Genomic DNA, 91,291 nt, shown 5'->3' with positions numbered 1-91,291 from the left:
CGTCCCGGGCGGTCGAGGGGTTTGTCCTGGGTCTTCACTGCACCCCTGGCAAGGGCGGCAGTCAGGTGCAGCACGGCGGGCTTCACAGGCCACCGCCTGGGGTGCGGTCGCAGGGCACTGTGGTGATGCTGGTGATGAGCCAGCCGTCGCGAGATCCGCTGTTCAGGGCGGCGAAGCAGTTGCCGTGGGTGTCCTGGAAGTACGTGAGGTTCTGGGCGGCCTTGGCGGTGTCGACTGCGCTGTTGTCCTGGCCGCTGCAGGCGACGAGGGACAGTGTGGCGATCAGCAGGAGGGTTTTCTTCATCGGGGTCCTTTGCGCCGGCGCTTGTGCCAGCGGGCTTCGGGGTGGTGGGCGGTGATGATCAGGCGGGTGATGGGGCACCAGATGACGCGGAGGATCTGGCCGCGCCAGGGGACATGCACGAACAGTCGGTTGCCCTGGGCGGGGTACGTGAGCAGGCGGTCCTCGTGGAGGTCCTGGTGGATGCGCTGGCAGAGGTACGTGTAGTCGCGGTGGGTCGCGAAGATGCCGTAGCGGGTGCGCAGGCGCATCAGGGTGTGCCGGGCGCGGTCGGCAGGGTGGGTGCTCAGAGTCGTTCCTCCCGTTGGGCGGTCAGCAGGTCGTCCAGGGTGTACGCGACGATCACGCGGAAGCCCGCGCGGCGCAGCCGGGCGTGGCAGGCGAGCTGATCGTCGGTGGGCTTGTTGCCGGGTTGTTTGAGTTCGGCGTACCAGATCCGGCGGCGGCCGTCCTCCATGTAGATGTCGAGGTCCGGCCAGCCTTTCCCGTAGTAGACGGGGCCGTTCCCGGCGCTGCCTTTCAGGTTCTCCTGCACGCTCCACCCGAGTCCGCACAGGGTCCGTACGGCGTCGGCCTGGAACGCCGCTTCGTTCTCGTACCCGTTGGTGCGGGGCGGGGCGGGCCCGGGGGTGGGGGTGGGTTCGTCGGGGAACAGGTGGGGGTGGCGGCGCCGGTACTCGGCGAGCCAGCGGTCGTCGCGGCTCACGGGGCGATGCGGGTCATCTGCTGGTGCCACAGCAGGCGCTGTTCACCCAGGCCGGTGAGTTCGAAGCGGCCGGGGTCGCCTTCGCGGATCCATCCTTCGCGGTGGTAGCGGTGCAGGGCGTGCCGGACGGTCACGTCGCTGTCCAGGGCGCGCAGGGGCTGCGGGGTGCGGCTGCGCGCGCGGGCGGTCGCGCCGGTGATGCCGCAGGGCGTCTGGAGGGCGCTGAGGAGGACGGCTTCGAGGAGGAGGGGGTCGTGCTCGTGACTCAAGTGGGTGCTCCGTTCGGCCAGAGGGGCAGGGTGAGGAAGTCCGCGCCGTCGTGATGCGTGAAGGCCTGCAGGCGGGGCGGGGGTGTGCCGTTGACCCGCCAGCGGGCGGCGTTCCCGTCGAGGAGGTGCGCGCAGGCGGGCACGCGCAGCTGCACGGTGAGGCGCGCGGTGGGCGTGGCGCGGCTGGGGACGGGCTGCGTCCAGGGGATGCGGCGCAGGGCGCGCCGGACGTCCGGCCAGGTCACGCGGGGTCCCGCTGGGCCTGGAGGACGAGCGTGGCGGCCTGCTGCGCCGCGTGGACGTTGCCGGGCTCCAGCGCCTGCGGGCCGTACTTCCCGACGGTGCTGCGCAGGAGGTCCACGGTGACCTGCTGGTGGAGGGTCAGCTTGCGGCTGAGCAGCTCGCGCCGCTGCGCGCGGACGGTGATCACGGCGACGATGAGGACGGCGTTGAGGTGGATGGACGCGATCAGGGCGACGATCAGCAGGGTGGGCAGTTCCATGTCAGCCTCCGAAGGCGGCGAGGAGGGCGGTGTCGGCGGGCGTGCGGGTCTTCAGGGCGCGCAGGTGCGCGAGGTGCGCGGCGAGGGCCTGGTGCTGCGCGGCGGTGCAGGGGAGGACGCTGACCTCCAGCGCCCCGCCTTCGAAGGTGACGGGCAGGTCGCGCGCGACGCGTTTGCGGAGGATGTCCTGCATGACGTCCCGTTCCTGCGCGGTGAGGTCCGCCATGGCGTGCGCGGGGACTCGGGCCGTGACGAGTTTCACGGCTGCTCCCGGGTGACGAGGGTCACGTCGTACGCGAGGGGTTGGCTGTACCGGTCGGCGGTGCGGGCGTAGCGGAGGTGTTCGAACAGGCGGATGGCGCTCTCGCCGGTGGTGCGGGCCTGCTCGTCCGGGTACCGGGAGGCGTGCGGGCGGGTGGGCAGCCCGGTCACGTGATGGTTGAGGTCCCGCAGGGCCTCCTGGAACGCGTGGCGGCCCTCGATGGTCATGTCGGCCCGCCGGGTGTGCCCGGCCACCTCGGGCAACTGGCCCATCTGCAGGCGGCCGTACAGGTCCAGGGCCCGCTCGACGATTAGCGCCTCGTCCGGCGTGAGGCGCACGGTGGTGGTCCGCTCAGGCATGGGGCACCCGCGCACTGACGTCAGTGCGCGCTTCACGCCAGGGTTTGATGATCTTCGCGACGGTCTCACGGGTACTGCCCACGAGCTGCCCGAGCGTGGACTGGTTGAGTCCTTCGGGCGGGCAGTTCAGTTCGGCGAGCAGGTCGAACGCGTCGGTGTTCGTCAGGGTCCGCAGGAGCGTCGCGGTGGCCAGCGCGCACCCGGCGGCGATCTGCTCGTCACTCGCGCCGGGGTGCCACGTGGTGCCGGGCGTGACGCTGCTGTCCGTGGCGCTGAGACGCGCGGCGATGACGGTCGGCAGGGCGTCCAGGCCCGGCCACGTGCCGCCCCTGGGAATGGTGACGCTCATGCGGGGGTCGATGCCGGTGACGATCACGTACCCGTGCGTGACGGTGAACGGGTCGCGCAGCTCGGGGCCGGGAACGGCGTGGTGGTACACGTGGGTGCGGGGGGCGGGTGCGGTCATGGGACCTCCAGGAGCAGCGGCATGCTCGGCGCGGGGGTGGGTTGGGTCTTGCGTTGCGTGGTCTTGCGGCGCAGTTCGGTCAGGGCCCGCTGGTTCTCGCGGGCCTGCCGGATCTCCTCGAGGCGGTCGCGGGCGCGGGTGGTGGCCTGCTTGTCCTGCCCGGGCCGCCGGTGCCGGGCGGCGCGCAGGCACGTCACGGCGAACTCCTGCGCGGCACGGTGCAGGTCGGTGATGTCCTCGTCGAGCGCGTCGAGCAGTGCCCGGGCGGTCCGCGCGAAGTCCGGCAGGGCGTCGAGGATGGGGTACACCGCAGGGCTGCTGCGGAGGACCTCGGTGGCGTGGGCGATCAGGACGCGGAGCGTGACGGGCGGGCGGTCGTCCGCGCAGATGTACAGCTCGTCGAGCATGGCGTCACACGTCGCACCCGAAGGCGCGGAGGATGTCGTCCATGTCGATGGGGCGCCGGGTTCGGCGCGTGGCGGCCTGCACGCGCTGCTGCGCGCCGGGCGCGTCCGGCCCGTACTGGTCCAGTTCCGCCTGCGCTTCCGCCAGGGCGGTCAGGGTGGGGGTGCGGTCACGGTCAGCGGACGTCCTGATGTCGGTCATGGTGGGTCCTCACGGCGCAGCGCAGCCCGCCCGGACCAGGCGGTCACGGGCGGGCAGGGGAGAGGCAGATCGGGCAACAGCCTGTTGCCTGAATGTCAGCAGTCAGCAGAGTGTCGGCGTGAGGACCTGCGGCGCTGCGCGGCGGTACGCGGTGGCCCGCACGCGGTGCCAGCGGTCCGGGATGGGCGCGAACACGGGCTGCACCTGATCGGCCAGCAGGACGCCCGCGCCGAGGCTCATGACGCGGCCGCGCACTTCCACGCTGAACGTCCCGGGATCCAGGGCGAGCACCTCCCGGGACGCCTGCAGCGTGACGGAGAACGGCATGGTGTTCGCCTTGGACGGCGCGACCTTCACGCGGATGATGCCCTCCGCCCGGTCGAGTTTCAGGAGCTGCCCGACGATCAGGACGTCCGTGCCGTTCGGGCAGCGGGCGGCGCGCACGTTGCCCTTCGGGGCGTACAGGCGGCGCAGGGTACCGCCCGGTGTGGTCTCCGGGAACGCCCGGACGGTGACCCGCCGGGGCGTCTGGCCGGGACGCCAGGAGGTGCGGACGTGCACGCCCTGGATGAGGATGCCGGTGTCGGTCACCGTGGGCCAGCCGGTCAGGGCGACCACAGCGGCGTGCGGGGTGGGGCTGGTCACGGGGTGTCCTCCTTCGGGACGGCCTGGGCGCGTTCGAACAGGCCGGTGAGTCGCTGGCAGTCTCGCGTGTTGAGCTCGACGAGGGCGACGGGCTGGGCATGCCCTGGCTTGAGGCCCAGGTCGCTGAGCAGGTCGAGCGTCGCGAGGTGGGCGGGGATCTCGTCGACGTACTTCGGGACGGGCTGGCGGCGGGGCATCAGCTGGCCGCCTGGGCGCTCACGGCGCGCTTGAAGGTCGTGACGAACTTCGCCATGGAGTGCCGCGCGCCGTCCGTCAGGACGACCTCTGAGCCCTCGACGGCGGCGATCACGACGACCTCCCCGCTCTTCTTGTGCTGCCACTGCCGGCCGGGCTGCATGGCCCCGTCGGCTTCCTCGACGGGCGGGGTGTCGTCCGCGATCCGCCCGGTGTTCGCGACCTGGTGGCTGCGGTGCGTGGGCGCCTCGGTGCTGGCGCGGGGCGCGGCGGGCTGGCCGCTGAGCATCTCCACGGTGAACTCCTTGCCGAGCAGGCGGTCGAGGGCGTGGTACCCGGCGCTGCCCATGCCGCCCTTGACGCGCGTCGCGTCATGACTGGCGGCCTTCGCGGCGGCGGCGACTTCCTCGTCAGTCAGGCGGGTCAGGTACTGGCGGCTGACCCCGCCGGGCAGCGTGAGGGCCAGCTGCTCCTGGAGGTGCCCCAGGCGCTTGGGGTTCGTGGCCTGCATCAGTGCCCGCAGTTGCCGCATCTGGGACGGGTCACGCGCCGGGCGGGCGGCCAGCGTGGCCAGCGGGATCGGCTGCAGGGCCAGGATCGCCCAGGTTTCATCCACAGCGTTATCCACAGGGGCGGGCGCGGCCGGCGGAACATCTGGCACTTCCGTGGGCTGCGTCAGTTTCGTGCCTTCCACGTGTGACCCGACTCCAGTGAAGAAGGGCAGGTCATCGTCGTCCGCCGATGGTTCGGAGGTGACGGGGCCCTGCTGTTCGCCGTCAGGCGTCAGAGGTCCATCATCATCCGCCGGGCTGGCCTCCAGTTCCGTACCAGTGATGATGGATGAATTGAAATCTCTGTTGGAAGAAATATCGGATGAAGTCTCGTTATTCGTCTCCCAAAATTTTGGAGTACCCTCTCCCAAAATTTTGGAGGAGGGGTGTCCCAAAATTTTGGAGGAGGGGTCTTCCCCCCCTGTCCCAAAATTTTGGAGGAGGGGGGTGTCGGTCTGCTCGTCCGCCTGACCCTCAGCCTGCTCCACCAGTTCGGGGCTGCCGTCCGTTTCGTCGTCGCCCTGACCGTCAATGCCGTCCAGGGGTTCGTACTGACCGGCGTCGGCCTTGCGGGCGTGCATGCCGCGCTTGGCGCCCTTGCCGTACGCCTTGACCTCCGCGTTCGGCTGCGTGAGGGTCGCCGCGATGGCCTCAGCGACCGGCTCGATGAACACCACGTTGTTCTGCGCGCGACCCTTGAAGGTCAGCGTGCGGTACTCGATGCGGATCAGGCCAGCGCGACTCAGCTTCTTGCAGGCTTCGGACATCTGACGCCAGGACATGCCGAAAATGGCGCCGCGGCGAGCGTAGTCGTACTGAAGCATGTCCCGCTCGAACTTCCGTTCGAAGGCGACGAACTCACCCGTGTCCTCATCACGCACTTCGCGGGGGCGGTACCAGTACATGATGTCCGCGAGGGCGGTGATCATGTCCCGGTCGGGGCGGTTGTTGCTCGTGCGGAACTCGGTGCGCTGGTACCAGACGTGTGGTGTGACGTTGCCGGTGATGTGAAGCCGGCTGATCGCCTCGACTGCTGGGGTCATCCCCTTCTTGCTGGACGTGTTCACACTTCTCCAATGAGGCGCTCCTGGGCATGTGAGCCCGCCCGGTCATGATTGACCGGAGTCCACAGGGCGCGTATCCTGTGAACAGGCGATAAGCCGCCCGCGTAAGCGGACTAAAATCGAGAAAGACGGTGCTCCCTTTCTGCGAACTACGAGCTGGCAGGCTCTCGCGGAGGGGGGTTTCCCTTTTGATCAATTGCTCGGTGATCTCCGGGGATGGTCGCAGTGTAGCGCATACCCCGATCACGTCATGCAACATCCCCCATCGCGCGTGCGGCCGCGTCTGGCCAGTTCCGCCGGATCCACGCCAGTTCATCCCGCAGGTCTTGGCGCTTCATGTCCTTGATGGCCCCCTGCCGGATCGACGTCATGCTCGGCGTGAACGTCGGGTTCTGCCACGGCCCGTCGCCGAGCAGCGCCGCGCGGATCCGGGCGTCGAGGGCCTTCTCGGCCTCCTCGTCCGGAGCGGCGTCCCTGCCGGTCGCAGGGGCGGGCGAGGGCGGTGGGTCCTCCCTCACGAGCGGCGGGTCGTCGATGTCCTCCTCGAGGCTGCCGCTGGGGCGGATGAGCAGGTACCGGGTGCCGTTCCAGGACTCCAGCTCCGTGTCGAACAGCACCCACCCGGCCGCCTGCGCGACGATCGCGGCCTCGTCCTGACTGGCCTGGCCGTCCTTGCGGCTCAGGTAGATCACGTCCCCGTCCGCGGTACCCACCCGGACCTCCAGGCCCTTGCTGAGCACGCGCGACCGCTGACGGCCGTCACTGCGGCTCGCGCGGAACAGTCCGGCGAGTGTCGCGGCCAGCTGCGCGGTCACCGGTCAGCTCCCGGCAGGGCACGGGCTCCGACTGGCGTGCCCTGAGGCGGGGGCGCGGGCAGGAGCCGCTGGGATCGCATCTGCCGCTCCAGCCACGCCAGGCCCTTCGGGGTGACGCGGGTCGTGCGGGAGATGTGCTTCCCGTCCGGCGCGGCGCTCGTCGTGACCCTGAAGTACTCGCGTTCCAGGTACTGCTGGTACGGGATGTTGTGGTTCTCCGGGCCGCTGCGGTTGCGGTCCATCAGGATCTGCCGGTCACGCAGCAACTGGAACAGGCGTTTCTCCCCGCTCCCGAGGATCTTCGCGGCGGCGTCCATGCTGTACGTGCCGTCCGCGGACATCAGCGCCTGGAACTGCTGGGCCTGCGGGGCCAGGATGGCGTTCTCCTCCAGCAGGGCCCGGCGGGCCTTCTCCGCCTCCACGTACCGCTCCGCGAACGTCAGCGGGTCGATCTCCTGGCTGGGCGTGACAGCGTACTGCCCGGTCTGCCGGATGCTGGGGAGGACGTCTTCGGTCACCCACACCTGGAACGGTTCGGCCTGCGGGGAGTCGCTGCGCATCACGACGCGGTACAGGCCGCTCTCGTTGATGATCAGCGCGTCCCCCTGACGACCTAAGCTCAGCTTAGACCGTTGGTGGGGCTGGAGCCGCTGCGCGACCATGCTGGGATTGCTGAGGTTCAGGGCGCGGCACACGTCCCCGAGGAGAAACCACGGCTGCCCGTCGCGCAGGTGAAGGCGCAGGTCGAACAGCCCGAACGTGAACGTCTGCAGGGGGTCGGTCATGTGGGGTCACCTCTTCTCGTGAAGCCAGCTCCACGAATTCACGCGGTGTGGACTTTGAAGGTGGGGGGCCGGTCGAGCACGTCCATGACGTGCCGCGTGGTCACCTGCACCCGCTCGGGCGTGATGGCCTCCAGCAGGTCAGGCGGGCCTTCGAACACGACACCCCTGTCGAGCAGGCGCTGCGTGGCGACCAGACTCAGCAGGATCAGTTCGAGGTCCTCGCGGGGCGCGTCGTACGGCGCGCCGGTCAGGTCGATGACTTCCAGGTCGTCCCGGATCCGGGCGAGCTTCGCGGCACTCCAGATCGGTCCCAGCTCCTGGTCGTCGAGGTGCGGGAGGCGGAGCGTGACGCACAGGCAGCCGAGCATCGTGCGGCACAGGGACGTGACCGTCTGTGGGTCGTCCTGCCGCTGGGCGGTCACGCGGACACCCCAGTCGGGTCCGGCGCTTCCAGTTCGGGGACGCTGTCCATGACGTGCAGCAGCGTGATCGCGGCGTGCCCGACGGCGAGCAGTAGTTCCAGGGTCGAGCGGCCGGCCACGGGCTTGCACTGCGTCTGCGCGTCTTCCAGGGCGCACACGAGGGCGTTGTACGCCAGGTCGATGTGCTCGTACTGCAGGGTCGGGGTGCCGTCCGCTTCGAGGATCGTCACGGCGTCGGCCAGGACGTTCGCGGTTTCCTGGATCGTGGCGCGGTCTTCGGGCGACTGGCGTGGGTCGGTCGCAGCGCGCTGAACGACGTCCCGCGCGATGGCCCAGGCGTGCCTGCCGGTGATGCCGGTGCGGATCTGGTCAGCGGCGCGTTCCAGGCCGAGCAGCCACCCGCCGTGGCGCTGCTCGGGGGTGGTGACGGGTTCGCCCAGGACGGCGAGGGCGTCGTGCAGGCGCGCGCTGAACGCGGGCCCGGTGGGGATGGGTTCAGTTGGATTCACGGTTCTCCCGGATGGCCTGGGTGAGGGCGGCGCTGGTGGCGGCGCGGGTCTGGCTGGTGAGGGTGGCGCTCTTGCCCTGGTAGCTGATGGTCACGCTCTCCAGGGTGTCGCTGCCGTTCAGGGTGTCCTGAAGGCCCTGCGCGGCCTCCAGCAGCGGCGAGGCGTTGATGGGGCGGATCTCCACGTCGAAATCCAGGAACGGCGGGGCACCTTCCGTGTCCCGCATGACGTACCCGCTGAGGTAGTGCTCCAGGTTGTGGCGCGGGTTGAAGTCGAGCTGCATCACGATGCCGTACACGAAGTCCTTCGTGCTGCTGCGGACGAACACGAGGTTGAACGTACGCCGGTTGCCGTCCTCGTCCTCGACGTGCAGGCGCGCGGTGACGTCCTCCTTCCCGCTCTTCTGCCCGCGAGCGGCGCGGCGCAGCAGGCGCAGGTCCACGCCGCTCGGGAGGGCCAGCGTCAGTTCGGTCAGGGGGAAGCCGCTCTTGTCGTGCTTGTGCACGACGCCGTCGAGGTCCACGCGGGCACTCAGGCGCAGGCTCACGCGGTTAGCCCCTGCAGGTCCGTGATGCGGTGCTCCGTGACGTCCACCGGGCGGTAGAACGTCGGGTGCAGACCGTGCTCGACCGCCCAGGCGTTCATCACCTCGTCGACCCGGGCCTGCAGGTCATCCAGGGCGGGCGCAGGAACCTCCGCGAGGTACGTGCGGGCCGGAAGGCCGAACTGCTCGCCGGCAGCCGCGCGGGCCTCGGCCAGCCACGCGTCCACGTCGCCCATGAGGCCTGCGAGATCCGGGTACTGCGCGCGGGCGAGGTACACGCGCGGGTGGTCCGCGACGACGGGCGGGGCGCCGAGTGCGGCGTTCACGGCCTGATCGCGGGTGGGGAACGGGCCGAGCCAGGGGCCGTCGGGCAGCCAGGCGCTGAGCCAGGGTGCGTCATTGTGGGTCATGGGAGGTTCCTTTCAGGAGGTGCGCGTGCCGCCGGTTCAGGGCGATCACGTCACGGGTCGTCTCACGCGCGAGGTCGAGGGTCAGCAGGCGCCGGCGGCGCAGGATGGCCGCCTCACCCGGCGGGTCAGGTGGGGGCGGCGGCGTCAGCGTTTCGGGCATCGGGCGTCCCATGCCCCGCCGCGCAGGACCTTGCCGCAGCAGCGGCACACCCACTGGTGCCCCTCGCCCTTCACGGGGACGAAGCGCCAGTCGTGCATCACGGGGCCCTCCGGACGCTGTAGCCCGGGCGGGCCAGCGCCTCGAGGATGTCCGGGTGCCCCAGCGGGCGGCGGTAACTGACGCGGCCGGACGGATCGACGATCTCCACCTGAACGTCCGGGATGGGCGTGACGGTGGGCGGGTCGTGCGCGCCGTGACGGGTGGGCGGCGCGCTGAGCACCGTCGCCGCGGACATGGGCGTCCCTTCGCGCTCGCAGTGCTCGCGGTACAGCTGGTACCGGGCCGCGTGGTACACGCTCCACGCGCACTCGTGCTGGTCGCGCAGCGCGGCGTTGGGCGCGGCGCTCAGGCTGCGGCTACCGGTCATGAGGTGCTGTGCACCTTCCAGGACGTCCCGGATCTCACAGAAAGGATCGGACTCCAGGTCCATCAGCAGCTGGTGCGCGACGCTGTCGAGCTGGCCGATGCTGACGCGGGCGGCCGTCTCGGCCGCCCGGTTAATCAGTGACAGCTGCTCGCCGGTCACCACGAGTTGATAGTTCACCTTCACTCCTTCGGTTGGTTGTCGGTCACCTGGGCGCTCCACTGGGATTGCGCAGGCGGTACGCGCCGGACGGCGACTGGATGATTCGGCGGCACAGCAGCAGGTGCGTGATGGCCTGCTGGAATGTCGGGTAGGGCGTTTCCGGTAGCAGGAACTCCGCGAGCTTCTCGGGGCGCGCGTACCCCCGGCAGTCGGGGCCAGCCATGAACTCCTCGATGCGCCGCGCGATCCGCCGGACGTGGAACCCGTGCGACAGGTACGTGTAGTGCACGCCGGACCGGGGGGCGAGGCGGGCGATGGGCCGGTGATCGGCGGGCGCCGCGGCGATGATGTCCTGCCGGATGACCCGCTCGATGCCGGGCAGCGTGGCCCGCAGGGCCGCGAGGTCCTTCTCGGCGGTGTCCGCGCGGCGGCGCAGGGCGGCGTTCTCGTCAGCGGCCCGCTTGAGCAGGTCGTTGATCTGCCGGTTATCCCGGCGTGCCTGGGCGGCCGCTTCGGCCTGCGCCCGGGACTGCTCACCGTTCCGGATCCGGGCCTCCCGGCGGGCCGCCTGGGCACCCATGGCCGCGCCCCGCAGGGCGCACTCGTGCCCGTGCACTTCCAGGAGGGTGTTCAGCAGGGCCTGCTGGTCCGGACCGATCGTCCGGCACACTGCCTGGTACGCCAGGACGCGGCGGGCCTTCCAGGCGGCGCTGGCCTGACTGTAGGCCTCGCCGGGCGCAGCTGGCGCGTCGCCCGTCACCAGGTCGTGCAGGGTCGGGGGCGCCTGACAGGCGGCCGCGTCCGTCTGATTCGGCTGCATCTCTACACCTTCGCGATCAGGGCCCGGATCCGCCGTTCACGTTCGTCCGGATCTGGGCGGGCCTCGGCGGCCTCTGCCTGCGCGAGGCGCGCGCGGGCAGCGACGAGCTTCACTTCCAGGTTGGCGACCTCGCTGCGCAGGGCATCAATGCGGCTGTAGGGCCGCGTGGCGTGATCCGTGAACCGGAAGCCCTGCTCAGCGAATTCACGGGCTCTCTTCTTCACGCCCATCAGGTGGACGGGGAGACGCGGATCTGCGCGTCGGTGGCGCGGGTCATGAAGGGCCTCCAGTTGGGGGGAACGGATTGGCGGTGTGCCGGACGATCACGTGCCCGTGCAGGACCTGCACGACAGGCATGGTGGCCGAGGCGGCGTGAATGCGCATGGTCATCCAGAGGACCAGTGGCACTGCGAGGAACAGGGCCCATTCGTGCAGCTGCCACACCAGGAGGGCGAGCGCGCCGGGGAACGCGCCGAACATCGCACCCAGCCAGAAGTGACGCTGGTCGCGCTGGTGGGTGGAGATCCGCACCACTGGTGGGGTGGCCATGACCTCGTCGAGCGTCAGGCCACCTTCATTCATGGCGGTCCCTGGCGAGGGTGGCAGCGGCGCGGGACCGGATGGCTGCCATGATCTGCTTGATGGTGTCCCAGGGCGTGTCGATGCGGATGTCGGTCTCTTCGCCTTCTTCATCCACGCCGCGCATTTCGAACTGGAATTCACCCATGTACGCACCTTTCGTGTCCCCGGATGGCGTGAGCGCCTCGGTCTGGGCGGCGAGCTGAGCCTGTGCTGCGGCCAGATCACGAGTCAGGGTGATGTATGCGCCCTGAACGGCCCGGCTTAACTCCCTGAGGCGCACGGGGTCTAGCGCGCACGTCTGGTCATCCAGAGCGTCGAAATCGTTCCGAGCATCATCAAATTCGGCGTCGTCGTGTTTCACGGTGCCTGCACGCCACGCCGCTTTCGCGGCATTGAGACGGCCTTCGGCAAAGCGCCAGTCAGCAACCAGATCCAGCAGGCTCACCGCCTCCGCAATCTCCTGAGCTGGAGAGTGATGGGGCACAGTGCTCTCCCCGGTCATGCCTGCCCCTGTGGGAGCGTGAGGTCCACACCGGCGAAGGCCGGGACGTGCTGCGGGACGATGTCGGTCAGGGCGCGCTGCAGCATCGGAGAGAGCGGCTGCTCCAGATCCCGGATGAGCTCCTCAGGGGTGGGCAGCCGGATCTCGACAGTCATGACGAGCAGCGCGGCCGCGCGGGCCGGAGTGCCGCACTGCTTGAGTAGCAGGTACGTCTGCATGCCACTCAGGCCGCACTCGTCGATGTGCGTCAGCGCGCGCGGGCCCAGCAGCGGGTGGAACGTAGCGATCGCGCAGGTGGCCATCACCCCGCCGGGGTTCCCGTCGGTCGTCAGGGCGACGATGGCGTCCGCGACCGTCATGGTCGGGTGCAGGCGAGTGGCATGGGGCTGCCCGGTCGCCATGGCCCGTAGGTTCCTTGTGATTGGATTCACGTTTACCTCCGGGTGAGCTCACAGGGCCACCCGTCTTAATGTGCTTTCGCATAACTCCTGTTCGCAGATGGGGAGTGATCACCCCCTGGGAAGGGGGGAGTCACCCCCCGCGCCCAGGCTCAGGCGTTCGGGAAGGTCAGGGGCCACAGCCGCGCCGCGCCGCCCAGGTACGGAGCGTCCGAGTAGTACTCGAGGAACAGGTCCTCCGCGCACACACTGTAGGAACGCCCCGGCATCCAGAACGCCGCGCGCCGTTCGACCCAGGTCAGGGTTTCGACCGGCATGCCCCCCAGGTACTCGGCCAGGGCCTCACGGCTGTCCGCCGCGTAGAGTTCCAGGGAACCGTCCGGCATGCCCCGCACGAAGTACTGCACGCTTCCGGCCAGCCGGTCGAGGCGTTCGAGTTCCGCGACGATCAGCGCACCCGCGCGCACCAGGTTGTGCCGGTGCGCGCCGGGCTTGAAGCTGGCGCGGTCCCAGGGCCACAGGACGCGGCCCAGGTCGGTGCCGTGCCCGTCCTGCGGGTTCACGGGGCTGTGATCGCCAGCGTAGGCGTACGCGGCGGCCGCGTCGCCCAGCTCGCCTTCCATGTGCTGATCGTCATGCTCGGGCGTCCAGCCTTCCACGTCCACCTGCCGCTGTCGCTCCTCGCTGATCAGGGCGAGGGCGCGCTCCGTTCCGGACGTCACGCGCCCACCTCGCCCGGCTGAGCCGACAGGGGCGTCATGAGGATCTCTCCGTCGTCCGTCACCGGGAACACGGGTCGGAACCCGAACAGGACCCCTTCGCCCTGCCCGGCCAGCTCCAGCGCCCCGAACACCTGATCGAGCAGGTGACGCCCCGCCGCGTCCGCGGTCTCGGCGTCCACGCCCGCCCGGATGAGCTGGTCGCGGTGCATCAGGAGCATCACGTCCTCGTTGAACAGGCCGATGCGTGCACCGTCGAGGTTGTTCAGGATCTGCTCGCGCAGGTGACCGTCCAGGTCCTCGACGTCTTTCATCATGTCCAGCGGGTTGACCACCGGGCCGGACCAGGAACCGTGCGCGTCCGCCTTGAGCCACCAGCGGGCGCCAGGGTGGGCCGCGTCGAGGCGCAGCAGCTGCTCAGTCGTGATCGTCAGGTACGTCGCGGGATTCGTGGGAGCGTCGTGCGTGGTCATGAGGGCACCTCTGTATGCTGCGGGTATGAGTGGCCTGGAGTTGATGGCGTACAACCTGGAATTGCAGGGCCGCGCGGACCGGGTGGGCAGCCAGGAGCCGGACACCCTCAGGAAGGACGCGCTGCGCGCCGCGCGGGACATGGACGTACCAGGCCTCTGGGCGATCACGGAAGCGTTCCTGGTGCTGCGCGGCGGCCGGGGTGCACGCGTCAGCCTGCGCACCCTGGACAGCTACGAGACCGGCCTGCGCTTCCTCGCGGACTGGGCAGCCGGGGCGGGCATGAGTTTCGTCCGGCCCAAACCGAACGACGGGTACCGGTACGTGCGGCACCTCGAAGCGAAAGGACTCGCGCCGAGCACCGTCCGCGTCCGGCTGGCCGCCGCGCGGGCCGTGTTCGCCGCGCTGCGCTGGGCAGGCGCGACCGACGCGGCCCCGTTCACGGACGTCCGCGCCGCGAGCGACCCGGTGCCCGCCTGGGAGAAACGCAAACCCTACCCGGACCGGGACGTGCAGGCGCTGCTCGATCACGCGGACGAGCAGGAACGGGTCATGGTGCTGCTCGGCGCCGACTGCGGCCTGCGCGTCACGGAAATGACGAGCCTGCTGCGCGCGGACGTCCGCACGGGCGGGGACCGGCCGTACCTGACGGTGACCGGCAAACGACAGAAGCGGCAGCAGGTGCCGCTCTCACGCCGCTCGGAAGCCGCGCTGCTCGCCTGGATCGGCATGACGCCGTCCTACGGCCCGCACGTCCTCACGCTCCGCAGTGGCCGCGCCGTCGAGCAGCGCGTCCTGCAGCTGTGCGAACGCGCAGGCATCCCGTACCAGGGACGCGAAGTGCACGGCCTGCGGCACACCGCCGGCACCCGCATGTACCGCGAAACGAAGGACGTCCTGGCAGTCCGGGACCACCTGCGGCACGCGAGCATCACGACCAGCGAAACGTACGTGAACTACGCCCGCGAAGGCGAGAAAGCCCTGAACCGCGACTGGTAGGAATCAGTTGCGGTTCAGCAGGATCCGCAGCATGCCGCGCAGCGCGTCCCACACCGTCCTGACGTCCGCGCGGTGCTCCACGCTAGGGCCAGGGCCGTTCGGATGCCAGCTCAGGACCAGCTTGCCATTCGGGCGGGACGTCCACGCGTCGAGGTACACCGTGACGTGATATCCGAGCGCGGCCGCATGCTCTGCCACCGTCTCGGTCATCTCGGACACCCAGACCCGCACTTCAGCCTGATGGTCGCGCTGCGCGGCGAGCCTGATGTCCTCCGCGTGATCGCGAAGGAATCTGACAGCGTACTGGTCCCGGCTGCGCTGCTGCGCACCTGGTGTGCTGAGCGCCTGAGCCGCAGCCGCGTCGAGCGGCGTGGATGGCGGCGGCTTACGTGGTGGTCTGGGGAGAAGTGGAATGTAGGGCATCGTGCCTCCTGTGAACTGGTCCCAGCGGCGGGAGTCGAACCCGCGCGTGGCCCTGCCTGGGCCGGGATGACGGCCACCCGGTCGGGATGGCCGATGACACCTCGCGGACATGAGGGACGGCTACTTCATGGGAACCTCCCGGAGTGGGCGGCATGGGGCGAAGGGACGCGCGTCGCAGCTGAGCAGTTACATCGCGGGACACCTCCAGCGGTGGTGTGGCCGGGCTTCACCCCCCGGCGGGGCTGTCGGTCGGCCCGCGCGGGGCCGTCACGTGTGGAGGTGACTGCACTGCTGGAACAGCATGGGAGGTCACCTCCACGGTGAGCGGTCAAGAGTACGGGGCCGCCCTCGTCGGTGGGTGGCCCCTGAGAAACCGTGCGGCCTGGGGGCCGCGACGCTGTACGAGGTGATTCCGCGCGTTCTCCGGCGGGTGGAGGCGAGGCGCTGTCCGCGCCTGCTCGGGTCCCGGCGTCTCTCCGCCTGACGGTCACGCTGCTCCCCGCGTCTGGGGTGACCTTCCCGGTGTGCAGGGCCGCGAGTTGCCCTCTGTGGGGCGGGCGGTTCGCTGCTGGTGGGGTGGCGGTCACGGGCGCGCACCACGTGGTGCGTGTAGGCCAGGCGCTGCGGCCTGACTTCTCACTGTGGAATGGGCGTTGACCCCCGTGAGGGCGGGTCGCGGCAGCACTGACCGGGACCGCCGGTCGCGGAACGCACCTTACCCATGGCGTTACCTCCAGGCTCAGCACTTGTCGGGCTCCCCCGTGCACGGGAGGCGCTGAGGACCACGGTGGGGAGGCGGGGCGCGCCAGTGCCCCTGATTTGGGTTTCCGGACCTTCATCCCCGGCGCAGGGGGTCCGCGTGGTCAGCCGCTGACCGGTGCAGGTGGTCACGGCGGCGTCTCACTGTCAACACGGCCCGTGCGGGACCGTGAGGTGATCACGCCAGTGTTCAGTTGGCGTTGACGACTCACCCCGGAGGGACTTACCAGGGTCGGGCAGGGTGAGGGAACGGGCCGGACTCGAACCGGCAGCCCACCAGCTGGGCCGTTCCGTGACGCGCCCGGGGGTGGGCGCGGGGGTTGAGTGTTCGGGGCGGCGTCTCGCGCCGCTTCGCGTGCCCAGTTCGGCCGGGCACCAGCCCACGCTTTGCTGCTCTCGGCCGCGTGGGTGGCCTCTAAAGTTCCGACGTGTTCTGGCGGGGTCTCGCCCGCCTCTCCCGCTGTGACGCGCCGTCAGGGAGATCTCGGCGCGGAGTGGTTCACCAGAATCCGTAGTTATCTGGCCGGGCTGCTCGCCCGACATGCGCTCTCCGCCGCATGTTCACGGTCAAACCCCGTCGGAGGATGGATCCACTCACCTGTCTGTGACGTCTTCAGCGTCGGTTGCGAGACTGCTGGAGGCGTTGAGCCGGTTTGAGGGACGGTCCTGTGAGACAGAGCCGGAAGTTCGGTGTGCTGGGCCGGTGGACAGTGTTGTCTGGGCCTCAGCGGCGTCTTGTTATGCGTCTCGCGTGCACGCACGCTGGGCTTGCGCCCTGGATCCTCGTCGTTGCGGCGGTCGAGGTATCGCCGTGTCAGGAACGTGAAAGACCCGCCGTGAGCGGCTGCTCAGGCGGCGGGGGTGGACTCGGCGACCTCGGTGAAGAAATCGTCGATGCTGCACTTGTAGGCGCGGGCGAGCCCGCTGAGGACGCGGTGGCTGGGTTCCTTGATGTCGCCCTGTTCCAGGCCGATCAAGGTTTTGCGGTTGATGCGCGCTGCACGCGCTGCGGGCGCGCGTTTGGCGTACTTCGCCCCCAGTCGCTTGGCGACCAGATTTTCAGGGGACAGAACCTTCATGGATAAAGTGTACATCTGATGGACACTTTTGCCTAGCAGGTGAAATTTCGTTCAGAACCGCATCGGCTTCATGAACCGGACGTTTCGACGCGCAGGAATAAAATTGTGATGTAAAGTGTCCTATAGTTGGACACATTAGGAGGGGCAACCAGCATGGTCGAACGGGAAACGAGCAAAACCAAGTACAGGCGACGGAAAGTCACCCCCATGCCTGCACAGGTACAGTCTCCTGCGGACCGAGGGCAGGCCTTCCAGCACTGGCTCGACAGCAACGACTACTTCCTCACCGACTTCGCCCGCGACAGCGCCATTGCCCGGTCAACCCTCTCCGCATACATCTCAGGCGAACTCGATCTGGCCGCCATGAGACAGAACACCGCACAGCGCCTCCTCAGCACCATGGGCCTATCCGACACGGAAGCCTGGGAGTACTTCAACATCCCGGAAGAACACCGGAGTACCTTCCGGACCTTTCGCGCTGATCTCGGGCACGGCACAGAGCTAAAAAACGTCCTGGAATGGGAACTGAAAGTCCCACTCCAGGGTGCCACGACCGCCGGCACCGGTCATTCGATTCGAGTCAACCCAAACAAGAAACTCTCAGGCCTCGTCGTCATGGAAACAGAGGACGGCGAACTGTTCGCTCTTCCCGCAGACCTGGCGAAAGGTCGGGGGCGAATCCTGGGTCAGTTGATGGCGACGCTGTACAAGCAGCCGGACTGAACGGTCAGCAGCCGAGGCAGGTGTCGTCGTTCAGCAGAGCGGGGCCACTGCTTTTCGGCGTGACCTTGATCAGCTGAACGGACTGATCAGATGAAGACGGCTGCCCCGCCGCGAACGCGGGAGCAGCCGAGAGAACGAGAGCCAGCAGACCGGTGATGAAGGTTTTCACGCCTTCACTGTCGCACCTCCTGCCACGTCTCCACAATGGACACTCTGGCTTACATTTCCGGCGTCCGGCAGCATGAACTGCAGGGTGGCATGCGCCTGAGCCCACTGACGCTCAAGGCCGCGCCGCTGCGCATCCGCAGCTGCAATCACCATGCGGTTGATACCGCTCTGCACCGCCGCGGCACTCGCCACACGCCCCCTGATCTCACCCAGCACGGACGGGTCACCGTCCAGTGAAAGGCCCGCTGTCGTCAGCACGACCGCCGGGTGAGCATTCGGCGCGACCGCCATCAGCAGCAGCGCCTCCGGCGCCGACGCGGACAGGTAGTCGAGCACACCAGCCGTTTCCTTCAGTCGGTCAAGCGCGCTGGAAATCTCGCTGGGCAGCACCAGAGGGCTGTCCACCTCGGCGCCGTAGACGAACGCCTGCAGGTGCGCGACCGCCCACAGCACCCGCTGATCGGCGCGGCGCGGCACCTGCTCACCGAGCACGGCGACCGCCTGGCGGGACGTCCGGGCGTGCCCGGCAAGGTGCAGGCCAGCAGCGATCCGGGTATACGTATTGACCATGCCAGTCCCTGACATGGGGACGCCCGGGGCGCGGCCGTCGCGGACAGCGCGGAACATCTCGGCGGCCCGGTGGAGGGGGTGCTCCCCCGAATCGGTAGAGGCGCCGTTACCCAGCAGGGCGCGGGCAAGTGCGTGAGCTGGCCGCCCACCGAAGTCCCGGTGGGCCACCACCGCGTAACTCCCCTCGGCCAGCCGATCGGTCAGGTACGTCTGCTCATGCCAGCGGTGAATCCCCGTGCCGGGCCGCATCTGCCGCAGCACCCTGGCGGACTGCTCGGCGCAACCGAACCCGGCGTTCCCCGCGATCCGCTGCCGCTCGCCCATGACGTACTCGATGTGTTCCTGGATGCCGATGCGGATGGCGTACACCCGTGCCATACCCAGTTCCTCGAGCGCCAGCAGCGGCTGATCCTGGGCGACGAGAGCGGCCGTGCGGCCCAGGTGCGCCCAGTAGGCGCCGTCCTGGTCATTGAGTTCGGCCGCGTCCACCTCCGTATCCGCGAAGGGCAGGCTCAACGCATCTTCATGCAGGCCCAGCTGCGCGCAGAGCAGGATGCTCAGGCCGCGCGACTGGATGTCCGTGTGGTCTTCCAGTTCATGGAGGGATTCCACCATGGCGGCGCGGCGCTGGAAGAACAGCGCGACGCGCGCACGAAGAATGTGTCCATTGGGTCGATCAATCGTGTCCAGCATGTCCAGCGCACGGCTTCGAAGGGCCTTGTCGATCTCCTGCGGGGTGTCGAGGGTCATCGTTCTCCTTTGAATCTTTACGCTAGCAGTTGAATGCCCTGCGCGGTGCGAAATTTGAGCCATCGCCATCATAGACGAATGTTGTCAAAAATGTCCACTTGATATACACTTTCAGAAGAGACGAAAAACCCCCACCGGATCGCCTGCAAGCAAAATCCAAACGGTGGGGGTACGAGGTTCAGAATGACGCAGCAGCCCACGCCCGTCAAGTTCCGCGTACAGATGGCCCAGGAGCACGACCGCGCCAAGATCCACGGCGTCCCCTACAACCTCGTCAAGCCCGACGCCGTGATCACCAACGCCGGGCACGACTACAGCGTCGACTGGTTCCAGGTCGAGTTCGACAACATGAGCCCCACCCGGATCTACAGCGTCACCATCATCTGCCGCGACACCGGCCACCGCGTCAGCTACCGCGTCATCGAGAAGAACCGCCGCGCACGCGGCCGCCACGCCGTGCACTTCAACTGCGCGTTCATCGGCATGAACGTCCGCAGCCGCGAAGAAGCCCAGGACGCCCTGGTCGCCGCGACCGCCGCCGCCCGCCACGACACCCTGCTCGTTGAAGGTGTCGCGTGATCGCGTACCCCGGCCACCCCGACACTGACCTGCCCGCCCTGACGTACGCCGAGGAACTCCGCGCCCGCTTCGAGGTCGCCTACGCCGCGATCTTCGACGAGCTGCCCTGCACGCCCCAGCGCGCTCACCGCGATCTGCGCGCCCTGCGCCTCGCCCGCATGCTCCTCGCCGTCACCACCACGCAGGAGGCCGCGTGACCCTGCGCCTCACCGCTCCCATGCGCCTGCCGACCTTTCTGCACCTGTTCCGCCGCGCCCGCGCCACAGCTACCCCTGCCGAACCCCAGCGCACCCTGCTCGACCACGCCACCGACGAGGTCAACGCCTTCGCGCACCAGGGCAGCGACCACACCGAGAAAGCCAAAGAGGCTCTCCTGTACGGCCTGCTCAGCGCCCGCGCAGAGCGCCTGGAACTGATCGAATCCGCCCCCGCCCCCCACATCGAGGAGCTGCCCGCCCTGCCGTGGACCCTCGACCGCCAGATGCTGGAGGACCTGCGATGACCACCCGCCGCACCCAGACGATCACCCTCACCGTCCCCGCCCGCCGCGTCGTGCTGCCCATCCCCAGCCGCAGCAACGTCATCATCACCCTCGGCGTGCTCGGTGCCGTCCTGCTGTACGCCGTGTGCGACACGCTCGACACCACCGCGCTCACGTGGGCGGCGCTGCGCCCCCTGGTCCCCTGCACCCTGACCGGCATGCTGCTGCTGGCCGTCGCGTACGCCCTGTACGTCACGGCCCCCGGGCGGCGCGCGTGAACCGCTGGGCTGTCAGTCCCACCCGCGCCCGCATCCTGGCGGTCCTCGGGACGTTCAGCGCCCTGAGCGCCCAGCAGGTCGCCGTGGCGCTGGGCGTGGACGTGAACCTCGCGAGCGTCACGCTGTACCAGGCACGCCTCGCCGGGCTGGTCCGGCACGTGCCGCCCACCGCGCTGCAGCGCCACGTGAGCACCGGACGCGGCACCACGCACGCCTACGCCCCCAGCGCCCGCGCGCAACTGTACCTGCGCGGCCAGTGGCTCACGCGCCCTGGACGCCACCTGATCGCCCTGAGCGAACTCGTCGACAGCACCTTCCGGGACCACGAGGCGTTCATGCTCAACCACCCCCAGCCCGCCCCGAGCATCGAGGCGGCCGCATGAGCAGCGCGAAAGGTCAGGTGACGGCAGTCCGGCCCGCCGGAGACAACCATCAGGTTGTCACCGTGGTTGGCGGCGCCACCCGGCCACACATGCAGCGCCCATGCCCCCGCTGCCCCTGGCGCGTCGACGCCACGGGAGAGTTCCCCGCCGAGGCGTTCCGTCACTCCGCCAGCACGAGCTACGACATGTCAGACCGCGTCTTCAGTTGCCACGAAGCGGGCATGGAAACTCCTCGCACCTGCGCCGGGTTCCTCCTGCGCGGCGCAGATCATAACCTCGCCGTGCGGCTCGGCACCCTCTCCGGACGGTATGACCTGACAAGCGTCAGCGACGGCGGCCACGAACTGCACGCTAGCTACCGGGCGATGGCCGTCGCCAATGGTGTCAGCCCCTCCGATCCGATCCTTGCCCCCTGCCGCTCCGGACAGGACGGCACACTGTGAGCCGCCTGAAGGCCGCGATGGACCGAGACCGGGGCGCGCAGCAGGCCGCGACTGGCCTCGTGGGCGACCCACTGCGCCTGCCGTTCGCGCAGGTCCTCCAGGAGGTGCAGCAGATCCGCGTGAGCGAGGCGTACCGCCGCATGGTGACCGCCGGTGCCTGCGCCCTGACCGCCGGGCGCGCCGAGGGCCTGTACCTCGACACCATCAAGGGCCTGAGCCCGCACGACCTGGACGTGATCGTCCGCGCATTCCGGCAACTGGTCGTGGACATGGAGCACCGTCCGTTCCTGGATCTGCTGGGCCCGCTATACATGGAGATCGGGCACAAGCTCGACAAGCAGGACCGGGGGGAGTTCTTCACGCCGTTCTGCCTGAACCGCGTCATGGTAGACCTTCTCACCGCCAGTGAACCCCGCGCGATGTTCACGCCCGGGCAGATCCTCACCGCGAACGAACCCGCGTGCGGCACGTGCGGGATGGTCCTGGCATTCGCCGAGCACCTCACGACCCACGGCGTCAGCCCCCTGCACACGCGCTGGACCGTGCAGGACCTCAGTCAGACGAGCTGCTACGCCAGCTACATCAACCTGACCCTGTGGGGCGTCCCGGCCACCGTCGTCTGCGGCGACACGCTGCGCATGACCGTGCACTGGGCGTGGCAGAACGTCCACTGGCACCAGGCGCGCCCCTGGCCGACCGCCGAGGAACGCCGCGCGCACGTCGCCGAGGTCATGCGTCAGGAGCGGTTCCTGCGCACGTTCCGCGAGCTGTTCGTGGGGGCCGCGTGACCTTCCGCTCCGGCCAGACCGTCACCGGCATGAGCCTGAGCGGCCCCGTGACCGGCACGGTCCTCCGCGTCCGCCCTAGCATCATCGACCGCAGTGTCCTGATCGTCGATCTCGACGTGGACGGCGTGGAACACAACGTGCCCGCCGAGGACTGCACCCTGGTTCGCCCCGACCGCCCCGTCACCCAGGAGGACCCCGTGACCACCGAACTTCCCGCCCAGATCAAGGTCAAGCAGACCCGCAAAGCCGCCAGGGAGAACCCCGTCGCCGACCAGGACGGCACCCCCGCCCCGGCGGTCCCGCCCGGCACCCCGGCACTCCTCTCCTCCGCCGACCTCACGCCTGGCACCCTGGGCCTCCATGCCGTGCCCCTGGGCCAGACCGCGCGCAGCGGCTGCAACGTCCGCAGTCACTACGATCCGGCCGCCATCGAGGAACTCGCCGCCAGCCTGAAGGCCGAGGGGCAGATCGAGAACGCCACGGGCCGCTGGAACGCCGACGGGCAGGTCGAGATCGTCGCCGGTGAATCCCGCCGCCGCGCGCAGCTGCTCCGCCAGGAGAACGGCGAGACGGCGCTGACGCTGCTCGTGAACATCCGCGACCTGACGGACGCCGAGGCGCTCAGCATCAGCGCCACGGAGAACATGCGCCGCCGCTCCATGACCGCCCTGGAGGAATGCGAGGCCATGCAGCGCCTGAACGCCGCCGGACGCAGCATCGAGGAGATCCAGGCCATGTTCGGCTTCAAGACCGCGCAACCCGTCGCGGACCGTATCCTCGTCGCGAAGAACCTCCTGACCGCCACCCGTGAAGCGCTGGACAACGGACAGGTCAGCCTCGCGTCCGCCATGGTCATCGCCCGCGCGACCGGCGCCCAGCTGCAGCAGGAACTCCTGAACTGGGCGCAGCGTGGGCACTCCGCGAAGAAACTCGGCGAGTTACTCACCGACGGGCAGTTCCTGGTCGAACACGCCCGCTTCAACGTGGAGAAGAGTGGCCTCGCGGTTCGCCGGGACCTGTTCGACGCGTTCCCCCCGTACTTCGAGGACAAGAACGGCGCCCTGCAGAAGCAGCTGGAATGGGCGAACGCCCAGGCGGAGAAGGCCCGCGCGAAAGGCAAGCACCAGTTCGTCGCGGTCGAGACTGGCACGAGCCTGTGGGGCTCCCTTGATAGCAACAAGAAGTACGAGTACTCGTACACCGCCCCGACTGGCCTGATCTACTTCGTGAACACCTCCTCCGGCAAGGTCGAGACCAGCGAGAAATACCGCCTGAAGGCCAGCGCGAAGGCCGCTGCCGTCGCCACCGGTCAGGCCGCGCCGGACGCCCCGGTCCGCGCCATGCCGGAATCGGCATTCCTGGAGGCGCACCACTACCGCGCCCGCGCCCTGCGCGAGAGCCTGCTGGGCCACCCGCACCTGGGTCTGATCCTCGCGGTGCACGGGCTGATCATGGGCGGCAGCGCCAACGGCAGCGAGGGCCGCACCGGGGTCCGCCTTTCGACCGAAGTGCCTGTCGCAGAACCCGCCCTGATCCCCACCCTGCTCGCCGAGCGGCTCGATCAACTCCAGGCACGCGTCCAGGGCATCCCGAACCGCGGCGTCGACGCAGCCTCCACGGTCCGCGTCGGCCACCTGCGCGGCGGCGTGGAAGCGGACAGCGTGAAGCTGTTCGAACGCCTCGCCACCTGGACGCAGACCGAACTGCTCGACGCTCTGAACACCCTCACGGCCGCCGTCACGTACGACTGGGTGCACTACAGCATGGCCGAACATCCCGCCGCGCCGCTGTACAGCATTCTCGCCGCGCAGACTGGCGCGAACACCGCGCTGGCGCGCGACTTCAAACTCACCGACGAGTGGCTCAAACGCTACCCCCGGCATGAACTGATCGCCCTGGCCGAGGAGGCCGGACTGGGCCGCGCGCTCGTCGAGGATTGCAGCACCCTGAAGGAAATGCGCGCCCGCATCCTGGAGCACGCGGACGCCCTGCACCGCGAAGGATTCGTGCCCCGCATCGTGCAGTTCCCCGCCGTCCAGCAGGACCGAGGGACGCAGTGACGACCGAGCCGTCCTCCCTGCTGTTCCAGGCGGCCACCACGCCCTCCCGGCCCACGCGTGTCGCGGTGGTCCTGAACCGCCAGGTCGTCGCGCACGCGGACTCCCTGACGCGCGCGGCGGGGTTCGCGCAGGGCTGGGCGGCCCGCATGGACCACATGCGCCGCGCCTGCCCTGGTGGTGTGCAGGGCGAGGTGCGGAGCGAGTGGTACCCGGGCTGGGATCACGCGAACGACTACTGCGCCCGCTGGGGCATCGGACGGGCCGGCTGATGGCGGCCGTCGTCACGCCGATCAGCGCGGAACTGCGCGACCTCGCGCTGCGCCTCGCTCCGAAAGACGCCACGCTGCCCGAGGCACTGGCGGCCGCGAAGGGACAGGAGCACCTGCTGACCGAGTCGGGCTTCACGGCACACCTCGCGCACCTGCTGGACGTCCGCTGCCCCAGCCCCGGTCAGGCGGACTACCTGCTGGACCTAGCGCTGGACATCGAGGGCGTCATCGCCCGGGTGGGCGCCCTGACCAGCCCGGCGGACCTGGCGCACCTCCAGAAGTACGCGCAGGCCTGCCGCCTGATCGTGGAGGTCGCCGCGTTCCAGCAAGGCCTCCTCCTGGCGTTCATGCAGCAGGAACTCGTGGACCGCCCGACCGCTGAGCGGCTGGGCATCCCCCTGGAACGCCTCGATATGACCCGCAAGCTCCTGAAGCTCGCCCGGAAGAACAGCGACGGCAGCCACTGGCAGCACGGCGAGGAGTGGCGCTGATGCGGGTCCTCATTGCCCGAAACGCCCGCGGCTTCCTGCATGCCGTGACCTGCGATCACCCTGCCGGGTTCGGGGACCGCTTCAAGGTGACCATGGCCGCGCAGGCCTGCACGGTCGAGGACCTGAGCATGGACGAGTACTCGCGCCTGCGGACGCTGGGGTACGTGCCCCGCGTGAAGGGCAGCGCCCCGGCCGCAGCAGAGGCCGCGCGCGCTAATCCTGTCGAACCTGACCAGGTTGCCGCCCCGGACCCCACCGACCTCCCCGAGCCTGGGCAGGAGGTCCGCACCGACGTGTTCCCCCGCGCGACCGTCACCGGCGTCCTGACGTGGCCCGACGGTACCCGCGCCGCGCACGTCCGCGCGCCCGGCGGTGAAGGCCTCGCGCGGCCCGGCGGGTGGTGCCCGCTGGACGCACCGCCACCCATCCCGGCCCTGACGCCCGACCCCCCGCCGCCGCAGGCGCGCGCCTCTCCCCCGCCCGACCTGACCGCGCCGCCCGCACTGACCCCCACCCGCATGCCGAGCCTGTTCGGCGACTGGAGCTGACATGACCACCCCTGACACCACCCCCCTGAGCGCCCAACTGATCGAACTGGAGCAGCAGGCCGCGCGCCTCGAGCATCACGAGGCGGTCATCGCGAACCTGAACCAGGAGATCGAGGAGCTGCAGCAGAAGAAAGCCGACGCCATGCGGGCCCTGACGGTCAGCCTCAGCGCCCGCGACCGCCTGGGGAGCATCGGCGCGATCATCGCTCCCTTCCTGCACATCCACACCGGCGCGGACGCAGCGCAGGTCGCCACGCGGACCGTCAACGCGGCGGACTACTTTGACGGGGTGGCACCTATGCACCACGTCAGCGACGTCGCCGCTCAGGCTGACACCCAGCAGGAGGCGCAGCCCACCCAGGACCTGCCGACCCTGCCAGTCGAGCCGGTCCCCGTTCCGACGTGGGTGGAGACGCCAACCCAGGTCACGACCGAACCCGCCGAGGTCCTGGCGGCACCGGCCGTTCCCACGCCGCGCACTGACGTCAGTGCGCCGGGCCTGGAGCACATCGAGGCGAGCGACCTGCCCAACCGCCTGCAGATCCTGCTGTTCGTCGCGCGGCACCCGGGCGCGACCGCCGTGGAGATCATCGAGCAGACCGCGTTGCCCAAGGGCACCGTCGGCAGCACCCTGAGCGTCTACGCCACGCAGCGCCTCATCGCCCGCGAGGGCACCCCCTACAGGCACCGGGCGACCAGCAGCGGCGTCAAGGTCCTCCTCGACTACGCCGACACCATGGCGCAGACCCCCGACAGCGACACTGAGGACAGCGAGGAACCCGGCCAGCCCAGCAGCGCCGACCCTGAAGCCGTCACGCCCGAGCCTGCACCGGCACCGGCCGCACCGGCCCGCCCCGACCCGGAATCCGTGGACGGCCGCGCACTGGCGTACCTGGACGCACGAGGTCCCTCCGTCATCCCCCCCATCGCCGCGCACCTGAACGTCACCAACGGCCTCGCGGGCATGAGCCTGCACCGCCTGCTCGTCAAAGGCCTCGTCGAGCGCATCAACGAGGACCAGCCATACGTGTACCGCGTGCCCGGCGACACCCGCCCCCAGGTCCAGTTCGAGCAGGTCCCCGCAAAAAAGCCTGAAGCGCCGCGCCAGCCCGGCAGCGGCGTGATCGCCCCCACCGAGATCCTCGAACAGCGCGTCAAGAACTGCGCGGTCGTGAAGACCGCCCTGACCGAGGCGGGCAAGGCCATGACCGAGAACGACCTGATCAAGGCCACCGGCCTGGCCCTCAGTCACCTGCGGACCGCCGTGCAGATGCTCACCGACGATAACGTGATCGTCCGCGAGGACGGCAGCGGCTTCGGCGTGCGCGCCACGTACCGCCTGGAGGACATCACCAGCGAGATCCCCATGCCGCAGGCGGACCACCTGACCGACCTGGGCCGCAAGGTCGAACAGGTCCTGCTGCTGGTCACGGACCGGGGCGGGAAGGAAAGCATCACGAACCTCGCCGTCGCCGCGTACGTCAGCCGCGAGGACGTCGTGGAAGCCCTGGGGGTCCTGCACTACCACCAGAGTCGCCTGCGCTGGACCCGCGTCGGCAGCCTGCTGCTGTTCCAGGTCGCCCCGGCCGCCGACGAGGTGGCCGCGTGAACGCCCTGGGCAGCCGGTACCTGATCGCCAGCGCCGTGCAGCGCGCCCTGCACGGCAAAGACCACCGCTTCAGGACGTACGAGGTCGGGGAGCACGAGCTGGTGCTGCACCTCGACCGGGTGGAACTCACGCCCAAGAGCCTGCACGTCGCCCGGCGCATCGAGGACACCATCCGCACGATGCCTGACGCTCAGCTGGGGCGTTACATCCGCGACGCGGAACACCTCCTGAGCCGTCTCCTGGCGCAGCACACCGACACGGCCTCCGCGCCCCTGGTGCGCCTGGCGCTGAGCTGCGTGCAGTCCGGCGTGGCGGGCCTGATGCGCGGCGGGTCGAAAGTCGCCGTGAGCGACATTAACGCGCAGATCACGCAGTTCGACGAGCAGCTGTTCATCACGATGAACGCCGAGGTTCAGTTCGCGCAGGCCAAAGCGCAGGCGTTCATGGATCAGAAGGAAGCGGACCTGCAGCGGATGATCGCGCAGGCCGACACGGAAATGAAGGCCGACTACCAGCGGTGCGTGGCCGACCTCAACGCGCGTGCCGCCGCCCTGGACGCCCGCGCCGCCGAGCTGGACGCCCGGGAGGCGGGGCTGCGCGCGGCCGTCGAGGAGGACGTGCAGATGGCGACCCGCGCGGCCGATCAGGCCCAGGCGGACGCCACGGACGCCCGGCGGATGCTCGACGCGGCGCAGGCCCAGATCACCCGCGAGCGGGCCCAGGCGGACGCGGAGGTCCAGCGCCTGAAGGACACCCTGGCCAGCGAGCGCAGCGCCACGGTCAACCGCGAGCGGGACACCCGCAACCGCATCCAGCAGCTCGAACGCGACGGGCAGGAAGCGCAGAAGGTCATCGCGCACCTGAACCGCGAGTGCGAACGCCTCGAGAGTGAACTCACCCAGGCCCAGCAGGTCCGCACTGACGTCAGTGCACCCCAGGAGACCCCCATGCCCCAGCCCGCGCCCATCACCAACCCGTACCTGGCCGCCATGAGCTGCGCCGCGTACCTCACGGACCACGGCGTCCCCACCCGCGCCAGCGGCACCCGCATGGAAGCCGACCAGGCCATCCCCCCGCACCTCGTCGAAGCCTGGGAGCACGAGTATCCGACCGACACCCACCGCAAGGCACACCTGCGCGACCGCCTGCGCCGCACCGGAGCGGTGGCCGCGTGAGCAACATCATCTTCGACGCAGGCACGCCCCTCCCCGACACGCTCACCCATCCCGACCTCACGCCGGAACTCCAGACGCGCATGCAGGGCCTCGTGGACGACCTGCGCGCCGCCGGGTTCTCCGTGGCCCTCCTGGCCGTCCCAGCAAGCGGGAATGCACTGACCGTCGTGAACGGCGACGCCCGCCACCTCCTGCCGGTCCTCTCGGGCGCGTTCGACGCCGTTCGCAAGACGTGCTGCCCCTGCCCCACCTGCGCCGCCGAGCGCGCCCGCACCCGGGGGCACGCATGAGCACGGCCCGCCCCATCGTGTTCACCGGCCCGCGCGTTCAGCAGATCCTGGACGGCACGAAGACCCAGACCCGCCGGATCCTCACGGCCCTCCCCGGCATGGGCACCATCACAGAGTTCGGCCCGAGCCGCACCCCCGGGTTCGACTGGACGTTCCGGGACCGCCGCATGAGCTGGCATGACGTCACGCACGCCGAGCTGCTCGACCTGTGCCCCATGGGGCGCGCCGGTGATCACCTCTGGGTGAAGGAGGCCTTCCTGCCCGACCCGAGCGCGGACAGTGACGCGTGGGACAGCCTGCCCGCCGGGTACCTGGGCTGGAGTGACCGGCGCCGGGCGTCCGAAGTGCCCGCCAGCCTGCGCACGACCGAGAGCGTTCTGTACGCCGCCAGTTGGACCGGGCACGCCCTGCGCTGGACGTCTCCCCGCTTCATGCCCCGCTGGGCGTCCCGCATCACCCTGGAAATCCTGACGGTCCGCGTGCAGCGCCTGCAGGACCTCAGCGACGCCGACGCCCTGGCCGAGGGCATCACCGTGGAGCGCGCCCAGGCCAGCCTGGGTGAGCCGGTCGCCGCGTTCAGCCAGCAGTGGGAGGAGTTACACGGCCCGGGCAGCTGGGACGCCAACCCCTACCTGTTCGCCGTGGAGTTCCGCCGGGTGACCGCGTGAGCCGCCTGCCCTTCACCTGCCCCGCCTGCGGGCACGAGGCGGCAGTCGCCCTCAGTCTCGCGATGCTGCACGGGCACAACGCCGGGCACGGCTCCTGCCCGAAGTGCGACGCGTTCCTCTCCCTGAGCGTCCGCCCGGGCGGGCAGGCGATGCAGGCCATCCGCTGGACGGACCTCCGCTGGAAGCGCAACAGCGGCCTCGACCACACCAGCCGGGAAGTCGCCCTCTGGCGCAGTGACGTGCTGCTCGCCCGCCTGAGCCACCACGACCACCTGCCCCTGTGGGCCATCCGCTACGCCCTGAAACAGGGACCGCACGTCCTCACGTTCCTGAACGCCCTGACATTCGTCCGGGGCAGCGCCCACGCCTTCCGCGAGGCCGCCGTGTACCAGCGGGACCTCGCCCGCCGGCGCCGCCTGGACGCCCCGTACTACGAGCGCCGCGCCGCCCTCCTCGACGAGTACGCCCTCAAGAGCCACCCCGGAGCATCCGCATGACCACCCCACCCGCGCCCCTTCTGGCCCTCAGCATCCGTGAACCCTGGGGCACCGCCATCCTCGACCACGGCAAGCCCGTCGAGAACCGCGACTGGCTCCGCAGCCCCGGCCTGCTCGCCCAGGCCCGCCGGCAGATCGGCAAGGTCGTTCTCCTGCACGCCAGCCGGACGTTCGACGACGCGGCCGTGCCGTTCATCCGGCAGCTGACCGGGCACCGGATCCTGAAGGGCGACTGCACCGTCGGCGCGGTCATCGGCGCCTTCACGCTCACGGCCGTGGACCAGAACGGCACCGGCCCCTGGGTGGACCCGAACCAGTTGCACCTGCACGTCGGCACCCCCGTGCGCCTCCTGGACCCCGTTCCCTGCCGGGGCTCCCTGGGCTTCTTCGCTCCGGACGAAACCGTGCAGGCCCGCGTCCGCCAGCAACTCAAGGCGCAGGGCGTGCCGCTGTGAACACCCAGGACTTCATCCTCCAGGCCTTCAACTACGGGCACCGGGGCGTCAGGCGGTGCTACACCCGCCCGCAGTTCTGGGTGTCCATCCACCCGAAGCGCAGCCCCACCCTCCGGCGCTTCCACGTGCTGTTCGAAGGGTACGCGGACGACGTACCGAGCCCGGAGGACATTGAGGCGTACGTGCAGGCCGCGAAGGACCAGGGGTTCACGTTGACGCACCTGGGTACCGAGCAGCAGGGGCAGGCGCAGCGGTACGAGGTCACGAAACCCTGGAGGGGCGAGTGACCGTCCGCCCCATCGACCCGGCCACCGCCACGCAGGGCACCCTGGAAGCCCGTGCGCTGCACGCGAACGCGGGCCGGTGGCTGGTGTGCGGTGAGGTGCGTGCCTCGATCGGTGAGCAGGCGGCCGACCCGACCCTGACCAGCAAACGCCTGCTGAGTCTCGTCAGGCAGGGCGCCGCTGAGAAACGACCCGGGACGCGCCGCAAGGGGTACGCCAAGCCTCCCTTCGAGTACCGCTTCGTGACGTGGCCGGAAATGAAGACCAGCGCCGCCCCGGAGGCCCGCGAGGCCCGGCGCGCCTCGACCGTCACTGCCCGGCAGGCGAGTGCCGCCGCGACCGCCGACCAGATCTGCGCGTACCTCGCCCGGCACCCGAAGAAGCAGTTCAGCCTCGATCAGCTCCGCAGCGCCCTCGGCCTGAAGAACCAGGTGAACGTCGCCGACGCCCTGGCGCTCCTCACGTGGGAAGACGCCCAGCTGCTCGTCATCCACGGCACCAGCCGCTCCGTCGCCATCACCCGCTACCAGCACCTCCAGTCGTTCCTGCCCCAGGTACCCGCCACGCCCCTGACCCGCACTGCCACGCGCGTCCTGAACCGCCTGCGGCACCACTCCGCCCGGCAGACCAGCAGCACGCCCGACACGCTCGCGCAGGAGATGAAGCTCACTCCGGACACCGTCCGCGCGGCCCTCGCGCTGCTGGACGCGCACGGCCTGCTGACGGTGCGCGCCGTCGGCGCCATGGTCCTGTTCCGCACCCCCCTCGACCCCACCCCCACCGTTGTCCAGCACCCCAAGGACGCCGCATGATGACCCGCACCATCACTGATCTCGCCAGCGACACCCGCAGCATCAACCACACGAACGGCTGGGGCACCGACTTCACCCCCGAGCAGATCCCCACCTTCCTCGCGCTGATCCACAGTGAGATCACCGAGGCGCACCAGGAACGCAGCCGCGCCAAGCGCGCGCGGGAGCTGGGCGACGTGATCGTCCGCGCGCTGGACCTGTGCGAACTGATCCGCCCGGGCCTGATCGGGAACTTCCTGACGACGCTCGAGCACCGCCGCCCGCCCCTCCCGACCCGCCTGCGCGTCCGCTGGAGTCGCAACGCGCACGAAACGCAGCTGCACGCTCTGACCAGCGCCGTCCTGGAGCGGTACCGCAAGGCTCCCAAGGACCAGCCCCCCGAGCAGACCGCCACGCAGCTCGTCATGGACCTCGCCGCGCTGATCGTCATGACGAACAGGGTCCTGCTGTGCGAGCAGCCGCGCGGCACCACGCCCACCGACCTGATCTCCGGGATCCTCGACGCGAACCGTAACCGCGGCTACCGCCACGGAGGCCGCCGGTGCTGAGTGGCGACGCGTGGCTGGACTACCAGCAGGTCAAGCAGCACGCCCAGAAGAACTTCAAGGGCAGCGTCCTGCTGTTCGGCGGGCCTGACACCGTTCACAGCCTGACGGTCGTGCCATTCAATCTGGGCAACCGGGCGCTGGGCGTCATCCTCCAGAATGCCGCGCCGGACCTCCGCCCAGGCGAGAGCGGCGCGGACGCCGTCCAGCGGTTCATGCAGGACGGGCAGCGGGACGACCAGGTCGTGCTGCTGTTCCCACATCCGTTCGACGCGGTCAGTGGCCTGATGAATCACCTGATGGACGCCATGACGATGTTCATTCAGCGGAACCTCCAGCCCGACGAAACCCCCGACGAGTGGCAACTGGCTGAAACGGCCCGCCTGAATGCTGATCGGCTGCAGTTGCGCCGGCTCTCACGTGGACTTCTGCACGGCCTCGCGCAGCAGGACCGCGATCAGGTGCGGCAGTGCATCCAGGCCCTGCGGCCTCTGTGCGGCTTCACCGAAGGGTCGTTCAGTCAGTTCGAAGCGCGCGACGCGGCCGCGTTCGGCACGATCGAGCAGGAACGCCGTGAATGGGACGCCGCCTACCGCGAAACGGCAGACCTGCGCGACAGCCTGATCGACGCGCTGGGCCTCAGCACGCGTGACGGTGCCCAGCCTGACGACGCGGAGATCATCGCGGCCGCCGCCCGCACGCAGGGCCTCGCCGAGGAGATCGCCGCCGCGCGGGAGGACGCTGACCGTTGGTGGGCCGCTGCTGAGGCGACGTCCGGCCCACAGCGCGCCGCACTGTTCACCGCTCACTCCACCGCGCTCACCCTCGTAGACGCCCTGACGCAACTCGACGAGACCCGCGCGCACCTCACCCGCGCCCGCCAGGAGCACCCACATGTCGACTGACCACCCCGGCGGAAGCCTCGCCAACCGCCGCCGGCTGATGATCTTGGCCGATACGGCCGTCCGTACCCGTGACGGCACCACCGCCGCCGAGGCCCTGATCGAACTGCCAAAGGTCGCCGCCGGGATCCTGGAGAGCATCGCCGGTCAGCCCGTCATGGCGTTCATGGCGATCGGCGAGGCGGACGTGCAGGCCTTGCGAGAGTTCGTGCTGTCCCGCCAGGGGCTCGCAGGCCTGCAGCGGCAGGTCGAGGCGAACCCATGACCCTGACGCCTGAGCAGGAGCGGAACCTCGCGCGGCGCTGTGACCAGTGCTGGAAGCCGCGTCGCGCGTGCCAGTGCGTCACGTTCGAAGGTGTGCACGGGCACGCCTACGCGGGAGGTGGCCCCGCTGAGACGCAGGCCACCTGGGGGGACCACAGTCCGGACCACCGCACGTGGTGGGGCCGGGCCCTCAGGACCGCCACCGAGGAGGCGGCGCGCCTCGCGGACGTCCTGCCAGGCAGTCCCGCCGCGCAGGCCTGGCTGCTGCACGCCGTCGCCCTCCGCGGGGACCTGCACGCCCTGGGGTACGACTACCCCTTCGCACCCCTGCCGCAGCGCGTGTCGGTCCCGGTGGAGCTGAACCAGGACCTGATCGACCAGCTGAACGCCATGGCTGCCGAGCAGGGCGTGACCGTCTCCCACCTCATTCGCACGGCCCTCGGGCTGAAGGACACCCCATGACCCAGATTGAACAGCCCACCTGCGCCCTGACCGAAGCCATCAAGCCCCTGCTGCCGCCCCTGCTCGTGCAGGTTGCCGACCACCGCGTCCTGGAAGGCTTCCGGAAGTACGGGCAGGTCCTCAGTGACAACCACAAGCCCCTCCGGAAGAAGGTCGTGCACCACATCCAGGAACTGCTGGACGCCCTGAACTACAACGAGTGGGAACTCCAGGATCTGGCCCGCCATGAGGACCACCTCACCCTGATGTTCGAGGCGATGACCCGGCGGCACACGTACATCCGTCACCTGTTTGAACTCCTGGCCCTGGTCCCCGACCTGACCTTCGACGAGCTGACCTACAAGGAAGGGCACAGCGAGGCCGACCAGCTGCGTGCCGATCTCGCCGCCGCGCAGGCCCGCGTGGCGGAACTGGAGGCCGAGAACGCGGCGCTGCGCACGGACGGTGACCGTGCCGCGCAGGCACTGATCTACGCTGTCCAGAAACATCCGGACGGTCAGGTCATGGAGGACTGGTCCTCGTGGCGCGTCGGCTACAGCCGGGGCGCCCACCGGGGGCATGGGCGGACGGCCCTCCAACAGTTGACCAGCGCCGTCAGCGCCGCCACGGGCCATGCAGACCCTTACGCTCCGGAGACCCTGTGACCGCCCCGACCCGGCCCCGACACCCGCTGGCGCTGCTGGCGGATAAGTGGGATGAGGGCCTGCCGGGCTCCCCCGAGGAGACCTGTGCCATGCGGACCTGCGCCGCCCAACTGCGTCATACCCTGCGCGCCCAGGCGGAAGCGGAGGCGGGGCTGCGGGAGGCGCTGGCGCACTACGCGGAGCTCCGCCACTACGACCATGCAGGCCGCTTGTGGTCGGGGGACCCTGACGAGCACGAGGACGCACAGGTTGATTTTGGTGAGATCGCCCGCGCCGCGCTCGCTCAGGCCGGGGGTGAGTCGCTGTGACGTGGCAGCCTGAACTCACACCCGCCGAGGCGATGAGCCGGATCGCGGAGTTGAACGCCTACCTTGACCCCCACAAGGCCGCCGCTGCTGAGCGTGGTGAATCGACGTGGATGGGCATCCCTGACCGCTGGTATGACGCGCTGCGGTGGCGCTGCGTGTCCGGGCACGTCACGCGCGGCATCATCAAGAGCGAGGAACGCGGCGGGGACGTGTGCCCGGCCTGTGGCCTGCCCGCCCGTCTGACCTTCCCAGAGGACACCTCTGCTCAGGCCGGGGTGGGCAGCGAGGGGCAGGGGGAGGGGGCGTGAGCAGTTTCCCTGACACCATCGTGATCCGCGACCCCTGGACCGGCGAATTGAGGACCGTCGTTGTTCCGCCTGTGCAGACCTTCGACGCTCCCCGCCCCTGCATCTGTGAGGGATCAGGCCGGGTACTGATCGACGATGACGCAGAAGTGCCCTGCCCGCACTGCAGCGAGGGGCAGGGGGAGGGGGCGTGAGCAGCTTGGACGCTCCAGAGGACCTGTACGGGTTCAAGAAAGGCCAGCGCGTGCGGCTTCGGTGCGACTTCAACAGCTTCCTTCGCCCTGAGGAGGGCACCGTGTTACGCCGGACATCCGCTGAGGGACGCCTGCTGATTCGGATCGTTGATCGCAAGGGACGCGCTCATGAAGTGGCCGTGCTCCCTCGGAACCTCATCCCCGTTGAGGCTTCCAGGTGACCTCCCTCTCCCCCGCCGAGTTCCTCTCCCTCTCCCGCCCCGCGCAGCGTCGGCACCTGCGGGCGCTGGCGCACACCACCGAGGTACACCATGATTGACCCGCTACTGAACGACCTCGCCACCGAGGCCCGCACCATCAACGCCGCCAACGGCTGGGGCCTCGATTTCAACCCGGACGCCAACCGCGACGAGCTGCCCGGCTACCTCGCCCTCATCCACAGTGAGGTGACCGAAGCGTGGACCGCCAAGACGCCCCGGGAGGCCGTGCGCGAACTGGGCGACGTGATCGTGCGTGCCCTCGACCTCGGGCAGCTCATCCAGCCGGGCTACTGGGCCGGGTGCGACGCCGAGTACTGCTGGATCGGGGACCGTGACCTGCGCGCTGAGGGCTGGACGGAAACACTGATGCACCTGCACACCCTGACCAGTCAGGCCCTGGAGCACTACCGGAAGAGCGAGGAGTGGCGCCCGGCCGTCCTGAACCGGCTGCATGTCCTCGTCTCCCACGCCTGGGACGCCATGCGCCGCTACTCCCCGAAGCGGGCGCCCGTGGAGGTCGTCCACGAGATCCTGGCGGCCAACCGTCAGCGGGCGTACCGGCACGGAGGGAGGCGCACGTGACCGCCCCCTCCCTCCCCGAGACCCTGCGCGCCCTGCACCGGCACCTGCCCGAGCGGATCAGGGAGGCCGACCTGACCGAGCAGTGGGGCCTGATCATGCTGGAAGCGTTCGTGCAGGGCGACGGTGACCAGCTGGGCTGGCACGGCGTCTACAGCATCGGCGAGCTGGGTGATCACTCGTTCCCGGAGAGCCTCGTGTACCTGGAGACGGCGCTGCGGCAGGAATGCCAGGCGCGCGGGTGGATGTGGCGCACCTGGGCGGGACTTCCGGGTCACGGGTTCGGTGCCGAGGTTGAGCGGCGCGTGTTTGCCCAGCCGTTTCAGGGCCTGTCCGACACCCCCGCGCACGCTCTGGCCCTGGCGCTGCTGGGCGCGCTGGGCGGGGAGGGGACGTGAAGGTCCATGGATTCAAATCATTCAGAGTAAGCCTGGTGCAAAGATTTGGGGTCGAGCATGTTTTGGTTGAAGCTCAAACTGAAAAGGATGCAATCAAGCGTGCGTGTCGGATGTATTATGGGAGTGACGAAATGCCCCCCGAGCATGTAACCGTGACGGCTCGGGAATGGCCCCATACTCAGGCGACGCCCACCCACAATGCCTCTCCGCATAAGCAACAACGTGACAGCAGAAGTCGCGGTCGCGCCACCGCGCGGTAGACTATCCATCCATCTGGGGTTACTCACTGATCCCCCGACCTTCGCGGTCGGGGCTGACGCTTTTTTGGTCAATGTACCCCGCCTTACTCCAATCTATGATGGAGTGTCCTACCATTTCGGTATATGACCGTCACTTTCGATCTGCACCGGCTGATGCAGGCCCACGACATCAGCGCGTACCGCCTGGAACGCGAACTGGAAGGGCAACTCAACCGCAACACCATCTACGCCATGACCCGCCAAAGCGGCGTCAAACGCATCGACCTCGAATCCCTCTCCAAGATCGTCAACGTGCTGAGCGCCCTGCTCGGACGTCCCGTTCAGGCAGCTAAACTGTTCACCGTGACCCCGGAGGCGCACACCCTGCGCCGCACCGCCGCTGGCACCCACTACACCGGCGACCGGGAAACCGACGAGGTCCTCGACGACCACCCCGACATCCTGGAACGCCTCGCCAGACGGAATGCCACCAGCCGCGCCACCGCTACGCACGAGTGATACACTGAACCTGTCGCGAGGGGCACCTCGCTAGATCCCCCCGGTTGCCTGCCGGGGGGTGATTTCTGGCTCGTTGCGCGTGGTCGGGGTATGCTCGCCTCGTGATCACAGCAACGGTGTTCAACCATGCCGGGGGAGCGGGGAAGACCAGCATCACCCGTGACGTCGGGTACGAGCTGTCCCGCGCGGGCCTGCGCGTCCTCCTGATCGACCTTGACCCGCAGGCGAACCTGACGTCCTGGCTGGGCGTCCGGGGCGTCACGCTGGCCGCCACGGTGTACGAGGTGGCGACCGAGGGTGAGGCGCTGCCCGAGCCGATCGAGGTGCACGGCATGCACCTGATCCCCAGTCAGGTGGACCTGGCGCTCGCGGAGACGGGCATGCTGGGCGCGCCCGGCTCGCAGTTGTTCCTGCGGCAGGCGCTGGAGCACGTGCGGGACCGGTATGACGTGGTGCTCGTCGACAGCCCGCCCAGCGTCGGGCAGCTGGCCATCCTGGGCGCCGCGGCCGCCGACCGGTTGATCGTGCCCATCCCCACCCGGCAGAAGGGCCTTGACGCGCTGCCCGGCCTGCAGAAGGCCACGCGGCTCTACCGGCGACTCCAGCCGGAGCTGCGCGTGGCGCTGTACGTCCCGACGATGTACAACGACCGGCGTAGTCATGACCGTGAGGTGCTGGCCATGCTCCGTGACGGCCTGACGCCCCTGGGGGAGCCGGTGCCGGAGCGCGCGGCCGTGTGGCTGGACTCCACGACGGACGGCAGCCCCGTGGGCGTGTACGCCCCGGGCAGCCCCGTGCATCAGGACGTGCTGCGCCTCACGTCGGACGTCGCGCGCGCCCTGAACCTCGACGTGGCGGTGACGGCATGACCCGCCGGCGCCCCACGCCACGCCCCGGCATCGAGGACCTGCTGAACGGCGCGTCCTCCCTGGCAGACATGCCAAGCATCACCCTGCCCGTCGCGGATCTGCGCCCGGCTGCCTTCCAGCCCCGGCGGCACTTCGACCCGCAGGCGCTGGCGGACCTGGCGGACAGCATCCGGAAGCAGGGCGTGCTCCAGCCGCTGCTCGTGCGCCCCGCGCCGGACGGGCACGAGATCATCGCCGGGGAACGCCGCTGGCGCGCCGCGCAGCAGGCCGGACTCACCGAAGTGCCCGTGTACGTGCGCGACCTCACCGACGAGCAGGCCACCCGCGCCGCGCTGCTGGAGAACCTGCACCGCGAGGACCTCAACCAGTACGAGGAAGCGGCCGCCACCCTGCGCCTCGTCGCGCTGACGCTCGGCGTGGACGAGGACACCGCCCGGGCCCGCATGTACGCCGCCGCGCGCGGCACGAACACCGAGGACCGCGACGTACTCGAGCAGCTGTTCGCCGCCGCGAGCCTGGGCAGCTGGCAGTCGTTCACCACGAACAAGCTCCGCGTGCTGCGGTACCCGGAGGCGATCGTGCAGGCCATGCAGGCGGGGCTGCACTACAGCATCGCGGCCGTGATCGCCGCCGCGCCTGACGCGCACCAGGCGGAGCTGCTGGCCCTGGCGCTGGGCGGCGCCGGGTACCGGGAGGTCAAGGCCCGCCGCGCCGCCCTGGAAGCCCGCCCGACGCCGCTGAAGGTGGACCCCACCCGCGTGACCGAGGTCGGCAAACGCATCGGCAGCGTGAAGTGGCTGGGCACACTCGACGACAAGGCTCAGAAGGACCTGCAGGGCTGGCTGAACCGCATGCCGGACAGCGTCCGCAAGGCCATGAACCTGCCGGACTGACGTCAGTGCGCAGAAACGACCGTGTCTCCAGTAGACACGGTCGTTTCTGCTGCGATGAGTCGACTGGAATTAAGACAGGTGGTCTATCTGCACATAACCAGGCACTCACCGTGATCTGAGTAGATCACTGCATCGCTAATGACACACCCAGCTGATCAGTCTTCACCAGACCATTCTGTAGTTGGCTGCTGGACGTGCGGTGCTGGCGCGGGTGGACGGACGGGCATGGGAGCTGGGGTTGGTCCCACGGGGCGCGACATCATGGTTGGCTGAGGACGGTCACGCAGGCTGCTCTCGATGCGCTCCAGTTGATTGGCGATCAGCTGCACGTTGGTTTCCAGTGCACTGAGTCGCTGGATGATCTCTGCCACGCTGCTGGGCGGCACTGGGTCGACGTGCTGGCCCAGGCGGCGGCGCACGGCCTCCGGCCAGTTACGCGCTGTCCCGTTACTCACCATTTCAGAGGCTGCACGCAGATCGGCAACGGTGTTGGCGTCGAGGTACCTCTCGTTTTCATCAATGTCCGCGAGGCGGCAGTATTCGCGGTGCCGTTTCGTCATGACGCTGGGATCTATGCCGATTTCTCGTGCCAGCTCGGATTTCAACATGGTTTACTCTAGCCTGACCGTCATACCTGAGATATGCGATTTTCCTCATTCAATTATGGACAACATGGGGGGCAAATAACGATTGGACACTCAAATTTGAGTGTCCATTGTTGTGATTCGATGAGTTTTTTGTGTCACTCCGATTCTGCAAAAAACTCATCATTCCTAGGGAAAGCGCACCACTTCCGCCTACCGTTATTTTACGTCTGCATCAGCCTGCGTGCCCTTTTTCACGGCACTTCGGCATGAACTCAGGTGATCATGCCCCATGCACCCAGCTGTCCGCAAAGCCAAGCTGCGCCGCCTGTTGACGGAGCACCCGGTCATGACCTCGGTCTCCCTGGCCCGCCTGGGGCTCGCGCAGGCGGCTGGCTGGATGGATTATCCACGCATCGACCTTGACGTCCGCACGCAGTCACATCAGGCCAGCAGCATGACGACGCTGACGTTCGTCAGCCGGCAGGAGCAGAGCCTGCGGTCAGCGCCACGCGACCTCCTGCATCAGGCGCTCCTGGCTGAGGGTGCCCTGCGACTGGCAGATGACATAAACGCCCAGGCCCTACAGTTCACGTATCTGACTCTGAGGGGGCGCCAGGGCATGTGGCCAGACGCGGAGCTGCGCTCGCCTCATGGTCGGGCTCAGGACGTCGCCGTGGAGGTCGATACCGGCTACAACCCGGAACGGGTCGACGCCAAACTCATCGGGTTTGCCGCCGCTGGGTACCAGCGTCTGATCTGGCTGACCAGCGTGCACGGCCGCGTCGAAAAACTAGACTCGCGGGTCTACGCACTCCACGCCCAGGGCAAGCTCACAGGCCTCAAGCAGGTGCGGACGATGTACGTCGACGTGCACCGGCCGGGCGACCCGTACGCCCCGCGGCCACGGCTCAACAAGATTTCAGAGCGGACGGCCACGTTCGACAGATGATGGGCGGTACACCTGGTTCGGCAGCGGCTGCTCAAAAATCTCGAACGGTGGGACGTAATGCAGTCGCTGGTTGTAATTCCATCCCCGGTCGTACGTCCGCCGGTGCTCGGCCAGGTAACGCCGCGCGTACGCGCGAAGTGCATCGTCCTCTGCAGGGACCACGAACAGCAGGGGCGCGTGGAGGACCTGCACGTGATCGGTGCTGTATTCCTTCGGCCTGTTCTGTTCTTCCGTCGCCTTGAGGATGCGCCGCAGATCTGAGGCCTGCATGCCGCCGCCTGAGCAGCGGGCGTACAGCCACGTCCGCCCCAGGGCTTTCGGCAGTGGCCCTGGCCGGTCGCTGGCCCAGTCGACGAGGCGCTCCATCTCCTCCCGCGAGACTTCAATGCGGGTGCGCGTGATGTGCGCGGTCGTGGTGCCGGGCACCTGGCCACCCTTGTAGTCGTGCGACACGAACCGGTACCCATGCTGCGCTACCAGGTCGATCGCATCGAGCATGTACGCCCGGTCCGCGAGGCTGCCGGGTCCACGTAGACGCCCCGTGGACTCAACCTTTTCGTGGACCGCCTCGGTGGGCGTCAGCACAGGCCCGTAGATGGTCCTGACCTCTCTGAGCTGGCGCTCCGTGATGAGGCGGTGCCAGTTGGGCCGGGGACCGTATGTCGCCTGCACCCGACGGGAGGTCAGCGCACCAACTTCCAGGATGGCCCCCATAACCGCGCGCTCAGTGTCTGTCCAGTCGGGCATGGGCCTCAGGGTAGGCCCTGAGAGACACAGCCGTCCGTTGAAAAACCGTGAGGGCCGCCCGCCCCAGGGGGCAGGGCGACCCAGGAGAGCGGAGGCGATCCGCGATGAAGAAGACCAAGAAGAACAAGAAACCCTCACTGCCGGAGATCAGCGCGACCGGCACGCATCAGTGGCTCCCGGTCGACGTGCAGTGGGACACCCTGACCAGACCCGAGCGTAAAGCCACCGTCCGCGAGGCGCTGCGCACCCGGGACGTGGATACCCTGTGGTCCGTCACCGAGTACAACCTGCGTCTGTACGGCCGGGGCGGCAGCCACACGAGCGAGCACACCCTACGCGCCTACCGCACGGGCGTCTGGCGCTTCCTGCAGTACGCCTTCCCACTGGGCTGGCAGCGCATGACAGAGCACGACACGGACCTCACCGTCGGGTACCTCCGCGCCCTGGAACGGACTGGCCTGACCCCCGGCACGATCAATGCCCGCCGGTCCGCCGCCCGCGCGCTGTACCGCGCCCTGCGCTGGGCGGGCGTGCTCCAGGCGGACCCGTTCGCGGACACCCCGCGCGTCGCGGACCCCACGGACCCCTGGGCGCGTCGCGAGGCGTACACCCGCGAGGACATCGCGGCCCTGATGGCCGTCGCGGATCCGGACGAGCAGCTGATGCTGCTGCTCGGGGCTCACGGCGCACTGCGCATGAGCGAGATGATCGGCCTGACCTGGGACCGCGTGGATCTCGACAAGAAGCGGATGACCGTGACCGGCAAGGGCCGGAAGACCGCGCGGGTGCACCTGTCCGGCCCGCTGCACGCCGCCCTCAGTGCTGTGCCCGAGAACGCCCGGACCGGGCACGTGCTCCCGTGGCGCAACCCGAAATCAGTCCGGATGCTGCTGCGCGCCCTATGCACCCTTGCTGGCGTGACGTACGAGCGGCGCCAGGTGCACGGCTTGCGCCACGCGGCGGCCACCATGCTCCTCGAACAAACGGGTGACATCTACGTGGTGAGTCGCCATCTGCGCCACAGCACCATCGGCACCACCGAGATCTACGCCAAGATGCGGCCCGAGAGACTCACGGAAGCGCTGGACACGTGGGTAGAGTGACCGGACAACTGCCCGCGCATCACTGCACATCGTTCTGCCGAGCTGCATTTCAGTTGACGAAACACACTGAAATCTGCTCATTCAACGGCCCCAACTCTCATGAAGTGCACGAAAGGCGGGTTGAAGTCACGCAATGCGCACGATTGAATCTGCGCCAGCAGGGTCAATCCCACTGACGCAGTCTTCTGTGTGCTCAGTCCCCAGTGGGGTGATCCTCGGGGCAGGGCTGCAGGAACTCCACGTCCAGCCAGTACTCCGCCTCGTCGACGCTGCGGCCATCCGCGATCAGCTCATCACGCCACGCCGCCCACGCCTCGGCCCGCAGGTCCTCGTCGCAGCCCAGGCGATCCGCGAGGTAGGTGCGGGTCTCCTGATCCGGCCCGCGCACCGCTTCCCCCTGGTCCTCGCGCCACGCGGCGTCCAGCAGGTCAGCGATCTCCACGGCGGTCAGGTCTCGGACGTCCATGCCGCCCACCGTACCCTGTAGGCATGCGCGCCATCCAGCAGCCCTGCGAGGTCACGCACCTCACCCCGGACGGCACCCCGAAGGTCATCCGCTGGGCGGGCCGGACGTACCACCTCACGCAGGTCCTCGACCAGTACCGCGCCGGCGGCCGCTGGTGGCTCGGGGAGCCCAGCCGCGACTGCTGGGTCATCCAGTGCGGCCCTGTGACGATGGAGGTGCACCGGTTAGACGAGAAGGAAGGGGCGCACCCGCATGGGTGGTTCCTGGCCCGCATGCAGGACTGAGGAGGGTCGCCCCACATGGCCGCCCAGCCAAGCGGGAATGACGGTTAGGCGTCGAGGTGCGAAGGTGCGAATTTCACGTCGAGTCAGTACTCCGTCTCATCAATAGTCAACGTATTCGACCGGACTTCAGCTGGCTTCGCTGGACGCCGTGTCCGGCGCGCGGCGAGTCACCCGTCCCATGATCAGCACCTCCACGTGTGACCCCCGTCGGCCTGTGCGAACCTCCTGCACGCGCAGTCGTCCCTCCTCCACGTCCACCGCCAGGTCTCGCAGCTGCTCCGCCACGTCCGCCCGCACCTCCGCCTCGCTGACCTGAAGTACTGCGGGTGGAGTGGCCCGCCGCACCCTGACTTCCCCCAGTTCTTGGCACCGGGTTTTCACACTTTCCAGGTAGTTCACCAGCGCCACGCACGCATTCCCGTGGAACCCCTCGATGCGCGGTCCCCACGCTTCCAGCACCGAGACTGCCTCATCCGCGTCGTACAGCAGCGGCCCGACCGGCAGGCTGAACTGACGCAACTTCCCCAGCAGCAGCCCCTGCACCTCATCCAGCAGCGCCAGCCCCTCCGGATGCTCCCGCTGCATGTCCCGCTCTTCGTCCATATCCCCCAGCAGCGCCGCTGCCAGCACCGCCGCGTCATCCGTCCGCCCCGTGTGCGCACCGATCAGCGACGCCACGTGATGCCCCATACGGATGAACCACCCTAGGTACCCATACGGGTACGCCTCACTGTTCTGCGTATCGTCCGTCAATCCCTCGTTCGACCCGTACGAGTGCCGCACGAACTCCGGCCACGCCCGGTCTCCAGCAGGCTCCGGAGGCTCCATGTTCAGGTTCATACGCTCAGACATGCCCGTCAGTGTAGGGATCACGCCCGTCCCGCTTGTCCTCACCTGAGCGGCGCCAGGGGCCAAGATCATCTTCCCGACAGGGCCCGGGCTGCCAGCCCAGAAGAACAAGTGACGCATGTGTGTTCCCGGCCCATTCCCCCCTCCGGTACGCTGCCGTATGACCCTTCGCGCCTGGCTCACCCTCGCCGCCCTCACCCTCCCGTCTCTGGCGGTCGCCACGCCCGCCACGGTCGCCGGGCAGCTCGCCCAGGCCCTCGGCGGGCTCCCGCAGACCTGCCCTGCCCCCTACCAGGGCAGCTGCGTGCGGGTCACGGGTGACACGGTCGCGGTCGCGGGGAAGATCTTCACCTCCTTCCCCGCCCTGCTCCCCAACCCCTGGCGGGACGGTCCGGAAGGGGGCCTGAGCACCGACATCGAGCAGGGTCAGACCACTCTCAGCGTCCTCCCAAGGGGCGACGCGCAGGCCCTGCTGCTGCTGCAACCCAGTGCTGCGGCGGCACCCGCCAGCGCCGCCACCCCCAATGCCACTACGCCCGCGCTGCTCCCGGCGTTCACGATCGACAACCCCACCGGGAGTTACTTCGTCATCCTCGACGGCAACCAGCCCGTCCGTGACCCGCAGAGCCTGAAGCCCGGTACGTACCCCATGATCGTCAGCGCCACCGGCAAGACCACACAACGGGTGACCATTACCGTGCCTGCCTCCGGCCTCACCCGGCTAACCATCCCAGCCCTCTATGCCGCGCCCGCCCGAGCGGACCGCGCGGGCCTGCAACTCCCCATCGCCCCCGGGTACGTGTTCCTGGTGTTCACGGGAGGTGGGCAGCCGGTGCTCGACCTCGCGGAACTGCTGCCGGGGTACTACGACATCCGCAGTTACCAGAGCGGGGTGGTCGGGCCGGTCGCCTACCTGCAGGAGCTGACCCTTGGGCGCACGCTGACGCCCACCTTCCAGGGCACTTTCCAGAGGACCGTGACCACCGCCCCGACGTTCACGGCTCCCACGCCAGTCGTCACGCCAGGTGCGGCGCCGGCCACCTCCTCAGGTGGGCAGTGCTGGGTGAACGGGTACCGCCGCAGCAACGGCACGTACGTCAGCGGGTACTACCGCCGCTGCTGATCAGGACACATGGTGAGTGGTTCACTTGGTCGCCATGCTTCCGGCTTCGCATCTTGTACGTTCATCCCTGGAGCCACTTCTGCAGGTCGTTCCAGCCGCCCGTGCCGTACGCGTCCGGCCCGTCGCCACGCAGCTGTCGCCACTGCCACGTGCCGCCCTCGCGGGTCATGCTGCCCATCACGCCGGACATCCGCGGTGCGTGGTACAGGGTGCGCTCCTGGGTGGTCTGTGGGTCGGCAGGGAGGGGGCGGCCGGGCTGGAACGTCATCCGGTCAGCTTAGCGGGGTGCGGCTGGACGTTCGCCCTGCGGTGCCGGTGCAGGCGTTGGCGCGGCGGGCAGGCCTGCACGGAGGATCTCGATCAGGGCGCGGTTCGCGTCGTCGTGAGGGGACACGCGCGCAGCATGACACGCACTGCTGGAACGTGCTGCCTCAGATCCAGCCTCTGGATGCGCGACGCCACATACGCCCGCTTGATCAGGCTGTCGCGGCCCGCTCTAGGTTCAGCGCCAGTAGTCGCGCGAGCACATCGTCCTCGCTCAGCGGCCAGTCCCAGCCGTACGCGGCGGCCACCGCCTTGTCTAGGTCCGCGTGGGCCTTCACGAGCGCCGTGACGGGATGCGTGGCGTCCGGCTCGGCGCGCAGGCGGACCACGTCGTTGTACAGGCCTGTCAGCGTCGCCTTCGTGTCCTGCGCCAGCAGGTGCTCCCGCATCGTCACCACGAACCGCGCCCACTTTTCGATGTCTGCACGCTGCTCAGGGGCTGGATCCGGGAATGGGAAGGTCTCGAAGCAGGTAGAGGGGGTATACCGCAGATCATTACCAACACCCATGTACGTGCCCTGTGCCCGGGCCCAGCAGCGATGTGTTGTGGAGGCCAAGACGCCGAATGTGAAGTCATCATCCCGCGCGATTGACACCACCTGTGAGTCCGGCAGTGTGCCCTCGGGCAGCCAGACCGGCAGAAGGTGCTTGGCCACCCTTGGAATGCCAATGAAGCGCGTCAAGCCAGCGAGCCCGGCACGCAAGTTCGAAGCTGGCTCATCAAACCGCCACCAGTGGCGTGCCCTATTCTCCCGACGATTCTGACTCTTAACCGGCTGGATGTGCTGAACGACGTACGCCATAGGCATTAGATACCGTGACGCCTCCATCTCGCTCATCAGGGCGAAGTCGATGATCCACCGGTTGCTGGGCCGGCGCGTCAGGTCCATGCCGTTCACCCAGGGCTTCAGCACATCCGCGTTTTCCACACCATCCGGGTTCGGGGCGTTGATCCACTGCTGCGCCAATTCAGCAGGAATATCGAAGGCACCGCCCTTCTGTGTACCGATGAAGCTCCGCCCTCCGTTCTCCGAGAGCTTCACTGCGGATTTCACGTCGATACGCGAGGTCAGGTCGGCGGTGATGTCACTGACAAACTGGTCATTCACCGTCTTCTGGGTTTCCATGCCCTTGTCGAACGCGAAGAGGCTGACGCGGACGGCCGCGCCGTTCTGCTCCCAGGGTTCATCAGGCCACGCCATGAAGATGTCACCGGTTGCCTTGATGCGATCAAGGACCACCCGATTCTTGCCGCCACGGATGCTGTTCGTTGCCACGAAACCCGCCCGGCGCGTAACGCCCGATTCCACCATGGCCCGCGCCTTCTCCGGCCAGTAGCACACGAGGTCACTCTGCGCAGGCAGCCGGTCAGCGTAGACGCCCCGCAGGGTGTTGGTGTACTCACCGCCCAGCTGGGCGCGCATCATCTTGTCACCCAGGAAGGGCGGGTTCCCGACGATGAACTCCGCGTCCGGCCACTGCGCCTCGGTGCCGTCCGGGTTGAGCAGCGCGTCCCGGTTCTGGATGTTGTTCAGGTGCTGCAGGATCGGCGTTTCCCAGTGCCCACCGTGCGCGCGTTTCCACTGGATGTACCCCATCCACAGCGTGATGCTGGCCAGCTCGTGCGCGAACGGCTCGATTTCCAGGCCCAGCATCTGCTTGGGGTGCACGAGTGGAGGCATCTCGAATTCGCCGACGCCGTTCATGGTGACGGCTGAACGGATCTGGTACTCCAGGTCGAGCAGCTTCTTCAGGGCCACGAACAGGAAGTTGCCGCTCCCGCAGGCCGGATCCAGCACCCGCACGCCCCGCACGCGGTCCTGGAACGCGAACAGCTGTTCGATTCGCTGCTGACGCTTCATCTTCTGCAACCCGTGCCTCAGCGCGTCCCATTCCGCCCAGAGGGGTTCCATCACGACGCGGTCGACGACGCGCTCAATGTCCGTCACGCTGGTGTAATGCGCGCCGCGGCGGCTGCGGGTGTCCTCATCGAGGCCGTTCTCGAACAGCGTGCCGAAGATGCTAGGTTCCACTTCTGACCAGTCCAGCTGCGCGGCCTCCACCAGCGCGGCCGCCTCGTCGGACGTGATGGCCAGAGCGTCTGCCTCGTCGAACAGGCCGCCGTTGAAGTGCTGGATGTCGTGCCCCCAGAACTCACCACCGCCCTTCATCGCGCGGAACAGTTCCTGGAAGTACGCCTGACTGTTCTCCGGGTGGGCCCGGCTGCGTTCGAGCACCCGGGTCACGAGACCGCGCTCGAGCAAGGTGACGTCCTCCGCGAAGAGGGCGAACACGAGGCGCATCATCATGTGCGCCGCCCGCGCCTTGCCCTCACGCTGGCCCATGCGGAGTGCGACCTGCCCGACCTGCCGCGTGGCGGTCGTCGTGAGCCGTTCGCGGAAGTGCCGCGGATCCAAGTTTTCCGGCGCGTGAAAAGCGGAGTTCAGGATCTCCAGCGCCGTGAGGTCGCCGCCCTTGATCACCTGGTTGTGCTCGATGTCGTCCAGGCCAATCAGGTAAGTTTTCGGGCTGGTCCCAGTGAACGCCGTGTTCACCTCAATCCGCGCGAAGTCAGAGGTGATCAGCAGGGGTGGGTTGCCGAGCTCCCATGCGTATAGCGCCGCCTGCTGGCGAGCGGCCCCCAGGTCCCGGCCGGGGCGCTTGTACTCCGCAATGAAATGCTTGGCTTTGTACACGTCGGCGAATCCCGTGTCCTTCGTACCGACCTTCTGCACTTTCCGCTCGAATTTGTAGTTCGGGTCCACCCCGGGAAAAGGGTGCCGCACGATCTCACACAGACCACGCCAGTGATTCTGATAGCTGTCGCGTTCAGCAGCTCTTGGGATCTCGTTTCTCCAGAATCGGGCGAATGCTGCGTGGTCCATGGGTCTCCTCTCATGACGAGGTCGCCCCATGAAAAAACCCCGCGTCTGGCGGGTTTCCTCGGTCGGGGCGACTCTGCAAGGCTCCTCTCTCGGGTGCCAGGATGCGTCTGTGCGCTGAGATTACGGGTTATCCACAGAGTTGTCCACAGGATTTTCGTCGTTTTGTGGACAATGACAAAAGGCCCCCACCCGCCCGGGCCGAAGCCGGGGAAGGTGGGGGCCATAGTCATTGAAGCCAAATCAGGACAGGTCGAGCGCCCAGTGAAGGCCGGTACCCGAACGCTGCGGCGTCCAGCAGCGTCCCGGCGGTGAACGTCACGCGCCGCGAAGTACCGACCGGCAGATCCGGCAGGGTGCACGCCCAGCTCGTCGACGTGGCCGCGCGGCACCACTGGGCCGCCTGGGCGTCCGGCACCAGCCCGACGCCCTGCACGGTCAGCGCGACGCCGTCCCCGGCGCGGCTGGGGTCGCCGGTCAGGGCGTCCGGGCCGGGGTTGGTCAGCGTGACGCTCAGGCCTGCGCGGGTCAGGGTGGCCCGCTCGTCCGGCTGCGCCACCTGCACGAGCGGCGCGCACGCCGTGAGCAGCACCAGCAGCGCCGCCAGGAGTCGCGTCACAGCCGCCCGCCCGTCTTCAGGTCCAGGATGACCTGCAGCACCCGGTTGCGGTTCTGCGCGCTGAGGTGCACGTCGCCGTCGAGCAGGTCCGGCGCGACCGGGGCCAGCGCCACGGCGACGCGCATCACCTGCTCCGGCGTGGCCAGCAACTTCGCTTCGCGCAGGACCTCGGCGATCAGGTCGCTCAGCAGCCCCGTCGCCACGGCAGGCAGTCCAGTCAGCGACTGAGGCACCGTGACCGTCACCGGCGCGGCCACACTGCCGGATCCGCCGAGCAGCTGCGTGAGCAGGTCACTGCGGCCCAGCCAGCCCAGCGTCGTCTTCAGCCCGTCACGGCCGATCACGGCGATGACACCTGCCGCGAACCCGTTGAGCAGCGTCACTCCGAGGTCCAGTGACACCCCCGCGCGGTTCAGGACGCGCACGACGATCATGCGCAGCAGCACGCTCGATGCGACGCCCACCGCGAACGCGATCCCCCGCCACAGCCAGGGGTTCCAGGTGATGGGCGGCTTGCGGCGCTCGGCGTCGCGCTTGACGGTGGCGACCACGCCGAACACGAACAGGCCCAGCAGCAGCGGGTTGGTGGTCATCGCAACCGCCCAGCCGATCGGGTCAGCCAGGATCGGCGAGAGGTCGAAGGCCTGCGCGGCCGCCACGCCCGTCAGGGCCAGCAGCAGCGCGAGGAAGGGAACGAACAGTCGAAGGACTCGAGTCATGGAACACCTCGTAAAGGCGCGGCCCCCACCGCGAAGGGCAGGGGCCGGGAAGACGAATCCACCCATGGGCATGGGTGGATTGGGGACATCGATGGGTGGAATGGGGCGCGCGAACAGTAAAGTCGTCACGCGGAACGTCGCTCACGTCGTCTGACACGTGGAATGCGGAGAAAGTATTCCGGAATATTCCAATGGGGACGAATGGGGGCGGCTGCGCTCAGACGCTGCGGAACTCGCCGTTCTGGAGCCAGCCATGCCAGCCGCACTGCCCCTCGCCGTTGTGCCAGAGCGATGGCGTGAGCGTCAGGTCACCGGTCTCCACGCTGCCGCCCGCGACGGCGTGCGCGGCGCTGTACACCTGAGCGCAGCCGCAAGGGCACACGTAGTGGTGCCAGCTCGCATCGGCCTGGATGGTGCCCGGCGCGGCCCCGTCCAGGAACGGCGCGCCGGGCGTCATGCGGACGGTCACAGCAGGCCCAGGATCCGCGTGAGCTGCTCGTGCCGGGCATCCAGGTCCGCCGCGGCGTCCGCTTCCACGTTCAGGGGCGCGTCCGTGCTGAGCAGCCCGTACCGGGGTACGTTCACCAGGGCCCGCTGGTACAGCCGCTCGCGGTCGTCCAGGCCGATCGTGCCGCCGTTGATGGCGCGGGTGACGGCGCGCACGTCGCCGCGCTCAGCGGGGCGGTTCAGGCCGTGCGCCTGCCAGAACGCCCCGGCGGCCAGGAAGCCCACGCCGTACTGCAGGAGCAGGTCCGGCTGCGCGACCAGGTCGTAGCCGATCAGGCGGCCGTACGTGACGTAGTTGCTCTTCCCGGTCAGCTGGATCGGACCTCTCCCCCGGTACAGGAAGCCCTCCGTGGGGCTGTTGCCCATGCGCCCGCCGTACACCCGGTCGCCGAGGGCCTGCGGGTTGAACTGGTACGGCAGCGCCGCCTGCAGCGTCGGGAAGCGGTTGGGCCACACCTGCATCAGCCGCGTCGCTCGGTAGTTCAGATTCTCCTCCCTCGGAATCAGGCCCGACTCGTGCCCGATCTGCCCGAGGGCCATGGCCACCGTGTTACGCGTCGTGATGCCGAACTGCTCGAACGCCCGCTGGATCTTCGGGGCGGCCACGTCCGGGCGGGGGTGACGCGGGTTGATGGCCCGCACCAGGTCAGGGGTGATGTCAATCATGGGATGCCTCCAGGTGCGCGATGCGCGCGTGGGCGTCCGCCAGTTGGCGGCGAAGGTCTCGGTTGGCGTCCGCGAGGCGCTGCTCGCGCTGCGCGGCCACCATGAGGCGGGTAGTGATGATCAGTAGGCCCGCGTGGCCACACATGAACGCCAGGGTCAGTGGGGTCTCACTGAAGTGCCCACGGGCGAGGTTCAGGCTCACGCCGATCGCGAGCAGGCCCCACCCGGCGCGGCTCCAGGGGGTGAGTTCCGCCCAGCGCAGCTGAAACGCCCGGGCGACGGCCATGACGATCAGGGCGCGCAGGCCCTCCTGCACGACCGGCGGCCCGAGGACGGTGTCGCCCAGGTCGGCGAGCCAGGCGCTGGTGGCGTACCCGGCGATCACCAGGGCGTAGAGGGCGGTGATGGCGGCCACGCGGGGCAGGGCGCGCAGGACGGCGTGCAGGCCGCGCAGGACGGCGAGTCGCACGTGGCGCAGCTGGTGTGTCAGGCGGGCGTTACGCATCGTCCCCACCTCCTTCCTTGCGGTTCGGACGCTGGACTTTGTCCGGGTCGTAGTTGATGGAGAGACCTTTGAGCTTCGCGGCGAATTGCCCCACGGCGAGCAGGGCACTGTACGCGGCCTTCAGGAAGTCACGCCCGGCGTACGCGCCGAGAATGCCCAGGCCGACGCTGGCCCCGCCAGTCAGGGGCTTCCCGGTCCAGTGCTGCATGACGTACTCGATCAGCAGGGGCGCACACACGCCCGCCATGACGCCCAGGCCGACGTTCCCCCAGAAGCGGGCGGGTTTGAACGGACCGCGCGCGGCCTTGCTGGCCTCCTTGCTGACAGCCGTGAAGAGCGCGGCGATCAGCACGAACAGCAGGCTCCAGAGTTCCCCTTCCGTGAAGGGCAGGGCGGCTCCGGTGAGTTCGTTGGCAGCCAGGGTGCTGGCTGTCATGACGATCAGCAGTTTTTCCACCTAGCGGACCACCTCCTTGATGCGCGTCCAGCGCAGGTACTTGTCCCGGTACTCGACCCACCAGTCGCGCGGCACGCGCCGCGTGAGGGTCTGGCCGCGCTTGAGGGTGAAGTACCCGGGGGGAGAGTCGGGTTGGGAGCCGGTGCGGCTGACGAACCGCACGTACGCCCGGCCCCCGTCGGGGCAGGTGGCGGCGGTGACGATCACGACCCGGCCGGGCCAGCTGGTCTGGGTCCGGGCCTGGGCGGCGCAGACGGTCGTGGTGGGGGCGGCCTGCCCGGCCGTGAGGAGCACGGCGAGCAGGGCGGCCAGGGTGATGTGCCTGCGCATGGGGACCTCGCGTCCGGCCGGAATGAAGAATCCGCCCCGGGGCCGAAGCCGGGGCGGATCGAGGGGTGAGGTGCGTTACTTGATGTCGTCGATGTCGGGCGCGGCGGCGCAGGTCGCTTCACGCGTGTCCCGCCAGCCCAGGGGTGCGAGGCTCAGGCCGCAGTCGGCCATGTACCTCTCGGCGTACGCCTGCGGCCACTGCTCCATCAGTTCGTGCAGGTGTGGGTTCTCGCTGTTCACGTCCGCGCCGATCTGCAGGTACCGCGCGGCGAGGCAGTGCCCGGCCTCGTGTGCGGCGACTTCGGTGAGGTAGTTGCGGATGGTGGTGGGGTCGAGGTCGATGACGCAGGACTGCCCGCCGGGGAGGACCATGGCCCGCCCGGCCCGCCCGGGCCCGAGGCCGCCGGGGTTCACCCAGCGCCAGGTGATGCTGACGCCGTGCAGTTCAGTCGTCCACTGGGCGTTGTCCCGCTCGGGGGCGGTGAATCCACCGCAGCTGGCGAGCAGGACGGGCAGGGCGAGGGTGGTCAGGATGCGCTTGAGCATGGGATTCCTCCATGGGAAGCCCCGCCCCGGCGTGCTCGGGCGGGCGAGGGACGTACACCCGCAGTGTGACCGGGCGTCTTGATGAAAGTTCTACCGGATTGGTAGAACTTTTTCAACCGGTTCGGAGGAAACGGTGAACGGAGGCTACCCTGATGAACATGACGGAGGAGATCCGCGCGGAAATCAAGCGCCTGATGCGCCAGAAAGGCCTGACGCAGCGCGATCTGGCCGCGAAGCTGGGAATCAGCGAGAAGAGCCTGAGCCGCACGCTGCGGGACCGGGGGCAGCCGCCCGGGCTGTGGCCCGCCATCTTCGACGAGTTCGACGTCGAACTGACCCTGAAGCGCAAAGAGCGCCGCGAGTCGTCCAGCGAGTAAGCTGCGCGGGCGGGGGCCCTGGTTTGGAGAACTCAACCCGCGCAGTGAAGCGCCGCGACCCTGGGGAGGGACGCGGCGTTTTCCTGCGTGTTCAGGGCCTGATACCGGGCCCGGTTCTGTGTGCTACTCGATGAGTGCAGGATCCATAGGGTCCACACGACCGTGCGCAACCATGGCCGCACTCCAGACCAATGGATGGAGAAATACACACAGGGGGGGGTGGAACGATGTCGTACGCAGTCATGATCGGTGCGCGGATCGGGGCCGGGTATGTTGCCGGTGCGATGTTAGTCGCGCTGCTGTTCTAAGCGTCCTGGGAGGCGGCTGGGTTGTCCCCAAGCCGCCTCATCTTCATCCGAACTGCCCGGCCCCCAGCGCGTAATCCCGTGCCACGGCCTCCGCAATCGAGGCGTAGCGCCGCCCCGCCCCCACCTGTGCCAGGGTCGCGCGGTAGATGGTCGCCCCGCTCTGCCCATCAGTTCCGGCAGTGCCGATCTGGAGCGGGTACTGCGGCACGCGCCACGCACCGACGTCCGCACCGATCTGGAGGCCGCCGTTGTACCCCCAGTGCATCGTTGCTGCGCCGCCGCTGAACGTCATCCCGAACGCCAGCTGCACCACCGGGCCGCCCACGGGCAGCGGGTGGTCCAGCCCGTACTGCACGAGTGCCCCCGCTGTCGTCCACGCCCGCGCCGTGATGCCGTACGGATCGAGGCCACCAGAGCCCTGGATATACAGGCCCCAGCTGTTTGTAGTCTCGGTGCTCCCCGAGTTTCCGGCGCTGCCGATCACGCCCTGCCAATCGACCGCTGCGCGCTGACGCACCCACACCGTCGCCACCCAGTCCACACCGCTCTGGAGGGGCAGCGCACCTAGGCCAGTCGCCCTGATCCAGTCGCTGATCTGCGCACCGTTGGGCCGGCTGAACCGCAGGCCCTGCCCGTCGCGCGTGACGCCCGCCGCCCCGATCAGGTCGCCAGCGTCGATACCCGCCGTCACGTTCCGACTCAGGTTCGTGATGAGTTGCCCCTCGGTCAGCACCCCAGGCGCGAGGCACCGGGCGCGTCGGTAATCGTGGATCAGCAGCACACCGGGACCGTCGTACGCGTCCAGCGGCAACAGTGGGAGATTCAGGCCAGGGTCGAACTGCACATTGTTCAGCGTGATGATCGTGGGCATCAGTCGTACCATCCTTCCCGCACGATGCGGGCGTACAGGGCGTCAGCGAGGCGCTGGTACCCGGCGTCATTGCAGTGCAGGGTGTCGCTCATCCAGGCGGGATTCGGCGTGCCGTCCAGGCGCAGCGTGCCGTCCGCATTCCGCCCCAGCACCTCGTTCGGATCGAAGAATGCAGGACCGGCAAGCTCGGCCAGCTGGCGGTTGATCTCCTCGACGACCTCGCGCCCGTTCCCCCAGGTTTCGGTCTGCGAGGCCAGCACCCCGATCACGAGGCGCGGCACGTCCGGCGCGAGGGCCGACAGCATCGCCCTGACGCTCTCCACGGTCTGCGCGTGATCCCCGACGTTGTTCCGGCCCGCCCAGATGATATGCGGCTGATCCGTGTGGGCCAGGTCGGGGTGCCAGGTGTAGATGCGGCGCGGCGCGGCAGGGGTCGCGCTGGTTTCGAGGGTCGGCTCACCCGGATCCGGCGTAAACGTGTAGTACGCGGTGCGGTTGCTCTGCCAGTCGGCGGCGCGGTTGTCGCGCGTGAGCGTGCCGAGCACTTCGCCCAGCCGTCCGCGCTGGGACAGCGTGCCGCCGTTCGGTGTGAGCAGCGGCGAACGGTTGTTGAGCCCGGTCAGCGGGTAGGTACCGCCGACTGGCGCGCCGACGCCGTACTGGGCGGCCACACCGCCGCCGCCGTACGTGCGGGCCGCGATGTCGTACGCCTGGGCGCTGCAGCTCCCCCGGTTCACGACCTGCACGGCGCCTCCCAGGTGCTGCTGTAGGACGTAGGGGTACCCGCCGCCGGGGTACGCGACCGCGTTGGCCGTGAACGCGAAGTGGCTGCTGCCGAGGCCCTGCGTCATGCTGTCGCCGTCGCATACGCACACGGTGTACCGACCGGAGCGCAGGGCGGCCGTGAGGCTCGCGGCGCCGAACTCACCGGCGTCCGTGACCCAGGCCGCCATCCGCTCGTCACGGTCGGTGAGCGCCCAGGCGATCCCGCTGCCCGGCTCACCCTGCTGCACGTCCATGTCCCCGACCGCGGCGCCATGCATCCACGTGCGGCCATCCTCGGTGATGTGCTGTGGGGATTGCCCCAGCTCATCCGCGTACCCGGCCACCACGCGGCGCCCGCGCCGGTCGGTGAGTCCGTCCAGCGCGTCAACGAGCCGGTACCCGCTCAGCCCCCCAATGGCCGCTGTGGCCTCCCCGGCGGCTACCCGGGCGTCGGCGGCGGCAGCCTCCACGGCGGCCACCGCGTCGCCGCTGAGCAGCTCCTGGGTGGGCAGCCAGCCGGGCGTCTCAGCCGGTGCCGTCACGAGGTAGAGCACGTTGCCGCTGGCGGTGAGTTTGCGGCCCCGCACACCGGGCCGGTACGGGTCCGGCAGGGGCGGGTCGTCGGCGCTGTCCGAGGCGTACACCGTGTTTTCCAGGAGATGTTGGGCAATATCGGCCAGGGAATCGTCCACCTGAATCAGCTTCTGATCGACCTGTGCGATCTTCGCCGTGCCTGTGTCGAGCAGCTGCTGCGCTGCCTGGATGGTCAGCGGGGCCTGCCCGAACGACGGCGGAAGGCTGGTCGGTTCGGGCGCGGCGTAGTCGAAGATCAGACCGTCGAGGTCCGTGGCGATGAGTCGCCGGGTGTACTCACTGCGGACGGTCTCACCGCCGTACACGAGGATCTCCTCGAAGCGGGCGAGGGGACCATCGGGGTCGCCGGGGCCCTGCACGGGGATGTACAGGTCCGCGGCGGGATTCTTCGCGTCGCCGAAGCCGGTCTTGCCGGGGTTGAGGCGGCCGCTGTAGCGGGAAACGGTGGCGTTGCCGTGCGCGTCGGCCCAGCGATCACCGATGATGTGGATGTTCAGGTACCCGTCGTCCGGGACGCCCTGCCAGGCACTCTTGCCGGTGACTTTGGCTTTCATCGGGGCTCCTTCAGGATCCGCATGGACGCGATGGCCCGTTCGGCGCGGGCTTCGGTTTCGTTCACGAGGTTCGTCATCTGCGCCTGCGCGCCGTTAAGGAACGCCTGGGCGTCCTGCAGCGCGGCGTTCAGCTCGGTCAGGTCAGGGGCAGGTCCGGCTGGCCCGGCGGGACCCGTGGCGCCCTGGGCTCCCCGGTGGCCGCGCGGCCCGGGGGGTGGGTCGGCCAGGAACGCGTCGAGCCGCGCGATGGCGGCTCGGACGTCGGTTTCCAGGGTATTCATGCGGTCGTTCAGGGCCAGGAGGATCTCCCGGTCTGTGGGGGGTGCAGTCATGAGTTTCCTTTCACCAGAGGGGGGCGTACGCGACGAACGCGCCATTGGCGTCCACGGAGTAGAAGTCGGGGCGGGGGCCGATCATGCGCAGGCTCACGCGGTACCCGTTGCCGCTGGGGGCGTGCGCGACGAGGCGGATGCGGGTGATGTCGTAGCGGAGTCCGTCGATCTCGGCGCGGACCGCGAACCGCAGCGCGGCCTTCAGGGTGCCGATCGCGGCGCCGCGGTCGCTGGGGCGCGGGCCGGTCGTGATCCACGTGTCGAACTTCAGCCAGCGGGGTTCCTGCTGCCCGTCGCCGCTGACCTGCTGCTGGTCGCTCTCCACGGCGCGGCCGACCTCGTCGGCGTACTCGATGTCGCTGGGTTGCGGTTCGACGACGTTGAACACGAGGGGTTGCCCGACGCTGAGGGTGATGGTCATGGGGTACGTGGTCACACGGGTCCCTCCAGGAACGCGCGCAGGTCGTCCTGCGCGTCGGCGGCGCGTTCCTTCGCGACGAGGCGGATGATGCGGGCGCTTTCGCTCGCGCCGGGCTGTTCGAGTTTCACGGTGGTGCTCCGCAGGGCCTTGCCGTCGTGCCGCCCTTCGAGTTCGACCACGTCGCCCGTCTGATCCCCGCCGGGCAGGCCGGTGAGGGTGACGGTCGGCGTGACGCTCAGCAGGTACGGGAGGGTGAACTCGGTGGGTTCCTGCACGGGCGGACTGAGGGCCTTGCGGGCGATGGTGTCGAGCTTCTCGAAGTCCAGGCCGAGCGGTTGAATGTCGTACAGGCGGAACGTGTCGGCCGGGATGGGTGTGTTCACGGATTCGGACTGGCGGACGGTCACGTAGATTTCCGTCTTCAGGAACGTCGGGTCGGTGGGCGTGAATGAGCCGGGGTGGACGATGCCAAGCAGGTCGGCGGGGAGGGGCATCACGCCGACCACCTCGATGGGTCCCTCGCTGGTGTCGGGAAGGTCCCAGTAGAAGCGCGTGCGGTACTCGCGGGTGATGCTGCCGCCGCCCGGTTGGGGTTCGACGACCTGGAAGTCGTACGTGATCCACATGGTGACGCGCAGCCCGGGGATGCCGGTGCCGCCCTGCAGGCGGTAGCGAGCGCGGAAGCCGGTGATCTGTGGTGCGGCCAGCCCTGCCGCCTGCTGCAGAACGAACTCACTGAAGTACGCGCCGTCCGCGTGAGCGGCGAACGTGGCCGTGTCACCGTCGAGGACGTTCCCGGGGTTGGTGAGGTTGGTGCCGTTCGCAGTGAGGCTGGCGTTCGGGACCGGACTGAAGATGTCCGCGCCGCCCGGGACGAGCGTCGCGGTTTCCAGGCCGTACAGCGCGGCGTCCGGGTCGTCCGCGCGGTAGATGTACGTGGCGGGCACGTACGTGTACTGCGGCTCCTCACGCACGTCAGTCACGGCGCCGCCACTGTCGCGCGTGGTGACCTTCCGGTACTGCTCGACGCGGCTGTACGGCGTTCCGGCGGGCCGCGTGAGGAACACCATGTAGTTGCTGGTGATCACCTCGTCCCCGCTGACCCGCAGGTATTTCAGGCCGCTCACGGCGCTGTACGGGATGGGCACGCTGGGCGTCTGGTCCGCCCCGAAGAAGAACTCCCCGCTGGGCAGCACCCCGAACGGCACGCCGTTCTCCCCGGCGACGGTCTTGGCGAGCAGTTCCAGCGCCTTCCCGAGCGGCCGCCAGGGCATCCGGAAGGACGTGAGGATCTTCCCGGTGTCCGGGATCAGCGCCGGGTTGTACGTGATGGCCGGGTGCCGGTACTTCTGAATGAGGTCCCGGACGATCACGGCGACGTCCACGTTCTGGTAGCTGTCCTGCCCGATCACGCGGCGGTACAGCAGGGCGCTGCACCCGATGGCGTTCACGGTGCCGCGCCGGGGGTCGCGCGGGTGGGGCGCCTCCACGACGGGCCCTTTGAAGACGGGCACGCCGTCGATGGCGAGGGCGAGAATGTCGCGGTTGCGGACGCCAAGGTCCGGCATGACCGCGTCGAAGTTCAGGGTGAGGCAGTCCCCGTACCGGCTCCATTTCCACACGAACCCGTCCCAGACGCCGCTGGGAGCGGCGTCGGAGCGGGCAGCGCGGGGGGAGCCGTCCGGATTCAGGATATCCAGGGTCCAGGTCATGGCACCTCCGTGATTCAGGAGCGGGTGGCGTATGCGCGCAGGTCGCTGGTGGGTGCGTTGACGGTGACGGTGCTTTCCGCCTCGACGTGCAGGCCGTCATCGGCAAGGCGTCCGAAGACTCGCGTGACGTCACGGAGGACGGGAGTCAGTTCCGTCAGCGCAGTCGTGTGCTCGACCATGTACGCGGGTGCGGCGGCCACGGCGGCGGGCGCGGCGGCCAGTCCGAGGTCGAGGGCGGCGCTGCCGGTCCCGCCGGCGCTCTGGCCGTCCGTGCCGAACTGCCCCATCTGCTCGGCGGCGGGCACGAGGACGGTCTCGTAGAACTGCGCGAGGGCGCTGTTCCCCTGCGCGATGGCACCCTGGAGGCCGTTCGCGGCTTCCGCGAGCGCCTGGGCGTTCCCGCTTTTCATGGCGGCGATGTACTTGTCGAGGAACGGCTGCAGGATGCCCTGCATGATCGCGCCCTTGAGGAACCCGTCGATCAGACCCTGGAGGATCTGCTGGCCGAGGCCTTCGCGGACGTCCAGGCCGAGTTCACCGAAGGACCGTTTCCCTTCCTTGATGCCCTTGAGCATCGCGCCGCTGATGGCGCTGTACAGCGCGTCGCCGAGACTCTTGGCGATGTCCACGGCTTCCTGGTCGATCGAGGCTTTCTTGAAGCCCAGGAACCCCCAGAACCCTCCGCGCGACTCGACCTTCGCGTACTTGCTGAGGTCGAAGAACTTCACGTCCTTCGTGGCGTCGCTGATCTGCTGCGCGGCTTTCTTGGCGCTGTTCGCGCCGCCGGTGAAGATGTCGATGATGGTGGTGACGACCGTGGTCACCCCGGCGATGAGCGCGCCGATCCAGTCGCCCTTCGCGAGGGCGCCCAGCGTGGCCTGCACACCACTGACGAACGTGTCGATGACCTTATCGATGTCCTCGTCTCCGGTCTTGAACACTCCGGCGAGTCCGCTGACCAGGGCCTGCGCCCCGGCGATCAGGCCGCCCTTGCCACCTCCGTTCTTCAGGTACGCGGCCAGTCCGTCCAGTCCGGCGCTGATGGTGCCCTGGAGTTTCCCGCCCTTCCCGATCAGTCCGGCGAGCATGCTGAGGCGGTCCCCGACGGGGTTGCCGGTCGCCGCGATCTTCCCTTCCAGGTCGGTGATGGTCTTCAGGACGTTCAGGTACTCGGGCGTACCTTCCTGCGCGGCCGCCTTCAGTCCAGCCAGACGGCCGCGCCAGTAGGCCAGGGCCACCGCGATGCCTGCTTTGTAGGCCGGTCCATCGTCCCGACCTTCCGCTTCCGCCAGGGCATGCTGGGCTTCGACGAGTGCCAGGGCGCTCTCGGCTGCCTGGTCCTTCTGAGCCTGAGTGAAGGCCTGAGCGGCATCCGCTCCGGCCTTGGCCGCCGCAGCTCTCACGTTGCTGAGCAGAGTGGTGTACGCCGCCTGGGTGGCAAGCAGCCCATCACGAACTAGGCGCTCATTCGGAGTGAGGTCCTGGTCCTTCTTCTCAGCAAACGCCGCCAGGGCGTCTTTCAGTACGGCAAGCTTGGCCGAGTAGGTCTCCGCCAACTGATCGAACTGAGATTCAGCCTTGGCCCGCGCGCTGTCAGCATCATCCGGCTTACCAACAGCGGCGACATCCTTCGCGCCAGACGACAGCAGTGCGGCAGGATCTTCAACGAGCGCTCCGGCATTCTGGCGAATTTTCACTGAGATGGCGTCGAGCTTCCTCAGCGCCGCGTCGATCTGTTTGACGGCCTCCTCGCCGCTCTTACCCATTGCAGCGTAGGTGACCCGCCACGCTTGGAGCACCGTCCGGGCTGCCGCGCGCTGCGCGGCACTCTGGTCGTCAAGATTGTCTTCCAGTGCCTGAATGCGGTCATCAGCCTCGTCCTTCAGCTGAGCGCTGGTCTCCTTGTCGGCGGCGACAATCTGCCTGCCGGTATCACGCTTAACCTCCAGCTCGTAGTCACGCAGCGACCGCTGAGCCTCGCGACCGATACGGTCCATTTCGGCGCGGTGATCTTTCTCCAGCAGTTGACGTACCGTGAGGTACGACCCATCAGCCTGAAGACGACGTTGATCGAGAATGCCCTGCTGCTCCGCCTCGGCAAGAGCCGCGCGGTACCGTTCCTGCTCACCAACTTCCTCGATCGCGCGCACCTGGTCCAATTCGGATTGCTTGGCGGCAAGCAGCTGTGGCTGGAACCGCTTGCGGATCTCCAGCTTCTGCGCCTCGGTGAGCCCCTCGGCGTCCAGCTCCTCCTGCTGCTGCGCCTCGACGTCGCGGGTGCGCTGTTCGAGGTCGGCGAGCAGGTTCGCTCTGATACGCCCCGCCACTTCGCGGTCCAGGCCTTCCAGTGTGGCGTTCAGGTTGCGGCGGGCGTCCTCTTCCGCCACGGCGCGGTCCGTCGCGTTCTTCGCCAGGGCGTTGGTCAGACGAGTCCCATTGGCCGTCAGCTCACGGTCACGCGCGCTTTCCAGTTCCTTCCGTCGCTGAGCCGTCAGCCCCTCAAGACCAAGCAGCTTGCCGTACCTCTCCCGGATCTGTCGCTCTTCATTCGCCGCTGCGGCCCGTGCGGCCTTATCACGAGCGGCCTGCACCTTCTGTCCGAGTTGGATTTCGATGGCGAGCAGTTCCGACAGGTTGCCCTTAGCTGCGGCCTTTCGATTCTCGTACTCGCCTTCCGCGCCTTCCTGGTTGGCAGTCGCCTGGGAGAGTTGGCTTTCGGTCAGGACTTGCGCGGCCTGAGCGTCACTGAGCTGTTTACGCTTGGCAATCTCGGCGTCCAGCAGCGCCAGCTTGTCTTTGTCGCCGCCGTTGGCCATGACCCGGGCGCGGGCGTTCTCCAGCGCAGCCAGGGTCCACTTATCAACTTCCGCTCGGAGCTTCTCAACTTCGCTGCGGTGGTTGACGAGCGTCTGGCCTTGAGCGGCCAGGGTTTGACCTTGCGTCACCAGGGCGGTCACGCTGGCCCGTAAAGCGGGCGGCAACTGGTCGACTTTGGCCTTCGCGTCAGCCAGCGCCTGACGATAGGCCAGCAGGCTCTCAGCGGTAACTTTGCCCTGCTGCACCTGGAGCTTGAAGCGGTCGTTGAGCTGCCCGACTTCCCGCCGCAGGTTGGCCGCGACGGTGGCGTGCTTCTGGGCCTCCTGTGAGGCCTTCCGATCAGCAGCCGCTTTCGCCTCAGTACGCCGCTTCTGCTCAGCCAGGATGGCGTTCAGTTGTGGCCCGAGGTTCTTAGCGCGCGCATCCGCTTCAAGCGCCTTGAGCTGCTCGGCGCTCTTCGCTCGCAACGCCTCCTTGTACTTCGTCAGAGCCGCGCCGCTCAACTGCACTTGACGCGTCGCCTCAGCCTCCTTCTGCTTGATCTCGGCGAGAACAGCAGCGAGCTTCTTGGTGTTACCCAGACGAGTCTGAAGGGCCTTCTCGTTGCGAAGTTCCGCGAGGGTCATCCCATCGAGACGCCGTTTGTACTCGTCCATGGCATTCAGGTCAGCAGCGGTGACTTTCGAGTTGCCCTTGGCGCCCTTCGCGCCACCTTTCTTGCCACCTTTATCGTCACCAAGTCCGATGTCATCCAGCGTCTTGGTGCCCGTCGGCATCACAGCGGGCGGTTTGATTGTGCCCACGGCCGCAGCGGTAGCTTTCGCCGTCTGCCCCAGGGTCTTCACGTCCTGCGTGAACCCCTGCACGGCGTCCTGCACGTTGCGCTTCACAAGATCAACGGCGGCACCAGTCAGCTGCGCGCCGGTTCGGATCTCTCCGAGTCCAGCGGCGGCCGTCCCACTTGCCCCAGTCAGATCATTCTTGAGGACGCCCGTAACACCGGCAATGTCCTTTTGAAGCTGCTGGCCGGAAGAACTGACCGCCTTGAATCCAGCCTGCACGTCACCCAGCGCGGCCGTCATGGCACTACCGGCACCATTGTCTTTCACGAAATCGCCGAGGGCGCCGCTAGCGCCCGTGAGGGCATTGGCGACACCAGTGGCGGTGCTGGAGGCTGTGCTGGTCGCGGCAGCTTGAGCGGCCGCTTGGGCACGCTCGTATGCCGCGCGCGCCGATCCAGCGAAGCGGTCCACAATGCCCACAGACGTATCCACAGCGGCTTTCGCGACCCCGGCGAGCGTGTCGCCGATACTCAGCCCCAGGGCTTTCAGGACGCTCCCAATCGGGGCGAGCACCTGACCGATGCGGGTGGCGGCCCCGGCGACGATGCCGCTTACGCGGTTGTACGCGGTCAGGAGGAAGTCCGCGCCCGCCTGGACGGGCTGCACGACGTACCGGAAGAAGTATGCCGCGCCCTGCTGGAGGACGTTAGCGACACCGTCTGTGAACTGCCCGTACAGGCGTACGCCCGCTGCAAGGACCACTCCGGCCTTCTCGACGAACGCGTTCCGGACGGCCAGGAGGAGCGCGCCGAAGATTCCAGTGAGGCCTTTCAGGATGAGTCCGATGCCCTGGACATTCCGCCCAACGGCAGAGGCGAAAGCACCCACGTACCCGCCAGCAGCGACGAACACGGCGCGGACGCCCTGCCCGAAGCCCTGCATGACACGGGTCACGCCGCCTAGGACTGTCCCGATGCCCGTCCCGGCGAGCTTGAACACTTCGGGAAGCGTGGCGGTGAAGCGGCCCAGCGCGACGAGCGCGGCGCGCATGATGGCGCTGCCCTGCACGACTGTCTCGGCCATGCCGGTGGCGCTGGACTGGATGCCCGCTCCGCTCGTACCGAACACGCCCAGCAGTGCCTGGATGGCCGTCCCGACTCCCTGGAACACAGCGCTAGCGAGGTTGAAGAACGCGGTCAGGCCGGTGACGATCCCCTGGAGGACCACGCCGACCACCGCACCCAGCGCCCGGAAGACCGGCGCGAGGAGCGAATTCCACAGGGCCGCAATGCCCGCGAACACGCTGCCGAAAGTGCTGCCGAGGGCCTGCGCGAGGTCACGCAGTCCGGCCAGCGGCCCCTGCCCCTTGGCAGCCTGGTCGTTCAGGCTGGTCAGGGCGTTCACGGCACCAGTGGCGCCCCGTACGATGCCAGTCAGCGCCGCGAGGAACGGCGTGCCGATCTGAATTTTCAGCTGTTCGAATGCCGCGCCGAACTGCTTCCCGGCGCCCTGGAGGGAGTCGAGTCGTTCCTTCGCGACGCGGGCCGCTTCGCCCTGTTTCCGCATCGCTTCGGTATTGGCGTTGATGGCGCGGGGCCCTTCACGCAGCAGGATTTGCGCGGCCCGAATCGCGTCGGTACCAAAAATTTGTTTAAGGACGCCCTTTTGAGCTTCAGGCGTGAGCTGCACAAGCTTGGCGCGCAGATCAGCAAGCACGGCATTGAGGGGTCGTGTCTGCCCCTTGCTGTCGAAGGCGCTGACATTGACCGCCCTCAGCGCTTTCGCCGCCTCACTGCTCGGTGCCGTGAGGCTCAGCAGCATGGTCTTGAGTGACGTGCCCGCGTCACTCATGTTCTTGAAGCCGCCCTGCGCGAGGGTGGCCATCAGCCCGGCGAACTGCTCGAGGCCGATCCCAGCGTCCCGCGCGACCGGACCCACGGCGGCAATCGCCTGGGACAGGTCCTGGGCTCCGAGGAATGTTTTGTTCGCGAAGTTGGCGAACACGTCGGCGACGCCCGGCAGTTGCTGCGCCTGCAGACCGAACGCGGTCATGGCGCTCACGGCGATGGTGGCGCCCTCAGCCGCGCTAATTCCCGCAGCCCCAGCAAGATCCAGCGCGCCCTTCAGCCCACCGCCCACGGCGTCCTTCGCGGACAGGCCTGCCTTGTTCAGTTCCAGGACGGCGGCGGCCGCGTCACGCGCGCCCACCCCGAGGGGCTTTCCGACGTCGAATGTGGCCTGACGTAGACGCTCCAGTTCGGCTGTCGTCGGCTGGGTCAGGGCCTTGATGTCGGTCAGCGTCTGCTGGAACTGCGCGGCTGGCCCGATACTGCTTGCCAGCACTGCGACGAGACCAGCGACAACCGCAACGAGTGCCGCAAGTATGGGGTTAACCTTAGCTGCGGCGCCTCCAGCAGCCATGAGGCCCCCACTCAGGGAGGTTGCCTGCGCTGCTGCTGCACCCAGGCTGCCCCCGGCGGCGGCAGCGAATTGCGGCAGCTGCTTAAGGGCTGCCATGATGCTACCCGCGAGACCTACACCACTGGGACTACTGTTCAGGCTGTTCAGGCTGCTGCGGATGTTCGTACTGATGCGGCCCAGTTCGCCAGTCTGCCGGGCGGTGATCGTGGCCCGTTCACCAACGCTTCGGATGCGCGTTTCGAGGCTGCGCATGCTCGCCTCGTACGCCTGGATGGCAGCGCGCTTGTCGCCAAACCTTCCCGCCGCCGCCGTAGCCCGCTCGAACTCCGCCCTGGCCGCAGCGAGGTCGGTCCGAATCTTGGTTATGGAAGCATCATTCAATCCGCGCGTGGCGCGGTTGAGGCCACCCATCACGCGTTCCAGGTCCGTCGCGGCGCGACTCCCGGCGGTCAGGCCGGACGCCATGCCGCTGCCGGCCGCCTGGATGCGCTGCATCTCCCGCAGGTACCCGCGCAGACTCAGCGCGCCCCGGTCGTAGCGGCTCTGGGCGTTCTGGAGTTCCGTGGCGAGGCGACGCACGCCGTCCACCTGGGTGCGCTCGGCACCCCTGGCAGCTTCACGGGTCGCGCGGGCCTGCTGGTCGGCGAGACCCTTGAGGGCCGTTCCGGCCTGGGCGCTACTGACGCGCAGGGCGTCCAGACGGGCCTGCTGGGCCTGCGTGAGCGGACCGGCGGCGCGCAGGGACGCGATTTCACTGTCGATGGTGGTCTTGAGGTTGCGGGTGGCCAGTTCGAACTGCGCGGTACTCAGGGCGCTGTTCTTCAGATCGGCCTGCAGGCCTCGCAGCTGCGCGGCGTACTGGTTGTTGACACCGGGACTGCCGCCACCGGCCCCCGTACCACCGCCCCCACTACCGCCATTCCCCAGGGCGCGGAGTTTCGTCTCCAGAGCCGTCAGGTCCGTGATCTGCTTACCGATCTTGCTGATCACGCTCTTCAGGGCACTCACGTCGACCTTCAGGACGTTCTTCAGGCTGTTCTGGAGGTTCGTGAACTCGGCCTTCACGGCGTCCACCTGGGTGCGCACCTGGGCCGCGTCGGCCTTCACCTCGATCTTGACGGGGCGGGACAGGCCGGTGAGCAGCGCGCGGGCATTGGCTGCAAACGCGGTCAGTTCGCGCCGGGCGGGGGCGGTGAGGACGGTCAGGTCGAGGTGCGCGGCACCGACGCGAGTGGACATGCGGGAACCTCCAGCGGGAAAGGGGTGGAATAGAAAACCGCCCCGGGCGGGGCGGCGTGGATCTCGGTTTGAGGGTCAGATCATGGCCATTTTCAACAGCGGATCGACTGGCGCTCCCAGGGTGGTCGCGACGTGACGAGCGATCTCGGTGTTGCGATCGCGCACCGCCTTACGCCCGTTGATGGCGTGCGCGACTGCCAGAACACTTGGAACAAGAGTCCAGCAGAGCAGCAGATGTAAGAGACCTGGGGTAGTGCGACCAAGGTAAAAGTGGTGGACACCCAGTCCTCCCAAAAGCAGTGCCAGAAGAACGTAGACGGTCACGTTCTTCTGCTGCGAAAGGTACATCTGCTGCGCCAGTGCCAGATTCTGATCTTGGGTCATGCCGCAGCCTATGCCAAGAATGATCGCCGTTCCTGCTCAGTTGCCTTGCGGCACCAGTAGCCTTTGTGCATGGCCTGCTGCCCCGCGCCAACACGACGAAGATTGCTCGCGCTGAGGCCATTCGCCTGCGCGAATAATCCAATGTTGGGGACGAGTTCAGTGCGTCCATCAGGATGCTTCACGAAGTAAGGGTGGGCTGACTCGTGCATCTGCTGACGGTGCCGTTCGATTTGGTCTGGTGTTTTCTTGATTCCCCTCGTGCTGCCCGCCAGTGGGCTGGTGTTGTACCCACCTCGCGGCGCATATGCACGCAGGAAGTTAATCCAGGCCTGCTCGATGGTCAGGAGATGCTGTTCAGCTGTCACTTGCTCAAGTAGGGCAAAGGCGAATTGAGTCTCACCGTCACGCGTCCACGCGCCTTGCAGACGCCTGGAATGATGATTGCCCCGGCGCAGTCTCCAGATGTGGGTCGCCCAGCGCCCCCTGACGCACAGAGCGCTGCCGACGTAGACCTGCCCTGTGAGACGGTTGGTGATGCTGTAGATCCCGGCGACCCCGAAAGGGACGTGACCGATCAGATCGAGAGTCTCACTTCGCTTCTTCTTGTCCACGCGCAGATCGGGAATTACACCCTCACGGCGTCGCTGCTGAAGAGCGAGTTTCCGGTTGGCCCACCGGGCCCGCTGCCGCTCTTGCTTCTGTTCGGGCGCCATTTTCGTTTTGCGAGCCTTATCCGCCTGTGCATGGCACGTTTTGCACCAGGAGCAATGTCCGTCTCGCATGCGCTTGCTGCGCGGGAAATCGTCCAAGGCCTTCTCAACTTTGCACTTGGTGCACGCCTTTGCCGTTGCAGGAACATTCAGGCGTGGCGGGTTCTTCTTGCGATACGTAACCATCTGTCTCGCCACTTCACAGGCCTTACACCGTGCCCGCAGACTGCCTGGTTTCTTGTCAGCGTAGAAATACTCCCGGGTTGCCGGGAGCTGTTCCGCGCAGACGGTGCAGGTCTTCATTTCAGTCGTCACGCCGCGCTCCTGGGTCCCAGCGGGCTGGCCGGAATTCCCACGGGAGCTTGTCGCCTTTGGCGAGGTTGCAGCCGGGGCAGGCGCAGACGATGTTGACGGCATAGTTCGTTCCTCCTCGGCTGAGCGGTATCCAGTGGTCCGCCTGGAATTTGTTGGGCCCGTGGGTGTCGAGTCTTTCCCCACAGTAGTGGCACCGTCCGCGCTGCTTAGCCAGGCGGATGCTGACGTCCCACTTGTCGAAGCTGCCGCGCGCGCCGACTGCCTTGGCGCGGCGGCGATGCTTGGACTTGTACGCATCGCCGCTCCGGTACATCAGCGCCTACGGGGCCTGCGGGCGGCGCGTTCGAGGAGAATCTGCGCGCCAATCTGCGCCAGGCCCTCGGAGAACAGCTCGTTCAGGCTGGCGTGGTCGCGGCGCATGGTGGGGTTGTCTTCCCACACGTCCAGCAGTTCGTTCAGGATTGGGGACAGTGCTTCGGTGATCTCCGCTTTGGCGGCGCTGTAGTTGATCTCGTCCTGATGGCAGGTCGAGCAGAGGTAACCGTTAGCACTCTGAACGGGGCGCCCTTCGCGCTGGCCGCAGCCACGGCAGGGTTCGATCAGGCTGGGGTTCCAGTGTTTGCCACGGGGCATCACTGCTCACCTGCCATCTCGCGCTGTTCCTGCACGCGTTCCAGGGCGCCGTTCAGGTTCTCAGCGATGAGGTCCGCCAGGGCAGCGGGCGCGGCGCTGAAGACGGGGTTCACTTCCCAGGCGTCCATGAAAGCGTGCAGGGCGGAATCGATCAGGCGTTCCAGGTGATCGTCCGCCGCGTCGGTGGTGCCCTGGACGGTGGTGCAGCGGGGGCAGAGGAGCACGTTCGTCTCGAATCGGACGCCGTCGGGCGCGCCGCACTTAGAGCAGATGCCCCGCAGGCTCTGCTTGATGCCATACACTGTCATACAGACCTCCCTAGGTCGCAGAAGGGGCTGAGGCCGTAGGAAGCTGGCCCCTTTTCTGCTGCCATCAGGTTATCACTGCTTGATAATCTTGTCAAATATTGATAAGATTATCTCGGTGATACGATGACAGGAATGAACGATCAGGTCCGCGAGGCCGTTGCCAAGGCCCTAAAAGAACGCGGGATCTCCCAGAAGGACTTCGCGCAGAGCATCGACCTTGAGCCTCCCAACCTCTCTCGCCTGCTCAATGGACATAGCGGCCGGATTCCTGAAAATTGGCAGCGCATCCTTGATGCGCTGGAATTAGATTTGGTCGCCATGCCTCGGAAAAAATGATTCTAGATTTTGATGCGGTTCATTTAAAGCCTTTCAGCAGCGGCGAGTGCGGCACGCGGGGCTGCGCGAGCGTCAGGCCCAGCAGATCGGCCGCCGCAAGACACGCATCCTGTACGTGCGGCGCGGTCGTCAGGTGCACCCTGCCCGCCACGCTCCAATCGGGGTACGCGAGGCCCTCGGTGAACAGGGCGCGCACGATGTCCCGGACGTCCTCCAGGGTCACACCGGTCACGTCCGCGAGGTGGGCGAGGGTCATCCCCTCCCCGGCCGTCAGTAGCGTCACGAGCAGCAGCGCCCGCCGGTGCGCCTGTCGCCCCTCGACACCCAAGTCCCGCAGGCGGCTGATCACGCACTCCGGCGCGTGATCCCCGTCCCAGTACTCGCAAACCGGACAAACACCTACTGAATCGCTCACTTTGACTTCCTGGGCCGCAATGGCCAGCGCCACGAAAGGGTACTTACCGTACCCGCTCTCCCCTACCGGACGTGGCACAAGTCCAGCAGGGGACGCTCGGGAGCTGTGGAGGCCGCTGGGTTTTTAACCGGCGCAAGCGCGACGGGACCAGCGGGCTTCAGGTGTTGGCGAGCGCTTCGAGCTTCTCGGCGCTGATGACGCGGTTCACGAGGGCGTTCAGGACCCATCCGGCGCCGCGCAGGTGCGGGAACGCCGCGACGATCGCCTGAGCTTCCTCGCGAGTGAACTGCACGCCCCGCAGTTCGGGCGGGATGAGCATGGCAGGCATGACGTCCTCCAGCGTGAACAGTTTGCTGCGGGGGGTTTTCTTGCCGCTGTCGCTCTTGCCGCCGTTGCTGTTGAGGTGCGCGACCATGTGGTCGTACACGGGCCGCAGTTCCAGGAAGCGGTGCAGGCGGTGCTGCTCGACGAGCACCTCTTTCAGGCAGTGGGGTTCGTCGAGGACCGCGTCGAGATGCGGGACGTGGTACGCGCGGGCGTATTCGGCCAGGACGCTCAGGAGGGCGTCGACGCGGCCGCCTCGCTGGGCGGGTCCTCCGTCTCCGCCCCGTCGGCGTTTGGGCCGTTCTGGATCAGCGTGAGGATCTGCTGGAGTTCGGCGGCGCCGAGGTGGTCGAGGAGCCAGTTGGCGGTGACAGCCTGCTGGTCCTGGTCGGGGTTGTCACTGGGGAGGGCGCGCACGTTGAGGAGTTCCGCGAGGTGCGCGGCGGTGAATTCAGTGATGGCGCGGCTGCTGCCGTCCTGCGGGAAGGCCGCGAGGCGCGCCTGCTCCCGGAACGTGAGGGGGCGCATGGTGAACGGGCGTCCCTCGATGGTGAGGGGTTCGTCCGTCCAGGGTTTGAGGTTGAGCGTTTCATGCGGGCGTTCGCCGGTGCGGAGGAAGGCCAGCATGGCGGTCATGTTCTGCACGCCGAGGTGGTCGAGCATCCATCCGGGATCGACTGCCTGGCCGTTCGCGCGGGTGGCGAGCAGGGTGGCGAGCACCTGGGCCTGCTCTTCGAGGTACGTGCTGATGGGGGCGTTCTCGTTTTCGAGGTCGTAGCGGTCGCCGAGGTCCGCGAGTTCGAGTTCCTCGCGGCTGGTGAGGGGGCGGCTGAAGAAGGTCACGCCGCCGATCTCGAAGGGGAGGGTCTTGCGGGTGCCGGTGCCGAATGCGAATTTGATGTTCTTCATTTGTGGGTGACCTCCACGGTCAGGGTCTGGCGGGGGTTGATGCTGAACGGATCCAGGCCCTGCGGCAGCGTGGCGCGCAGGGTCTGGCCATGCTCGTTGGTGAGGGGGACGGGGGTGCGGGGGAGCGTGTCGAGGCGCAGGGCGAGGATGACGGCGTCGAGTTCGCCGTTCTCCTCGCCCTGCACGGTGATGGCGACGACGCTGGGCGTGCCGTCCCAGCGGTCGCGCCAGATCACACCTGGGTGGCCTTCTCGGGCTTGCCGGGGCTGGTGAGGGTGGGGTTCTCGACGGTGACGAGGCCAGCGGCGGCCGCTTTGACCTTCCAGCTGTTGACGTTCATGACGCCGCGGTACACGACCTTGCCGGCGCCGGCGCCTTCGGGCATGAATTCGTACGCGATGGCTTCCTTGTCGCGCGCGGCGGTTTCCATGATGACGAGGGCCTCGTCGTCGGCGATCCACTGCATTTCGCTGAGGTCGACGGTGCCGGTCTCGCCGAAGGGGATGTCGATGTTGGTGCCGCCGCTGCAGAAGTTCGCGAAGGAGATCGTCTGGTTTTCGAAGCCGACGGTGACTTCGCTGGCGAGGCACAGTTCCTTGTAGGCGGCGGCGGCGGGCATGGCGCCGTTCACGCCGAGCGGGGCGACGCGGAAGAGGCTTTCACGGCCGAGCGTGACTTTGGACAGCAGTTCTGCGGGGGTGTATCCCATGGTGGTTCTCTCCTCAGGGGGTGATGGTCACGACGACCTGTTCGGGGTAGTCGCTGGTGGCGGGCAGGGCGTTCACGTCGGTGATGGTTTTGAAGGCGTGGTACACGGCGTTCAGCGCGGTTTTGATGGGCTGCCCGTCGTGACTGACGAGCCGGACGGGGTAGCGGTCGATGGTGATGACGCCCGCCATGACCTGGATGACGTCCTGTTCCGGCGTGGCCGGAATGAGGACTTCCAGGCCGGTGACGGTGGTGCCTTCGGGCACGTCGCCGACCCACAGGGCGGGGGCCTGGGCGCCGCCGGGGAGGGTGTACGTGCCGAGTGGCACGCCCCAGCGGGTGAGGGTCCCTTCGAGCGTGTCGCGGAGTTCCTGGAGGGTGAGCTGTCTCACTCGGCCTCCTGCCACGCCCGGGCGAAGTCCTGGAGGGTGCCTCGCTTCACGGCCGCGAGGGGCGCGTTGCGGGCGGGCATGACGTACCGGCGCTTCCGGAACATCGCGCCGAGGAATACGGCGGCGGCGTGTGAGGCGCCCCAGGTGAGGCGGGCGCTGTACCCGCTGCGCGCGTCGTTCAGCACGGGGTCGCGGCGGCTGTTCCGGAGGGTGCTGGTGTCGACGATGTTGCGTTTCGTGCCGGCGACGCTGCCGTTGGCGCGGAGGGTGGTGCCGGGCCACGTCCAGCTGCGGGCGTTGATGAGGATGTCCGCGCGGCGGCCGACGCGCTCTGCGGTGCCCTTGGTGGCCACGCGGGCGCGCCGGTTGAGGTCCCGCAGGTCGATGATCACGCGGGCGCCCACGCTCAGGCCTCCGGAGGCTGGTAGGGGTGCAGCTGGTGCAGGAGGGCCTGCAGGTGGTACTCGGCGTCGTCCGCGGCGAGGTCGTGGACCTTCTGTTCGTCGGGCCACTCGCCGTACTTCCGCTTGATGTCGCGGTTGTACGCGGCGTACCCGCTGAGGATCAGGCGGGCCACGCCGCGCAGCTGGTACCCGTGCCGCGCCTGGTCGTCCACGAGGTCGGGGTTCACGCGGACGAGCGCGGTGCGGGTGACGCGGTCCACGGTGATTGTCGCGGCGTCCTCCTGGTCGGGGGTGTCCTCGACGGTCACGCGGGCCAGGAGGTCCGCAGTGTGGTCGGCGGTGGGCGCACTGGCGTCAGTGCGGGCCGCGGTGGGTTTCTTCTTGGGGGTCATGGTGGCCTCCTTCAGGGGGTGCGCCACACGGCGAGGAATCGCGCGCCGAACTGCGCTTCGCGGTGCAGGTCCTCGTCCGGCCACGCGAGCTTGAGGGTGAGCGTGCCGGGCTGGCCGCTCAGGGTCAGGGGTGCGCTCAGGCCCCAGCGCAGGCCGTCCGGGGTGCCGGTGGGTGCGGTGAGGGGTCCCCAGCGGCCCACGAGGACCACCTCGGCGGCGTCCGCGCCGACGCTGTCCCGGATCTTCGGGTCGGTCGTCGCGGCGAGGCGCGCCTGGACGGGTAGGGCCGTGGCGGGTGCCGGGATGGGGTTCAGTGCCCCGTACGGGCGGGTGACGCCCACCCCGGGCACCTGGAACACCAGGTCGTGCACGCGGGTGCGTTCGACGAGCGGCGCGACCCGGGCGACGAGGAACAGGTTCCGCCCGGCCGGGTTCAGGATGGGCGCGACGGGCACGTGCACGCGGCCGGTGGCGTCCGTGAGGATCCAGCCGGGCGTGAGTGCGGGTTCGTGGTACGGCAGCAGGGCGGTGAAGCTGCGGTTGCTGATGCCGGGCTCGTCGACCTTGGGGGCGTCGGTGCTGCGGTCCTCCTCCTGGGCGATCAGGGCGCGCAGGGGGCCGGGTGGCTGCCCGAACCGCTCGAACGTCACCGGCTGCGCGAGGTTGCTGGCCAGCACGTCCGAGATGATCGGCGCGACCTCGTCGATCTTCTCGGCGGCCGCGTTCAGGAGGTCCAGGATCACCGGGCCGCTCCGGGGAACACGCGGCGGGGCAGGCTGGGCAGCGCCAGCGCGAGCAGCTGCCCGGCCAGCGCGGCCCAGGTTCCGGCGGCGACCTCGTGGGCCTGCGCGCCGTCCACGGTGACGGTCTTCCCGAGCTTCAGTTCGAGACCGGGGAGCTTGATGCTCTCCAGCGCGCCGCCGCTGCTGCTCGTGGCGACCTGCAGGCGCGTGACGCCGCCCGTGAGGGCGCTGCGCAGTTCGAGGGCTTTCGCGGCCAGGGCGGTGCGCGCGGCAATCTGCGCCTGGTCGCTGAGGGCGTCCTCGCTGACGCGGCGGTCACTGAGCTGCTGCGCGAGCCAGAGCGTGGCGAGGCCCAGGTGTGCGTCCGCCACGTCGGCGGGCGCGCCAGGGATGAGCTGCGGCACCTGCTGTGGCGTGACGGTGAGCACGTTACGCCTCGACGAGCGTGCCGGTCAGCAGGCCCTGCCGGACCGTGTGGGTGCGCTGCACCTCGCGGGCGTCACCAGTGATGACGCGCTGCCCCTCGGGCTGCTCGGGGTCCGTGAACGTCCCGCCGTACTCGGCGATGATGTCGTTCACGCGGACGGTGACGGTCTCCCCTGCCGGTTCGGTCGGTGCGGGGTCAGGGTCGCCCTGGCTGCCCGCTCCGGCTGCACTGGCGGGCGGGCCGTCCAGCGCCTGCTGGAGTGCGGCGCGCGCGGCGTCCTGATCTTCACTGGCCTGCGCGAGGATCCCGGCGAGGGTGTCCACGGTCAGGGTCGCGTCGGTCAGTTCGACGTCGAGGGCCGCTTCGACCTGAGCGGTGAGGATCTCGCGTTTGACGCCCTCGGGGTCCGTGTCGGCGCGGTCCGCCCAGCCCTGCAGGACGTCCGCTTTCGGGTTGCTGGCGTCGGCGTTGATGGTGACGCCGAGTTTCTCGCCGAGCAGCGCGGCATTGTCTTTCTTGGTGGCCATGGGGCCCTCCTGGTCCGGGCCGCACTGAGCTCAGTGCGGGGCCCGGTGGGTGGCGCTCAGGCCAGGGTCATGGTGATGCCGGCGCCCATGTCGGGCTTGCTGAAGCCGAGCATCTCGGTGATCTGCACGGCCTGCATGTCGCGGCGGATGATGTCCTCGTACCGGACGAGATCGAAGCGGGGGTCGTAGTGCATGGTCAGGCCCGCGCTGGGGTCGATGGCCATGAGCTGCTCGACGCCCGCCAGGACGCTGCGCTGGGGCGGCAGCTTGGGGCGCATGCCGAAGATGGTCGGGAAGGTGCCGGTGTCGCGGAAGTCGCCGCTCGCGGCGGTGCTGTTCGTGCCGGTCACGATGTCCAGGCTCAGGGCCTTCCCGAGGGGGCTGGCGGCGCCGGTCAGGACGAGCGGTTCCGCGCCGTACTCCTCGGCTTTCATGAGCAGCGCGACGAAGTCGGCCACTTCGAGGGTCGCGCCGACGTTGATGTTCGGCGCGGCGTTGTTGTTCCCGTCGCCGTTCTTCAGGACGGCGAGCGCCTGGCGGATCTTGTTCCGGTCGGCCTGACGGCGGATCTTCAGGAGCCAGCGGTCCAGGGTGCTCAGGCTGCTGCCGAGGATGGCTTCCAGGCTCGCTTCGAGGCGACCGCCGTACTTGTAGAGGCGGACGACGGCGTCACCCTGCGTGATGGTCAGCACGGGGTACTGGGCGCCTTCGGCGATGCGGGACAGGTCGGCGCTCTCGTCGTCCTTGAAGTCCAGGACCTGCGTGGCGACGACGTTCGCGTTGATGGGGCTGGTGTCGGCGACGACGTCGCTGAGGGTGAGGCTGTTGCGGCCCTCGCGGCCCAGTTCGCGGTAGCGTTCCTCGATGTACAGGGGGAACAGGATGCGGTTGTCGTCCTGGCGGAAGAACGCGTCGGTGACGGTCACGGCGGCGTGGCGGCCCTGCGCTTCGAGGCCCGCGCCGCGCACGAGGACCTGCTTCCAGGCGGGGACGCTGGCGCCGGCGCTGTTGCGCTGCTTGGGGTCGTACAGGTCGCTGCTGATCTGCCCGTGGTCGGCGAGGTGCTGCAGGTGCTGCGCGAACGTGCGCTGCTCGTTGGCGGCTTCCTGCTTGAGGTTGAGGGTCAGGTCGGTGATCTTGCGGATCTTGGGGGTGGTCATGGGTGGGCCCTCCTGGGCGGCGTGAGGCGCGCCGCTCCGGCCGGGTGGCTCGGGGCGGCGCTGGGGTGCGGGCGGGGTGTTCTGGCCCGGGGTCAGAACTTGATGTTGGCGATGCCGTTCTGGGCGATGTTCACGAGGACGCGGGTGCCGTTCGCGCCGACCTTGGCTTTCCCGGCGCCGTCCACGACGAGCAGCTGGTAGCCGGTGGCAAGGGTGCCGACGGTGGGGATGTCGATGAAGCCCGCGCCTTCGGTGGCGACGGTGCCTTCACCATCGGCTTCCTTGGTGAGGACCTTGCCGAGGAAGGGGTTGCCGTCCGCGCCGCGTCCGGCGGTGGCGGCGGCGGTGTGGGTGACGCAGTCGCCGATGATGGCGGCCGCTTCGACGTGCATGGTGGGGAAGGCGTTCTGACCCTGGAAGACGAGGTTGCCGTGTTTCATGGTGTGCTCCTGGTGCGTGGTGAGTGGGGGCGGGGGGTGGGGGCGTTCAGAAGTCGAACGCGGTGGTGGGGAGGGCGGTCACGGTGGGTTCGGTGGGGGTGGTGTCCGCCTGGGCGCCTGCACCGGCGTCGGGGGCGCTCTGGCGTCCGGCGGGGAACTTCGCGTCCCGCTGGGCCGTGAGGTCGTCGATCAGGCCGGGCAGGTCGGCCGTGTCGGCTTTGCTGGCGAGGCGCTTGGCGCGGTCGATGGCGGTGGCGTTCTCGGCGCCGTAGACGGTGGTGGCGAGGCGTTCGACCTGGCCGAGAAGCGCGTCGCGGTACTGGGTGCCGTCGCTGGCCTGCGCGCGGATCTGCGTGAGGCGGTCGGCGGTGAGGTCGTTGACGTTCACGCCGAGGGCCGCGGCGACGAGTTCCCGCTGGGCCTGGACGCCCGCTTCGTACGCGCCGCTTTCGAGGGTGCTGGCGAGCGTCTGGGCGTCGGTGGGGGCGGCGTCGGTGCTGGTGTCGAGGGTGTGGGTCTGGCCGGTGCGGTCTTTGATGGTGAGTTTCACGGGGGCCTCCTGGTGGGGCTGGTCGTCCGCGCTGGCACTGCGGCCCTGGCGGAGTGCGGGGGCGGCGGGGGGTGGCGTAGCGGCCTGCTGGTGTTCAGCCACGATGTCGGTCAGCAGGGCGACGCGGTCGGCGAGTCCGGCGGTGACGGCCGCGTCACCGAACCACACGTCGCCGGTGGCCCAGCTGCTGGCCTTGGCGAGGGTGACGCCGCGTCCGGTGGCGATGGCCTGCACGAACAGGTCGTGGATGGCGGCCATTTCCTTCTGCCACTGTTCGAGCACCGGCCCGTCCATCGCCTCGGCAGGCTGCCCGAGGGCCTTGCGGTCGGTGCTGCGGACGTACGTGACCTTCAGGCCTTCCCCTTCCAGGGCGGCCGTCTGGTCGGTGTGCGTGCCGATCACGCCGATGCTGCCCACTTCACCGGCGGGCGTGACGATCACTTCGGTGGCCTGACTGGCGATCCAGTACGCGGCGCTGCACGCCATGGTGTTCGCCACGGCCGTGACCGTCTTGACCTTCGCGGCGTTCGCGACCGCCTGGGCAGCGACGTCCGTTCCGGAGACGGCGCCGCCCCCACTGTCGATGTCGAGGATGATGCTGCGCACGCTGGGGTCAGCGGCGGCGGCGTTCACCCGCGCAGCGAAGGTGTGGGCGTCCACGGCGCCGCAGTAGTCGACCATGAGGCTGCCGCGCGGGAAGATCGTGCCGTAGAGGCTGATCAGGGCGACGCTGGGCGCCTGGTCCTGAGCGTCCTGCGTCACGGCAGCGCGGGTGTCGCGGGCGTCCCGGATCTCGCGGAGGGCGTCGGCGTCCGCGATGCGGCCCTGCAGGTACGCGCTGAAGCCGCGGACGATGTCGCGGAGCTGGTCACCCTTGATGGCCCAGATGCCGTTGGCGATCAGGGCGGTGACGCCGGAGAGGCGGGTGGGACTGCGGGATTTCTCGGTCATGAGGCCTCCAGTGGGCGTGCGGGGCGGGGTGCGGCAGCAGGTCCATGGGAATTCCCAGGGACGTGAGCGGATCAGGGGGGAGTGGAAGCGGGCAGCTCGCGCTGCCCGCTCGCCTCGCCGGGCATGTCGATGGTGGGGATGTCGATGGTGGGGATGAACGCGAAGCCCGTACTGAACCGGGGTTCGGTGAGGGCGGGCCCGACGCGCTGGACGTGTGGGTCCTGACCGCGCGGGGCTTTCCGCTCGTAGGGCTGGGTGCCGGTCACGGGCAGCAGCCGGTCGAGGGCGAAGCGCATGTCAGACGAACGCGGTGCCGTCGGCGTTCAGGCGCGGCTGCACGTGCTTGATGGGGCCGCGCTTCTGCATGGCGCGGATGGCGCCGGCCGCGCTGGTGCCGCCGGTGCGGTGCGTGGCGAGCGCCCACCCTTCCTCGCTGATGAGGAACGCGTAGTACGTGTGGCTGGCGACCACCGGGGACTGCTCGTCTGTGTCCGGGGTGGCGCGGCGCACTTTCAGGTGGCGGCGGTGGTCGCCGTCCAGGTAGTCCTCGATGCTGATGGGGAGCGGCCCGGTGTACGGGGTGTGCTGGGGTGCGGTGGGTTCAGGCATGCGGGTCTCCTGTGGGGGCGTGCACGTACCGCCGGGCGCGGGGGTCGTAGGCGGACCGCGCGGTGACCTGCGCGGCGGTGGGCGGTGGGGCTGGCGGGGCGGTGGGGGTCTCCCCTCCCCCGGTCCAGCCCTCTGCCCAGGCGGGGGCGTGCTCGTCCTCGTCGTCGGCGAGGTCGAGTTCGTCCGCGAAGCGGCGCGCGTACGCTTTCCCGGCAATGCTCTTACCGATCTGGTGGGCTTCCATCCGGGTCTTGTAGCTTTCCGCTTCGGCCTGCGCGAAGGCGCTGTCGGCCTGGGCGAACTTCACGTACGCCACGGCGCGAATGCCGCGCAGGCGCAGGTGGAGGTTCAGGCCGAACTCCAGCTGACGGGCCAGGACGGCCTGGATGTTCGTAGCGCGCGCCTCGATCATCGGGTACACGACCTTCGCCAGCGCCTCGGTGGTGCTGTCCATGTGCCCCCGCAGGAACCCCAGGGTGCTCAGCCCGCTCCACACCCGGCGGTTGTTCTCGCCCACGATGTCCTGCAGCCCGGCCAGGCTGTGGCTGATGTTGTTGATCGTGAACTTCGTGCCTTCAGGCCCGACGAACAGGCCCTTGTCGGCCAGGCCGAGGATCATGTCGGCCGCCTGCTCGGCGTACTCGGCTTTCAGGTCCTGGTACCGGGGGTCTTTCGCGTCGTCGAGGCCCAGGTCCTGCGGGCTGGGAATGGGGAGTTCCACGCCGACGAGCGCGATCTGCCGCATGAGGTCGATGACGCGGTCGACGTTCTCCGTGAGGCGGTTCTTCCGGTCGAGGGCCTTGAGGCTCGCGAGGAACATCGGCACGCCGTGCGGGTCGCCGCCCATGGTGATCAGTGGCGCGTACAGGTACGTGGCCGGGTCGAGCGGGATGGGTTTGGGTCCGACGCCCACCTGCGTGAACGTCCGCTGCCCGTCCGGGCTGAAGCCCACGCGGACGCGCTCGGCGGGGACGATCACCGCGCCGATCACGCCACTTCGGCGCTCATCGGTGGGCCACTCGACGCTGCTGGCCGGACTGGCGAGCAGTTCGAGGATCTGGTTGTTGATCAGCCCGTCGAGCCCGCCACCTTCCGGGAAGATCGTCGCGGCCCAGGTGTCCAGTTCAGCCCGGGCGGCCTTGACGGCGCCTTTCGTGCCGGTGAACTCGATGGTGTGGCCGGGGTTGACGATCGCGAGGTAGTCACTAGCGGTGCCGCTGACGTCCTCGTCGCTCTGCAGCAGCATGCGGAGCACGCCGCTGATGCGGGCGCGGGTGTCGCTCGGGTACCCGAGGTACGTCGTGGCGAGCCGGTCGAGGGTGTCGGCACTCTCCGCGGACTGCTGCGTGCCGAGGCGGCGCGTGGCGCGCAGTCCGGCCGTGAGGGTGCCCATGCCCCAGCTGGGCGTGACGGCCGCGCGGGCCGCCGGGTGGACGGGACTGGCGCGAGACCGGCGCGGCAGGAGGTGCTGAACGGGAGTGTTCAGGAACTGCCACGCGCGGCGGGCGGAATCGAGAAGTCCGATAGGTCATCACCTTCCTTTCAGGCGGCGGTTGAAGGCGTTGCGGATGTTACTCAGGTCGCTGAGCGTGACCTGCGGGGTGTCCTGCGGGGGCGGCGTGAAGATCACTTCGTCCGCGAGGCTGAGGGCCGCGCCGTCCCCGTCGTCGGGGCTGCGGGCGGGCCGGACGCGGGCCTTGAAATCGTCCTTGCTTTCAAGTTTCCGGACGATGCGGCGGTGCTCACCGGCGTTCTTCGCCATGAACCGCGTGCGGCGCTCGGTCAGGTCAGCCTGCAGGTGCTCGGGCGGGTTGGGGATACTGGCGACGAGCAGCTGGTCGTTGCTGGTGCCGTACAGTTCCGTCGCGCGGTCGTAGTACCGTTCAGGGTCGTGCGGGACGTGATTGAACTGCACCTCGTGGAAGACGAGGGTGCACCCGGCGGCCTGCGCGGCCTCGTGAAGTTCCGCGTCCGCCTTGGCAATGTCGATCTTCCCGCCGCCGTACCCGCCAGTGCCGTCCACACGGAAACTGACGGTCTTCGCACCGGCGCGGATGGCTTTCAACGCGGCGCGTTTCATCTCGGCGGCGTACATGAAGTCGTCCACCTGCCGCAGTTCCGCTTCGCGCGTCAGCACCCGCCCGTGGTACAGCCAGACGTTCCCGGCGTCCGACCCGAACCGCGCGGCGTCCACGCCAATCTGCGCCATGTGCCGGTCCGCTTCCGGATCCGGCACTCGCGCGACGGCCTGCTCGAACCGGGCCGTGCTGATCATGGCGTCCCCGGCGTTCGCGGCAGGTGGGACGCCCAGCGCACGGAACTGAAACTCCGCGTTCGGCGCGAAGATCATCCCGGCCGGGAAGACCGTGTCCTCTCCTTCCACCAGCACGTCCCAGTCCAATTGGAACGTCAGGCGGTCCGGGTCGTGCGCGAGTACCGGATCGCAGTGCTTGGCGACCATCTTGTTCAACCACGCGCGGCTCGTGCCGCCCGGCACGACATCCACGCCCTCGACGACGTTCGGGAAGTCCAGCAGGCTGAACTGGTAGTTCTGCACGCCCGGTTGCTTCCCGAGCTTGTGGAACGCGCTCGTGCGGGTCTGCGGGTTGGCGATCAGCAGCCAGATCATCACGACGCCGCCGGTCATCATGGCGTTGATCGCGTCGAACTGGTACGCCGGAACGCCTTCCGCTTCGTCCACCACGAAGAACATGAATTTCGCGTGTTGCCCCTGCGCGCGCGCCGTACCCTGACCGCCCGCGTCGCTGGTCGTGCGGCCGATCGCCCAGTGATTCTCGGCCTTCACCATGCGGGGCGTTTCCGGCAGGACGCGCCCCGGCAGGCCGCGGCCTTTGCGCTGGCTCTTGATGTCCTTCCAGAGCAGCAGTTCCACTTGGTCCTTCGTGGGCGCCGTGGTGATCGTGATGCCCGGCGTGAACGCATCGAAGAACCAGTTCACGAGACCCGCGCCGATGTACGTCTTCCCGACGCCGTGCGCGCTGTCCACCCGGAAGATCTTCGGGGCATACTCGTCCCCTTCCAGCTGGCGGCGCACACTCTCACCGATGTCCTGGACCAGCTCGTACTGCCCGCGCTTCCCGTTCCGGCCCTTCCACGGGTGAATGTTCAGGATGTCCTGCAGGTACCCCAGGGGGTTCGTCTGGTACTGCGTGAACCGCTCAGCCTGCTTCCGCGCCTGCCTCAGCGCGGCGGCTGGCGAGTTCTGCGAGGCTGATCGTTCCCCACCGGCTTTCCACGGCGGTGAGGAGAGCGCTCCGAATGTCATCGTTCTCAATCACCTCCATCGCTGCGTCCGTCACGTGACCACCCATCAACACCCACAGGCGATTGATGACGTCCATGCTGAACGTGCTCTCCTGCTGACCCTTCCGGATCCGGTCCACCATCGCCCCGACTTCCTTGATCAGGCGCGACACATCCGTGATGTCCGCCATGCGCAGCGGCTTACTCGGCAGGTAATTCATCGGATCCGGCATGCGCTCCACCAACTCCGCACTCAGGTCATCCTCGCGCTCCAGGGCGTCCGCACGCATCGTGCGCCACCAATCCGCCCAGTCCGACTGAAACGACTTCTCGAAGCTCATGTTCCAGCGGGTCAACATGCGGTCCTGCTCATCGAACCGGTTGATGAAGTCCAGCAGCAGCGCCCGCAACAGCTGCACCTCAGCCAGCAGGTTCAACGGATCCGGATCAGACTCGAACCGCTCCAGCAACTCCCGCACGCGCGGCCGCTCAACCGACGAGTACCGCCCCGTCGGCGCCGGCGTCAACCCACCATGCAGGTAACACCGCCCCGAACCCTTGTGATCCGTCCGGAAGCCCGCCGGATGACGGCACGGCCCAGCACCCCGCTTCCCCTCCGCCCCACAGATCCGCTCCGGCTCCCTCGGCTTCCGCTGCCGCTCCCCAGATTCTGCAAGGGGTTCCTGCACCTGAGCATTCTGCAAGGGGTTCCCGCCGTTCGTGACCTGCGGCTTGCTGCGGGTCTTGGCGAGGTACTCGGCGGTGCGGGTCTTGGGGGTCTTGGGTGCGGGCTGGGCTGTGCCCGGCTTCTGCGGTTCTGGTGTGGTGGGGGCCTTGGCGGCCCGGGCTTTGGCCTTGGGTTTTTTGGGTGTGGGCACGCGGGTCACCTCCTGGGGTGATGTGGTGGGGGCGCACTGACGTCAGTGCGGGTGGGTTTGCTGGGGGGTCCATGGGAATTCCCAGGGACGTGCTGGCGATATGGGGATTCCCATATCGGACCGATATCGGGATTCCGATATCGCGTCTGGGACGGCGTGGAATGTGAAACCCCCGCGCTATGGCGGGGGCGCTGGGGGATGCCGGATGTGTGGTCGCGGCATGGTCGCGGGTGTTTGCGGCACCGCTGCGCCCCTGTACCGGTGCTGTCAGTGTACGGCGTCTGGTGTCTCTCGTGGGGGTCGAACCCACACTGGGCCGCGTTTGAGGCGGCTGCCTCTGCCGGTTGGGCTAGAGAGACAGGCTGGGCACGGTGGGGGCCGTGCCCGGATCGACTGCCTGCGCGTGGCAGGAGTCTCGGGTGAGACGGGCGGGACTCGAACCCGCACGCCCTTGCGGGCAAGCGATGAGATTGCAGGACTGATCAGGTCCTCTCACAGCCAACTCTGCCAGTTCGTTCACCGTCTCACTGGCCAGGCTTTCTTCCCCCCGCGCCATGGGCGCACCCGGTTGGGGGTCTGCTGCGGGGCACTTGCCCCTCCCTGATGCGCTACGCGGGTTCAGGTGGACCGTTGACAGCTGCCCAGGCGCGACGCTGGGCAGTCAGAACCCAGGGGACGCGTGGGTCCTCTGGAAATTGAGCCGAGGCGGACGCCCTCGATGTGGCGTGGCCCTCTCCTCGGCGCGCAGCGGCACCGGCCGGTTGCCGTTGCGGGTCGTCTCTCGCCGTGCGCCTTGCGGACACGGGTGCTGGCGCGAACCATTCCAGCGGGAGGGGATCAGCGGCGTTGCTGCTGACGCTCGGGTCCTTGTGGGTCGCCACCAATCATCTGACGGTGCCAGACCGTGTAGGAGCGCGGGAACTGCGCGGTGGGGATCTGCATGGCGACGCTGCCCTGCGCGGGGGTGATATGTCCACCGTGGTAGGCCCACATGACGGCGTTCCAGATTTCCAGGTCCCGGTCGCCGGTAAGGTCGGGGGCGGGACTGCTGGGTCGGGGTGGGTCGAACGGGATGTTGCTCACGGGCACCTCGGTCAGTCGGTGTCTTTGATCCACCAGCGGTCGCGGCGGAACTGGTACTGCTCTGTCAGGGCGGCGGCGTACTCGGGTGGGAGTTTGCTGGCGTGCGCCTGGGCCTGCTGGAGGCGGCTGCGCGTCCAGGTCTTCAGGTGCGTGGTCCAGGCCTGCAGGCTGTACAGGGTGGACACGGTGCTCCACGGGTCACGGTGGGCGTTGCGCTGCCGGTACTCGTGTTCAGCGCGCAGGTACGCCTGGTGGTCTTCGGGGAGGTGCTCGGCGTCGGTTTGCCGGTCGGTGAGCAGCTGGTCGGGCCACGTACGCAGCTGGAGGTAGAACGCGTCCGGGGTGAGGGTGCGGGCGCTGTCGTGCCAGGGGCGGGGGCGGGCGGCTTTCTTGGGGATGATGCAGCCTCCTGACACGAGAAAACCCCCGGCGGTGCGGGGGCTTCTGGGTGGGTTGGTTTCAAGACACGAAGTCGATAGTAAAGAGATTGTGCGGTATTCTGACGGAATTGTCAACGCTCAGGCCGGGCACTCTCATTCAGTCTCGAAATTGGGTGTAGCAGACGTCCCGGAATGTGGCACTGGGGCCGCTTTTCTGGAGGGCTCTGGCGAAGTCTTCCAGGTCGGACACGGAGAGTTGATTCAGCCACGGCTGGACAGCAGCGACGTAGGCCTGCCGCTGCTGCTCCTGCTTGTCAAGGTGGTTGAGTCGCTCGGCAAGATGCTCAGCGAGTTGTTGAGCTGTGGGAATGCCGGGGTACTCCGGGCTGGGCGGGTAGATCGCGACGGCATGCTCGGCGATGCGGTCCTGCACGTGAAGCTCCCCAGACGGTTGTGGGGTGATGACGTATCGGGGTTCAGCGGTCATGTCAGGACTTCCGCCCGTTCAGGTTCCGCAGGCCGCTGAACAGGTTGGCGTATGGGCTGTTCTGGTCTTTGGCGACGTCCTGAAGGCGGTTGAGGATCGGGCCGATCTTCATGGCCCATTGCTCCAGGCTCTCGACTTTGCGGCGGAGTAGGGCGTTCTCCTCTTCGAGTTTGGCGATGCGCTCCTGGTCGGTCATGCGTCGTCCTCAGTCGCACTGACGTCAGTGCGACTGATGGGGGCGAGGGGGAGGCGGGTCCGGCCGCGCCAGTAGTACGGGATAGGGTCTTCGCGGTTGGGCACGAACACGCAGTCGGTGTCGATGCTGTGCTCGTTGCCTTCCGGGTCGTAGATGACGGTGCGGAGCGGTTCGTCAGGGTCTTCCTCGTCCTGCGGATCTGCGGTGGCGTCCGTGTCGTCCTCGTCGCCGTAGCTCCAGCCGAGGCGTTTGAGGGTGTCGTCGTCCACCTGCCACGGCTCGCGCCACTCACCGGTCTGCACGCGGTAGTTCACGTCCTGCATGTTTTCCGGGAGGCCACTGCACGCGTGGTCGTAGAGGTGCAGGAGCCGAACGAAGTCCTGCTGCCACCAGTCGGGCATGCTCTGCAGGATTGTGCGGGGCATGACGAGGTGCGTGGCGTACGAGAGGCCGAAGTGCGTGTGGATGGCGTCGGTTTCGGACACAACTGGGGCGGCGTGATCAGTAGTCATGTGGGGGTCCTCTTCGCTGGGCGATGCGGGTGAGGCCGGGGGCGATGATCTGACGTTCCTGGCCAGTCCTGGGGAGGCGGACGATCAGATCGGTGAAGCCCTGCGCCACGAGGCCTTGCAGGGTGCGCAGGATCAAGAGGGAGTCCGTGACGGTCTCAGCCAGGGGTTCAGGTGCGCCGGGGCGGCTCATGGCGTGCAGGGCGTGCAGGCTGGGCTCGTCGAAGTTGAAGGTGACGGCCGTCATCGCGGGGCTACCGGCGCCGCTTCGTACTCCGGTGCGTACCAGGTGATGTCGATCTCGCCGGGGTGGTCGGGAGACAGGCGGGAGTACTCGCCGATCACCCAGTTCTTCAGGTCGGCGACCTCGGCGGGGTTGTCCTGGTAGCGCAGCAGGCAGCGTTTCCAGCGCTTGCCGATGATCTTCCCGGTGGGCAGGGAGTAGCTGTACTCCAGCAGGCCCTTGAAGTCGTGGGGGCGGACGATCAGCACGGGCAGGTGCGTGCCGCCCCGGTCGGCAGTGCGCAGGGCAGGCAGGCCCAGCTGGTCGCGGTACTCGGCTTCGTGGGCGGCCTGGGCGACGGCGCGGCCCTCGGGGGTGAGGGTGCAGTGCTCGGCGTCTTTGACGTCCCGGCTGAGCTGGGCGTTGCTGATCCACTGGTGTTCCCGCATGGCGCGGTACGTGCGGATGAACACGCTGGAGCGGGTCTCGCCCTGGAGAAGCCACACAGCATTTCCGGTGCGCACGAGGGCGGCGCCGCGCAGCATGAGCAGGAGCGTGGCGTGGGCTTCACGGATGATCTGGTCTTTCACGCGGGTCCCTCCAGGTCGGGGCGGCGGGTCCAGCCGAAGTGCTCCAGGTGTTCGAGCAGTTTGTCGCTGGCTTTCAGGCTCTCGCGGAAGGTGCTGGTGCGGGCGTCGAGATCGTAGCTTTCCGGCGTCCACGTCCAGGTGCTGAGGCTGATTCCGCCGGCGTGCTGCACCTGGCGCTCCATGTGGAGGATGCAGGGCTCGGGCTGGGTGGGGTCTGCGGGGACCGTGTTGGTGTACACGCGCTGCTCACGGTGCGGCTGGCCAGGGCGGGGACCGCGAGAGCGGACTTCGAGGTGGAGGGTGGCGTGCACGTGGATCCTGGCGGGCTGGGTCATGGGACTCCTGTGAGCGCACTGGCGTCAGTGCGCCTGGGGTGGGTCAGGCGGGGCGGAGGGTGACGCGGAGCGCTTCGAGCGCGGCGATCAGGCCTGGGTACTCGCGGTCGAGGCCGGTGCGCAGGCGCAGGTGTCCGTCGTTCTCGCGCCAGATGAGCTGGTCGAGGGGGGCGCGGCGGCCGCTGCCTCCGCCACTCTCCTGCTGCCGGGCGTGCTCGTCGTGAATCCAGCGGGCGAGGCTGGCCCAGCCCTGCCCGACGCGGATGCCGGTGGTGCGTTCGAGGTGCGCGGCGCTGCCGGGTTCCACCTGCAGGGCGAGGCCGCCGGTGGCCCAGCGGAGGTCGAGGTGGAATGCGAATGGGGCGGGGCGGGCCTGGTCGGGGTCGTCGTGGTCGGGGAGGCGGGCGGTCCAGCGGTCGCCGTCCTGGAACATGAGCCCTTCGCGGTTGTGGAGGCGGGCGCGGTTGATGGCGCGGCTGATGGTCTGGTAGGTGTCCTCGGCGTCGCTGGCGAGTTGCGCGTGGTGCCGGGCGAGGCTTTCGGGGCCGGTGAGGATGTACCGGGCGGCGAGGAGGGCGTGCCGGTGGCGGTCCTGTTCCGCTTCGAGCAGGGTGGTGGTGTCCGGGTCGGCGGTCGTGCCGAGGTGACTGTCGCGCTCGCGGGGGCGGAGGAACGCGGCGGCGACGGCGTTCTGCTCCTGCCGCTGGAGTTGCACGATGTGGGCTTCTTCGACGGTGAGGGTGGGCGCGGTGGGTCGGGCGCTGACGGCGTCGCCGGGGGCGGGGCGGCGCTGGGCGGCGCGGAGGGGCCGGAGGGTGATTTCGTGCTCGGCGGTCTGGAGGAGGCGCCGGACGAGCGGGTCGACGTGCGGGCGGGGGACGTTCAGGGCGCGGATCATGCGGCGGGCGTGCGCGGCCGCCTGGAGGTTCAGGTCGGTGAGGGTGGCGCTGGCCTGCTCGGCGGCCTGCTGGGCGCGCGCGCGGCCCGGGTCGTTCTCGGGGGTGGCCTCGTCGAACCACGCGAGGGACTCGTCTGCGTCGCGACTGGCGGCGCGGGCGTCCCAGCCCTGGTGCGCGAGTTGCAGGAGGGTGCGGTAGCTGGGGCGGCCGCGTTGCTCTTCGATGATGAGCTGGGCGGCGCTGTCGTCCAGCGGCGGCGCGGGGGCGGTGGGCGGGTCGCTGGGCATCACGGTGAGTCTACACCGGGGCGTTCCAGCGGGGCGTCGTTGGGTGGGAAGCCGCAGCGGATGAGGAGGGCGCGGATGTCGGCCGCGGCGTTCGCGTGGAAGGTCTCGGGGTCCCAGTGGGCGTACTCGAGGCGCTGCATGATCGCGCTGGGTGTACGGCCGGGCTCCTCGACTTTTTCGGGGCGGTCGGTGGCGTGGCTGAACAGGATGAACCGGCGGGCCTGTCCGGCGCGGCGCAGGTCGTTCAGGGCGATGGCGGCCTCGTCCCGGGTGATCTTCAGGGCGGTGGCGACGGCGGTCGGGTGGACGGTGCGGTGGCCGCGCAGGTACTGCTCGACGCGCGCGCGGATGGCGGGGCAGCTGGTACGGGACATGGCGCTGGGTCCTTTCAGGGGGTGGGGGTGGCGGGCCGGGCGGGGACGCTCAGGGCCGCCCAGGTGGCGGTGTCGATCGCGGTGAGGGTCCGGCCGAACACGCAGCCGGTGTCGATGAACACGGCGACGGTCCCGTCGTTGGGTTGCAGGCAGGTGGGGCCGTACATCATGGGTGTGTGCCCGTGCACGCTGTGCGTCACGCCTTCGGGCAGTGGGTAGAAGGGTGTGTCGGCGGTGTTGGGGCGGCCCCAGAGGTGCGCGTGGACGTCCTGGCCGGTCGGGTCGGGGCGCATGGCGTGGCTGAACAGGACCGGGCCGATGGTGACGTGCGGGTGCAGGTGCTCCTGCATCCACAGGGCGTCCTGGGCCGCCTCGGCTTCACTGGTGTAGTTGTCGAGGGTGGCCTGGCCGCCGTTGCGCAGCCAGATCTCGCGGGCGCCCTCGTCGGCGTTCAGGAGGCTGTTGATCATCATCTCGTCGTGATTGCCGAGCAGGGCCGTGGCGCGGCCCGCTTCGACGAGCGCGCGGACGCGGGCCAGGACGCCGCGACTGTCCGGCCCCCGGTCCACGTAGTCCCCGAGGAACACGAGGTGGCGGTCTGGGGGGAGTTGCTCGAGCAGCTCGTCGAGTTCCACGAGGCAGCCGTGCACGTCGCCGATGGCGATCGGGGCGGTCAGGGGGGCGGGCGCACTGACGTCAGTGCGGGCAGGTTCAGGGTGGGTCATGGAGTACTCCGGAGGGCGCGGCCGCCCGTCTCGCGGCTGACGTTGAAGAGGATGCCGAAGTCGACGGCGCTCTCGACCGTCACGCCGGTCAGTGCGGCCAGGACGCGGTGGGCGTCGCGCGTGGGGACGGCCTGCAGGAAGTGCACGATAAGCGGAGTGAGCGCGCGGCGCAGGTCCTCGCTGGTGGGGGCGGTGAGGGACGTGCCCGCCAGGAACAGCAGGCCGCCACTCAGGGCGCGGCTGGCGATGGCCTCCGGAATCTGCTGGGTGCCGGGCCAGGTCATGCCGGGCAGCAGCGTGAACGTGATCGTGCCGGTGACGACCACGAGGCCCGCCTGGACCGTGAACGGCGTGTCGAGGTCCGCCGGCGGCTGCTCACCCACGCGTGGGGGCGTGAGCAGCCACGGCAGGCGCTGTGCCGACGGGGGTCTGGCGACCGTCACGCGCGCTCCAGCAGGGCGGCGAGGGGCGTGAACTGCGCGACGGGCAGCGGGTGCTGACCGGGCTTGATGCACAGGTGCTCGCCCTGCCAGCCGACGGGCGTGCCGGGCGCGAGGTCCGGCAGGAGGGCGTACGCCGCGTGCCGGTCACCGGTGCCCGTGAGGACGTACCGGGTGCAGGTGGCGACCAGCGCGCCCGGGCGGGACCGCTGGGGCCGAACGAGTCCCTGGATTTCCAGGGCGCGCAGCTCGTCGTCCACCTCGGTGAGGGTCAGGCGGTACAGCGCGGCGATGCTGGGCGGGTACGTGCAGCCGGTCGCCAGGGCGTGCAGGACGCGGTGGTATGGGCTGATGCGGGCCAGGGCGCGGCGGGCCTGCCAGCGGGCGAACAGCGGGCGCGGGTCGAGGTTCAGCATGGGGGTCCTCAGCGGGGGATGGGAAAGCGGCGGCGGGACGGGCGGATGGCGCTGGGCTCGGTAGGCTCTGTCGGCGTGCCCACGAGCGTCCAATCGTGATCAGGGGCGTTGGGAACGGCCTGCCGGAACGCACCTTCGTAGCAGGCGAGGGCAGGGGCGGCGCCCCGGCTGCGGGCCGCGCGGTACGCCTTCATCTGCCGGTGCGTGACGATCATCACGCCGTCCGCAGGGGCGGCGGGATCGGTCTCCACCTCAATCCTGTCGAGGTTGATCGAGCGGGCGGCGGCCAGCTGAGTCAGGTGGGCATGCGTGGCGGGCGTCATGACGAGAAGCGCCGGGTCGTCCGGACCCCGACCGAGTCGCCGGTGACCTTCGTCGACGGCCTGCCAGAATTCATTCGCTTGCGGGTCGTTCATGGGGGTCCTCGATGGGTTCGTACAGGGCGTTGACCGAACCGCTCAACGCCCTGTACCGGGGATGGGTGCGCAGGCCGGGGGCGGTGAGGCACGGGTGGCACAGGCGGGCGCGCAGGTCACGCCCGGAGGGCCGCGCGGGAATGGACGTCCCGCAGATGAGGCAGGCGGCAGTGGGGGCGGTCAACGGGCACACCAGCCCAGCGTGTCGAGTGCGGCTGTCGGGTCGCCGGGGTGGGCGTCATGGATGGCCTGCGCGAACCGCTCAGGGTGGAGGCGCCCAGCTTCGACGCGGGTCAGCACGGTCCACCAGCGGGAGATGGGGCTATCGCCGACGTCCGGCATGTCGCTGACGTGCCCCCCGGCGGCGGTCCAGATGGCGCGCATGTCGCTGAGGGTGGGATGCGCAGCGGCGAGGTAGGCGACGAGGTCGCGGCGGGCGTTCAGTTCCTGGTCGGTCGTCATCAGCGCCTCCGGGATGCGGGTGTGCGGGTGGGGCGGCGGTTGAGGCGGGCCAGCAGGGCGCGGAGGAGGGCGCGGGTCACCTGGGGCCTCGCAGGATCCGCAGGATGTCCGCCTGGGTCAGGTCCTCCCCGGCGAGGCGTTGACTGCTGGCGACCTGCCGGGCGACGGCCGCCTCGATCTGCGCGGGCGTCATGGCGGCGCGGGTGCCGCAGCGGAGGATGGTGACGAGGTCGGCCTGGGCGCCGACCTGTGACGTCACTGGGCCCTCATCAGGTCGATGAACTGCACGATCTCGCCCAGCAGGCCCGCGCTCAGCAGCACGATCGTCACGGTGTACACCTGACTCTGCCTGCCTGGGGTGGGGGTGACGTGCAGTGCGTACACCCACTGCGCGTACAGCGCCAGCAGGAGCCAGGCGGGGGCGCTGGACAGTCCAGCCACGCGCAGGCCCGCCTCTGCGAGCAGCACGACTGGCGTCATGAAGGCCGTGGCGTTCAGCGCGCGCAGCAGGGCGCGGCCCTCCACGCCGATGCCCGCGCCGGTCAGGCTCTTCGCGATGCGCTCTCCGGAACGGGGCAGCTCGGGGTGGCGCAGCACGCGGATGAAACCCCATATGTAGACGCTCAGGGCGAACAGGGTCAGCTCAGTCATGGGCGGCCTCGACCAGGCTGATCTGGGCGGGCTGATTGGCCATGGGCGGGTGCAGGACGTACAGGAAGCTGGCGGTGTGCCCTTCGGGCAGGCCGGGCAGCGCGACGTTCAGGCCAGCGATGACCTCGTTGGCGTTATCGAGGCCGTCGCGGATGACGGGCAGAATGTCGGCGAGGAGGGCCTGCGCGCGTCGTTCCCAGTCGGTGTCCGGCGCCTGCTCGGTCAGCTGGGCGCCGTGCCGACCGAAGATCTCCGTGACGCGGCGGATGATGGCCTCGCCCTGGAACAGGACGTGCCCGGCGACCTGCGTGACGGTCACGCGGGGTAGTTCACCGCCGGGCGCGTCGAGGTGGACGTGTGTCGCGCCCCGGGCAGGCTGCCCGTCGATGAGAAGTTCACCGCGTTTGCCGTCGGTCTTCAGGCTGATGTGGGCAAGCAGGTCAGTGGGTGCTGGGGTCATCTTCTTCTCCAGTGGGCGCGCTCGCGGCCTTCGAACCAGGCGGCGGCGGAGAGTGTCCGGACGCGCTTCTGCCCGGTGACGTACGCCTTGGTGGCCACGCCGTCCAGGACGTGCACGTGGCGGGTGCCGAGGGTGTAGCGGGTGGTGCGCCCGGCGGGGCTGGTGCGGCCCTTGCGGATCACGTGGTCGATGGCGCGCAGGGCGGCCGCGTCGGTGGGTTCCAGCCAGCGGATCCGGACGTCCTGAATGACCCGGTCAGTGATGATCACGGACCCAGTCCAGGTGCCGCCGGAGGGACGCGAGGCGCTGCTCGGCGTTCGGGCGGGCGCTGCCGTGCAGGCGGCGGAACAGTGCGAGTTCCTTCTCACGCGCGGCGTCCAGGTCGGGACGGCGGCCGAACTCGAGAATGACCGGACCGAGGCGGACGTACCGGATGACGGCGTACCACTGGTCGGCGCTCCAGCGGGCGATCCAGGCGGCGCCGTTGCCGGGGCGGCCGATCCGGTCGAGGCGCAGGCGGGTGGGCCAGCCGCCCCACAGGAGCCGAACGGGCCAGCGCGGTTGCCGCGGCTTCAGGAGGGACGTCTGGTGGCTGGCGAGGCGATGCATGGCTTCGAGTTCGTTGATGCGCTGGTACGCGTTGAGCAGTTCGCCTTCCAGGCGGGTGCGGACGGGGTCAGTCATGGGGTTCCTGGGGCGCGCAGGTGGCGCTGGGCGATCTCGCGCAACTGCGCGATGTCGGCCGCGCCGAGCTTGCGGCGCAGCGCGGCGGTGCGGCGGTCGATGGTGTACGGCTTGGCGTTCAGGGTCCGGCTGATCTCCAGCGTGTTCAGGCCCTGACCGATCAGGGCGAGTAGGGCGCGCTCGGCCTCGGTCAGGGCAGCGGTCACCGGGCGGGCCACTCGTTTGCCGTGCTCGGCGGCATGGCCTTCAGGTCCACCTGGGTGAACGTGACGATCCGGTGGGTTTTGCTGACGACAGTGGGCTCCGGGAGGGGCCAGGGCCGATTCAGGGGAATTTCCCAGGTGAAGTCCTTGCGCCCCCTGCTGCGAATGAAGGCGGTCAGATCAGTGAACCACTGTTCGACCATCTCGTAGATCTCGTGGGGGAGG

Annotated in this window: 138 protein-coding genes and 2 tRNA genes; 39 read left to right on the top strand and 101 right to left on the bottom strand. The window is 68.7% G+C overall.

Going from position 1 to position 91,291, the window contains the following annotated elements; translation table 11 throughout:
* Positions 1 to 82: 82 nt before the first annotated feature.
* The 29 genes from DEIGR_RS19470 to DEIGR_RS19335 all read right to left on the bottom strand — a co-directional run bounded on the left by DEIGR_RS19470 (position 83) and on the right by DEIGR_RS19335 (position 13,651).
* Positions 83 to 304, bottom strand: coding sequence for a hypothetical protein (locus tag DEIGR_RS19470; RefSeq protein WP_058980245.1), 222 nt, complete (start codon positions 302 to 304; stop codon positions 83 to 85).
* Positions 301 to 552 (bottom strand): hypothetical protein, encoded by a 252-nt coding sequence (locus DEIGR_RS19465; protein WP_058980244.1) that lies wholly within the window; start codon positions 550 to 552, stop codon positions 301 to 303. Before DEIGR_RS19465 ends, DEIGR_RS19470 begins: the two co-directional genes overlap by 4 nt.
* A gap of 35 nt (positions 553 to 587) precedes the next feature.
* Positions 588 to 1,007 carry a VRR-NUC domain-containing protein gene (locus DEIGR_RS19460; protein ID WP_058980242.1) on the bottom strand — a complete coding sequence of 140 codons (420 nt, stop codon included), beginning with the start codon at positions 1,005 to 1,007 and terminating at the stop codon, positions 588 to 590.
* Positions 1,004 to 1,276 carry a hypothetical protein gene (locus DEIGR_RS19455; protein ID WP_058980240.1) on the bottom strand — a complete coding sequence of 91 codons (273 nt, stop codon included), beginning with the start codon at positions 1,274 to 1,276 and terminating at the stop codon, positions 1,004 to 1,006. The genes DEIGR_RS19460 and DEIGR_RS19455 overlap by 4 nt, the downstream gene beginning before the upstream one ends.
* Positions 1,273 to 1,521 carry a hypothetical protein gene (locus tag DEIGR_RS19450; protein ID WP_058980238.1) on the bottom strand — a complete coding sequence of 83 codons (249 nt, stop codon included), beginning with the start codon at positions 1,519 to 1,521 and terminating at the stop codon, positions 1,273 to 1,275. Before DEIGR_RS19450 ends, DEIGR_RS19455 begins: the two co-directional genes overlap by 4 nt.
* The gene (locus DEIGR_RS19445; protein ID WP_058980235.1) at positions 1,518 to 1,778 is read right to left on the bottom strand and encodes a hypothetical protein; all 261 of its coding nucleotides are present in this window, start codon (positions 1,776 to 1,778) and stop codon (positions 1,518 to 1,520) included. Before DEIGR_RS19445 ends, DEIGR_RS19450 begins: the two co-directional genes overlap by 4 nt.
* A 1-nt stretch (position 1,779) precedes the next feature.
* On the bottom strand, positions 1,780 to 2,040 hold the full coding sequence (locus DEIGR_RS19440) for a hypothetical protein (protein WP_058980233.1): 261 nt from the start codon (positions 2,038 to 2,040) through the stop codon (positions 1,780 to 1,782).
* On the bottom strand, positions 2,037 to 2,399 hold the full coding sequence (locus DEIGR_RS19435; RefSeq protein ID WP_153013994.1) for a hypothetical protein: 363 nt from the start codon (positions 2,397 to 2,399) through the stop codon (positions 2,037 to 2,039). Before DEIGR_RS19435 ends, DEIGR_RS19440 begins: the two co-directional genes overlap by 4 nt.
* Positions 2,392 to 2,865 (bottom strand): hypothetical protein, encoded by a 474-nt coding sequence (locus DEIGR_RS19430; protein WP_058980230.1) that lies wholly within the window; start codon positions 2,863 to 2,865, stop codon positions 2,392 to 2,394. The genes DEIGR_RS19435 and DEIGR_RS19430 overlap by 8 nt, the downstream gene beginning before the upstream one ends.
* Complete coding sequence (locus DEIGR_RS19425; protein ID WP_058980228.1) at positions 2,862 to 3,272, bottom strand: hypothetical protein; 411 nt, start codon at positions 3,270 to 3,272, stop codon at positions 2,862 to 2,864. Before DEIGR_RS19425 ends, DEIGR_RS19430 begins: the two co-directional genes overlap by 4 nt.
* Before the next feature lie 4 nt (positions 3,273 to 3,276).
* Positions 3,277 to 3,471 (bottom strand): hypothetical protein, encoded by a 195-nt coding sequence (locus DEIGR_RS19420; protein ID WP_058980227.1) that lies wholly within the window; start codon positions 3,469 to 3,471, stop codon positions 3,277 to 3,279.
* A 102-nt stretch (positions 3,472 to 3,573) separates the two neighbouring features.
* Complete coding sequence (locus tag DEIGR_RS19415) at positions 3,574 to 4,116, bottom strand: hypothetical protein (RefSeq protein WP_058980226.1); 543 nt, start codon at positions 4,114 to 4,116, stop codon at positions 3,574 to 3,576.
* A complete protein-coding gene (locus DEIGR_RS19410) occupies positions 4,113 to 4,313 on the bottom strand; it encodes a hypothetical protein (RefSeq protein WP_058980225.1) in 201 nt (66 codons plus the stop codon). Before DEIGR_RS19410 ends, DEIGR_RS19415 begins: the two co-directional genes overlap by 4 nt.
* On the bottom strand, positions 4,313 to 5,905 hold the full coding sequence (locus DEIGR_RS19405) for a hypothetical protein (RefSeq protein ID WP_153013993.1): 1,593 nt from the start codon (positions 5,903 to 5,905) through the stop codon (positions 4,313 to 4,315). The genes DEIGR_RS19410 and DEIGR_RS19405 overlap by 1 nt, the downstream gene beginning before the upstream one ends.
* 269 nt (positions 5,906 to 6,174) lie before the next feature.
* On the bottom strand, positions 6,175 to 6,741 hold the full coding sequence (locus tag DEIGR_RS19400) for a hypothetical protein (protein WP_058980221.1): 567 nt from the start codon (positions 6,739 to 6,741) through the stop codon (positions 6,175 to 6,177).
* Positions 6,738 to 7,526, bottom strand: coding sequence for a phage antirepressor KilAC domain-containing protein (locus DEIGR_RS19395; RefSeq protein WP_058980219.1), 789 nt, complete (start codon positions 7,524 to 7,526; stop codon positions 6,738 to 6,740). Before DEIGR_RS19395 ends, DEIGR_RS19400 begins: the two co-directional genes overlap by 4 nt.
* Before the next feature lie 38 nt (positions 7,527 to 7,564).
* Positions 7,565 to 7,948, bottom strand: a complete 384-nt coding sequence (locus tag DEIGR_RS19390) for a hypothetical protein (RefSeq protein ID WP_058980217.1) — start codon at positions 7,946 to 7,948, stop codon at positions 7,565 to 7,567.
* On the bottom strand, positions 7,945 to 8,457 hold the full coding sequence (locus tag DEIGR_RS19385; RefSeq protein WP_058980215.1) for a hypothetical protein: 513 nt from the start codon (positions 8,455 to 8,457) through the stop codon (positions 7,945 to 7,947). The genes DEIGR_RS19390 and DEIGR_RS19385 overlap by 4 nt, the downstream gene beginning before the upstream one ends.
* On the bottom strand, positions 8,444 to 9,004 hold the full coding sequence (locus DEIGR_RS19380) for a hypothetical protein (RefSeq protein WP_058980213.1): 561 nt from the start codon (positions 9,002 to 9,004) through the stop codon (positions 8,444 to 8,446). The genes DEIGR_RS19385 and DEIGR_RS19380 overlap by 14 nt, the downstream gene beginning before the upstream one ends.
* Positions 9,001 to 9,411: a hypothetical protein gene (locus DEIGR_RS19375; RefSeq protein ID WP_058980211.1), complete on the bottom strand. Its 411-nt coding sequence runs from the start codon at positions 9,409 to 9,411 to the stop codon at positions 9,001 to 9,003. Before DEIGR_RS19375 ends, DEIGR_RS19380 begins: the two co-directional genes overlap by 4 nt.
* On the bottom strand, positions 9,398 to 9,583 hold the full coding sequence (locus tag DEIGR_RS21010; RefSeq protein WP_160329981.1) for a hypothetical protein: 186 nt from the start codon (positions 9,581 to 9,583) through the stop codon (positions 9,398 to 9,400). The genes DEIGR_RS19375 and DEIGR_RS21010 overlap by 14 nt, the downstream gene beginning before the upstream one ends.
* An 85-nt stretch (positions 9,584 to 9,668) precedes the next feature.
* Entirely contained in the window at positions 9,669 to 10,175 is a 507-nt protein-coding gene (locus DEIGR_RS19370; RefSeq protein WP_153013992.1) for a hypothetical protein, read from the bottom strand.
* Positions 10,176 to 10,200: 25 nt separating this feature from the next.
* The gene (locus tag DEIGR_RS19365) at positions 10,201 to 10,977 is read right to left on the bottom strand and encodes a hypothetical protein (protein ID WP_058980207.1); all 777 of its coding nucleotides are present in this window, start codon (positions 10,975 to 10,977) and stop codon (positions 10,201 to 10,203) included.
* Positions 10,978 to 10,979: 2 nt separating this feature from the next.
* Positions 10,980 to 11,201 (bottom strand): hypothetical protein, encoded by a 222-nt coding sequence (locus DEIGR_RS19360; protein ID WP_153013991.1) that lies wholly within the window; start codon positions 11,199 to 11,201, stop codon positions 10,980 to 10,982.
* A gap of 49 nt (positions 11,202 to 11,250) precedes the next feature.
* The gene (locus tag DEIGR_RS19355; RefSeq protein WP_058980204.1) at positions 11,251 to 11,559 is read right to left on the bottom strand and encodes a hypothetical protein; all 309 of its coding nucleotides are present in this window, start codon (positions 11,557 to 11,559) and stop codon (positions 11,251 to 11,253) included.
* On the bottom strand, positions 11,552 to 12,004 hold the full coding sequence (locus tag DEIGR_RS19350) for a hypothetical protein (protein WP_153013990.1): 453 nt from the start codon (positions 12,002 to 12,004) through the stop codon (positions 11,552 to 11,554). Before DEIGR_RS19350 ends, DEIGR_RS19355 begins: the two co-directional genes overlap by 8 nt.
* A 53-nt stretch (positions 12,005 to 12,057) precedes the next feature.
* A complete protein-coding gene (locus tag DEIGR_RS19345; protein ID WP_160329980.1) occupies positions 12,058 to 12,492 on the bottom strand; it encodes a hypothetical protein in 435 nt (144 codons plus the stop codon).
* Between the two features lie 119 nt (positions 12,493 to 12,611).
* A complete protein-coding gene (locus DEIGR_RS19340; RefSeq protein ID WP_058980197.1) occupies positions 12,612 to 13,181 on the bottom strand; it encodes a hypothetical protein in 570 nt (189 codons plus the stop codon).
* Positions 13,178 to 13,651 carry a hypothetical protein gene (locus tag DEIGR_RS19335; RefSeq protein WP_058980195.1) on the bottom strand — a complete coding sequence of 158 codons (474 nt, stop codon included), beginning with the start codon at positions 13,649 to 13,651 and terminating at the stop codon, positions 13,178 to 13,180. The genes DEIGR_RS19340 and DEIGR_RS19335 overlap by 4 nt, the downstream gene beginning before the upstream one ends.
* A gap of 25 nt (positions 13,652 to 13,676) precedes the next feature.
* Here DEIGR_RS19335 and DEIGR_RS19330 point away from each other — a divergent pair, with 25 nt between their 5' ends.
* Positions 13,677 to 14,648 (top strand): site-specific integrase, encoded by a 972-nt coding sequence (locus DEIGR_RS19330; RefSeq protein ID WP_058980193.1) that lies wholly within the window; start codon positions 13,677 to 13,679, stop codon positions 14,646 to 14,648.
* Between the two features lie 3 nt (positions 14,649 to 14,651).
* Here DEIGR_RS19330 and DEIGR_RS20745 read toward each other — a convergent pair whose 3' ends face one another.
* Both DEIGR_RS20745 and DEIGR_RS19320 read right to left on the bottom strand, forming a co-directional pair.
* On the bottom strand, positions 14,652 to 15,071 hold the full coding sequence (locus tag DEIGR_RS20745; RefSeq protein ID WP_153013989.1) for a hypothetical protein: 420 nt from the start codon (positions 15,069 to 15,071) through the stop codon (positions 14,652 to 14,654).
* 1,607 nt (positions 15,072 to 16,678) lie between these two features.
* Entirely contained in the window at positions 16,679 to 16,909 is a 231-nt protein-coding gene (locus DEIGR_RS19320; protein ID WP_058980189.1) for a helix-turn-helix domain-containing protein, read from the bottom strand.
* A gap of 153 nt (positions 16,910 to 17,062) precedes the next feature.
* Between DEIGR_RS19320 and DEIGR_RS19315 the strand changes: the two genes are divergently transcribed.
* The gene (locus DEIGR_RS19315; RefSeq protein ID WP_058980187.1) at positions 17,063 to 17,632 is read left to right on the top strand and encodes a hypothetical protein; all 570 of its coding nucleotides are present in this window, start codon (positions 17,063 to 17,065) and stop codon (positions 17,630 to 17,632) included.
* Between the two features lie 4 nt (positions 17,633 to 17,636).
* On the opposite strand, the gene DEIGR_RS21005 is transcribed toward DEIGR_RS19315, so the two are convergent.
* On the bottom strand, positions 17,637 to 17,801 hold the full coding sequence (locus DEIGR_RS21005; protein ID WP_160329979.1) for a hypothetical protein: 165 nt from the start codon (positions 17,799 to 17,801) through the stop codon (positions 17,637 to 17,639).
* Positions 17,798 to 19,120, bottom strand: a complete 1,323-nt coding sequence (locus DEIGR_RS19310) for a hypothetical protein (RefSeq protein ID WP_058980185.1) — start codon at positions 19,118 to 19,120, stop codon at positions 17,798 to 17,800. Before DEIGR_RS19310 ends, DEIGR_RS21005 begins: the two co-directional genes overlap by 4 nt.
* Before the next feature lie 183 nt (positions 19,121 to 19,303).
* On the opposite strand from DEIGR_RS19310, the gene DEIGR_RS19305 reads away from it, so the two are divergent.
* The 31 genes from DEIGR_RS19305 (at position 19,304) to DEIGR_RS21200 (ending at position 38,611) form a co-directional block, all read left to right on the top strand.
* Entirely contained in the window at positions 19,304 to 19,699 is a 396-nt protein-coding gene (locus tag DEIGR_RS19305; protein ID WP_058980182.1) for a hypothetical protein, read from the top strand.
* The gene (locus DEIGR_RS19300) at positions 19,696 to 19,896 is read left to right on the top strand and encodes a hypothetical protein (protein WP_058980180.1); all 201 of its coding nucleotides are present in this window, start codon (positions 19,696 to 19,698) and stop codon (positions 19,894 to 19,896) included. The genes DEIGR_RS19305 and DEIGR_RS19300 overlap by 4 nt, the downstream gene beginning before the upstream one ends.
* Positions 19,893 to 20,201 (top strand): hypothetical protein, encoded by a 309-nt coding sequence (locus tag DEIGR_RS19295; protein WP_058980177.1) that lies wholly within the window; start codon positions 19,893 to 19,895, stop codon positions 20,199 to 20,201. Before DEIGR_RS19300 ends, DEIGR_RS19295 begins: the two co-directional genes overlap by 4 nt.
* Entirely contained in the window at positions 20,198 to 20,458 is a 261-nt protein-coding gene (locus DEIGR_RS19290; RefSeq protein WP_058980176.1) for a hypothetical protein, read from the top strand. The genes DEIGR_RS19295 and DEIGR_RS19290 overlap by 4 nt, the downstream gene beginning before the upstream one ends.
* Positions 20,455 to 20,841, top strand: coding sequence for a hypothetical protein (locus tag DEIGR_RS19285; protein ID WP_058980174.1), 387 nt, complete (start codon positions 20,455 to 20,457; stop codon positions 20,839 to 20,841). The genes DEIGR_RS19290 and DEIGR_RS19285 overlap by 4 nt, the downstream gene beginning before the upstream one ends.
* Positions 20,838 to 21,284, top strand: a complete 447-nt coding sequence (locus DEIGR_RS19280) for a DUF6283 family protein (protein ID WP_058980172.1) — start codon at positions 20,838 to 20,840, stop codon at positions 21,282 to 21,284. Before DEIGR_RS19285 ends, DEIGR_RS19280 begins: the two co-directional genes overlap by 4 nt.
* Positions 21,285 to 21,301: 17 nt before the next feature.
* Positions 21,302 to 22,072 carry an N-6 DNA methylase gene (locus DEIGR_RS19275; RefSeq protein ID WP_153013987.1) on the top strand — a complete coding sequence of 257 codons (771 nt, stop codon included), beginning with the start codon at positions 21,302 to 21,304 and terminating at the stop codon, positions 22,070 to 22,072.
* A complete protein-coding gene (locus tag DEIGR_RS19270; protein WP_058980168.1) occupies positions 22,069 to 24,132 on the top strand; it encodes a ParB/RepB/Spo0J family partition protein in 2,064 nt (687 codons plus the stop codon). The genes DEIGR_RS19275 and DEIGR_RS19270 overlap by 4 nt, the downstream gene beginning before the upstream one ends.
* Positions 24,129 to 24,401 (top strand): hypothetical protein, encoded by a 273-nt coding sequence (locus DEIGR_RS19265; protein ID WP_058980166.1) that lies wholly within the window; start codon positions 24,129 to 24,131, stop codon positions 24,399 to 24,401. Before DEIGR_RS19270 ends, DEIGR_RS19265 begins: the two co-directional genes overlap by 4 nt.
* Positions 24,401 to 24,892: a hypothetical protein gene (locus DEIGR_RS19260; protein WP_058980164.1), complete on the top strand. Its 492-nt coding sequence runs from the start codon at positions 24,401 to 24,403 to the stop codon at positions 24,890 to 24,892. Before DEIGR_RS19265 ends, DEIGR_RS19260 begins: the two co-directional genes overlap by 1 nt.
* Entirely contained in the window at positions 24,892 to 25,440 is a 549-nt protein-coding gene (locus DEIGR_RS19255; RefSeq protein ID WP_153013986.1) for a hypothetical protein, read from the top strand. Before DEIGR_RS19260 ends, DEIGR_RS19255 begins: the two co-directional genes overlap by 1 nt.
* Before the next feature lies 1 nt (position 25,441).
* A complete protein-coding gene (locus DEIGR_RS19250; protein WP_058980160.1) occupies positions 25,442 to 27,049 on the top strand; it encodes a MarR family transcriptional regulator in 1,608 nt (535 codons plus the stop codon).
* Positions 27,046 to 28,224: a hypothetical protein gene (locus DEIGR_RS19245; protein ID WP_058980158.1), complete on the top strand. Its 1,179-nt coding sequence runs from the start codon at positions 27,046 to 27,048 to the stop codon at positions 28,222 to 28,224. The genes DEIGR_RS19250 and DEIGR_RS19245 overlap by 4 nt, the downstream gene beginning before the upstream one ends.
* A complete protein-coding gene (locus DEIGR_RS19240) occupies positions 28,221 to 28,514 on the top strand; it encodes an HAD family hydrolase (protein ID WP_058980156.1) in 294 nt (97 codons plus the stop codon). Before DEIGR_RS19245 ends, DEIGR_RS19240 begins: the two co-directional genes overlap by 4 nt.
* On the top strand, positions 28,511 to 29,182 hold the full coding sequence (locus tag DEIGR_RS19235) for an ASCH domain-containing protein (RefSeq protein ID WP_058980154.1): 672 nt from the start codon (positions 28,511 to 28,513) through the stop codon (positions 29,180 to 29,182). The genes DEIGR_RS19240 and DEIGR_RS19235 overlap by 4 nt, the downstream gene beginning before the upstream one ends.
* Positions 29,179 to 29,679 carry a hypothetical protein gene (locus tag DEIGR_RS19230; RefSeq protein WP_153013985.1) on the top strand — a complete coding sequence of 167 codons (501 nt, stop codon included), beginning with the start codon at positions 29,179 to 29,181 and terminating at the stop codon, positions 29,677 to 29,679. The genes DEIGR_RS19235 and DEIGR_RS19230 overlap by 4 nt, the downstream gene beginning before the upstream one ends.
* On the top strand, positions 29,676 to 30,134 hold the full coding sequence (locus DEIGR_RS19225) for an ASCH domain-containing protein (RefSeq protein WP_058980150.1): 459 nt from the start codon (positions 29,676 to 29,678) through the stop codon (positions 30,132 to 30,134). The genes DEIGR_RS19230 and DEIGR_RS19225 overlap by 4 nt, the downstream gene beginning before the upstream one ends.
* Entirely contained in the window at positions 30,131 to 30,421 is a 291-nt protein-coding gene (locus DEIGR_RS19220) for a hypothetical protein (RefSeq protein WP_058980148.1), read from the top strand. The genes DEIGR_RS19225 and DEIGR_RS19220 overlap by 4 nt, the downstream gene beginning before the upstream one ends.
* The gene (locus tag DEIGR_RS19215; RefSeq protein WP_058980146.1) at positions 30,418 to 31,230 is read left to right on the top strand and encodes a hypothetical protein; all 813 of its coding nucleotides are present in this window, start codon (positions 30,418 to 30,420) and stop codon (positions 31,228 to 31,230) included. Before DEIGR_RS19220 ends, DEIGR_RS19215 begins: the two co-directional genes overlap by 4 nt.
* Positions 31,227 to 31,778 (top strand): nucleoside triphosphate pyrophosphohydrolase family protein, encoded by a 552-nt coding sequence (locus DEIGR_RS19210; RefSeq protein WP_153013984.1) that lies wholly within the window; start codon positions 31,227 to 31,229, stop codon positions 31,776 to 31,778. Before DEIGR_RS19215 ends, DEIGR_RS19210 begins: the two co-directional genes overlap by 4 nt.
* Positions 31,772 to 32,680 carry a hypothetical protein gene (locus DEIGR_RS19205; RefSeq protein WP_058980142.1) on the top strand — a complete coding sequence of 303 codons (909 nt, stop codon included), beginning with the start codon at positions 31,772 to 31,774 and terminating at the stop codon, positions 32,678 to 32,680. The genes DEIGR_RS19210 and DEIGR_RS19205 overlap by 7 nt, the downstream gene beginning before the upstream one ends.
* On the top strand, positions 32,670 to 32,942 hold the full coding sequence (locus DEIGR_RS19200) for a hypothetical protein (protein ID WP_153013983.1): 273 nt from the start codon (positions 32,670 to 32,672) through the stop codon (positions 32,940 to 32,942). Before DEIGR_RS19205 ends, DEIGR_RS19200 begins: the two co-directional genes overlap by 11 nt.
* Positions 32,939 to 33,403 (top strand): ribbon-helix-helix domain-containing protein, encoded by a 465-nt coding sequence (locus tag DEIGR_RS20740; RefSeq protein ID WP_153013982.1) that lies wholly within the window; start codon positions 32,939 to 32,941, stop codon positions 33,401 to 33,403. The genes DEIGR_RS19200 and DEIGR_RS20740 overlap by 4 nt, the downstream gene beginning before the upstream one ends.
* A complete protein-coding gene (locus DEIGR_RS20735; protein ID WP_058980135.1) occupies positions 33,400 to 34,047 on the top strand; it encodes a hypothetical protein in 648 nt (215 codons plus the stop codon). The genes DEIGR_RS20740 and DEIGR_RS20735 overlap by 4 nt, the downstream gene beginning before the upstream one ends.
* Complete coding sequence (locus tag DEIGR_RS19185; protein WP_058980134.1) at positions 34,044 to 34,355, top strand: hypothetical protein; 312 nt, start codon at positions 34,044 to 34,046, stop codon at positions 34,353 to 34,355. The genes DEIGR_RS20735 and DEIGR_RS19185 overlap by 4 nt, the downstream gene beginning before the upstream one ends.
* A complete protein-coding gene (locus DEIGR_RS19180; RefSeq protein WP_153013981.1) occupies positions 34,352 to 34,663 on the top strand; it encodes a hypothetical protein in 312 nt (103 codons plus the stop codon). The genes DEIGR_RS19185 and DEIGR_RS19180 overlap by 4 nt, the downstream gene beginning before the upstream one ends.
* Before the next feature lie 502 nt (positions 34,664 to 35,165).
* Positions 35,166 to 35,696: a nucleoside triphosphate pyrophosphohydrolase family protein gene (locus DEIGR_RS19175; protein WP_058980130.1), complete on the top strand. Its 531-nt coding sequence runs from the start codon at positions 35,166 to 35,168 to the stop codon at positions 35,694 to 35,696.
* Positions 35,693 to 36,091 carry a hypothetical protein gene (locus DEIGR_RS19170; protein ID WP_058980128.1) on the top strand — a complete coding sequence of 133 codons (399 nt, stop codon included), beginning with the start codon at positions 35,693 to 35,695 and terminating at the stop codon, positions 36,089 to 36,091. The genes DEIGR_RS19175 and DEIGR_RS19170 overlap by 4 nt, the downstream gene beginning before the upstream one ends.
* A 383-nt stretch (positions 36,092 to 36,474) precedes the next feature.
* Complete coding sequence (locus DEIGR_RS19165) at positions 36,475 to 36,849, top strand: helix-turn-helix domain-containing protein (protein WP_058980126.1); 375 nt, start codon at positions 36,475 to 36,477, stop codon at positions 36,847 to 36,849.
* Between the two features lie 101 nt (positions 36,850 to 36,950).
* Positions 36,951 to 37,718 carry a ParA family protein gene (locus DEIGR_RS19160; RefSeq protein ID WP_058980124.1) on the top strand — a complete coding sequence of 256 codons (768 nt, stop codon included), beginning with the start codon at positions 36,951 to 36,953 and terminating at the stop codon, positions 37,716 to 37,718.
* Positions 37,715 to 38,611 carry a ParB/RepB/Spo0J family partition protein gene (locus DEIGR_RS21200; protein WP_058980122.1) on the top strand — a complete coding sequence of 299 codons (897 nt, stop codon included), beginning with the start codon at positions 37,715 to 37,717 and terminating at the stop codon, positions 38,609 to 38,611. The genes DEIGR_RS19160 and DEIGR_RS21200 overlap by 4 nt, the downstream gene beginning before the upstream one ends.
* Before the next feature lie 155 nt (positions 38,612 to 38,766).
* On the opposite strand, the gene DEIGR_RS20730 is transcribed toward DEIGR_RS21200, so the two are convergent.
* Positions 38,767 to 39,219, bottom strand: coding sequence for a hypothetical protein (locus DEIGR_RS20730; protein ID WP_153013980.1), 453 nt, complete (start codon positions 39,217 to 39,219; stop codon positions 38,767 to 38,769).
* 268 nt (positions 39,220 to 39,487) lie between these two features.
* Between DEIGR_RS20730 and DEIGR_RS19150 the strand changes: the two genes are divergently transcribed.
* Positions 39,488 to 40,147, top strand: a complete 660-nt coding sequence (locus DEIGR_RS19150; protein ID WP_058980121.1) for a hypothetical protein — start codon at positions 39,488 to 39,490, stop codon at positions 40,145 to 40,147.
* Here DEIGR_RS19150 and DEIGR_RS19145 read toward each other — a convergent pair.
* Entirely contained in the window at positions 40,118 to 40,894 is a 777-nt protein-coding gene (locus DEIGR_RS19145) for a hypothetical protein (RefSeq protein WP_058980120.1), read from the bottom strand. The genes DEIGR_RS19150 and DEIGR_RS19145 overlap by 30 nt on opposite strands.
* Before the next feature lie 104 nt (positions 40,895 to 40,998).
* Here DEIGR_RS19145 and DEIGR_RS19140 point away from each other — a divergent pair, with 104 nt between their 5' ends.
* A complete protein-coding gene (locus DEIGR_RS19140) occupies positions 40,999 to 41,997 on the top strand; it encodes a tyrosine-type recombinase/integrase (protein ID WP_058980119.1) in 999 nt (332 codons plus the stop codon).
* Positions 41,998 to 42,190: 193 nt separating this feature from the next.
* On the opposite strand, the gene DEIGR_RS19135 is transcribed toward DEIGR_RS19140, so the two are convergent.
* Positions 42,191 to 42,463, bottom strand: a complete 273-nt coding sequence (locus tag DEIGR_RS19135) for a hypothetical protein (protein WP_058980117.1) — start codon at positions 42,461 to 42,463, stop codon at positions 42,191 to 42,193.
* Positions 42,464 to 42,486: 23 nt separating this feature from the next.
* On the opposite strand from DEIGR_RS19135, the gene DEIGR_RS19130 reads away from it, so the two are divergent.
* Complete coding sequence (locus tag DEIGR_RS19130) at positions 42,487 to 42,747, top strand: hypothetical protein (protein WP_058980115.1); 261 nt, start codon at positions 42,487 to 42,489, stop codon at positions 42,745 to 42,747.
* 126 nt (positions 42,748 to 42,873) lie between these two features.
* Here the strand turns inward: DEIGR_RS19130 and DEIGR_RS21145 are convergent, their stop codons facing one another.
* Positions 42,874 to 43,599, bottom strand: a complete 726-nt coding sequence (locus DEIGR_RS21145) for a hypothetical protein (RefSeq protein ID WP_058980113.1) — start codon at positions 43,597 to 43,599, stop codon at positions 42,874 to 42,876.
* A 157-nt stretch (positions 43,600 to 43,756) separates the two neighbouring features.
* Here DEIGR_RS21145 and DEIGR_RS19120 point away from each other — a divergent pair, with 157 nt between their 5' ends.
* Entirely contained in the window at positions 43,757 to 44,719 is a 963-nt protein-coding gene (locus DEIGR_RS19120; RefSeq protein WP_058980108.1) for a hypothetical protein, read from the top strand.
* A gap of 61 nt (positions 44,720 to 44,780) precedes the next feature.
* Here DEIGR_RS19120 and DEIGR_RS19115 read toward each other — a convergent pair whose 3' ends face one another.
* The 10 genes from DEIGR_RS19115 to DEIGR_RS19070 form a co-directional block, all read right to left on the bottom strand.
* Positions 44,781 to 44,987 (bottom strand): hypothetical protein, encoded by a 207-nt coding sequence (locus tag DEIGR_RS19115; protein WP_058980107.1) that lies wholly within the window; start codon positions 44,985 to 44,987, stop codon positions 44,781 to 44,783.
* 208 nt (positions 44,988 to 45,195) lie between these two features.
* Positions 45,196 to 47,928, bottom strand: a complete 2,733-nt coding sequence (locus DEIGR_RS19110) for a class I SAM-dependent DNA methyltransferase (protein ID WP_058980105.1) — start codon at positions 47,926 to 47,928, stop codon at positions 45,196 to 45,198.
* A gap of 226 nt (positions 47,929 to 48,154) precedes the next feature.
* Complete coding sequence (locus tag DEIGR_RS19105) at positions 48,155 to 48,544, bottom strand: hypothetical protein (protein WP_058980104.1); 390 nt, start codon at positions 48,542 to 48,544, stop codon at positions 48,155 to 48,157.
* Positions 48,541 to 49,263, bottom strand: coding sequence for a hypothetical protein (locus tag DEIGR_RS19100; protein ID WP_058980102.1), 723 nt, complete (start codon positions 49,261 to 49,263; stop codon positions 48,541 to 48,543). The genes DEIGR_RS19105 and DEIGR_RS19100 overlap by 4 nt, the downstream gene beginning before the upstream one ends.
* Positions 49,264 to 49,480: 217 nt before the next feature.
* Entirely contained in the window at positions 49,481 to 49,732 is a 252-nt protein-coding gene (locus tag DEIGR_RS19095) for a DUF6527 family protein (protein ID WP_058980100.1), read from the bottom strand.
* On the bottom strand, positions 49,729 to 50,436 hold the full coding sequence (locus DEIGR_RS19090) for a glycoside hydrolase family 19 protein (RefSeq protein ID WP_058980098.1): 708 nt from the start codon (positions 50,434 to 50,436) through the stop codon (positions 49,729 to 49,731). The genes DEIGR_RS19095 and DEIGR_RS19090 overlap by 4 nt, the downstream gene beginning before the upstream one ends.
* Positions 50,429 to 50,941 carry a hypothetical protein gene (locus tag DEIGR_RS19085; protein ID WP_058980095.1) on the bottom strand — a complete coding sequence of 171 codons (513 nt, stop codon included), beginning with the start codon at positions 50,939 to 50,941 and terminating at the stop codon, positions 50,429 to 50,431. Before DEIGR_RS19085 ends, DEIGR_RS19090 begins: the two co-directional genes overlap by 8 nt.
* A complete protein-coding gene (locus DEIGR_RS19080; RefSeq protein WP_058980094.1) occupies positions 50,934 to 51,398 on the bottom strand; it encodes a hypothetical protein in 465 nt (154 codons plus the stop codon). The genes DEIGR_RS19085 and DEIGR_RS19080 overlap by 8 nt, the downstream gene beginning before the upstream one ends.
* Positions 51,399 to 51,728 (bottom strand): hypothetical protein, encoded by a 330-nt coding sequence (locus DEIGR_RS19075; protein WP_058980092.1) that lies wholly within the window; start codon positions 51,726 to 51,728, stop codon positions 51,399 to 51,401.
* A gap of 75 nt (positions 51,729 to 51,803) precedes the next feature.
* Complete coding sequence (locus DEIGR_RS19070; RefSeq protein WP_058980090.1) at positions 51,804 to 52,274, bottom strand: hypothetical protein; 471 nt, start codon at positions 52,272 to 52,274, stop codon at positions 51,804 to 51,806.
* Positions 52,275 to 52,432: 158 nt separating this feature from the next.
* On the opposite strand from DEIGR_RS19070, the gene DEIGR_RS19065 reads away from it, so the two are divergent.
* Entirely contained in the window at positions 52,433 to 52,651 is a 219-nt protein-coding gene (locus DEIGR_RS19065; protein WP_058980088.1) for a helix-turn-helix transcriptional regulator, read from the top strand.
* 351 nt (positions 52,652 to 53,002) lie between these two features.
* Here DEIGR_RS19065 and DEIGR_RS19060 read toward each other — a convergent pair whose 3' ends face one another.
* The 11 genes from DEIGR_RS19060 to DEIGR_RS19020 all read right to left on the bottom strand — a co-directional run bounded on the left by DEIGR_RS19060 (position 53,003) and on the right by DEIGR_RS19020 (position 67,817).
* Positions 53,003 to 53,830 carry a hypothetical protein gene (locus DEIGR_RS19060; protein ID WP_058980085.1) on the bottom strand — a complete coding sequence of 276 codons (828 nt, stop codon included), beginning with the start codon at positions 53,828 to 53,830 and terminating at the stop codon, positions 53,003 to 53,005.
* Entirely contained in the window at positions 53,830 to 55,743 is a 1,914-nt protein-coding gene (locus tag DEIGR_RS19055) for an SGNH/GDSL hydrolase family protein (protein ID WP_058980083.1), read from the bottom strand. Before DEIGR_RS19055 ends, DEIGR_RS19060 begins: the two co-directional genes overlap by 1 nt.
* A complete protein-coding gene (locus DEIGR_RS19050; RefSeq protein ID WP_058980081.1) occupies positions 55,740 to 56,075 on the bottom strand; it encodes a hypothetical protein in 336 nt (111 codons plus the stop codon). The genes DEIGR_RS19055 and DEIGR_RS19050 overlap by 4 nt, the downstream gene beginning before the upstream one ends.
* A 10-nt stretch (positions 56,076 to 56,085) precedes the next feature.
* Positions 56,086 to 56,511 (bottom strand): hypothetical protein, encoded by a 426-nt coding sequence (locus DEIGR_RS19045; RefSeq protein ID WP_058980079.1) that lies wholly within the window; start codon positions 56,509 to 56,511, stop codon positions 56,086 to 56,088.
* Positions 56,508 to 58,208 (bottom strand): hypothetical protein, encoded by a 1,701-nt coding sequence (locus DEIGR_RS19040; protein ID WP_058980077.1) that lies wholly within the window; start codon positions 58,206 to 58,208, stop codon positions 56,508 to 56,510. The genes DEIGR_RS19045 and DEIGR_RS19040 overlap by 4 nt, the downstream gene beginning before the upstream one ends.
* A gap of 14 nt (positions 58,209 to 58,222) precedes the next feature.
* A complete protein-coding gene (locus DEIGR_RS19035) occupies positions 58,223 to 65,467 on the bottom strand; it encodes a phage tail tape measure protein (protein WP_058980075.1) in 7,245 nt (2,414 codons plus the stop codon).
* Positions 65,468 to 65,542: 75 nt separating this feature from the next.
* Positions 65,543 to 65,851 carry an NINE protein gene (locus tag DEIGR_RS19030; RefSeq protein ID WP_058980074.1) on the bottom strand — a complete coding sequence of 103 codons (309 nt, stop codon included), beginning with the start codon at positions 65,849 to 65,851 and terminating at the stop codon, positions 65,543 to 65,545.
* A gap of 8 nt (positions 65,852 to 65,859) precedes the next feature.
* Positions 65,860 to 66,876: a GIY-YIG nuclease family protein gene (locus DEIGR_RS20130; RefSeq protein ID WP_160329978.1), complete on the bottom strand. Its 1,017-nt coding sequence runs from the start codon at positions 66,874 to 66,876 to the stop codon at positions 65,860 to 65,862.
* The gene (locus tag DEIGR_RS21665) at positions 66,866 to 67,189 is read right to left on the bottom strand and encodes an HNH endonuclease (RefSeq protein ID WP_083524340.1); all 324 of its coding nucleotides are present in this window, start codon (positions 67,187 to 67,189) and stop codon (positions 66,866 to 66,868) included. Before DEIGR_RS21665 ends, DEIGR_RS20130 begins: the two co-directional genes overlap by 11 nt.
* Positions 67,189 to 67,509: a hypothetical protein gene (locus tag DEIGR_RS19025; protein WP_058980072.1), complete on the bottom strand. Its 321-nt coding sequence runs from the start codon at positions 67,507 to 67,509 to the stop codon at positions 67,189 to 67,191. Before DEIGR_RS19025 ends, DEIGR_RS21665 begins: the two co-directional genes overlap by 1 nt.
* Entirely contained in the window at positions 67,509 to 67,817 is a 309-nt protein-coding gene (locus DEIGR_RS19020; protein WP_058980069.1) for a hypothetical protein, read from the bottom strand. Before DEIGR_RS19020 ends, DEIGR_RS19025 begins: the two co-directional genes overlap by 1 nt.
* A 132-nt stretch (positions 67,818 to 67,949) precedes the next feature.
* On the opposite strand from DEIGR_RS19020, the gene DEIGR_RS19015 reads away from it, so the two are divergent.
* A complete protein-coding gene (locus DEIGR_RS19015; protein ID WP_058980067.1) occupies positions 67,950 to 68,153 on the top strand; it encodes a helix-turn-helix domain-containing protein in 204 nt (67 codons plus the stop codon).
* A 19-nt stretch (positions 68,154 to 68,172) separates the two neighbouring features.
* On the opposite strand, the gene DEIGR_RS19010 is transcribed toward DEIGR_RS19015, so the two are convergent.
* From DEIGR_RS19010 to DEIGR_RS20990, 43 genes are all read right to left on the bottom strand, one after another.
* Entirely contained in the window at positions 68,173 to 68,502 is a 330-nt protein-coding gene (locus tag DEIGR_RS19010) for a hypothetical protein (RefSeq protein WP_153013978.1), read from the bottom strand.
* Between the two features lie 223 nt (positions 68,503 to 68,725).
* The gene (locus tag DEIGR_RS19005; RefSeq protein ID WP_058980061.1) at positions 68,726 to 69,043 is read right to left on the bottom strand and encodes a hypothetical protein; all 318 of its coding nucleotides are present in this window, start codon (positions 69,041 to 69,043) and stop codon (positions 68,726 to 68,728) included.
* An 80-nt stretch (positions 69,044 to 69,123) separates the two neighbouring features.
* Positions 69,124 to 69,801, bottom strand: a complete 678-nt coding sequence (locus DEIGR_RS19000; RefSeq protein WP_058980059.1) for a hypothetical protein — start codon at positions 69,799 to 69,801, stop codon at positions 69,124 to 69,126.
* Positions 69,798 to 70,037, bottom strand: coding sequence for a hypothetical protein (locus DEIGR_RS18995; RefSeq protein WP_058980057.1), 240 nt, complete (start codon positions 70,035 to 70,037; stop codon positions 69,798 to 69,800). The genes DEIGR_RS19000 and DEIGR_RS18995 overlap by 4 nt, the downstream gene beginning before the upstream one ends.
* Complete coding sequence (locus DEIGR_RS18990; protein ID WP_058980054.1) at positions 70,034 to 70,510, bottom strand: hypothetical protein; 477 nt, start codon at positions 70,508 to 70,510, stop codon at positions 70,034 to 70,036. The genes DEIGR_RS18995 and DEIGR_RS18990 overlap by 4 nt, the downstream gene beginning before the upstream one ends.
* A gap of 13 nt (positions 70,511 to 70,523) precedes the next feature.
* Entirely contained in the window at positions 70,524 to 70,901 is a 378-nt protein-coding gene (locus DEIGR_RS18985) for a hypothetical protein (RefSeq protein ID WP_058980053.1), read from the bottom strand.
* Complete coding sequence (locus tag DEIGR_RS18980; protein WP_058980050.1) at positions 70,898 to 71,305, bottom strand: hypothetical protein; 408 nt, start codon at positions 71,303 to 71,305, stop codon at positions 70,898 to 70,900. The genes DEIGR_RS18985 and DEIGR_RS18980 overlap by 4 nt, the downstream gene beginning before the upstream one ends.
* 2 nt (positions 71,306 to 71,307) lie before the next feature.
* A complete protein-coding gene (locus DEIGR_RS18975) occupies positions 71,308 to 71,697 on the bottom strand; it encodes a hypothetical protein (protein ID WP_153013977.1) in 390 nt (129 codons plus the stop codon).
* An 11-nt stretch (positions 71,698 to 71,708) separates the two neighbouring features.
* Positions 71,709 to 72,440: a hypothetical protein gene (locus DEIGR_RS18970; RefSeq protein ID WP_058980047.1), complete on the bottom strand. Its 732-nt coding sequence runs from the start codon at positions 72,438 to 72,440 to the stop codon at positions 71,709 to 71,711.
* Positions 72,437 to 72,868 (bottom strand): hypothetical protein, encoded by a 432-nt coding sequence (locus DEIGR_RS18965; protein ID WP_058980045.1) that lies wholly within the window; start codon positions 72,866 to 72,868, stop codon positions 72,437 to 72,439. Before DEIGR_RS18965 ends, DEIGR_RS18970 begins: the two co-directional genes overlap by 4 nt.
* A 1-nt stretch (position 72,869) precedes the next feature.
* Positions 72,870 to 73,394, bottom strand: a complete 525-nt coding sequence (locus tag DEIGR_RS18960; RefSeq protein ID WP_058980043.1) for a hypothetical protein — start codon at positions 73,392 to 73,394, stop codon at positions 72,870 to 72,872.
* 56 nt (positions 73,395 to 73,450) lie between these two features.
* Entirely contained in the window at positions 73,451 to 74,554 is a 1,104-nt protein-coding gene (locus DEIGR_RS18955; protein WP_058980041.1) for a phage major capsid protein, read from the bottom strand.
* A 92-nt stretch (positions 74,555 to 74,646) separates the two neighbouring features.
* Positions 74,647 to 74,994 (bottom strand): hypothetical protein, encoded by a 348-nt coding sequence (locus tag DEIGR_RS18950; RefSeq protein ID WP_058980039.1) that lies wholly within the window; start codon positions 74,992 to 74,994, stop codon positions 74,647 to 74,649.
* Between the two features lie 46 nt (positions 74,995 to 75,040).
* Complete coding sequence (locus tag DEIGR_RS21550; protein WP_058980037.1) at positions 75,041 to 76,495, bottom strand: S49 family peptidase; 1,455 nt, start codon at positions 76,493 to 76,495, stop codon at positions 75,041 to 75,043.
* A gap of 71 nt (positions 76,496 to 76,566) precedes the next feature.
* A complete protein-coding gene (locus DEIGR_RS18940; RefSeq protein WP_058980036.1) occupies positions 76,567 to 76,791 on the bottom strand; it encodes a hypothetical protein in 225 nt (74 codons plus the stop codon).
* 1 nt (position 76,792) lies between these two features.
* Complete coding sequence (locus tag DEIGR_RS18935) at positions 76,793 to 77,104, bottom strand: hypothetical protein (protein ID WP_058980033.1); 312 nt, start codon at positions 77,102 to 77,104, stop codon at positions 76,793 to 76,795.
* Positions 77,097 to 78,497: a hypothetical protein gene (locus tag DEIGR_RS18930; RefSeq protein ID WP_058980031.1), complete on the bottom strand. Its 1,401-nt coding sequence runs from the start codon at positions 78,495 to 78,497 to the stop codon at positions 77,097 to 77,099. Before DEIGR_RS18930 ends, DEIGR_RS18935 begins: the two co-directional genes overlap by 8 nt.
* 138 nt (positions 78,498 to 78,635) lie before the next feature.
* Complete coding sequence (locus DEIGR_RS18925; protein WP_058980029.1) at positions 78,636 to 80,390, bottom strand: hypothetical protein; 1,755 nt, start codon at positions 80,388 to 80,390, stop codon at positions 78,636 to 78,638.
* On the bottom strand, positions 80,284 to 81,246 hold the full coding sequence (locus tag DEIGR_RS20720) for a hypothetical protein (RefSeq protein WP_153013976.1): 963 nt from the start codon (positions 81,244 to 81,246) through the stop codon (positions 80,284 to 80,286). The genes DEIGR_RS18925 and DEIGR_RS20720 overlap by 107 nt, the downstream gene beginning before the upstream one ends.
* A 282-nt stretch (positions 81,247 to 81,528) precedes the next feature.
* Positions 81,529 to 81,605, bottom strand: a tRNA-Leu gene (locus DEIGR_RS18915).
* Positions 81,606 to 81,666: 61 nt separating this feature from the next.
* Positions 81,667 to 81,772 (bottom strand) — tRNA-OTHER (locus DEIGR_RS20715).
* Between the two features lie 311 nt (positions 81,773 to 82,083).
* On the bottom strand, positions 82,084 to 82,329 hold the full coding sequence (locus tag DEIGR_RS18910; RefSeq protein ID WP_153013975.1) for a hypothetical protein: 246 nt from the start codon (positions 82,327 to 82,329) through the stop codon (positions 82,084 to 82,086).
* 11 nt (positions 82,330 to 82,340) lie between these two features.
* Positions 82,341 to 82,745, bottom strand: a complete 405-nt coding sequence (locus DEIGR_RS18905) for a hypothetical protein (RefSeq protein WP_058980023.1) — start codon at positions 82,743 to 82,745, stop codon at positions 82,341 to 82,343.
* A gap of 121 nt (positions 82,746 to 82,866) precedes the next feature.
* The gene (locus DEIGR_RS18900; RefSeq protein ID WP_058980022.1) at positions 82,867 to 83,196 is read right to left on the bottom strand and encodes a hypothetical protein; all 330 of its coding nucleotides are present in this window, start codon (positions 83,194 to 83,196) and stop codon (positions 82,867 to 82,869) included.
* A 1-nt stretch (position 83,197) separates the two neighbouring features.
* Positions 83,198 to 83,392: a hypothetical protein gene (locus DEIGR_RS18895; RefSeq protein ID WP_058980021.1), complete on the bottom strand. Its 195-nt coding sequence runs from the start codon at positions 83,390 to 83,392 to the stop codon at positions 83,198 to 83,200.
* Complete coding sequence (locus DEIGR_RS18890) at positions 83,389 to 83,904, bottom strand: hypothetical protein (protein WP_153013974.1); 516 nt, start codon at positions 83,902 to 83,904, stop codon at positions 83,389 to 83,391. Before DEIGR_RS18890 ends, DEIGR_RS18895 begins: the two co-directional genes overlap by 4 nt.
* Positions 83,894 to 84,148, bottom strand: a complete 255-nt coding sequence (locus DEIGR_RS20710) for a hypothetical protein (protein ID WP_058980017.1) — start codon at positions 84,146 to 84,148, stop codon at positions 83,894 to 83,896. The genes DEIGR_RS18890 and DEIGR_RS20710 overlap by 11 nt, the downstream gene beginning before the upstream one ends.
* Complete coding sequence (locus DEIGR_RS18880; RefSeq protein WP_058980015.1) at positions 84,145 to 84,714, bottom strand: hypothetical protein; 570 nt, start codon at positions 84,712 to 84,714, stop codon at positions 84,145 to 84,147. Before DEIGR_RS18880 ends, DEIGR_RS20710 begins: the two co-directional genes overlap by 4 nt.
* The gene (locus tag DEIGR_RS18875) at positions 84,711 to 85,049 is read right to left on the bottom strand and encodes a hypothetical protein (protein WP_153013973.1); all 339 of its coding nucleotides are present in this window, start codon (positions 85,047 to 85,049) and stop codon (positions 84,711 to 84,713) included. Before DEIGR_RS18875 ends, DEIGR_RS18880 begins: the two co-directional genes overlap by 4 nt.
* A 43-nt stretch (positions 85,050 to 85,092) precedes the next feature.
* On the bottom strand, positions 85,093 to 86,235 hold the full coding sequence (locus DEIGR_RS18870) for a hypothetical protein (protein ID WP_058980012.1): 1,143 nt from the start codon (positions 86,233 to 86,235) through the stop codon (positions 85,093 to 85,095).
* Positions 86,235 to 86,609, bottom strand: a complete 375-nt coding sequence (locus DEIGR_RS18865) for a hypothetical protein (protein WP_058980010.1) — start codon at positions 86,607 to 86,609, stop codon at positions 86,235 to 86,237. The genes DEIGR_RS18870 and DEIGR_RS18865 overlap by 1 nt, the downstream gene beginning before the upstream one ends.
* A 14-nt stretch (positions 86,610 to 86,623) precedes the next feature.
* Complete coding sequence (locus DEIGR_RS18860) at positions 86,624 to 87,334, bottom strand: metallophosphoesterase family protein (RefSeq protein WP_058980008.1); 711 nt, start codon at positions 87,332 to 87,334, stop codon at positions 86,624 to 86,626.
* Positions 87,331 to 87,777 carry a hypothetical protein gene (locus DEIGR_RS18855; RefSeq protein ID WP_153013972.1) on the bottom strand — a complete coding sequence of 149 codons (447 nt, stop codon included), beginning with the start codon at positions 87,775 to 87,777 and terminating at the stop codon, positions 87,331 to 87,333. Before DEIGR_RS18855 ends, DEIGR_RS18860 begins: the two co-directional genes overlap by 4 nt.
* The gene (locus DEIGR_RS18850) at positions 87,774 to 88,190 is read right to left on the bottom strand and encodes a hypothetical protein (RefSeq protein WP_058980003.1); all 417 of its coding nucleotides are present in this window, start codon (positions 88,188 to 88,190) and stop codon (positions 87,774 to 87,776) included. Before DEIGR_RS18850 ends, DEIGR_RS18855 begins: the two co-directional genes overlap by 4 nt.
* 8 nt (positions 88,191 to 88,198) lie before the next feature.
* Entirely contained in the window at positions 88,199 to 88,606 is a 408-nt protein-coding gene (locus tag DEIGR_RS18845; protein ID WP_058980001.1) for a hypothetical protein, read from the bottom strand.
* Between the two features lie 180 nt (positions 88,607 to 88,786).
* On the bottom strand, positions 88,787 to 89,068 hold the full coding sequence (locus DEIGR_RS18840) for an effector-associated domain EAD1-containing protein (RefSeq protein WP_058979999.1): 282 nt from the start codon (positions 89,066 to 89,068) through the stop codon (positions 88,787 to 88,789).
* A gap of 76 nt (positions 89,069 to 89,144) precedes the next feature.
* A complete protein-coding gene (locus DEIGR_RS18835) occupies positions 89,145 to 89,327 on the bottom strand; it encodes a hypothetical protein (RefSeq protein WP_058979997.1) in 183 nt (60 codons plus the stop codon).
* Entirely contained in the window at positions 89,324 to 89,719 is a 396-nt protein-coding gene (locus DEIGR_RS18830; protein ID WP_058979996.1) for a hypothetical protein, read from the bottom strand. The genes DEIGR_RS18835 and DEIGR_RS18830 overlap by 4 nt, the downstream gene beginning before the upstream one ends.
* Entirely contained in the window at positions 89,712 to 90,179 is a 468-nt protein-coding gene (locus DEIGR_RS18825; protein ID WP_058979993.1) for a hypothetical protein, read from the bottom strand. The genes DEIGR_RS18830 and DEIGR_RS18825 overlap by 8 nt, the downstream gene beginning before the upstream one ends.
* Entirely contained in the window at positions 90,176 to 90,448 is a 273-nt protein-coding gene (locus DEIGR_RS18820) for a hypothetical protein (RefSeq protein WP_058979991.1), read from the bottom strand. Before DEIGR_RS18820 ends, DEIGR_RS18825 begins: the two co-directional genes overlap by 4 nt.
* The gene (locus DEIGR_RS18815) at positions 90,435 to 90,863 is read right to left on the bottom strand and encodes a hypothetical protein (RefSeq protein WP_058979989.1); all 429 of its coding nucleotides are present in this window, start codon (positions 90,861 to 90,863) and stop codon (positions 90,435 to 90,437) included. Before DEIGR_RS18815 ends, DEIGR_RS18820 begins: the two co-directional genes overlap by 14 nt.
* Positions 90,860 to 91,069, bottom strand: a complete 210-nt coding sequence (locus DEIGR_RS20995; protein WP_160329977.1) for a LuxR C-terminal-related transcriptional regulator — start codon at positions 91,067 to 91,069, stop codon at positions 90,860 to 90,862. Before DEIGR_RS20995 ends, DEIGR_RS18815 begins: the two co-directional genes overlap by 4 nt.
* The coding region (locus DEIGR_RS20990) for a hypothetical protein (protein ID WP_160329976.1) at positions 91,066 to 91,291 on the bottom strand (226 nt) is incomplete at its 5' end. The genes DEIGR_RS20995 and DEIGR_RS20990, both read right to left, overlap by 4 nt.

The organism is Deinococcus grandis, from assembly GCF_001485435.1.
Classification (GTDB): Bacteria; Deinococcota; Deinococci; order Deinococcales; family Deinococcaceae; genus Deinococcus; species Deinococcus grandis.
This window is presented reverse-complemented; position numbering and strand designations above follow the sequence as displayed.

Bases quoted from the DNA above. Each gene is read 5' to 3' on its own strand.
- DEIGR_RS19070 (WP_058980090.1), bottom strand. From the start codon at position 52,274: ATGCTCAAGCGCATCCTGACCACCCTCGCCCTGCCCGTCCTGCTCGCC.
- DEIGR_RS18900 (WP_058980022.1), bottom strand. From the start codon at position 83,196: ATGACCGCTGAACCCCGATACGTCATCACCCCACAACCGTCTGGGGAG.
- DEIGR_RS19075 (WP_058980092.1), bottom strand. From the start codon at position 51,728: ATGCGCAGGCACATCACCCTGGCCGCCCTGCTCGCCGTGCTCCTCACG.
- DEIGR_RS18870 (WP_058980012.1), bottom strand. From the start codon at position 86,235: ATGCCCAGCGACCCGCCCACCGCCCCCGCGCCGCCGCTGGACGACAGC.
- DEIGR_RS19255 (WP_153013986.1), top strand. From the start codon at position 24,892: ATGCGGGTCCTCATTGCCCGAAACGCCCGCGGCTTCCTGCATGCCGTG.
- DEIGR_RS19250 (WP_058980160.1), top strand. From the start codon at position 25,442: ATGACCACCCCTGACACCACCCCCCTGAGCGCCCAACTGATCGAACTG.
- DEIGR_RS21550 (WP_058980037.1), bottom strand. From the start codon at position 76,495: ATGACCGAGAAATCCCGCAGTCCCACCCGCCTCTCCGGCGTCACCGCC.
- DEIGR_RS18840 (WP_058979999.1), bottom strand. From the start codon at position 89,068: ATGACGACCGACCAGGAACTGAACGCCCGCCGCGACCTCGTCGCCTAC.
- DEIGR_RS19130 (WP_058980115.1), top strand. From the start codon at position 42,487: ATGCGCGCCATCCAGCAGCCCTGCGAGGTCACGCACCTCACCCCGGAC.
- DEIGR_RS19025 (WP_058980072.1), bottom strand. From the start codon at position 67,509: ATGCCCCGTGGCAAACACTGGAACCCCAGCCTGATCGAACCCTGCCGT.
- DEIGR_RS18960 (WP_058980043.1), bottom strand. From the start codon at position 73,394: ATGGCCACCAAGAAAGACAATGCCGCGCTGCTCGGCGAGAAACTCGGC.
- DEIGR_RS19135 (WP_058980117.1), bottom strand. From the start codon at position 42,463: ATGGACGTCCGAGACCTGACCGCCGTGGAGATCGCTGACCTGCTGGAC.
- DEIGR_RS19315 (WP_058980187.1), top strand. From the start codon at position 17,063: ATGGTCGAACGGGAAACGAGCAAAACCAAGTACAGGCGACGGAAAGTC.
- DEIGR_RS19305 (WP_058980182.1), top strand. From the start codon at position 19,304: ATGACGCAGCAGCCCACGCCCGTCAAGTTCCGCGTACAGATGGCCCAG.
- DEIGR_RS18940 (WP_058980036.1), bottom strand. From the start codon at position 76,791: ATGCGCTTCGCCCTCGACCGGCTGCTGCCCGTGACCGGCACCCAGCCC.
- DEIGR_RS19470 (WP_058980245.1), bottom strand. From the start codon at position 304: ATGAAGAAAACCCTCCTGCTGATCGCCACACTGTCCCTCGTCGCCTGC.
- DEIGR_RS21200 (WP_058980122.1), top strand. From the start codon at position 37,715: ATGACCCGCCGGCGCCCCACGCCACGCCCCGGCATCGAGGACCTGCTG.
- DEIGR_RS20745 (WP_153013989.1), bottom strand. From the start codon at position 15,071: ATGCCCTACATTCCACTTCTCCCCAGACCACCACGTAAGCCGCCGCCA.
- DEIGR_RS19175 (WP_058980130.1), top strand. From the start codon at position 35,166: ATGATTGACCCGCTACTGAACGACCTCGCCACCGAGGCCCGCACCATC.
- DEIGR_RS19085 (WP_058980095.1), bottom strand. From the start codon at position 50,941: ATGCGTAACGCCCGCCTGACACACCAGCTGCGCCACGTGCGACTCGCC.
- DEIGR_RS21010 (WP_160329981.1), bottom strand. From the start codon at position 9,583: ATGGGACGCCCGATGCCCGAAACGCTGACGCCGCCGCCCCCACCTGAC.
- DEIGR_RS19225 (WP_058980150.1), top strand. From the start codon at position 29,676: ATGACCACCCCACCCGCGCCCCTTCTGGCCCTCAGCATCCGTGAACCC.
- DEIGR_RS19145 (WP_058980120.1), bottom strand. From the start codon at position 40,894: ATGCCCGACTGGACAGACACTGAGCGCGCGGTTATGGGGGCCATCCTG.
- DEIGR_RS20735 (WP_058980135.1), top strand. From the start codon at position 33,400: ATGACCCAGATTGAACAGCCCACCTGCGCCCTGACCGAAGCCATCAAG.
- DEIGR_RS19310 (WP_058980185.1), bottom strand. From the start codon at position 19,120: ATGACCCTCGACACCCCGCAGGAGATCGACAAGGCCCTTCGAAGCCGT.
- DEIGR_RS19210 (WP_153013984.1), top strand. From the start codon at position 31,227: ATGATGACCCGCACCATCACTGATCTCGCCAGCGACACCCGCAGCATC.
- DEIGR_RS18830 (WP_058979996.1), bottom strand. From the start codon at position 89,719: ATGACTGAGCTGACCCTGTTCGCCCTGAGCGTCTACATATGGGGTTTC.
- DEIGR_RS19465 (WP_058980244.1), bottom strand. From the start codon at position 552: ATGCGCCTGCGCACCCGCTACGGCATCTTCGCGACCCACCGCGACTAC.
- DEIGR_RS19320 (WP_058980189.1), bottom strand. From the start codon at position 16,909: ATGAAGGTTCTGTCCCCTGAAAATCTGGTCGCCAAGCGACTGGGGGCG.
- DEIGR_RS19110 (WP_058980105.1), bottom strand. From the start codon at position 47,928: ATGGACCACGCAGCATTCGCCCGATTCTGGAGAAACGAGATCCCAAGA.
- DEIGR_RS18990 (WP_058980054.1), bottom strand. From the start codon at position 70,510: ATGGGATACACCCCCGCAGAACTGCTGTCCAAAGTCACGCTCGGCCGT.
- DEIGR_RS18895 (WP_058980021.1), bottom strand. From the start codon at position 83,392: ATGACCGACCAGGAGCGCATCGCCAAACTCGAAGAGGAGAACGCCCTA.
- DEIGR_RS19260 (WP_058980164.1), top strand. From the start codon at position 24,401: ATGGCGGCCGTCGTCACGCCGATCAGCGCGGAACTGCGCGACCTCGCG.
- DEIGR_RS19375 (WP_058980211.1), bottom strand. From the start codon at position 9,411: ATGACCCACAATGACGCACCCTGGCTCAGCGCCTGGCTGCCCGACGGC.
- DEIGR_RS19020 (WP_058980069.1), bottom strand. From the start codon at position 67,817: ATGACAGTGTATGGCATCAAGCAGAGCCTGCGGGGCATCTGCTCTAAG.
- DEIGR_RS18955 (WP_058980041.1), bottom strand. From the start codon at position 74,554: ATGACCACCCCCAAGATCCGCAAGATCACCGACCTGACCCTCAACCTC.
- DEIGR_RS19430 (WP_058980230.1), bottom strand. From the start codon at position 2,865: ATGACCGCACCCGCCCCCCGCACCCACGTGTACCACCACGCCGTTCCC.
- DEIGR_RS19140 (WP_058980119.1), top strand. From the start codon at position 40,999: ATGAAGAAGACCAAGAAGAACAAGAAACCCTCACTGCCGGAGATCAGC.
- DEIGR_RS20710 (WP_058980017.1), bottom strand. From the start codon at position 84,148: ATGACGGCCGTCACCTTCAACTTCGACGAGCCCAGCCTGCACGCCCTG.
- DEIGR_RS18865 (WP_058980010.1), bottom strand. From the start codon at position 86,609: ATGTCCCGTACCAGCTGCCCCGCCATCCGCGCGCGCGTCGAGCAGTAC.
- DEIGR_RS18925 (WP_058980029.1), bottom strand. From the start codon at position 80,390: ATGACATTCGGAGCGCTCTCCTCACCGCCGTGGAAAGCCGGTGGGGAA.
- DEIGR_RS19335 (WP_058980195.1), bottom strand. From the start codon at position 13,651: ATGACCACGCACGACGCTCCCACGAATCCCGCGACGTACCTGACGATC.
- DEIGR_RS19015 (WP_058980067.1), top strand. From the start codon at position 67,950: ATGAACGATCAGGTCCGCGAGGCCGTTGCCAAGGCCCTAAAAGAACGC.
- DEIGR_RS18825 (WP_058979993.1), bottom strand. From the start codon at position 90,179: ATGACCCCAGCACCCACTGACCTGCTTGCCCACATCAGCCTGAAGACC.
- DEIGR_RS19355 (WP_058980204.1), bottom strand. From the start codon at position 11,559: ATGAATGAAGGTGGCCTGACGCTCGACGAGGTCATGGCCACCCCACCA.
- DEIGR_RS18845 (WP_058980001.1), bottom strand. From the start codon at position 88,606: ATGAACGACCCGCAAGCGAATGAATTCTGGCAGGCCGTCGACGAAGGT.
- DEIGR_RS18975 (WP_153013977.1), bottom strand. From the start codon at position 71,697: ATGACCCCCAAGAAGAAACCCACCGCGGCCCGCACTGACGCCAGTGCG.
- DEIGR_RS19365 (WP_058980207.1), bottom strand. From the start codon at position 10,977: ATGCAGCCGAATCAGACGGACGCGGCCGCCTGTCAGGCGCCCCCGACC.
- DEIGR_RS19410 (WP_058980225.1), bottom strand. From the start codon at position 4,313: ATGCCCCGCCGCCAGCCCGTCCCGAAGTACGTCGACGAGATCCCCGCC.
- DEIGR_RS19120 (WP_058980108.1), top strand. From the start codon at position 43,757: ATGACCCTTCGCGCCTGGCTCACCCTCGCCGCCCTCACCCTCCCGTCT.
- DEIGR_RS19055 (WP_058980083.1), bottom strand. From the start codon at position 55,743: ATGAAAGCCAAAGTCACCGGCAAGAGTGCCTGGCAGGGCGTCCCGGAC.
- DEIGR_RS19090 (WP_058980098.1), bottom strand. From the start codon at position 50,436: ATGATTGACATCACCCCTGACCTGGTGCGGGCCATCAACCCGCGTCAC.
- DEIGR_RS18890 (WP_153013974.1), bottom strand. From the start codon at position 83,904: ATGACTACTGATCACGCCGCCCCAGTTGTGTCCGAAACCGACGCCATC.
- DEIGR_RS19100 (WP_058980102.1), bottom strand. From the start codon at position 49,263: ATGACTCGAGTCCTTCGACTGTTCGTTCCCTTCCTCGCGCTGCTGCTG.
- DEIGR_RS19425 (WP_058980228.1), bottom strand. From the start codon at position 3,272: ATGCTCGACGAGCTGTACATCTGCGCGGACGACCGCCCGCCCGTCACG.
- DEIGR_RS19280 (WP_058980172.1), top strand. From the start codon at position 20,838: ATGAGCAGCGCGAAAGGTCAGGTGACGGCAGTCCGGCCCGCCGGAGAC.
- DEIGR_RS19040 (WP_058980077.1), bottom strand. From the start codon at position 58,208: ATGACCTGGACCCTGGATATCCTGAATCCGGACGGCTCCCCCCGCGCT.
- DEIGR_RS21665 (WP_083524340.1), bottom strand. From the start codon at position 67,189: ATGTACCGGAGCGGCGATGCGTACAAGTCCAAGCATCGCCGCCGCGCC.
- DEIGR_RS18860 (WP_058980008.1), bottom strand. From the start codon at position 87,334: ATGACCCACCCTGAACCTGCCCGCACTGACGTCAGTGCGCCCGCCCCC.
- DEIGR_RS18875 (WP_153013973.1), bottom strand. From the start codon at position 85,049: ATGACCCAGCCCGCCAGGATCCACGTGCACGCCACCCTCCACCTCGAA.
- DEIGR_RS19290 (WP_058980176.1), top strand. From the start codon at position 20,198: ATGACCACCCGCCGCACCCAGACGATCACCCTCACCGTCCCCGCCCGC.
- DEIGR_RS18850 (WP_058980003.1), bottom strand. From the start codon at position 88,190: ATGCTGAACCTCGACCCGCGCCCGCTGTTCGCCCGCTGGCAGGCCCGC.
- DEIGR_RS19445 (WP_058980235.1), bottom strand. From the start codon at position 1,778: ATGGAACTGCCCACCCTGCTGATCGTCGCCCTGATCGCGTCCATCCAC.
- DEIGR_RS19065 (WP_058980088.1), top strand. From the start codon at position 52,433: ATGACGGAGGAGATCCGCGCGGAAATCAAGCGCCTGATGCGCCAGAAA.
- DEIGR_RS19395 (WP_058980219.1), bottom strand. From the start codon at position 7,526: ATGACCGACCCCCTGCAGACGTTCACGTTCGGGCTGTTCGACCTGCGC.
- DEIGR_RS18935 (WP_058980033.1), bottom strand. From the start codon at position 77,104: ATGCCTGAACCCACCGCACCCCAGCACACCCCGTACACCGGGCCGCTC.
- DEIGR_RS19235 (WP_058980154.1), top strand. From the start codon at position 28,511: ATGAGCACGGCCCGCCCCATCGTGTTCACCGGCCCGCGCGTTCAGCAG.
- DEIGR_RS19000 (WP_058980059.1), bottom strand. From the start codon at position 69,801: ATGAAGAACATCAAATTCGCATTCGGCACCGGCACCCGCAAGACCCTC.
- DEIGR_RS19405 (WP_153013993.1), bottom strand. From the start codon at position 5,905: ATGACCCCAGCAGTCGAGGCGATCAGCCGGCTTCACATCACCGGCAAC.
- DEIGR_RS19435 (WP_153013994.1), bottom strand. From the start codon at position 2,399: ATGCCTGAGCGGACCACCACCGTGCGCCTCACGCCGGACGAGGCGCTA.
- DEIGR_RS19060 (WP_058980085.1), bottom strand. From the start codon at position 53,830: ATGCCCACGATCATCACGCTGAACAATGTGCAGTTCGACCCTGGCCTG.
- DEIGR_RS19150 (WP_058980121.1), top strand. From the start codon at position 39,488: ATGCACCCAGCTGTCCGCAAAGCCAAGCTGCGCCGCCTGTTGACGGAG.
- DEIGR_RS19030 (WP_058980074.1), bottom strand. From the start codon at position 65,851: ATGACCCAAGATCAGAATCTGGCACTGGCGCAGCAGATGTACCTTTCG.
- DEIGR_RS19420 (WP_058980227.1), bottom strand. From the start codon at position 3,471: ATGACCGACATCAGGACGTCCGCTGACCGTGACCGCACCCCCACCCTG.
- DEIGR_RS20730 (WP_153013980.1), bottom strand. From the start codon at position 39,219: ATGTTGAAATCCGAGCTGGCACGAGAAATCGGCATAGATCCCAGCGTC.
- DEIGR_RS19035 (WP_058980075.1), bottom strand. From the start codon at position 65,467: ATGTCCACTCGCGTCGGTGCCGCGCACCTCGACCTGACCGTCCTCACC.
- DEIGR_RS18930 (WP_058980031.1), bottom strand. From the start codon at position 78,497: ATGGGCACCCTCACGGCCGGACTGCGCGCCACGCGCCGCCTCGGCACG.
- DEIGR_RS18950 (WP_058980039.1), bottom strand. From the start codon at position 74,994: ATGAAACACGGCAACCTCGTCTTCCAGGGTCAGAACGCCTTCCCCACC.
- DEIGR_RS21145 (WP_058980113.1), bottom strand. From the start codon at position 43,599: ATGTCTGAGCGTATGAACCTGAACATGGAGCCTCCGGAGCCTGCTGGA.
- DEIGR_RS19165 (WP_058980126.1), top strand. From the start codon at position 36,475: ATGACCGTCACTTTCGATCTGCACCGGCTGATGCAGGCCCACGACATC.
- DEIGR_RS19050 (WP_058980081.1), bottom strand. From the start codon at position 56,075: ATGACTGCACCCCCCACAGACCGGGAGATCCTCCTGGCCCTGAACGAC.
- DEIGR_RS20740 (WP_153013982.1), top strand. From the start codon at position 32,939: ATGACCCTGACGCCTGAGCAGGAGCGGAACCTCGCGCGGCGCTGTGAC.
- DEIGR_RS19275 (WP_153013987.1), top strand. From the start codon at position 21,302: ATGGACCGAGACCGGGGCGCGCAGCAGGCCGCGACTGGCCTCGTGGGC.
- DEIGR_RS19115 (WP_058980107.1), bottom strand. From the start codon at position 44,987: ATGACGTTCCAGCCCGGCCGCCCCCTCCCTGCCGACCCACAGACCACC.
- DEIGR_RS18815 (WP_058979989.1), bottom strand. From the start codon at position 90,863: ATGACTGACCCCGTCCGCACCCGCCTGGAAGGCGAACTGCTCAACGCG.
- DEIGR_RS19200 (WP_153013983.1), top strand. From the start codon at position 32,670: ATGTCGACTGACCACCCCGGCGGAAGCCTCGCCAACCGCCGCCGGCTG.
- DEIGR_RS19330 (WP_058980193.1), top strand. From the start codon at position 13,677: ATGAGTGGCCTGGAGTTGATGGCGTACAACCTGGAATTGCAGGGCCGC.